This is a genomic window from Priestia sp. LL-8 (assembly GCF_036227845.1).
In the GTDB taxonomy this organism is placed as follows: domain Bacteria; phylum Bacillota; class Bacilli; order Bacillales; family Bacillaceae_H; genus Priestia; species Priestia zanthoxyli.
This window is the reverse complement of the sequence record NZ_JAZAQH010000001.1, coordinates 3066473-3178137: the sequence shown is the minus strand read 5'-3', so window position 1 is coordinate 3178137 and position 111665 is coordinate 3066473. Positions and strand designations below refer to the sequence as shown.

Annotated in this window: 135 protein-coding genes and 3 pseudogenes (2 of these 138 running past the window's edge); 80 read left to right on the top strand and 58 right to left on the bottom strand. The window is 38.8% G+C overall.

Translation table 11 applies throughout. The features are described from left to right. From U9R83_RS16290 to U9R83_RS16270, 5 genes are all read right to left on the bottom strand, one after another. A protein-coding gene (locus U9R83_RS16290) for a NucA/NucB deoxyribonuclease domain-containing protein (RefSeq protein WP_013057949.1) crosses the window boundary here: on the bottom strand, positions 1 to 401 show its 5' portion. It extends 22 nt beyond the left edge of the window; the window shows 401 of its 423 coding nt (coding positions 1-401); its start codon is at positions 399 to 401; the stop codon falls past the left edge of the window. A gap of 140 nt (positions 402 to 541) precedes the next feature. Then, on the bottom strand, positions 542 to 1006 hold the full coding sequence (locus tag U9R83_RS16285; protein WP_243549519.1) for a FixH family protein: 465 nt from the start codon (positions 1004 to 1006) through the stop codon (positions 542 to 544). Positions 1007 to 1035: 29 nt separating this feature from the next. Further along, positions 1036 to 2418, bottom strand: coding sequence for a PepSY-associated TM helix domain-containing protein (locus tag U9R83_RS16280; protein WP_243549518.1), 1383 nt, complete (start codon positions 2416 to 2418; stop codon positions 1036 to 1038). A 137-nt stretch (positions 2419 to 2555) separates the two neighbouring features. Continuing rightward, positions 2556 to 3197, bottom strand: a complete 642-nt coding sequence (locus U9R83_RS16275; protein WP_140451349.1) for a response regulator — start codon at positions 3195 to 3197, stop codon at positions 2556 to 2558. Next, positions 3198 to 4019, bottom strand: a complete 822-nt coding sequence (locus U9R83_RS16270; RefSeq protein ID WP_140451350.1) for a sensor histidine kinase — start codon at positions 4017 to 4019, stop codon at positions 3198 to 3200. Between the two features lie 220 nt (positions 4020 to 4239). Between U9R83_RS16270 and U9R83_RS16265 the strand changes: the two genes are divergently transcribed. After that, a complete protein-coding gene (locus U9R83_RS16265) occupies positions 4240 to 5073 on the top strand; it encodes an AraC family transcriptional regulator (protein ID WP_328575331.1) in 834 nt (277 codons plus the stop codon). A gap of 27 nt (positions 5074 to 5100) precedes the next feature. Continuing rightward, positions 5101 to 5730, top strand: coding sequence for a LysE family translocator (locus tag U9R83_RS16260; RefSeq protein WP_042992032.1), 630 nt, complete (start codon positions 5101 to 5103; stop codon positions 5728 to 5730). A gap of 177 nt (positions 5731 to 5907) precedes the next feature. Here the strand turns inward: U9R83_RS16260 and U9R83_RS16255 are convergent, their stop codons facing one another. Then, the gene (locus U9R83_RS16255) at positions 5908 to 6270 is read right to left on the bottom strand and encodes a hypothetical protein (RefSeq protein WP_014459249.1); all 363 of its coding nucleotides are present in this window, start codon (positions 6268 to 6270) and stop codon (positions 5908 to 5910) included. A 198-nt stretch (positions 6271 to 6468) separates the two neighbouring features. Between U9R83_RS16255 and U9R83_RS16250 the strand changes: the two genes are divergently transcribed. From U9R83_RS16250 to cotJC, 3 genes are read left to right on the top strand one after another with little or no spacing between them, the layout of a single operon-like run. Next, complete coding sequence (locus tag U9R83_RS16250; RefSeq protein WP_014459250.1) at positions 6469 to 6717, top strand: spore coat associated protein CotJA; 249 nt, start codon at positions 6469 to 6471, stop codon at positions 6715 to 6717. After that, positions 6714 to 6959, top strand: coding sequence for a spore coat protein CotJB (locus U9R83_RS16245; RefSeq protein ID WP_014459251.1), 246 nt, complete (start codon positions 6714 to 6716; stop codon positions 6957 to 6959). The genes U9R83_RS16250 and U9R83_RS16245 overlap by 4 nt, the downstream gene beginning before the upstream one ends. Positions 6960 to 6995: 36 nt before the next feature. Then, the gene (gene cotJC / locus U9R83_RS16240) at positions 6996 to 7565 is read left to right on the top strand and encodes a spore coat protein CotJC (protein ID WP_014459252.1); all 570 of its coding nucleotides are present in this window, start codon (positions 6996 to 6998) and stop codon (positions 7563 to 7565) included. 63 nt (positions 7566 to 7628) lie between these two features. On the opposite strand, the gene U9R83_RS16235 is transcribed toward cotJC, so the two are convergent. Next, positions 7629 to 7997, bottom strand: coding sequence for a nuclear transport factor 2 family protein (locus U9R83_RS16235; protein ID WP_014459253.1), 369 nt, complete (start codon positions 7995 to 7997; stop codon positions 7629 to 7631). A 302-nt stretch (positions 7998 to 8299) separates the two neighbouring features. Between U9R83_RS16235 and U9R83_RS16230 the strand changes: the two genes are divergently transcribed. Further along, entirely contained in the window at positions 8300 to 8878 is a 579-nt protein-coding gene (locus U9R83_RS16230; RefSeq protein WP_042992033.1) for a TetR/AcrR family transcriptional regulator, read from the top strand. 26 nt (positions 8879 to 8904) lie between these two features. After that, entirely contained in the window at positions 8905 to 12054 is a 3150-nt protein-coding gene (locus U9R83_RS16225) for a bifunctional cytochrome P450/NADPH--P450 reductase (RefSeq protein WP_279401012.1), read from the top strand. A 256-nt stretch (positions 12055 to 12310) separates the two neighbouring features. Here the strand turns inward: U9R83_RS16225 and U9R83_RS16220 are convergent, their stop codons facing one another. Beyond that, positions 12311 to 13246 (bottom strand): helix-turn-helix transcriptional regulator, encoded by a 936-nt coding sequence (locus U9R83_RS16220; RefSeq protein WP_243549517.1) that lies wholly within the window; start codon positions 13244 to 13246, stop codon positions 12311 to 12313. A gap of 90 nt (positions 13247 to 13336) precedes the next feature. Here U9R83_RS16220 and U9R83_RS16215 point away from each other — a divergent pair, with 90 nt between their 5' ends. Both U9R83_RS16215 and U9R83_RS16210 read left to right on the top strand, forming a co-directional pair. After that, positions 13337 to 13855 carry a dihydrofolate reductase family protein gene (locus U9R83_RS16215; RefSeq protein ID WP_099331138.1) on the top strand — a complete coding sequence of 173 codons (519 nt, stop codon included), beginning with the start codon at positions 13337 to 13339 and terminating at the stop codon, positions 13853 to 13855. A gap of 77 nt (positions 13856 to 13932) precedes the next feature. After that, positions 13933 to 14373, top strand: a complete 441-nt coding sequence (locus U9R83_RS16210; RefSeq protein WP_014459259.1) for a cell wall hydrolase — start codon at positions 13933 to 13935, stop codon at positions 14371 to 14373. A gap of 137 nt (positions 14374 to 14510) precedes the next feature. Here the strand turns inward: U9R83_RS16210 and U9R83_RS16205 are convergent, their stop codons facing one another. The 10 genes from U9R83_RS16205 to gvpJ form a co-directional block, all read right to left on the bottom strand. Then, positions 14511 to 15035: a hypothetical protein gene (locus U9R83_RS16205; protein WP_014459260.1), complete on the bottom strand. Its 525-nt coding sequence runs from the start codon at positions 15033 to 15035 to the stop codon at positions 14511 to 14513. 145 nt (positions 15036 to 15180) lie between these two features. Beyond that, complete coding sequence (locus U9R83_RS16200; protein WP_014459261.1) at positions 15181 to 15309, bottom strand: hypothetical protein; 129 nt, start codon at positions 15307 to 15309, stop codon at positions 15181 to 15183. 32 nt (positions 15310 to 15341) lie between these two features. Next, on the bottom strand, positions 15342 to 15659 hold the full coding sequence (locus U9R83_RS16195) for a gas vesicle protein (RefSeq protein WP_013057928.1): 318 nt from the start codon (positions 15657 to 15659) through the stop codon (positions 15342 to 15344). Between the two features lie 14 nt (positions 15660 to 15673). Next, positions 15674 to 15958 carry a gas vesicle protein K gene (locus tag U9R83_RS16190; RefSeq protein ID WP_013057927.1) on the bottom strand — a complete coding sequence of 95 codons (285 nt, stop codon included), beginning with the start codon at positions 15956 to 15958 and terminating at the stop codon, positions 15674 to 15676. Continuing rightward, complete coding sequence (locus U9R83_RS16185) at positions 15948 to 16199, bottom strand: gas vesicle protein (protein WP_116738816.1); 252 nt, start codon at positions 16197 to 16199, stop codon at positions 15948 to 15950. Before U9R83_RS16185 ends, U9R83_RS16190 begins: the two co-directional genes overlap by 11 nt. Beyond that, on the bottom strand, positions 16196 to 17020 hold the full coding sequence (locus U9R83_RS16180; RefSeq protein WP_014459263.1) for a GvpL/GvpF family gas vesicle protein: 825 nt from the start codon (positions 17018 to 17020) through the stop codon (positions 16196 to 16198). The genes U9R83_RS16185 and U9R83_RS16180 overlap by 4 nt, the downstream gene beginning before the upstream one ends. A gap of 11 nt (positions 17021 to 17031) precedes the next feature. After that, on the bottom strand, positions 17032 to 17289 hold the full coding sequence (locus U9R83_RS16175; RefSeq protein ID WP_328575330.1) for a gas vesicle protein GvpG: 258 nt from the start codon (positions 17287 to 17289) through the stop codon (positions 17032 to 17034). Continuing rightward, the gene (locus U9R83_RS16170; protein ID WP_014459265.1) at positions 17286 to 18056 is read right to left on the bottom strand and encodes a GvpL/GvpF family gas vesicle protein; all 771 of its coding nucleotides are present in this window, start codon (positions 18054 to 18056) and stop codon (positions 17286 to 17288) included. The genes U9R83_RS16175 and U9R83_RS16170 overlap by 4 nt, the downstream gene beginning before the upstream one ends. A gap of 23 nt (positions 18057 to 18079) precedes the next feature. Next, entirely contained in the window at positions 18080 to 18343 is a 264-nt protein-coding gene (locus U9R83_RS16165) for a gas vesicle protein GvpO (protein WP_013057922.1), read from the bottom strand. A 23-nt stretch (positions 18344 to 18366) separates the two neighbouring features. Further along, positions 18367 to 18645 carry a gas vesicle protein GvpJ gene (gene gvpJ, locus U9R83_RS16160; protein ID WP_014459267.1) on the bottom strand — a complete coding sequence of 93 codons (279 nt, stop codon included), beginning with the start codon at positions 18643 to 18645 and terminating at the stop codon, positions 18367 to 18369. Between the two features lie 428 nt (positions 18646 to 19073). On the opposite strand from gvpJ, the gene U9R83_RS16155 reads away from it, so the two are divergent. Next, the gene (locus U9R83_RS16155) at positions 19074 to 19898 is read left to right on the top strand and encodes an SPL family radical SAM protein (protein WP_243556510.1); all 825 of its coding nucleotides are present in this window, start codon (positions 19074 to 19076) and stop codon (positions 19896 to 19898) included. A 36-nt stretch (positions 19899 to 19934) separates the two neighbouring features. On the opposite strand, the gene U9R83_RS16150 is transcribed toward U9R83_RS16155, so the two are convergent. Then, positions 19935 to 20318 (bottom strand): nuclear transport factor 2 family protein, encoded by a 384-nt coding sequence (locus U9R83_RS16150; protein WP_014459270.1) that lies wholly within the window; start codon positions 20316 to 20318, stop codon positions 19935 to 19937. Positions 20319 to 20336: 18 nt separating this feature from the next. After that, entirely contained in the window at positions 20337 to 20816 is a 480-nt protein-coding gene (locus tag U9R83_RS16145) for an RrF2 family transcriptional regulator (RefSeq protein ID WP_013057917.1), read from the bottom strand. Positions 20817 to 20976: 160 nt separating this feature from the next. Between U9R83_RS16145 and U9R83_RS16140 the strand changes: the two genes are divergently transcribed. Next, positions 20977 to 21960, top strand: coding sequence for a LacI family DNA-binding transcriptional regulator (locus U9R83_RS16140; RefSeq protein WP_243556512.1), 984 nt, complete (start codon positions 20977 to 20979; stop codon positions 21958 to 21960). 272 nt (positions 21961 to 22232) lie between these two features. After that, on the top strand, positions 22233 to 22916 hold the full coding sequence (locus U9R83_RS16135) for a TerC family protein (protein WP_014459272.1): 684 nt from the start codon (positions 22233 to 22235) through the stop codon (positions 22914 to 22916). 35 nt (positions 22917 to 22951) lie between these two features. Here U9R83_RS16135 and U9R83_RS16130 read toward each other — a convergent pair whose 3' ends face one another. Continuing rightward, a complete protein-coding gene (locus tag U9R83_RS16130) occupies positions 22952 to 23503 on the bottom strand; it encodes a helix-turn-helix domain-containing protein (RefSeq protein ID WP_014459273.1) in 552 nt (183 codons plus the stop codon). A 95-nt stretch (positions 23504 to 23598) separates the two neighbouring features. Between U9R83_RS16130 and U9R83_RS16125 the strand changes: the two genes are divergently transcribed. The 3 genes from U9R83_RS16125 to U9R83_RS16115 all read left to right on the top strand — a co-directional run bounded on the left by U9R83_RS16125 (position 23599) and on the right by U9R83_RS16115 (position 27001). After that, a complete protein-coding gene (locus U9R83_RS16125; RefSeq protein ID WP_014459274.1) occupies positions 23599 to 24324 on the top strand; it encodes an AzlC family ABC transporter permease in 726 nt (241 codons plus the stop codon). Next, on the top strand, positions 24321 to 24650 hold the full coding sequence (locus U9R83_RS16120; protein ID WP_014459275.1) for an AzlD domain-containing protein: 330 nt from the start codon (positions 24321 to 24323) through the stop codon (positions 24648 to 24650). The genes U9R83_RS16125 and U9R83_RS16120 overlap by 4 nt, the downstream gene beginning before the upstream one ends. Before the next feature lie 452 nt (positions 24651 to 25102). Continuing rightward, complete coding sequence (locus U9R83_RS16115) at positions 25103 to 27001, top strand: endonuclease MutS2 (RefSeq protein ID WP_328575329.1); 1899 nt, start codon at positions 25103 to 25105, stop codon at positions 26999 to 27001. Between the two features lie 107 nt (positions 27002 to 27108). Here the strand turns inward: U9R83_RS16115 and U9R83_RS16110 are convergent, their stop codons facing one another. Beyond that, entirely contained in the window at positions 27109 to 27522 is a 414-nt protein-coding gene (locus U9R83_RS16110; RefSeq protein ID WP_014459277.1) for a DUF1259 domain-containing protein, read from the bottom strand. Between the two features lie 113 nt (positions 27523 to 27635). Next, a complete protein-coding gene (locus tag U9R83_RS16105; protein ID WP_014459278.1) occupies positions 27636 to 28292 on the bottom strand; it encodes a DUF975 family protein in 657 nt (218 codons plus the stop codon). A 265-nt stretch (positions 28293 to 28557) separates the two neighbouring features. Between U9R83_RS16105 and U9R83_RS16100 the strand changes: the two genes are divergently transcribed. The 6 genes from U9R83_RS16100 (at position 28558) to U9R83_RS16075 (ending at position 32418) form a co-directional block, all read left to right on the top strand. Next, complete coding sequence (locus U9R83_RS16100) at positions 28558 to 29103, top strand: CBO0543 family protein (protein WP_140451362.1); 546 nt, start codon at positions 28558 to 28560, stop codon at positions 29101 to 29103. Positions 29104 to 29204: 101 nt separating this feature from the next. After that, positions 29205 to 29570: a nuclear transport factor 2 family protein gene (locus U9R83_RS16095; protein ID WP_328575328.1), complete on the top strand. Its 366-nt coding sequence runs from the start codon at positions 29205 to 29207 to the stop codon at positions 29568 to 29570. A gap of 86 nt (positions 29571 to 29656) precedes the next feature. Beyond that, a complete protein-coding gene (gene lepB / locus U9R83_RS16090) occupies positions 29657 to 30217 on the top strand; it encodes a signal peptidase I (protein WP_060745332.1) in 561 nt (186 codons plus the stop codon). A 233-nt stretch (positions 30218 to 30450) separates the two neighbouring features. Then, positions 30451 to 31014 carry an NAD(P)H-dependent oxidoreductase gene (locus tag U9R83_RS16085; protein ID WP_115654347.1) on the top strand — a complete coding sequence of 188 codons (564 nt, stop codon included), beginning with the start codon at positions 30451 to 30453 and terminating at the stop codon, positions 31012 to 31014. A gap of 563 nt (positions 31015 to 31577) precedes the next feature. Then, positions 31578 to 31763, top strand: a complete 186-nt coding sequence (locus tag U9R83_RS16080; protein ID WP_014459286.1) for a hypothetical protein — start codon at positions 31578 to 31580, stop codon at positions 31761 to 31763. Between the two features lie 490 nt (positions 31764 to 32253). Next, on the top strand, positions 32254 to 32418 hold the full coding sequence (locus tag U9R83_RS16075) for a hypothetical protein (protein ID WP_181903737.1): 165 nt from the start codon (positions 32254 to 32256) through the stop codon (positions 32416 to 32418). Positions 32419 to 32499: 81 nt separating this feature from the next. On the opposite strand, the gene U9R83_RS16070 is transcribed toward U9R83_RS16075, so the two are convergent. Further along, positions 32500 to 32754, bottom strand: a complete 255-nt coding sequence (locus tag U9R83_RS16070) for a hypothetical protein (RefSeq protein ID WP_013057893.1) — start codon at positions 32752 to 32754, stop codon at positions 32500 to 32502. A gap of 362 nt (positions 32755 to 33116) precedes the next feature. Here U9R83_RS16070 and U9R83_RS16065 point away from each other — a divergent pair, with 362 nt between their 5' ends. From U9R83_RS16065 to U9R83_RS16035, 7 genes and pseudogenes are all read left to right on the top strand, one after another. Further along, complete coding sequence (locus U9R83_RS16065) at positions 33117 to 33923, top strand: cell wall hydrolase (protein ID WP_013057892.1); 807 nt, start codon at positions 33117 to 33119, stop codon at positions 33921 to 33923. A gap of 567 nt (positions 33924 to 34490) precedes the next feature. Further along, positions 34491 to 35441 carry an ABC transporter permease gene (locus U9R83_RS16060; RefSeq protein WP_209367012.1) on the top strand — a complete coding sequence of 317 codons (951 nt, stop codon included), beginning with the start codon at positions 34491 to 34493 and terminating at the stop codon, positions 35439 to 35441. Then, a complete protein-coding gene (locus tag U9R83_RS16055) occupies positions 35434 to 36381 on the top strand; it encodes an iron chelate uptake ABC transporter family permease subunit (protein WP_014459288.1) in 948 nt (315 codons plus the stop codon). The genes U9R83_RS16060 and U9R83_RS16055 overlap by 8 nt, the downstream gene beginning before the upstream one ends. Further along, a complete protein-coding gene (locus U9R83_RS16050) occupies positions 36375 to 37133 on the top strand; it encodes an iron ABC transporter ATP-binding protein (RefSeq protein ID WP_013057889.1) in 759 nt (252 codons plus the stop codon). The genes U9R83_RS16055 and U9R83_RS16050 overlap by 7 nt, the downstream gene beginning before the upstream one ends. Before the next feature lie 23 nt (positions 37134 to 37156). Then, positions 37157 to 38113: a siderophore ABC transporter substrate-binding protein gene (locus U9R83_RS16045; protein ID WP_042992040.1), complete on the top strand. Its 957-nt coding sequence runs from the start codon at positions 37157 to 37159 to the stop codon at positions 38111 to 38113. Between the two features lie 36 nt (positions 38114 to 38149). After that, positions 38150 to 38422, top strand: a pseudogene (locus tag U9R83_RS16040) (manganese catalase family protein); the annotation flags it as partial. A 255-nt stretch (positions 38423 to 38677) separates the two neighbouring features. Further along, a complete protein-coding gene (locus U9R83_RS16035; RefSeq protein WP_014459290.1) occupies positions 38678 to 38818 on the top strand; it encodes a hypothetical protein in 141 nt (46 codons plus the stop codon). Between the two features lie 468 nt (positions 38819 to 39286). On the opposite strand, the gene U9R83_RS16030 is transcribed toward U9R83_RS16035, so the two are convergent. The 3 genes from U9R83_RS16030 to U9R83_RS16020 form a co-directional block, all read right to left on the bottom strand. Continuing rightward, positions 39287 to 40366, bottom strand: coding sequence for a PrsW family intramembrane metalloprotease (locus tag U9R83_RS16030; RefSeq protein WP_243549514.1), 1080 nt, complete (start codon positions 40364 to 40366; stop codon positions 39287 to 39289). Positions 40367 to 40641: 275 nt separating this feature from the next. Then, a complete protein-coding gene (locus U9R83_RS16025; protein WP_243549513.1) occupies positions 40642 to 40890 on the bottom strand; it encodes a hypothetical protein in 249 nt (82 codons plus the stop codon). 22 nt (positions 40891 to 40912) lie between these two features. Beyond that, positions 40913 to 41527 (bottom strand): NAD(P)-dependent oxidoreductase, encoded by a 615-nt coding sequence (locus tag U9R83_RS16020; protein WP_028414459.1) that lies wholly within the window; start codon positions 41525 to 41527, stop codon positions 40913 to 40915. Positions 41528 to 42062: 535 nt separating this feature from the next. On the opposite strand from U9R83_RS16020, the gene U9R83_RS16015 reads away from it, so the two are divergent. After that, positions 42063 to 43550, top strand: a complete 1488-nt coding sequence (locus tag U9R83_RS16015) for a hypothetical protein (protein WP_115654338.1) — start codon at positions 42063 to 42065, stop codon at positions 43548 to 43550. A gap of 66 nt (positions 43551 to 43616) precedes the next feature. On the opposite strand, the gene U9R83_RS16010 is transcribed toward U9R83_RS16015, so the two are convergent. Beyond that, a complete protein-coding gene (locus U9R83_RS16010; RefSeq protein WP_226555259.1) occupies positions 43617 to 44339 on the bottom strand; it encodes a DUF421 domain-containing protein in 723 nt (240 codons plus the stop codon). 327 nt (positions 44340 to 44666) lie between these two features. On the opposite strand from U9R83_RS16010, the gene cspD reads away from it, so the two are divergent. Together cspD and U9R83_RS16000 are read left to right on the top strand one after the other, a co-directional pair. Continuing rightward, on the top strand, positions 44667 to 44864 hold the full coding sequence (cspD, locus tag U9R83_RS16005; RefSeq protein WP_013057877.1) for a cold-shock protein CspD: 198 nt from the start codon (positions 44667 to 44669) through the stop codon (positions 44862 to 44864). Between the two features lie 242 nt (positions 44865 to 45106). Further along, a complete protein-coding gene (locus U9R83_RS16000) occupies positions 45107 to 46684 on the top strand; it encodes a peptide chain release factor 3 (protein ID WP_014459298.1) in 1578 nt (525 codons plus the stop codon). Positions 46685 to 46781: 97 nt separating this feature from the next. Here U9R83_RS16000 and U9R83_RS15995 read toward each other — a convergent pair whose 3' ends face one another. Both U9R83_RS15995 and U9R83_RS15990 read right to left on the bottom strand, forming a co-directional pair. Further along, a complete protein-coding gene (locus U9R83_RS15995; RefSeq protein WP_013057875.1) occupies positions 46782 to 47108 on the bottom strand; it encodes a DMT family transporter in 327 nt (108 codons plus the stop codon). After that, a complete protein-coding gene (locus U9R83_RS15990; RefSeq protein ID WP_034328103.1) occupies positions 47105 to 47638 on the bottom strand; it encodes a TetR/AcrR family transcriptional regulator in 534 nt (177 codons plus the stop codon). Before U9R83_RS15990 ends, U9R83_RS15995 begins: the two co-directional genes overlap by 4 nt. A 237-nt stretch (positions 47639 to 47875) precedes the next feature. Between U9R83_RS15990 and U9R83_RS15985 the strand changes: the two genes are divergently transcribed. Beyond that, positions 47876 to 48451, top strand: a complete 576-nt coding sequence (locus U9R83_RS15985) for a poly-gamma-glutamate hydrolase family protein (protein ID WP_014459300.1) — start codon at positions 47876 to 47878, stop codon at positions 48449 to 48451. Here the strand turns inward: U9R83_RS15985 and U9R83_RS15980 are convergent. After that, positions 48402 to 48956 carry an HAD-IIIA family hydrolase gene (locus U9R83_RS15980; RefSeq protein WP_115654337.1) on the bottom strand — a complete coding sequence of 185 codons (555 nt, stop codon included), beginning with the start codon at positions 48954 to 48956 and terminating at the stop codon, positions 48402 to 48404. The two genes, U9R83_RS15985 and U9R83_RS15980, sit on opposite strands and share 50 nt — an antisense overlap. A 148-nt stretch (positions 48957 to 49104) precedes the next feature. On the opposite strand from U9R83_RS15980, the gene U9R83_RS15975 reads away from it, so the two are divergent. Next, the gene (locus tag U9R83_RS15975; RefSeq protein WP_116738869.1) at positions 49105 to 50427 is read left to right on the top strand and encodes an AlbA family DNA-binding domain-containing protein; all 1323 of its coding nucleotides are present in this window, start codon (positions 49105 to 49107) and stop codon (positions 50425 to 50427) included. A gap of 157 nt (positions 50428 to 50584) precedes the next feature. After that, complete coding sequence (locus U9R83_RS15970) at positions 50585 to 50731, top strand: hypothetical protein (RefSeq protein WP_165351766.1); 147 nt, start codon at positions 50585 to 50587, stop codon at positions 50729 to 50731. 37 nt (positions 50732 to 50768) lie between these two features. Here the strand turns inward: U9R83_RS15970 and U9R83_RS15965 are convergent, their stop codons facing one another. Next, positions 50769 to 51212 carry a hypothetical protein gene (locus tag U9R83_RS15965; RefSeq protein WP_014459304.1) on the bottom strand — a complete coding sequence of 148 codons (444 nt, stop codon included), beginning with the start codon at positions 51210 to 51212 and terminating at the stop codon, positions 50769 to 50771. Between the two features lie 118 nt (positions 51213 to 51330). Between U9R83_RS15965 and U9R83_RS15960 the strand changes: the two genes are divergently transcribed. From U9R83_RS15960 to U9R83_RS15920, 9 genes are all read left to right on the top strand, one after another. After that, positions 51331 to 51549 carry a DUF1659 domain-containing protein gene (locus U9R83_RS15960; RefSeq protein ID WP_013057868.1) on the top strand — a complete coding sequence of 73 codons (219 nt, stop codon included), beginning with the start codon at positions 51331 to 51333 and terminating at the stop codon, positions 51547 to 51549. Positions 51550 to 51564: 15 nt separating this feature from the next. Next, positions 51565 to 51777 carry a DUF2922 domain-containing protein gene (locus U9R83_RS15955; protein WP_328575327.1) on the top strand — a complete coding sequence of 71 codons (213 nt, stop codon included), beginning with the start codon at positions 51565 to 51567 and terminating at the stop codon, positions 51775 to 51777. A gap of 55 nt (positions 51778 to 51832) precedes the next feature. After that, on the top strand, positions 51833 to 51970 hold the full coding sequence (locus tag U9R83_RS15950; protein ID WP_013057866.1) for a YvrJ family protein: 138 nt from the start codon (positions 51833 to 51835) through the stop codon (positions 51968 to 51970). A gap of 84 nt (positions 51971 to 52054) precedes the next feature. Beyond that, complete coding sequence (locus U9R83_RS15945; protein ID WP_013057865.1) at positions 52055 to 52468, top strand: BlaI/MecI/CopY family transcriptional regulator; 414 nt, start codon at positions 52055 to 52057, stop codon at positions 52466 to 52468. A 3-nt stretch (positions 52469 to 52471) separates the two neighbouring features. After that, positions 52472 to 53323, top strand: coding sequence for a M56 family metallopeptidase (locus U9R83_RS15940; protein ID WP_209367000.1), 852 nt, complete (start codon positions 52472 to 52474; stop codon positions 53321 to 53323). Positions 53324 to 53361: 38 nt separating this feature from the next. Further along, entirely contained in the window at positions 53362 to 54069 is a 708-nt protein-coding gene (locus U9R83_RS15935; protein WP_014459307.1) for a DsbA family protein, read from the top strand. Further along, entirely contained in the window at positions 54069 to 54479 is a 411-nt protein-coding gene (locus U9R83_RS15930; RefSeq protein ID WP_014459308.1) for a disulfide oxidoreductase, read from the top strand. Before U9R83_RS15935 ends, U9R83_RS15930 begins: the two co-directional genes overlap by 1 nt. Positions 54480 to 55542: 1063 nt before the next feature. After that, a complete protein-coding gene (locus tag U9R83_RS15925; RefSeq protein ID WP_014459310.1) occupies positions 55543 to 56025 on the top strand; it encodes a DUF2243 domain-containing protein in 483 nt (160 codons plus the stop codon). Further along, a complete protein-coding gene (locus U9R83_RS15920; RefSeq protein ID WP_014459311.1) occupies positions 56018 to 56776 on the top strand; it encodes a cytochrome c oxidase assembly protein in 759 nt (252 codons plus the stop codon). The genes U9R83_RS15925 and U9R83_RS15920 overlap by 8 nt, the downstream gene beginning before the upstream one ends. Before the next feature lie 37 nt (positions 56777 to 56813). On the opposite strand, the gene U9R83_RS15915 is transcribed toward U9R83_RS15920, so the two are convergent. Continuing rightward, positions 56814 to 57698 carry a YitT family protein gene (locus U9R83_RS15915; RefSeq protein WP_042992045.1) on the bottom strand — a complete coding sequence of 295 codons (885 nt, stop codon included), beginning with the start codon at positions 57696 to 57698 and terminating at the stop codon, positions 56814 to 56816. Positions 57699 to 58000: 302 nt separating this feature from the next. Here U9R83_RS15915 and U9R83_RS15910 point away from each other — a divergent pair, with 302 nt between their 5' ends. Both U9R83_RS15910 and U9R83_RS15905 read left to right on the top strand, forming a co-directional pair. After that, positions 58001 to 58126: a hypothetical protein gene (locus U9R83_RS15910; protein ID WP_014459313.1), complete on the top strand. Its 126-nt coding sequence runs from the start codon at positions 58001 to 58003 to the stop codon at positions 58124 to 58126. A 98-nt stretch (positions 58127 to 58224) separates the two neighbouring features. Next, positions 58225 to 58698: a hypothetical protein gene (locus U9R83_RS15905; RefSeq protein WP_226701364.1), complete on the top strand. Its 474-nt coding sequence runs from the start codon at positions 58225 to 58227 to the stop codon at positions 58696 to 58698. A 28-nt stretch (positions 58699 to 58726) separates the two neighbouring features. Here the strand turns inward: U9R83_RS15905 and U9R83_RS15900 are convergent, their stop codons facing one another. Further along, positions 58727 to 59185: a GyrI-like domain-containing protein gene (locus tag U9R83_RS15900; protein WP_042992046.1), complete on the bottom strand. Its 459-nt coding sequence runs from the start codon at positions 59183 to 59185 to the stop codon at positions 58727 to 58729. Positions 59186 to 59436: 251 nt separating this feature from the next. Between U9R83_RS15900 and U9R83_RS15895 the strand changes: the two genes are divergently transcribed. Further along, positions 59437 to 59871 carry a hypothetical protein gene (locus U9R83_RS15895; RefSeq protein ID WP_028414441.1) on the top strand — a complete coding sequence of 145 codons (435 nt, stop codon included), beginning with the start codon at positions 59437 to 59439 and terminating at the stop codon, positions 59869 to 59871. Between the two features lie 88 nt (positions 59872 to 59959). Here the strand turns inward: U9R83_RS15895 and U9R83_RS15890 are convergent, their stop codons facing one another. Further along, positions 59960 to 60187 carry a hypothetical protein gene (locus tag U9R83_RS15890; protein WP_013057853.1) on the bottom strand — a complete coding sequence of 76 codons (228 nt, stop codon included), beginning with the start codon at positions 60185 to 60187 and terminating at the stop codon, positions 59960 to 59962. Positions 60188 to 60315: 128 nt separating this feature from the next. Between U9R83_RS15890 and U9R83_RS15885 the strand changes: the two genes are divergently transcribed. After that, positions 60316 to 61314: an NADP-dependent oxidoreductase gene (locus U9R83_RS15885; protein ID WP_209366996.1), complete on the top strand. Its 999-nt coding sequence runs from the start codon at positions 60316 to 60318 to the stop codon at positions 61312 to 61314. Positions 61315 to 61351: 37 nt separating this feature from the next. Here the strand turns inward: U9R83_RS15885 and U9R83_RS15880 are convergent, their stop codons facing one another. Next, complete coding sequence (locus tag U9R83_RS15880) at positions 61352 to 61984, bottom strand: YitT family protein (protein ID WP_014459318.1); 633 nt, start codon at positions 61982 to 61984, stop codon at positions 61352 to 61354. A 416-nt stretch (positions 61985 to 62400) separates the two neighbouring features. Between U9R83_RS15880 and U9R83_RS15875 the strand changes: the two genes are divergently transcribed. Both U9R83_RS15875 and U9R83_RS15870 read left to right on the top strand, forming a co-directional pair. After that, the gene (locus U9R83_RS15875; protein ID WP_226701363.1) at positions 62401 to 63225 is read left to right on the top strand and encodes a 5'-nucleotidase, lipoprotein e(P4) family; all 825 of its coding nucleotides are present in this window, start codon (positions 62401 to 62403) and stop codon (positions 63223 to 63225) included. Positions 63226 to 63349: 124 nt separating this feature from the next. After that, positions 63350 to 63487: a hypothetical protein gene (locus U9R83_RS15870; protein WP_014459320.1), complete on the top strand. Its 138-nt coding sequence runs from the start codon at positions 63350 to 63352 to the stop codon at positions 63485 to 63487. 127 nt (positions 63488 to 63614) lie between these two features. Here U9R83_RS15870 and U9R83_RS15865 read toward each other — a convergent pair whose 3' ends face one another. Continuing rightward, complete coding sequence (locus U9R83_RS15865; RefSeq protein WP_013083913.1) at positions 63615 to 64184, bottom strand: GNAT family N-acetyltransferase; 570 nt, start codon at positions 64182 to 64184, stop codon at positions 63615 to 63617. 311 nt (positions 64185 to 64495) lie between these two features. Here U9R83_RS15865 and U9R83_RS15860 point away from each other — a divergent pair, with 311 nt between their 5' ends. Then, a complete protein-coding gene (locus U9R83_RS15860) occupies positions 64496 to 65287 on the top strand; it encodes a sulfite exporter TauE/SafE family protein (RefSeq protein WP_115654328.1) in 792 nt (263 codons plus the stop codon). Positions 65288 to 65316: 29 nt separating this feature from the next. Here the strand turns inward: U9R83_RS15860 and U9R83_RS15855 are convergent, their stop codons facing one another. The 3 genes from U9R83_RS15855 to U9R83_RS15845 form a co-directional block, all read right to left on the bottom strand. Further along, positions 65317 to 66042, bottom strand: coding sequence for a class D sortase (locus U9R83_RS15855; RefSeq protein ID WP_014459322.1), 726 nt, complete (start codon positions 66040 to 66042; stop codon positions 65317 to 65319). Between the two features lies 1 nt (position 66043). Next, positions 66044 to 67177, bottom strand: a complete 1134-nt coding sequence (locus tag U9R83_RS15850) for a processed acidic surface protein (protein ID WP_115654327.1) — start codon at positions 67175 to 67177, stop codon at positions 66044 to 66046. 795 nt (positions 67178 to 67972) lie between these two features. After that, a complete protein-coding gene (locus U9R83_RS15845; protein WP_221781269.1) occupies positions 67973 to 68611 on the bottom strand; it encodes a hypothetical protein in 639 nt (212 codons plus the stop codon). Between the two features lie 218 nt (positions 68612 to 68829). On the opposite strand from U9R83_RS15845, the gene U9R83_RS15840 reads away from it, so the two are divergent. The 3 genes from U9R83_RS15840 (at position 68830) to U9R83_RS15830 (ending at position 72296) form a co-directional block, all read left to right on the top strand. Continuing rightward, positions 68830 to 69387 (top strand): thioredoxin family protein, encoded by a 558-nt coding sequence (locus U9R83_RS15840; RefSeq protein ID WP_226555269.1) that lies wholly within the window; start codon positions 68830 to 68832, stop codon positions 69385 to 69387. 382 nt (positions 69388 to 69769) lie between these two features. Continuing rightward, positions 69770 to 71413 (top strand): APC family permease, encoded by a 1644-nt coding sequence (locus tag U9R83_RS15835; RefSeq protein ID WP_221784216.1) that lies wholly within the window; start codon positions 69770 to 69772, stop codon positions 71411 to 71413. Between the two features lie 259 nt (positions 71414 to 71672). Continuing rightward, positions 71673 to 72296, top strand: a complete 624-nt coding sequence (locus U9R83_RS15830) for a LysE family translocator (RefSeq protein WP_013057840.1) — start codon at positions 71673 to 71675, stop codon at positions 72294 to 72296. Positions 72297 to 72619: 323 nt separating this feature from the next. Here the strand turns inward: U9R83_RS15830 and U9R83_RS15820 are convergent, their stop codons facing one another. From U9R83_RS15820 to U9R83_RS15795, 6 genes are all read right to left on the bottom strand, one after another. Beyond that, a complete protein-coding gene (locus U9R83_RS15820) occupies positions 72620 to 72937 on the bottom strand; it encodes a DUF3243 domain-containing protein (RefSeq protein ID WP_014459329.1) in 318 nt (105 codons plus the stop codon). Between the two features lie 216 nt (positions 72938 to 73153). Next, positions 73154 to 73660 (bottom strand): PCYCGC motif-containing (lipo)protein, encoded by a 507-nt coding sequence (locus tag U9R83_RS15815; protein ID WP_115654323.1) that lies wholly within the window; start codon positions 73658 to 73660, stop codon positions 73154 to 73156. An 84-nt stretch (positions 73661 to 73744) separates the two neighbouring features. Then, complete coding sequence (locus U9R83_RS15810) at positions 73745 to 74365, bottom strand: class I SAM-dependent methyltransferase (RefSeq protein ID WP_115654322.1); 621 nt, start codon at positions 74363 to 74365, stop codon at positions 73745 to 73747. Between the two features lie 58 nt (positions 74366 to 74423). Beyond that, a complete protein-coding gene (locus tag U9R83_RS15805) occupies positions 74424 to 76982 on the bottom strand; it encodes a heavy metal translocating P-type ATPase (protein ID WP_226555272.1) in 2559 nt (852 codons plus the stop codon). A gap of 31 nt (positions 76983 to 77013) precedes the next feature. Further along, entirely contained in the window at positions 77014 to 77373 is a 360-nt protein-coding gene (locus U9R83_RS15800) for an ArsR/SmtB family transcription factor (protein WP_013057833.1), read from the bottom strand. A 300-nt stretch (positions 77374 to 77673) separates the two neighbouring features. Further along, the gene (locus tag U9R83_RS15795) at positions 77674 to 78102 is read right to left on the bottom strand and encodes a PAS domain-containing protein (RefSeq protein WP_226555275.1); all 429 of its coding nucleotides are present in this window, start codon (positions 78100 to 78102) and stop codon (positions 77674 to 77676) included. Between the two features lie 175 nt (positions 78103 to 78277). Between U9R83_RS15795 and U9R83_RS15790 the strand changes: the two genes are divergently transcribed. The 8 genes from U9R83_RS15790 (at position 78278) to qoxD (ending at position 84893) form a co-directional block, all read left to right on the top strand. Next, positions 78278 to 78517 (top strand): hypothetical protein, encoded by a 240-nt coding sequence (locus U9R83_RS15790; RefSeq protein WP_226555280.1) that lies wholly within the window; start codon positions 78278 to 78280, stop codon positions 78515 to 78517. A gap of 80 nt (positions 78518 to 78597) precedes the next feature. Then, positions 78598 to 78750: a hypothetical protein gene (locus U9R83_RS15785; protein WP_181903736.1), complete on the top strand. Its 153-nt coding sequence runs from the start codon at positions 78598 to 78600 to the stop codon at positions 78748 to 78750. 479 nt (positions 78751 to 79229) lie between these two features. Continuing rightward, on the top strand, positions 79230 to 79577 hold the full coding sequence (locus U9R83_RS15780) for a Rhodanese sulfurtransferase (protein WP_014459337.1): 348 nt from the start codon (positions 79230 to 79232) through the stop codon (positions 79575 to 79577). A gap of 307 nt (positions 79578 to 79884) precedes the next feature. Further along, the gene (locus tag U9R83_RS15775) at positions 79885 to 80463 is read left to right on the top strand and encodes a hypothetical protein (protein WP_013057828.1); all 579 of its coding nucleotides are present in this window, start codon (positions 79885 to 79887) and stop codon (positions 80461 to 80463) included. Positions 80464 to 81029: 566 nt separating this feature from the next. Further along, the gene (gene qoxA, locus U9R83_RS15770) at positions 81030 to 81983 is read left to right on the top strand and encodes a cytochrome aa3 quinol oxidase subunit II (protein ID WP_014459338.1); all 954 of its coding nucleotides are present in this window, start codon (positions 81030 to 81032) and stop codon (positions 81981 to 81983) included. Positions 81984 to 82029: 46 nt separating this feature from the next. Continuing rightward, positions 82030 to 83973, top strand: coding sequence for a cytochrome aa3 quinol oxidase subunit I (gene qoxB / locus U9R83_RS15765; RefSeq protein ID WP_013057826.1), 1944 nt, complete (start codon positions 82030 to 82032; stop codon positions 83971 to 83973). Further along, positions 83973 to 84581 (top strand): cytochrome aa3 quinol oxidase subunit III, encoded by a 609-nt coding sequence (gene qoxC, locus U9R83_RS15760; RefSeq protein ID WP_013057825.1) that lies wholly within the window; start codon positions 83973 to 83975, stop codon positions 84579 to 84581. Before qoxB ends, qoxC begins: the two co-directional genes overlap by 1 nt. A gap of 3 nt (positions 84582 to 84584) precedes the next feature. Continuing rightward, on the top strand, positions 84585 to 84893 hold the full coding sequence (gene qoxD / locus U9R83_RS15755) for a cytochrome aa3 quinol oxidase subunit IV (RefSeq protein WP_013057824.1): 309 nt from the start codon (positions 84585 to 84587) through the stop codon (positions 84891 to 84893). Between the two features lie 29 nt (positions 84894 to 84922). Here qoxD and U9R83_RS15750 read toward each other — a convergent pair whose 3' ends face one another. Together U9R83_RS15750 and U9R83_RS15745 are read right to left on the bottom strand one after the other, a co-directional pair. Further along, the gene (locus U9R83_RS15750; protein WP_182421065.1) at positions 84923 to 85261 is read right to left on the bottom strand and encodes a hypothetical protein; all 339 of its coding nucleotides are present in this window, start codon (positions 85259 to 85261) and stop codon (positions 84923 to 84925) included. A gap of 1 nt (position 85262) precedes the next feature. After that, positions 85263 to 86042, bottom strand: a complete 780-nt coding sequence (locus U9R83_RS15745) for an undecaprenyl-diphosphate phosphatase (protein ID WP_182420949.1) — start codon at positions 86040 to 86042, stop codon at positions 85263 to 85265. 181 nt (positions 86043 to 86223) lie between these two features. On the opposite strand from U9R83_RS15745, the gene U9R83_RS15740 reads away from it, so the two are divergent. The 3 genes from U9R83_RS15740 (at position 86224) to U9R83_RS15730 (ending at position 88242) form a co-directional block, all read left to right on the top strand. Continuing rightward, positions 86224 to 86637, top strand: a complete 414-nt coding sequence (locus tag U9R83_RS15740) for a hypothetical protein (protein WP_182420948.1) — start codon at positions 86224 to 86226, stop codon at positions 86635 to 86637. A gap of 101 nt (positions 86638 to 86738) precedes the next feature. Beyond that, complete coding sequence (locus U9R83_RS15735; protein WP_029714405.1) at positions 86739 to 87281, top strand: GNAT family N-acetyltransferase; 543 nt, start codon at positions 86739 to 86741, stop codon at positions 87279 to 87281. A gap of 133 nt (positions 87282 to 87414) precedes the next feature. Further along, the gene (locus tag U9R83_RS15730) at positions 87415 to 88242 is read left to right on the top strand and encodes an LCP family protein (protein WP_182420947.1); all 828 of its coding nucleotides are present in this window, start codon (positions 87415 to 87417) and stop codon (positions 88240 to 88242) included. Positions 88243 to 88276: 34 nt separating this feature from the next. Here the strand turns inward: U9R83_RS15730 and U9R83_RS15725 are convergent, their stop codons facing one another. Continuing rightward, a complete protein-coding gene (locus U9R83_RS15725) occupies positions 88277 to 88540 on the bottom strand; it encodes a hypothetical protein (RefSeq protein ID WP_013057818.1) in 264 nt (87 codons plus the stop codon). A 413-nt stretch (positions 88541 to 88953) separates the two neighbouring features. On the opposite strand from U9R83_RS15725, the gene hutI reads away from it, so the two are divergent. Together hutI and U9R83_RS15715 are read left to right on the top strand one after the other, a co-directional pair. After that, positions 88954 to 90231 (top strand): imidazolonepropionase, encoded by a 1278-nt coding sequence (gene hutI, locus U9R83_RS15720; protein WP_182420946.1) that lies wholly within the window; start codon positions 88954 to 88956, stop codon positions 90229 to 90231. A gap of 75 nt (positions 90232 to 90306) precedes the next feature. Further along, complete coding sequence (locus tag U9R83_RS15715; protein WP_014459345.1) at positions 90307 to 90681, top strand: DUF7674 family protein; 375 nt, start codon at positions 90307 to 90309, stop codon at positions 90679 to 90681. A gap of 47 nt (positions 90682 to 90728) precedes the next feature. Here the strand turns inward: U9R83_RS15715 and U9R83_RS15710 are convergent, their stop codons facing one another. Continuing rightward, on the bottom strand, positions 90729 to 91022 hold the full coding sequence (locus U9R83_RS15710) for a DUF3817 domain-containing protein (protein WP_013083888.1): 294 nt from the start codon (positions 91020 to 91022) through the stop codon (positions 90729 to 90731). A 259-nt stretch (positions 91023 to 91281) separates the two neighbouring features. On the opposite strand from U9R83_RS15710, the gene U9R83_RS15705 reads away from it, so the two are divergent. The 4 genes from U9R83_RS15705 to U9R83_RS15690 all read left to right on the top strand — a co-directional run bounded on the left by U9R83_RS15705 (position 91282) and on the right by U9R83_RS15690 (position 96469). Further along, on the top strand, positions 91282 to 91857 hold the full coding sequence (locus U9R83_RS15705; RefSeq protein ID WP_014459346.1) for a TetR/AcrR family transcriptional regulator: 576 nt from the start codon (positions 91282 to 91284) through the stop codon (positions 91855 to 91857). A 33-nt stretch (positions 91858 to 91890) separates the two neighbouring features. Then, on the top strand, positions 91891 to 92340 hold the full coding sequence (locus U9R83_RS15700) for a DUF6188 family protein (protein ID WP_014459347.1): 450 nt from the start codon (positions 91891 to 91893) through the stop codon (positions 92338 to 92340). Positions 92341 to 92462: 122 nt separating this feature from the next. Continuing rightward, positions 92463 to 95501, top strand: coding sequence for an efflux RND transporter permease subunit (locus U9R83_RS15695; RefSeq protein WP_014459349.1), 3039 nt, complete (start codon positions 92463 to 92465; stop codon positions 95499 to 95501). A 245-nt stretch (positions 95502 to 95746) separates the two neighbouring features. After that, entirely contained in the window at positions 95747 to 96469 is a 723-nt protein-coding gene (locus U9R83_RS15690; RefSeq protein WP_042992476.1) for a GDSL-type esterase/lipase family protein, read from the top strand. 135 nt (positions 96470 to 96604) lie between these two features. Here the strand turns inward: U9R83_RS15690 and U9R83_RS15685 are convergent. Together U9R83_RS15685 and U9R83_RS15680 are read right to left on the bottom strand one after the other, a co-directional pair. After that, positions 96605 to 97645 (bottom strand): annotated as a pseudogene (locus tag U9R83_RS15685) (alkene reductase); the annotation flags it as partial. A gap of 173 nt (positions 97646 to 97818) precedes the next feature. Then, entirely contained in the window at positions 97819 to 97938 is a 120-nt protein-coding gene (locus tag U9R83_RS15680; RefSeq protein WP_014459352.1) for a DUF4023 domain-containing protein, read from the bottom strand. A gap of 206 nt (positions 97939 to 98144) precedes the next feature. Between U9R83_RS15680 and U9R83_RS15675 the strand changes: the two genes are divergently transcribed. Further along, positions 98145 to 98462, top strand: coding sequence for a hypothetical protein (locus U9R83_RS15675; protein WP_014459353.1), 318 nt, complete (start codon positions 98145 to 98147; stop codon positions 98460 to 98462). 295 nt (positions 98463 to 98757) lie between these two features. Here the strand turns inward: U9R83_RS15675 and U9R83_RS15670 are convergent, their stop codons facing one another. Continuing rightward, positions 98758 to 99945 carry a macrolide family glycosyltransferase gene (locus U9R83_RS15670; protein ID WP_115654311.1) on the bottom strand — a complete coding sequence of 396 codons (1188 nt, stop codon included), beginning with the start codon at positions 99943 to 99945 and terminating at the stop codon, positions 98758 to 98760. Between the two features lie 219 nt (positions 99946 to 100164). Between U9R83_RS15670 and U9R83_RS15665 the strand changes: the two genes are divergently transcribed. Next, positions 100165 to 100881, top strand: coding sequence for a CPBP family intramembrane glutamic endopeptidase (locus tag U9R83_RS15665; RefSeq protein WP_116738913.1), 717 nt, complete (start codon positions 100165 to 100167; stop codon positions 100879 to 100881). Between the two features lie 148 nt (positions 100882 to 101029). Here the strand turns inward: U9R83_RS15665 and U9R83_RS15660 are convergent, their stop codons facing one another. Beyond that, positions 101030 to 102139: a GerAB/ArcD/ProY family transporter gene (locus tag U9R83_RS15660; protein WP_115654309.1), complete on the bottom strand. Its 1110-nt coding sequence runs from the start codon at positions 102137 to 102139 to the stop codon at positions 101030 to 101032. 15 nt (positions 102140 to 102154) lie between these two features. Further along, positions 102155 to 102388, bottom strand: coding sequence for a hypothetical protein (locus U9R83_RS15655; RefSeq protein ID WP_014459357.1), 234 nt, complete (start codon positions 102386 to 102388; stop codon positions 102155 to 102157). 220 nt (positions 102389 to 102608) lie between these two features. Here U9R83_RS15655 and U9R83_RS15650 point away from each other — a divergent pair, with 220 nt between their 5' ends. The 4 genes from U9R83_RS15650 (at position 102609) to U9R83_RS15635 (ending at position 104149) form a co-directional block, all read left to right on the top strand. Next, a complete protein-coding gene (locus tag U9R83_RS15650) occupies positions 102609 to 102881 on the top strand; it encodes a hypothetical protein (RefSeq protein WP_243549507.1) in 273 nt (90 codons plus the stop codon). Positions 102882 to 102965: 84 nt separating this feature from the next. Next, entirely contained in the window at positions 102966 to 103157 is a 192-nt protein-coding gene (locus U9R83_RS15645) for a hypothetical protein (protein ID WP_014459359.1), read from the top strand. A gap of 42 nt (positions 103158 to 103199) precedes the next feature. Next, positions 103200 to 103571: a hypothetical protein gene (locus U9R83_RS15640; RefSeq protein WP_014459360.1), complete on the top strand. Its 372-nt coding sequence runs from the start codon at positions 103200 to 103202 to the stop codon at positions 103569 to 103571. 44 nt (positions 103572 to 103615) lie between these two features. Continuing rightward, the gene (locus U9R83_RS15635; RefSeq protein WP_014459361.1) at positions 103616 to 104149 is read left to right on the top strand and encodes a GNAT family N-acetyltransferase; all 534 of its coding nucleotides are present in this window, start codon (positions 103616 to 103618) and stop codon (positions 104147 to 104149) included. A 153-nt stretch (positions 104150 to 104302) separates the two neighbouring features. Here the strand turns inward: U9R83_RS15635 and U9R83_RS15630 are convergent. After that, a pseudogene (locus U9R83_RS15630) lies at positions 104303 to 105053 on the bottom strand (MerR family transcriptional regulator). 158 nt (positions 105054 to 105211) lie between these two features. Here U9R83_RS15630 and U9R83_RS15625 point away from each other — a divergent pair. Together U9R83_RS15625 and U9R83_RS15620 are read left to right on the top strand one after the other, a co-directional pair. Next, the gene (locus U9R83_RS15625; RefSeq protein WP_013057798.1) at positions 105212 to 105664 is read left to right on the top strand and encodes a MarR family winged helix-turn-helix transcriptional regulator; all 453 of its coding nucleotides are present in this window, start codon (positions 105212 to 105214) and stop codon (positions 105662 to 105664) included. 22 nt (positions 105665 to 105686) lie between these two features. Beyond that, positions 105687 to 107294, top strand: coding sequence for an MDR family MFS transporter (locus U9R83_RS15620; RefSeq protein WP_098113281.1), 1608 nt, complete (start codon positions 105687 to 105689; stop codon positions 107292 to 107294). Between the two features lie 34 nt (positions 107295 to 107328). On the opposite strand, the gene U9R83_RS15615 is transcribed toward U9R83_RS15620, so the two are convergent. Continuing rightward, entirely contained in the window at positions 107329 to 107481 is a 153-nt protein-coding gene (locus U9R83_RS15615) for a hypothetical protein (protein WP_013057796.1), read from the bottom strand. A gap of 25 nt (positions 107482 to 107506) precedes the next feature. Beyond that, positions 107507 to 107689, bottom strand: coding sequence for a YolD-like family protein (locus U9R83_RS15610; RefSeq protein ID WP_013083869.1), 183 nt, complete (start codon positions 107687 to 107689; stop codon positions 107507 to 107509). A gap of 617 nt (positions 107690 to 108306) precedes the next feature. Here U9R83_RS15610 and U9R83_RS15605 point away from each other — a divergent pair. Together U9R83_RS15605 and cysI are read left to right on the top strand one after the other, a co-directional pair. Then, positions 108307 to 110115, top strand: coding sequence for an assimilatory sulfite reductase (NADPH) flavoprotein subunit (locus tag U9R83_RS15605; protein WP_014459365.1), 1809 nt, complete (start codon positions 108307 to 108309; stop codon positions 110113 to 110115). A 22-nt stretch (positions 110116 to 110137) separates the two neighbouring features. Next, positions 110138 to 111665 carry the 5' portion of an assimilatory sulfite reductase (NADPH) hemoprotein subunit gene (gene cysI / locus U9R83_RS15600; RefSeq protein ID WP_014459366.1) on the top strand. 194 nt of this gene lie beyond the right edge of the window, so 1528 of the gene's 1722 nt are visible here — the first part of the coding sequence; the start codon lies at positions 110138 to 110140; its stop codon lies off the right edge, out of view.

The window sequence follows — 111665 nt, the reverse complement described above, 5'->3', positions numbered from 1 at the left end:
TTCGTACCGTCTGGAAACTCATCTACTTGATGTGAAATCCAAGAACCGGCGCCTCGGTTGTCTGAAGGCTTTACATATTCAATATCTGCACCGCTTCCGCCTTCTTCACAAAAGGCCATCGGAAACTCATCTCGGTCATAGCCGCTTTTAGTCGGAATGCCTTTTAAAGACTCACGGCGGTTTTCCTCAGCCCCGTCTCGGTCGATTGTACAAACAGCCGATTTTCCTTTATCGATTGCATGTTGAATGTGCGCTGCAGTTTCAGGGTAACGATCAGCAGGGAAGGTAATTACTTCATCGTAGGAGGTATTCGTTGAAGAGTTCTGCTCTAACGGATTTCCTTCAATCATAACAATAACGGCTAATACTAGAATTAAAATACCAGAAACAATTTTTTTCAATCTGTAAAACTCCTTTAATAAACATTTATCACTTTTATTTTAAAGTAATAAGAAAAAAATGTAAAAACATATAATGGAACTAGCTACAATTCATGAGAAAAACATAAGCTCACGTACAGCTGCTGAACGTGAGCTTATGTCTAATGATGAGAGTGATGATGGTGCGTTTCGTTTTCAGCTGGCTGCAGTGAACGTAACTCTTCTTTAGATAAATTGCCTACTGCGACTTGCTGAGTAGGAAGGATGTGCTCACCGCGCGCGTTAATATCCGTTTTAATATAGTAAATACCATCCTCTTTAAAAGTTACTTTTGCTTTATACATACTGCCGTCATAATGTGCCTTTGCTGTTTCGACTTTACCGGGAGCATCTTTTTTCCACACTTTAAACTGAACGATTTTGGCATCATCCACCGTTTTATTTTCTTGCATTACGTGCACTTCTAACACCTGTGTGCTCTGTGGCTCTATATTTTCAGGAAGCATCACATGCGCAGACAGAGGCTTTGGCTGCTTGTAGAGCTGATCTGCGTTACTGTCTACAGAGCACGCGGAAAGTACAATCGTACTGAGTATGACCAGTCCGGACATTTTCCATTTGTTCATTGTTACTGCACCTCACATAGTTTCATAAATCATGCGTTTAAAAACCGCTTCAATGCTGGAATTCGTTTGATGACAAAGAAATCTAAAAGCCACACGATAATCAACGACAGCCCGACCAAAGGAAAGACAAGACCAAATACCACGATTATACACGTCACGATTCGCATTGCATTTCCTTCAGGAACTTTTGGAGCCCCCATATTTTTAGCAGGTTTTCGTTTCCACCACAGTAAGGCTCCGCTGATCGTGATACCAGCAATTCCGATACAAACAATAAGGCCAATAAGCTGATTTATTAATCCAAACTGTGTGCCTTTATGAAGCGTAATACCAAGCGCAATCAATTTGCCCATAAATCCATAGTTGTCGTACCGATAATCGGCTAAAACGGCGCCGGTGTATTGATCAAGGTGAATCGTTGCTTCATCTTGTGCTCTTGGTGAAAAAACAGAGAGCGTATACACACCTTGAGGCTCTTGCGGAATGGAAACGGTGTAGCCATCGTGCATATGCTGTTCTTTTGCAATATCTACAATGTCATCAAGCGATACTTTTGTATATTGCTGAGCTGTGGAGTTTGGCACTTCTAACGTTTCAGCTCCCCAAGGCACGTCCGCTACATCTTTTGTTTGCACGGTTGAAGTAGGGGCACTGCCTACCCAAATAGACGGAGGGTACCCAACGCCTGCGTTTGTGGCGATTTGCTGAAAGGCATTGCCCCACAGTCCTGACCACGGAAGGCCCGTTAGTACGAGAAAAAGCATCCCGGCTGAAATCCAAAAGGCCGGTACCGCATGAAGATCACGTATCAGTGTGTTTTTACCTTTTGAAAAACGAGGAATCCACACGCCTTTTATTTTGTCTTTTTTGCGCGGCCACCATAAAAAAGCGCCGGTTACAATTAAGACAATTGCCCAGCAGGCCGCAAGTTCTACAATACGATCACCCGTGGTGCCTGCCATCAGCTCTCCGTGAAACTCTTCAATTTGATTCATTAAGCGACTTGAATCATCCAGTTTTCCTACAATGTGACCATTGTGAGGATTAACAAAAATCGTATATGTATCGTCTTTTAATGAAATTCCTACTTCTGAAGAACGAGTAGAGTGATCGCTTGGTTGATAAGTCAACACGGTAGCACCAGGATACTTTTCTTTTACAGCCTGTACTTGTGCTGAAGGAGATACGGACTGTGACTGAGCTTGTACATGATACAAGTCGTGATACAGTTTTTCTTCAATTTGAGGCTTGAATAAATACATCCCGCCAGTAACAGCTAATATAAGAAGAAACGGAGTAAACACTAAACCTGCATAAAAATGCCAGCGCCATATGGTTTTGTACAGGCCTTGAGAACGCCCCGTGCTTTGTTTAGTTGTACTCGCTGATTCTTCTCGCTTTTCCTGCATCATTTTTCTCTTTTCCTCCTTTTTACTAACTAACGTGCTTTTATTATAGAAGGAAAGGGAGAATTAGCCATCACTCCTTAGAGTGATTGTTGGGGCTTATGAGAGAAAGGTGCTAATAAAAAAACAGCTCGTGAAAGCTGTTAGTTCATTAAGCCATTTTGAAACGCATAGCTTGTCAGCTGCACGCGGTTTTCTAAATGAAGCTTGCTTAAAATATTTTTCAAATGACTTTTTACCGTGTGTTCAGAAATAAATAACTGCGCCGAGATGTCGCGGTTTGACAGTCCTTTAGCCACTAATTGAAGTACTTCAAGCTCCCGTGCAGAAAGGGGAGTGTCTGGCTTTGTAATCGATGTTTCCTGCGGAAACTCTTTTAAAATTTGAAACGCAATTTCTTTTGACATAGGAACTTCATCTAAAGCGAACGCACGCAAATAGTCGTACCACACTTCAGACCGCAGGTTTTTTAACAAATAGCCCTGGGCGCCTTTTTTCAGCGCATCAAACAAATCCGTAATATCGTCTGAAACCGTGATGACAACAATTTTAACATACGGAAACTGAAGCTTAATTTGTTTTGTCGCTTCTAGCCCGTCCATCACAGGCATTCCAATATCCATTAACACAATATCGGGCATTAATTTTTCGGTCAGTTCAATGGCTTCTTGACCGTTGGTTCCTTCGCCAACAATAATGAAATCTTCATATTCTTCTAAAATATCGCGAATGCCTTCTCTTGCGTGAGCGTGATCATCTACAATCAAAATACGAAACGGCTGCATTTACGTAACCTCCTTTTTAATACTAACAATGGTCTGGTTCTGTTTTCGCTGAATGGAAAAGTCCCAGTTCATATCTTTGGCACGGTCTTTCATAATTTGCAGGCCAAGACCGGCCTTGAGAGATTCAGAGGTGAAACCTATACCGAAATCTGTAATTTCGCAAATCCATCCGCCTGCCGTTTCACTGGCTGTAATCCAGATTTTATTTGTTTTTGCATGTTTAATGACGTTCATAGCAGCTTCTTTCACACAGGCAAACAGTTCATTTTTTTCTTTTCTCGACAGCGTTGTTTCTGACAGTCTCCAATCTAAATTTACATCCAGTAAATGAGTATGTGTTAAATCATCGACGTATTGATGAATGCTTTCAGTCCAGCTTTCTGAAGAGTCTGAAGGAGAGTGCTTTAAATTTGTAATCGCTTGGCGCGTATCGTCATGAACATGCTGCAGAGTTTGCTTCATTCGGATAAAATCAGGATCCTGCTCTAATTTATTTTTTCTTCCGAACTTGTTCATTTTAACAGATAGGAGAAACAGCGACTGTGCAATGCCGTCATGCAGTTCTCTCGCTAATTTTTCACGCTCAATAAGCGCAGCTTTCTTTTCTTTTTCTTGCCTTAGTTCTTCTTGTATTTTTTCTAAAATAGAAAATAAATAGCGGACAAAGACAAGCGTTACAAAAAACACAAGCAGCGGAGAAAGAACATTTCCCATGTCCATTGAGATATAAGGGAGCAAAAAGGCATGGCGAACATACTCCCAAAGCGCGATGGTCAGAGTTGGAAGAAGCAAAATCAGCCATTTAATTTGTCTATATTTCACGGTACCCCTTCTTTCGTCCATAAAATGTGTCTATATTTTATCATTTGAGCGGAAAATTACTAGAGGAAAGAAGAGAAACCACTCTTAAGGGTGATTGGATGTAACTCTCAATTGAATGAAATTAATGGGAAAAAGCTTTATTTGCAATATCATACAAGAAAAACCCTAAAGTAAATGGTATGGTTAAAATGCTTAGTATGTGACAAGGAGGGATTCATCGATGACAAAAGAAATTCGCACGGCGCACGTTGATGCCGATTTACATATTGAAGCTTACCGTTTTAAAGGAATTATGCAAAAGTTTCCTGCTCATTTTCACGAGTATTATGTGATTGGATTTATTGAAGAAGGCCAGCGCCATTTAATTTGCCAAGGCAAAGAATACATCATTAATCCAGGAGATTTGCTGCTGTTTAATCCGTATGATGTCCATAGCTGTGAACAAATAGATGGCAAAACACTTGATTATCGCTGTATTAATGTGACGCCAAACGCGATGAAAAAAGCTGTTTTTGACATTAACGGCAGTGAAAGTCTTCCGCGTTTTAACAGCAATGTGCTGCAAGGAAGTGACGCTGTATCTAGTTTAAAAGAGCTTCATTTACAGATTTTAAATGGTGAACGTGAGTTTAAGAAAGAGGAGTTATTTTTATATTTGCTAGAAGAGCTCATGCACGATCATTCAAACCTTTCCTTTTTTTCGTCAGCTGCTGACACGTCTGATGAAATCAAAACAATCTGCACCTATTTGGAAGACAACTATACAAACAAGATCACGCTGGATGAGTTAAGTCAGCTAATTGGATGGAGCAAATACCGGCTGCTGCGCTCTTTTACAAAGCAAAAAGGAATCTCTCCATACAGCTACTTAGAAACGATTCGAATCAATAAGGCTAAAAAGCTGCTAGAGCAGGGACAAAAGCCGATTGACGTATCTTTTTTAACTGGATTTAGTGATCAAAGTCATTTGACTAAATTTTTTAAAAGTCAGGTTGGGTTAACACCAAAACAATACATGAAAATCTTTGAAAGTGAAAAGAAAACAGAATGCTAGTAATAGCTTAAAAGGGAGAGAAATACTGTGGATCATTTAGCTGCTTACATGCTGATGGCACTGGTTATGTCGATGATACCTGGTGCTGATACAATTCTTATCATGAAAAATACGCTTCATCACGGAGCAAAAGCAGGACGTTTTACCATACTCGGCATGGCTACAGGCCTCACGTTTTGGACGTTAATTGCTGTGCTTGGCTTGTCTGTTGCTATTGCGCAGTCGGTGTATCTGTTTAACACGATTAAATACATAGGGGCAGCGTACTTATTTTATTTAGGCATCAGAATATTTCTGACAAAAAATACGCTCTCATTGGAGGCCGTTTCAGAAGAAACAAAAACTGTAAAGTCTTCATCTAATCGCTGCTATAAAGAATCATATATGCAAGGGGCTCTTAGTAATTTTCTTAATCCTAAAACAGTACTAGTTTATATTACGTTTATGCCTCAATTTATCAGCTTGGATGCTGACATTAATCAACAGCTGCTTATGCTTGGTTTTATTCTTACCCTCATAGCGGTAGGGTGGTTTTTAATCTTAGTGTATGTAGTAGATTACGTGAAAAAATGGCTTAAAAAACCGATGTTTCAAAAAGCTTTTCAGAGATGCAGCGGAGTGCTGCTGATCGGTTTTGGGATAAGAACAATAGTGTAATAGTGGTTAGTAGGCAAAAAAAGCTGGGATAAAAATATGTTAGTTAGAAGATCCGAATGAGTTTGATTCTTGATGGAGAATCAAACTCATTCGGATCTTTTTATTAGTATGGTAAACATAGCCTTCGTATATTTATCCATTTACTTTTAGCTATATCTCAATCTCTTTTCTTAACGTTTAAAAACACGTAAACGAAACAATTTGTCGTGTATCGACACCGAAAATGGTCCAAAAACGTCCGTTCCATCTAAATCCTGCAACCGATCGTGGTCCTACAAAAACAGGGAAATACCAGAAGCTAGAGCCGTCTCTAAGCCATATAAACGTATTGCGGAATAGACAAAAAGAAATGGCACCTGGGTCAACAGCAAATGGAGTTGCCGTTTGTTGAGCCGGAATAAATGCCGGCGGAGGGGAAGTTGGAGCTTGCTGCGGGCTAGGTGCAGGTAAACCGCCCGGTGGCCTAGGAGGGCCTGGAGGGAGTTGAGGACCAGGGAATCTTGCTGGGTAAGAATAAAAATCCATGTAATTAATGTTCATTTTTTAACACCTCTTCTTTTATCACTATTTTATAAGATATGAGAAAGCTGCCTAAAGGGATTGGGCAAATATAACGTTTTTATATAGGCCTTTTTGATGACGAAAAGGTTCGTTCCTAAGTCGGAAGTAAATTCCTTCATGAACTCGCTAAAAGCCGAATAGGACAAAGCAGAGTGTGTTTTTAGAGGAGGACTTTTCATGGATAACAATCTGAACAATACATTTACACCGGTTAAAACGTACCGGCCTTTCCATGGTATTTATGATCCTTGCCGACCGATAGGAGCGAAATATTATTCTACGCCGCCTCATTTATACATGGGATTTCAGCCGCCAAACCTGCAGCAGTTTTCATCTAAAGAAGCGCTAAAAAAAGGAACGCTGTGGCCGGCTTTTTGGGACTACTATGAAAATCCATACAAAGATAAGAAGAGGGATGAAGAATGAAAAAACTATCTCCAGAGTACTATCAGGATTTAGAAGAAATACAGGCCGTTGATTTTGCATTAGTAGAATTAACGCTGTATTTAGATACTCATCCAAATGACCAGCAGGCTATGCAACAGTTTAACGAATACGCGCAGCAGGCTATGCAGTTAAAAAGAACCTTTGAGACAAAGTACGGGCCGCTCCAGCAGTACGGAAACAGCTATACAGACGGAAAGTGGAGCTGGGGAACAAGTCCTTGACCATGGCAAATATAAGCAGATAAAGGCGGGAACTATATGTGGGTGTATGAAAAGAAATTGCAGTACCCAGTGAAAGTAAGCACGTGTAATCCAACGCTTGCCAAATATTTAATGGAACAATACGGGGGAGCGGACGGAGAGCTTGCAGCAGCGTTGCGTTATTTGAATCAGCGCTACACGATTCCCGATAAAGTTGTTGGATTGCTAAACGATATCGGGACAGAAGAGTTTGCTCATCTTGAAATGATTGCTACGATGATTTATAAACTAACAAAAGATGCAACGCCGGAGCAGCTAAAGGAAGCTGGATTAACAGAGCACTATGTAAACCACGATAGCGCGCTTTATTACAATAATGCCGCTGGCGTTCCATTTACAGCTACTTATATACAGGCAAAAGGAGATCCGATTGCCGATCTTTATGAAGACATAGCGGCAGAAGAAAAAGCAAGAGCTACATATCAATGGTTGATTGATATATCAGATGATCCTGATTTAAACGACAGCTTAAGATTTTTACGAGAAAGAGAGATTGTTCACTCACAGCGGTTCCGTGAGGCGGTTGAGATTTTAAAAGATGACAGAGACAGGAAGAAAATTTTTTAACAAGCAAAAGGAACCTCCCTCTTAGTAGTAAAAGAGGGAGGTTTTTTATTTTGGCAACGTTGATTATGCCCTAGAACTGCAGTGACAAGAAACTACCTTTAATTTCCCTTCAACATCTTTCCAAACTCGCGTATAGCTGTATTCGCCTCCAATCGATTCACCGGCTGCCAGAGACCCATTTAACGCTACTTTTGTAACGGTAACCGCAAGCTCTTGAAACAGTTTAATTTCTTGTTCCAACACTTCAATGCCTGCTATATCAAGACTTTTAGAACGATACGTATTTATATCTTCCTCTTTTGAAAGCCATTGCCCCAGATGATTTACAAAAATAAGCTCCTCTGAAAGTAACTCTTCTAACAGCTCTACGTTACTAGAAAGCATGGCTGAACGAAGCATTTCCTCGTATTCTATCACTCTTGCTTGATTCATCTTTTGTCCCCCTTTACGCCTTATGTAACACTTTTCTATTTCCACTTTACTTTTCTCTTAAACGTCTGTCTTTGAGATCAGTGTTAATTTATGTTAATAAAGGGTAAAAGTGGACTAATTTTCTGTAAGCATAAAATATTCTGAAAGACGTGTTTAATTACCTTTAAATGGTATAAATTTGGAGTGAAAGAACCTTTTCTTTCCACTTTCTTAGTTATCTTTTTACTATTAAGAGGCAGTTTTTTATACTTGTAATTGTAGCGGAATGAACGTTCATTCCGTTTTTGAAAAGAGGTGATAAAGTGGAAACTACTCCAACAAAACAAAAAGCGATTTTTTCTGCTTCACTTCTGCTGTTTGCAGAAAGAGGATTTGATGCAACAACGATGCCAATGATTGCGGAAAATGCCAAAGTAGGAGCAGGAACAATTTATCGCTACTTTAAAAATAAAGAAAGCCTTGTAAATGAACTGTTTCAGCAGCATGTAAACGAGTTTTTACAGTGCATTGAAAGCGGACTGGCTAACGAAAGAGAAGGATACCGAGATGGATTTCATCATATCTTTGAAGGTATGGTGACATTCACTAAAAATCATCCTCGTGCTCTTGGTTTTATTAAAACTCATAGCCAAGGAGCTTTTTTAACAGAAGAGAGCCGCTTAGCATATCAAAAGCTGGTGGAATTTGTTTGCACGTTCTTCAGAGAAGGACAAAAGCAAGGTGTGATTAGAAATCTTCCCGAAAATGCGCTAATTGCTATTTTATTTGGAAGCTTTATGGAAGTATATGAAATGATAGAAAATGACTATTTATCTTTGACTGATGAACTTCTCGCAGGTATAGAAGAAAGTCTGTGGGCAGCACTTAGCAGACAATCATGAAACTTAACAAGTGAAAGAGGGATAACATGACAATTAAAGAGATGCCTCAGCCAAAAACGTTTGGAGAGCTTAAAAATTTACCGTTATTAAACACCGATAAACCCATTCAAACGTTGATGAAAATTGCGGATGAATTAGGAGAAATCTTTAAATTTGAAGCACCTGGCCGCGTGACGCGCTACTTATCAAGTCAGCGTCTAATTAAAGAAGCATGCGATGAATCACGCTTTGATAAAAACTTAAGTCAAGCGCTTAAATTTGTACGTGATTTTGCAGGAGACGGTTTATTTACAAGTTGGACTCATGAGAAAAACTGGAAAAAAGCACACAACATCTTACTTCCAAGCTTTAGCCAGCAAGCGATGAAAGGCTATCACGCGATGATGGTCGATATCGCCGTGCAGCTTATTCAAAAGTGGGAGCGTCTAAATGCAGATGAGCATATTGAAGTACCGGAAGATATGACGCGCTTAACGCTTGATACAATCGGTCTTTGTGGATTTAACTACCGCTTTAACAGCTTTTACCGCGATCAGCCTCATCCATTTATTACAAGCATGGTACGTGCGCTAGATGAAGCGATGAACAAGCTGCAGCGAGCAAATCCTGATGACCCGGCTTATGATGAAAATAAGCGCCAGTTTCAAGAAGACATTAAGGTAATGAACGATCTAGTAGATAAAATTATTGCAGATCGCAAAGCAAGCGGTGAACAAAGCGATGATTTATTAACGCATATGCTAAACGGCAAAGATCCAGAAACAGGTGAACCGCTTGATGACGAAAATATTCGCTATCAAATTATTACGTTCTTAATTGCAGGACATGAAACAACAAGCGGTCTTTTATCATTTGCGCTGTATTTCTTAGTGAAAAATCCACACGTATTACAAAAAGCAGCAGAAGAAGCAGCACGAGTTCTCGTCGATCCTGTTCCAAGCTACAAACAAGTCAAGCAGCTTAAATATGTGGGCATGGTCTTAAACGAAGCGCTGCGCCTATGGCCAACGGCTCCTGCTTTTTCTCTATATGCTAAAGAAGATACGGTGCTTGGAGGAGAATATCCTTTAGAAAAAGGTGATGAACTGATGGTTCTGATTCCTCAGCTTCACCGTGATAAAACGATTTGGGGAGACGATGTAGAAGAGTTCCGCCCAGAGCGTTTTGAAAACCCAAGCGCAATTCCGCAGCATGCGTTTAAACCGTTTGGGAACGGTCAGCGTGCGTGTATCGGTCAGCAGTTCGCTCTTCATGAAGCAACGCTTGTACTTGGTATGATGCTAAAACATTTTGACTTTGAAGATCATACAAATTACGAGCTAGATATAAAAGAGACTTTAACGTTAAAACCTGAAGGCTTTGTGGTAAAAGCAAAATCGAAAAAAATTCCTCTTGGTGGTATTCCATCACCTAGCACTGAACAGTCTGCTAAAAAAGTGCGCAAAAAGGTAGAAAACGCTCATAATACGCCGCTTCTTGTGCTATACGGTTCAAATATGGGAACAGCCGAAGGAACGGCGCGTGATTTAGCGGATATTGCGATGAGCAAAGGATTCGCACCGCAGGTCGCAACGCTTGATTCCCACGCAGGAAACCTTCCGCGTGAAGGAGCTGTTTTAATTGTAACGGCTTCTTATAACGGTCATCCGCCTGATAACGCAAAGGAATTTGTTGACTGGTTAGACCAAGCGTCTGCTGATGAAGTAAAAGGCGTGCGCTACTCCGTATTTGGATGCGGCGATAAAAACTGGGCTACTACGTATCAAAAAGTGCCTGCTTTTATCGATGAAACGCTTGCCGCTAAAGGAGCAGAAAACATAGCTGAACGCGGTGAAGCAGATGCAAGCGACGACTTTGAAGGCACGTACGAAGAATGGCGTGAACATATGTGGAGTGACGTAGCAGCCTACTTTAACCTCGACATTGAAAACAGTGAAGATAATAAATCTACGCTTTCACTTCAATTTGTCGACAGCGCTGCGGACATGCCGCTTGCGAAAATGCACCGTGCGTTTTCAGCAAACGTCGTAGCAAGCAAAGAGCTTCAAAAGCCAGGCAGTGCACGAAGCACGCGTCATCTTGAAATTGAACTTCCAAAAGAAGCTTCTTATCAAGAAGGAGATCATTTAGGTGTTATTCCTCGCAACTATGAAGGAATAGTAAATCGTGTAGCAACAAGATTCGGTCTAGATGCATCACAGCAAATCCGTCTGGAAGCTGAAGAAGAAAAATTAGCGCATTTACCACTCGGTAAAACCCTATCAGTAGAAGAGCTTCTGCAATATGTAGAGCTTCAAGATCCTGTTACGCGCACGCAGCTTCGCGCAATGGCTGCTAAAACGGTCTGCCCGCCGCATAAAGTGGAGCTTGAGGCCTTGCTTGAAAAGCAAGCGTACAAAGAACAAGTTCTGGCAAAACGTTTAACGATGCTTGAACTGCTTGAAAAATATCCGGCGTGTGAAATGGAATTCAGCGAATTTATCGCCCTTCTTCCAAGCATGCGTCCGCGTTACTACTCAATTTCTTCATCACCTCGCGTCGATGAAAAACAAGCAAGCATCACGGTCAGCGTTGTCTCTGGAGAAGCGTGGAGCGGGTATGGAGAGTACAAAGGAATTGCGTCGAACTATCTTGCTGAGCTGCAAGAAGGAGATACAATTACGTGCTTTGTTTCCACACCGCAGTCAGGCTTTGCGCTGCCAAAAGACTCTGAAACACCGATTATCATGGTCGGACCGGGAACAGGCGTGGCGCCGTTTAGAGGCTTTGTGCAGGCTCGCAAGCAGTTAAAAGAACAAGGACAGTCGCTTGGAGAAGCGCATTTATACTTTGGCTGCCGTTCACCTCATGAAGACTATCTGTATCAAGAAGAGCTTGAAAATGCACAAAATGAAGGCATCATTACGCTTCACACTGCTTTTTCTCGCGTATCAAATCAGCCGAAAACATACGTTCAGCACGTGATGGAACAAGACGGCACGAAATTGATTGAACTTCTTGATCAAGGAGCGCACTTCTATATTTGCGGAGACGGAAGCCAAATGGCACCGGACGTTGAAGCAACGCTTATTAAAAGCTATGCTGACGTTCATGAAGTGAGTGAAGCAGACGCTCGCTTATGGCTGCAGCACCTAGAAGAAGAGGGCCGATACGCAAAAGACGTGTGGGCTGGGTAAATAAAAAATAACCTCCGCTATTTGGCGGAGGTTATTTTTTATAGCGAGGTGAAGACATAACTAAACCCACATATCATCTAAAGACGAACAAACTTGAGAAATGAACTCGTATGGATTGCTTGTGATACCGCTAGAAGTAGCCATATACATGAAACCTCCATTCAGCATACCAATGAAAAAACCCAAACGAATTTAATTCTCTATCAAGAGTCTCAATTCATCGTTTCTTCCTTCGAAAACTACTTTTGTCCCCACCTTATTTATACCGCCTTAGCGTTTCTTCTGCGTGACAGCAGATCTTTTGAATTAGCTCCTGAGGTTCTTCAATAAGGGCATGAGCACCTAGCGTATAGAAAAAAGAAGCCATGTAGCTTAATTCATTTCCGTCCGTTATCGTATCAATATAGCCAGTGCCATCACGCGTCACCTTCACATGATTTTCAAGCCACGGAACGCCTTTACACTGACGAACGCCTTCGTGCGTCAAGGTTACTTTTAACGAAATCGGCTGTGTGTTTTCAGGAGCTGTTTCAAGCCATTCCTTTAACGTAAGAGACTTCTTTTCGTCTTTTTCTAAAATCTTTAATGAGTGAATACGATCTGCTCGAAACAATAATACTTTTTGCTTATCGTAGGAATAAGCGGGGCAGTACCATAAACCGTTATGAGCATAAATGCCAAGAGGCTTGGCTTGTTTCCTTGTTTGACCCGTCCTTGAATCATAAAGAAATTCAATATATTTTCCTTCAAGGCTTGCTTCTAACAGCGCTTTCAAATAAGGAGTGTTTAGATTTCTTTTAGGATTCCAAAATGCAATATGAGCACTCATTTTATCTACTTTTTTCTTCGTTTCTTCAGACAAATATACATAAAATTTTTGAAGAGCTGCATGAATTTCTGCATCAAATGGAAGGTTATGATAATACTGCAGAGCTTGATAGGCAAAAAAGATCGAAATGGCTTCTTCTTCTGTAAACAAAATAGGAGGGAGAATACGGTTTTTTAACACTCTGTAACCACCGCTCCGTCCTTTTTCACTGTAAAGAGGCAGTCCTAATTCGCTTAAGTCCAGTAAATAGCGCTGAACGGTCCGCACGGAAAGCCCAAATTCCTCTGCTAGTTCTTTTGCCGTAAACGTTCTTTTTGTGTTAATAAACATGAGCATATCTACAAGTCGTCTAGATTTAGCCATTTATTTTCACCTTTTTCTTTTAATATGACAAAAAGTGTCGTATTAAGATGATATCATACAGAAACAGTAAAGTTGAAAGGAGAAAAGGGAATGAAGAAAAAAATTGTCGTATATATTGCTGCAAGCTTAGATGGGTATATCGCAAGAGAAAACGGAGAGATTGACTGGCTACAAAGCGTAGAAGGAGAGGGAGACAACGGGTACGAAGATTTTTATCAAACGTGTGATGCGGTCGTTATGGGAAAGGCTACGTACGACCACGTGCTGAAGCTCACACCTGAGTTCCCGTATCTCGATAAAAAGTGCTACGTGTTTAGCCGATCAGCTCAAGGAAAAGATCAGTACGTAGAGTTTGTAAACGAAAGCGTGGCGTCATTTCTCAACAACCTCGATCAAGACGCTAAAAAAATATGGCTAGTGGGAGGCGCTGAGATCCTTGCTGATTTCTTAAAAGCAGAGAGTGTAGATGAATTTATCATATCGGTCATTCCTGTTTTGCTTGGGGGTGGTATTCCGCTATTCAAACAAGGAATTCCAGAAATGGACTTGAAGCTTACCGATATGAAGCAGTACGGGCAAATCGCTCAGCTGTATTACAAAAGAGGATAAACATCCACCTTCTGTTATTTTAGGGACAGTGACATCAAGAGCGTCCTTTTTTCATAGTATATTTTTGGGGTGAAAAAATGCCAAGAGTAAGTTATCGAGATTCAGATGTTGCTTTAATGGCAAGGATGATGAGAGCAGAAGCTGAAGGCGAAGGAAAACAAGGCATGCTGTATGTTGGAAATGTCATTGTAAATCGCCTTAAAGCAAACTGTTTAGATTTCAAAGATTTAAGATCAGTTCCGCAAGTTATTTACCAGGTGCAAGGAGGCAACTATTCATTTGAAGCAGTTCAAAAAGGGAACGTATTTTATCAAAGAGCAAGAAGTGTTGAAAAAAGGTTAGCCAAAAAGAATTTGGATTATTGGAGAGAACACCCGGGGAAATATGCCTTGTGGTACTTTAATCCATCCGCTCCATGCCCTCCAACCTGGTACGGTCAGCCCGCTTCTGGTCAATACAAAAATCACTGTTACTATGAGCCAAAACCAGGAACGTGCGCTAGCGTTTATAACGGTTAGATAGCTTATGAGATATGCTGCATTCTAAAGGTTTGACCTTAAAAAACTTTAGCTGCAGGTGACAAGGTAGTCGTTCTTCATATAATGAAAGAAAGCCCTCTTTTCATAAAGGGGGCTTTTGCTAATTGCTGCGTTTCTCATTTTGCTTCAAATTTTATGTTTTTACCAGCAGCAAATTCGGATTGATCCTTCGCTTTTGTATCCTTTACCATCCAGGACGTCTTTACCTTAGCTGCTGCTAAAATTTCTTTCATTTGCTTATCGTTTAAGCCTTTCGTATAAAGGACAAATTCTCTTGTATAGATGTTTTTATTTTCTTGCTCTTCATCTGCACCGCTGCCAAACCAATATCTTGTTTGCTGATCGTCTTTCATGTTATTAAAAGCTTGTTTATAATTAGGCAGCTTAACTTGAATATTCGACAGGTAATCCGTACCGCGTAATGTAAGAACCACATGCACTTTGCGAAAATCTTGTTTAGAGGGGCTTGTTAATTCGGATATTTCAACTTCACTAAATTCTTTTTTCGTCAGCGGTTTAACTGTAGTAGAAACAGAAACTTGCGGCTCCGACTTGTTTGTCGCAACGTCTTCGGTACTGCAGGCACTTAAAATGATCACCGTTAAAAGAGCATAAACGAACCCCACTACTTTTTTATTCATGCACGTTCTCCTTTGTCATTAATAGATAATGGTACTCATTCGTCGTATTCATTGTATTTACCTCTATTTGTTCCAATGTCCTAATCAACGAAGAAAATCGTAAAAGTATAAAAAAAAGAAATGCCGAGGCATTTCTTTTTTCGTTCTATGAGTCTGGATTAAGCGAAGTATGCGTATACTCCGGCATACGCTCTTCTTTTTCCGTTAGCTGAGTATCGGGGCTTTGCTGCTCTTGTGAAACAGGAGACAGCGTAGATTTTTGTTCAGAATTCATGTTTGTTATTCCTCCTTATATAAAGTGAGCCGTTAATCAAGCGAAAGCAAATCATCTTGAATTCGCTGCGTTAAAGATGCCACTTGCTGCGTTAAACTATCATTTTCCGCCTGTAATTTTTGATAAGACTGGTTTGCTTTTGAACATAGGTAAGGGTCTGTTTCCCACCAGTCCATGCCAATTTCTCTTGCTTTATCAATAGAAGCGACAAGCAGCCGGATTTTTATTGTTAAGAGTTCAACATCAGCAATTTGCACTTTAATATCTCCAGCAATAACAAGACCTTTATCTAATACTTTTTCCAATACTTCTACAATAGTGCCCAGCTGCCCGTTATGTTCCGCCGCCATTTTTTCACTCCTTGTTATAACACTTTTCCTAGGGGACCTAGATCAATATTTAAATCTTCATTTGTAAAGTTAAACACTGATTTTAGCTCCTCCATTTTGTTCTCTAACTTCATCAACGCCACGCCCAGATCTTCGATTTGAGCGTCCGTCAGGTTTCCGCTGTCAACTCGGCGAATCGCATGTTTTTCGATGAGCTGCCGCAGTAATTCAATGACGGTTAAAACAAGCTGCGCTAGGCCTTGTTCAGCATTTTCTGCACTCAGCTCAATGCGACCATTTCGTTTGAGGTTATTTTCCATTTCTCAACGCCTCCGTTTCCTGTTCAAACTGCTGAGAAGAAATGACTTGACGATCAGGAGAGCCTATCAGCGTTTCTACAGAAGAAATCAATACCCGCAAATCAAGATAGACTAAATCAATTCCGGCAATTGAAATCAATACATCACCTTTAATGGCAATTCCTTTATCGAGGATCACATCTAATATATCAATGAGGGCGATGTCTTTTTGCTCGAGCGTTTGTTTTCGCAGCGATGTCATCCCGCATCTTTCTCCGAGCGCAGAGTGTCGATATGATAAGCAGGCCATGGTCCTGTTACTTCGATATTCAGTCCCATGTTTTTGTAAAACGTTTGCTTATCGCTGATGGCTTTTAAAAACGATTCCACATTGTTTTTTGAAAGAAGGTAGATGCTGTTCCAGCACATGCTGTAGCTCTCGCCGGTTATTTTTTGACTCCAGTTATTTTTGATTTTATGATAAGCGGCGTAAGGACTTATCTCACTGTGCAAGTGATCACAAAGCGAAAGCTGTTCTTTTTCTGTTTCTTCTTCAATCAGCCTTTCTATCTTTTTACGTTCGAAAAACTGCCTGCCCGGAGACAACGTAGTTATTTCTTCTTTTTTCTTTTGAATCGTTTCATTGTTCGTTAGCAAATACTTCTTTAAAGAATTCGTATGGGCATACACTTTTATATTCCATTCTTCAGATCTTTTTAAAAGCTGAAGAGAAGAGAGGGTTTTTTCTTTATTATTGACAATACTTTCTCGACAGCTTTCCTTGCTTTTGTAGACCGTACAAAATTTCATGGGAAGAAGCGTGTAGTGACTTTGTAAGAAAAGAAGCGTCTCATGGTGATGCATGGCTTTGTCCTGCAGCCATTTCGTATCGTGCTCGATCTTTTCTTTCAGTATTTCTTCCGAATACTCATCGCTTGGCAAGTCGCATACAAATGCGGTAATATCATCAAAGCAAAGAGCATAGATAGGGTTGTGCTGATCCATGCCTTCAAGTGAAGGAAAGGGCATTTCCTTAGCTTCTTCGGTTGGAACTAGACCATATAAATAAATGAGCTTTTCCATCTCTCTTAACCTCACTTTGGTTTCTTCGTCATTGATTCCCATCTTTTTAATTCATATTCTTTTGCTGCTTCATACCTCAGCAGCAGTTCTTTTTCTTTTTCCATATATGCATCTTCTGGTATTTCTCCAAGCTCATACATCATTTGAAGATGAACGATTTTTTGCTGAATAAAAGAGACATCGTAAAGTTCTTTATCCGCTTCTTCCTTGATTTTCTGTCCGACTTTTACAATGAGCGTGACAGGAGACAGCAGCAGTTTATGAATCATACATTCTCTTCTACTTTTAATTGAATATTGATAAAGTTATAAGCAGCCCACGGTCCGGAATATTTAAAATCGGCTTTGTGCTTCCATTTTTCATACAGATCATTTACACGTTCATCAAACGCTGCTTCTTTTTCTCGGTCAATTAAAAAAGAAGCGTTCAAAAGCATCGTTTCAACAATAGGAGCGTTAAGTTTAGACGCTTCAGCTATCGGTTCTAAATGTTGATACAGCTCTTTTTTACAGTCGTGCTGAAGCTTTAAAAAGAATTTCTGAGCTGTTTCTCCGTGCGCAATTTGTTTATAAAAATCAGCACTGGCAGAACGCGGGTTTCGTACTTGCTGCAAAGAAGAATCTTGATTCACTTTTTGTTTCAGCCAGTCCGGTTTCCCAATTACTTTTAGTCCGACTTCTATTTTTCCTTTTAACTGTGGGAAAAGGGAGGCGAACTGTGGATATAAGTTTTCTAACAGCATTTCAACATCTTGTTGACTATGAAACACGTTGCCAAAGCTGATGGGAATAACGGAATCATGCTCATTCATTACTTTGGAAATCACCTGCTGATGCGCTGTGACATTCTCTTTTGTAGGGTGATAAATTTTAAGAGGAAAGGCAGCGGCCACTATAGCTGCATCTCTGTAGTGAATGGTAAAAGTAGCTCTTTCTTGATGATCAATTGTGACGCTGCCAAATGTATGTGCCTCGGTGGCGGGAATGCTGCAAAAAATATAAATGCCCGTTTCTTCACTCATCGATTTTTGTTTCATTCCTTTCCATTAAAGTAATCAGCTTACTTCTCTGCTGGAGAGCTTCGATAGCGCAGGCTGGTGCGTGAAAAAGACGTGATGTTATGCTGCTTATTGACCAGCACTTCATAAATACCGAGCAGTTCATCTTTTGCATAGCGCCTCATATACTCCTGTTCTTCGAATGCTTCAAGTGTTATTTTCCATCCTCCATTTTGAATCGATTCATACGAAATAATTCGGTGAGGAGGAGCGACGTGTTCTTTAAAAAAATCAGTCACGGATTCCATGATTTCGGCTACTTTCACTTCTCTAATCCACCTTTATGAGTTTATAAATCTAAGTCTTGCAAAAGGTTCAGCTGCTCAAGTTTCTTTCCACTGTTATTCGAAGAAAGAAAATCTTCTCTTTCATTATGAAGCAGCCGAACTGCTTCGGCGTACCTCAGCCATGTGTCCACACTGGCAATCACGATTCTAGCTTCGATGGTAATTAATTCAATGCCAATAACGGAAATACGAGCGAATACGTCAATTACCACGCCCTTATCTAAGATGCGGTCAACTACTTCAGCTAGACTAGAACAATCGTTTGATTTGTTAATCGTCATGATGAAAATCCTCTCATATTGCATAGTGAAATATATACGTTTGCTAATCTTGCTATTAATGTGCGTGATATTGTAAAAAATATACAAATAAAACGTGCATAAATGTAAAAATAGTATAAAATACCATGATTATTTTTGTTTAGATACGGGTAGAGTTAAGTACATTACTTTTATCCATTGATGAATGAAAACACATACATAAAAAACAAAAGGAGTGGAGAAAGATGAGAAAAGAAGAGCAGCCGGTATTATCTGATTTTATTGAAAAGGACCAATTTGAGTTAAATTCATATTTAACTTCTTTATTTGAAACGACGAGTGAAAAGGAAGAAAATCAAAGTTGATGAGTTGAAAAACTACTTTCCACTGGGAAAGTAGTTTTTTCATTTGTGAGCTTGATATACTGATTGGAAAAAGAGGTGAGAAAGGTGAACGAAAAAGACGTCATTTCGAGAAGCATTTTAACAAAAGCAACCGGCTTTTTGGCTTCAGGTTATACTCACAGTTTAAATCCGTATGCCGGATGTGCATTTTCCTGCAAATTTTGCTACGTGCGAGAACTGCCAATTCAGCGTTTTAAAGAGATGGAGTGGGGGACATGGCTAGAGCTGAAAGTCAACGCAGCTGAAGTCTATCAAAAAGAAATACAAAAACTGCGAAAAAAAGAGCAGCCGGTGCGCATCTTTATGTCTTCAGCGACAGACCCATATCAGCCGGCTGAGCGTAAAGCAGGCATCACGCGCGCCCTTTTAGAAACGATGATCAATCATCCACCTGATTTCTTATTGATTCAAACAAGGTCGCCCCTTGTGACGAGAGATATTGATTTGCTTTTAGAGCTTCAAAAAGTGTGTGATCTTCGCGTATCGATGACTGTTGAAACGGACCGAGAAGATGTAAAACAAATTTTTTCTCCTTATGCTCCGGGGATGAAACTTCGTATGAATGCGTTGAAAGAAGTAAAAGAAAGCGGAATTTCAACGCAGGTAACGATTGCTCCAATGCTTCCTTTCACACCTGAATTTCCTAAAAGAATAGACGGAACGATGGACCGGATTTGCATTGATACGTTGTACTTGGGAGACGGTTCCTTAGGTAAAACGTCTAAAAGGCTAGGGATGCCGGAACTATTTGATCAGCACGGTTTCCTAGATTGGTATGACAAAGACATTCATATCAAAGCCATTCGTTATTTTGAAAAATTTTATCCGTCTTCGATGATTTATCTTTCTCAAGAGGGATTTGCCCCGTAAAAAAAGAAGAGCCAGTAAAGCTCTTCTTTTTTTATATTAATTTTTATACGTATCAAACATGTTTGTATCGTCTGGCACGTTTTCTAAATAGCTGATTTTCCCGCTGTCATCTAGTTTAGCAATATCTTTTCCCGTTTGAGTAAATACGCTACCAGATGCACGTTTTCCGCATACTGCCCAAGGCGTTTCAAACATGTCCGTACCTTCAACTGCTTTCCACCCTTCAAACATATGCTTAATATCAGCATTTTCTTTAAAAACCATTTTCACAAACAGCTTCCAGTTTTCAATGCCTTGCTTTTCGTGGCCATTTAAGACAAATACGATATCGTCTGAAAAAAGGCTCACCAATTCTTCAAATGCTTGTTCGCTTGTACGTGATTGATCGAATAAATCAAAATATCTATTTAAGTTTTCCATGATGATCTCCTTTGGGTGCTACAGCACCATTTTTTCTTCTACTGTTGCTTTTAGCATGTCCAGGTTTTCTTTTGGACATTTTTTGTGAATTTCATTTGTGAGCGTAGCAATGGTTTGCCGTTTTAAAATGGACTGCCATGAAGATTCAGCTTCTTCCATTAAATCGGATAACAAGCAAATATCTTTGTCTTTTAAATTAAGCATATCGTGAAAAATACCGCTTGATGAGTAAAGAGACTGCTTGCCTTCAATGGCTACGTATACGTCATAAATTCGGATTTCTTCCGGCGTTTTCTTTAAGCGAAATCCACCTTTGCTACCAGGAACTGAAGCAAGTAAATCAGCGCTAACCAGCTTACGAAGAAGCTTTTGAAAATACGTAGGCGAACCCCCAAGCTGAGTGCTGATGACATCTCCTGGAAGCACCGCTTTCTCAGGTAAAAACGTAAGGAGCAAAATGGCATACACCGATTGCTCAACGCCTGTTTTCATATGCAAAAACATCATCTCCCGCTATATGTGTACAACGTGGATAATTATTATCCACGTTGTACACATCATAACGCTTATGAATCAAAAAGTAAAGCAGTTACTTAATATGCACGTGATATTCGTGTATACTGTGAAAGAAACAGCAACAAAATACGGAGATGAGAGAATGACAACTATTGCAGATATCGCTCGGCTTGCAGGAGTAGCAAAAAGCACTGTATCCCGCTACCTTAACGGAGGGTCTGTGAGCGATGCAACGAAACGAAAAATTGAAGGAATTATTAAAGAAACAAACTATAGCCCAAATGCTTTTGCTCAAAGCTTAAAAGCGAAAAAAACAAATATCATCGGTGTCATTGTTCCGCGTATGGGTTCTTTTGCGACTTCCCGCACATTAGATGGTATTGATCAAGAACTTAGAGACCACCACTACCAAATGATTGTTTCCAATTCTAATCAAGATTTAGAAAGAGAAATTGAAAATATTTATACGCTGGCTAAACAGAAGGTAGCCGGTATTATTTTGCTTGCCGTTCAAATCACGAAAGCTCATTTGGAAGCGTTCCGTACGATTTCAATTCCTGTTTTGCTAATTGGACAGGAGCATAAAGAAGTCCACAGCTTAATTCACCAAGATTACGAGGCTGCATGCGACATTGGAAGGTACATAGGGGAAAAAGGGCATAAAAAAATTGCTTTTTTAGGCGTAACCGAAAAAGACATAGCTGTAGGTGTAAAGCGAAAAGAAGGCGTAAAGGACGGTCTTAAAGACAGCGATTGCGAAATCCGCTGTTATCAAACAAGCTTTAACATGAGCGATGCAATCGGAGCAGCTACGGCAGTGATGAAAGAATTTAACCCATCCGTGATTGTATGTGCGACTGATAACATTGCGCTTGGCACGTTAAAGGCCGCTTATTTAAACGGACTGCGCGTTCCTGAAGACGTATCGATTACCGGCTTTGGAGGCTATGAAATTACAGGTGTGATTCATCCGAGCTTAACAACCGTAAAATATTACTATAAAGAAGCGGGACAAATGGGGGCACAGCGAATTATTAAGCTAGTCAACGGAGAAGAAGTCGAAAAGCTTACACTTTCGAACTATGAATTGATTGAAAGAGAAAGCGTTGACAATCGTTTTACATAAAAAACGATTGACAGAATGTAGGAGATGCTATAGTATAAGTGGTGTAAATACAAACAAATAATTGAACGTATCTCCTAAAGGGGAGTAGCTTTAACAGCAAAGTCGTCATTACAGAGATTATCTCTCGGCTTTGTTGGCGACATTATGTTGCTAGCAAGACCTTTACCGCTTATTTGGTAAGGGTCTTTTTTGTATTCAATTATAAAAAGGGAGGAAAAGACTCGCACATTTGAAGGAGAAACGTTACATAAAAAGAGAAGGTGGAGGTAACTATGGAGGAACTAATTGGCGTATCAGTGCAGGGTTTGCTGCAAATTATTTTTCTTGATTTAATTTTAAGCGGGGATAACGCAATTGTTATTGCAATGGCGGCTCGTAACGTACCAAAAGATTTACAAAAAAGAGCGATTTTAATTGGAACAGGCGGCGCGATTGGTCTTCGATTATTATTTGCGGCTATTATTGTCCCTTTATTGAAAATTCCATTAATCGGAGCGGTCGGCGGTTTAATGCTAGTATGGATTGCATATAAATTATTAGCGGACAATCACGATCACGGCGACAATCCTCAAGGTGGAGCAACGGTATGGAGCGCGGTTAAAACGATCATTATCGCAGATGCGGTTATGTCATTAGATAACGTATTAGCTCTAGCTGGTGTAGCACACGAATTTGTGCCAATTATGATTGGTGTATTAATTTCAATTCCAATTATTATTTGGGGAAGCAGCTTTATTATGAAAGCAATGGAAAAATTTCCGATTATCATTTACGCTGGAGCAGCGATGCTTGCATGGTCTGCTGGAAAAATGATTGTTGAAGATAAAATTATCGGCGGATTTGTTCCAAGTACAGCTCTACATCTTGCTGTTCAAATCATCTTAACCGTTGCAGTTGTAGGCATTGGGTACATGAAAAACAAAAAAATGAAAAAAGAACAAGCCCACGCAGCATAAAAAAAGAGCGTACGGATCATCCGTACGCTCTTTTTTTATGATTCGGGGTAGTGCATAAGCAGAAAAAAGCTTGCTTCTTTTTCAGAAGAATTGATATAGCTGTGAGAGGTATTTCCTGAAAAGTGCAGAGCGTCTCCTGAGACTAATTCATGTTCTTCATTTTCAAAACGAACCGTTAATTTGCCTTCTTTAATAAGTAAGTATTCATCTCCTAAATGCGTTTTCGCTTCGTGCACACATCCAGGCTTTAATGTGACGATATAAATTTCAAACTTTTTTTCCGGATGATAAGGAAAAAAAGAATACACTAAGTAATCACCTTTGTTGTCCGTGATGGGGTCTAGCTGTTTTATGCTTACTTTCTGCACATCCGGGGCGTCTTCTTTCATAAATACAGAAAAAGAGACTTGAAGGCCGTTGGCGATTTTCCAAAGTGTGGTAACCGTAGGGCTGGATTTACCTTTTTCAATTTGTGCAAGCATTGCTTTACTAACACCCGTTAATTCGGAAACTTGATCAAGCGTCAAATTTCGATTTTTTCGTAATTTAACAAGATTTTTAGCAATAATATCTTGAATTGCGTCCATTGTTGTACTCCTTTAATTATTATAAAGATAGTATAACATACCGTTGTTTAATATAACGTATAGATGTATAATATAGCAGAAAAGGAGGGAGTACGGTGATTGCAGAAAAAGCTGTACAGCAAAGAGAAAAAGGGGAGTTAACGTTCAGACAAGGGGCTAAGGATTGTGTCCCCACGCTACTCGGCTACATAAGCATAGGGCTTGCAGCTGGAATTGTTGGAGTATCCTCGCATCTTTCCGTAATGGAAGTTACTTTATTATCAGCGCTCGTGTATGCGGGGGCTGCTCAGTTTATCATTTGTGCGCTGATGGTTGCCAACAGCTCGATTTCAGCTATTATTCTCACAACATTTATTGTAAACTTACGACACTTTCTTTTGAGCGCTACGGTAGCGCCTGAATTTACAAAATATTCGTTATTAAAAAATGTTGGAATTGGAGCGCTTCTGACAGATGAATCATTTGGGGTGTCTTCAAGTAAAATTGCAAAAGGTGAGCCAATTAATGACCGCTGGATGAACGGATTAAATATAACGGCTTACGTCAGCTGGATTATTGCCTGTACGGCAGGAGCTATTTTTGGTCATTTGCTATCAAATCCAGAAGCCTTTGGGTTTGATTTTGCCTTAACAGCTATGTTTTTAGCTCTTCTTGTTTTACAAATCGAAAGCGTGTTACCTTCAAAGCTTAATCATTACTTACGTTTGATTCTTTATATGGCGATTATTATGATTGTGCTGTCTTTTTTCGTACCTTCACATGTGGCTGTATTGATTTCAACGATTATTGTAGCGACAATTGGGGTGGTGACGGATAAATGAGTATCCACTACCCAACACTCATCATTATTTTAGGGTGTGCCCTTGTTACCGTAGTTCCTCGCATTGTTCCGTTTTTAGTTGTGCGTAACATCGCGCTGCCAGAACCCGTATTAAAATGGCTATCCTATATTCCTATTTGTATTTTAACCGCACTTGTTGTAGAAAACTTTATGATTCAAGCAAATGACAGCGTAAAGATTAACTGGCCCGTCATTATCGTAGTTATTCCAACCTTACTGATTGCCCTGAAAACAAAAAGCTTATCCATCACCGTTATTAGCGGAGTTGGAATGATGGCGCTGCTTCGTTTTTTTCTTTGGTCATGAAAGCTCAAGTTATGCTCTTGAGCTTTTTTACTGTCTCCTTTACGCACGCTTTTTCATATAGTATGATAAGAGTGTAAATTAGAAGCCAATGAAAACTAAAATATAGATGAGGTGCTTTTATGAGCGGAGTAGTATCTAAATAGGAAAAATTAAATGAAATAAATTGAATAAGTAAGATGGGTATTTTTTAAAAAAATAAGGTACCCTTTGTTTGCTTATGAATTTATTTCACTGCCTATGAAGATACCTACAATGCTTTATAAAGGGTTCGGCATTTGTCCCGAAAGAGGCGTCTGTTTTTACAGAGCTTTCTTTTGTGATATGTGTTTAGACACCTTATGAACGCAAAAAGCTGTGGGATCACCACAGCTTTTTTTATTTACCTTTTTCATTGCCTTCTAATAAATAGGTATCTTCATATGTGATGACAAATCATAGTGAGGAGAAAAACCATGAATACGATGACATTTGAAAAATTGCAGTATCAGGAATTAAAAGAAATCGTAAAATCTCACTGCGTAAGTGAGCTGGGAAAACAATTAATGGATAAACTTCAGCCGAGCACATCTCTTAAAACAGTAAAAAACCGACTTAAAGAAACAACGGAAGCACGAAGACTTCTAGATGCTGAGAAATCACTTCCGCTATCAGGTGTCTCAGGTATAGGAAGAGTCATCGAAAAGCTTGAAAAAGGCATGATTTTAGAGCCCGAAGAGCTAATGCGCGTATCCGATTTTTTAAAAGGCTGTAGAAAAGTAAAACAATATATGGTGGATAAAGAATTTTTTGCTTCGCTCTTAAGTTCCTATGCCCATTCGATGAAAGAACTGACAAGTATAGAAGAGGAAATTAATTTTGCGATCAAAGCCGGAAAAGTAGACGCTGCGGCAAGCAAAGAGCTTAAGCGTATCAGAAGACATATAGAAGGAACGGAAGCTAAAATTTCAGAACAGCTTGCGAAATTTTTACGAAACGGTAAAAACAAAGAGTATATTCAAGACTTCTTCATCAGTAAGAAAGGAGACCGCTATACGATTCCGATCAAGGCATCCTATAAAAATCATGTTGGAGGAACGATTGTTGAAACATCTTCTAAAGGGTCAACAGTGTTCATAGAGCCGGCGTCTATTACAAAGCTGAATGCGGAACTAGCGATTTTGAAAGCAGAAGAAGAGGTAGAAGAATATCAAATTTTAGCGTCTTTAACAGGTTTAGTGTTAGAGAAGCTAGCTGATATTCATATTAATTTAGAGCTAATTAGCCAATACGACATGGTGTTTGCCAAAGCAAAATACAGTAAACAGGTAGATGGAATTGAACCTAAAATTAATGATTATGGATATATTCATTTAAAAGGCGCATATCACCCGCTGTTAACTGGTAAAATTGTTCCGCTTCACTTCGAAATTGGCAAGAATTATCGAAGCTTAATTATTACGGGACCTAACGCAGGAGGAAAAACCGTTGTCTTAAAAACGATTGGGCTACTGACACTCGCTACAATGTTAGGGTTTCATATTACAGCTGATGAAGGAACAGAAATTGCATTGTTTGAGCATATTTTTGTCGATATCGGCGACAACCAAAGTATTGAAAATGCGCTGAGCACCTTTTCCTCACACATGAAAAATATATCGGCTATTTTGCAAAAAGCAACGAACAATACGCTGCTCCTATTCGATGAAATTGGCAGCGGCACCGAACCGAATGAAGGAGCTGCACTTGCGATTGCAATTTTAGAGAAGTTTTATCATATGGGCTGCATAACGGTCGCGACTACGCATTACGGAGAAATTAAGCGTTTCTCAGAAATTCATCCTGACTTTATGAATGCCGCAATGCAGTTCAACAGTAAAACATTAGAACCGCTGTATCAACTGTTAATTGGCACATCTGGTGAAAGCAATGCGCTTTGGATTTCAAAGAAAATGAAGGTAGAAGAAGAGATTTTACAAAAAGCAAAGTTCTATATGGAAAGCAAATCGTATGATACAGAAGTTGTCAGAGAAAATAAAATAAAAAAACCAACTATTTTGAAGGAAAAGAAAAAAGACCGTGTTGAATACCAAATGGGAGATCGAGTCAAGCTGTTAGATTATGAAAATCATGCGATTGTGTATAAGTCTAAAGACAACACAAACAATATAGTCGTACTCTATCAGAATGAGTTAATTGAAGTAAACGTTAAGCGAGTAGCTCTTGAAATCAAAGCTGCTGAATTATATCCCGAAGGCTATGACCTCGATTCATTATTTATTAGCTATAAAGATCGAAAAGAGCAGCATGATCTGCAGCGAGGATCAAAAAAAGCATTGCGGAAAATTGAAAAAGATATACGGAAAAATAGGTAAAACAAAAGCCCAACACTTGTAGGAAAGTGCTGGGCTTTTGTTTTTATGTAGCTTTTCAAAAAACATCTTTTACCGCCCTAGTGTATTTGAGAGATGCATTCAATAAATTATTCATTTGTGGGAACGGGAAGACTCTTGAGCATTGTAAAACAAAAAGCCATTTTTTTCGCAAAATGTAAAGGAGGCTCTACAGATTGAATATGAAGATACATAAGGACCGGTTCTGTAAAAAGCCAATGGTTATGCAAAGCGCTTACGATAAGACCTTGCCGCGCAGCAGCTTCTGTAAAAAGAGGGATTTCTTCTTGTAAAATAGCAATCTCAGCCAAGTTTAGCGCATTTCCCTGTGCGTCTATCGCCTCAAATGATACGCCAACAGGAACGACAGAGCTGCTTTTCCGACCTTGAACAGAAGCTTGAAAATTTCTTTTAAGCGATACGGAGCATCCGGTTGGACTAACTTTGCTTTTAGCGTTTAAAATCTGGCCAAACTGCTGACAAATCTCGCTTGTAGTATACATATAAGCTCCTGCCTTTCTTCAATACTCTTAGTAAGCTTTATGACATAAGAGCTTCACTTATGCAAACCGTGTTCTTATAAAAAAATCCCCTTCACGATGAAGAGGATTTTTTATTATTCACCATGCGATGAGCGTTCGTTTAACAAATTTTCATAAAAACGAGCAAGTGAAGCAGAAAGGTATGGAATAGACCATAAAAAGCCGATTCCTAGTGTAATAATACTTAATAAAAACCAGCCAAGAAAGCTTAGCAGCAGCAGGAAGTACTGTCCTTTGTAACCATTCATCAACCTGCGGCTTTCTGTAATCGCTTGATTCATCGAGTAAGTAGGATTGTCTTTACAAATATAGTACGTTTGTGAATATGCCAGTGCTTTGATAATTCCAGGAATCAGTAAAAGCAGTGACCACAGCATCACATAAAGAGTCATAAGTACATAAATTCCTAGTGATTTTACATAAAGACCGAAGTCTTGGAATGTTTTAAACAAGTGCCCCAATTGCACAGATTCACCTCGTGCTAAACCTAAAAATGCCCAGTAGTTCGCCATGAGAAGAGGTGAAAAGGCGATAGCAAATGCAGTTGAAATCCATGAGGCGGAATCAGATTCATCATTCATCCAATTGTCATAGCCGCCGCTTGCCATAATTTCAAATGGAATAGGTAGAAGCGTGTAGACTCCGTACGTCACTACCGTCAGTAGAATCGCCAGTCCCCAGCGGTTCTTTAAAGAAGCTTTAGCCTCTTTTTTAATTGTACTAATATTCATGTTGTTCCTCCTTCATTTTTGCTCGTATTAACATGTAAACCATGCACAATTGTTAATTTTGTATGAAATGAAAATAATAGTCAATAGGTTCTGAGATGAAAAGCAAAGCTCCTGTGAAAAATTTTTACTAGACAGATAGAAATCGCTAAATAGGTACAATCTGCTTTTGAAGAAGGAGGAGGTACAAAAGCACTGTGTGCGATGCTTTATTTTAGTATGAAGGAAAACGCTGATGGAAAGACTTTCTAAGATAGGAGGGATTTCTATGTTTGAAATGTTAAAAATGATGCAACAAGTCTTAAACGAAAAGGAATTTTCTTATTGGGTTCATCAAGATCTCTTTAGCTTTCAATGGTGGCTCATAGTGGTAATAAATGCTCTTTTCCTGCTGCTTTTTTACTTCTTCATTGATAGACAGCGTCTTTTTTTTATGCTGCTCGTCTTTTTTATCAGCTTTGACATAGTCGGTTTGGTAGATGAATTCGGCAAATTTTTTAATCTTTGGTGCTACCCTCACCAGATGCTTCCGTTTACAGATCGCTTCAATACGGTTGACTTTGCTATTATTCCGGTAAGTATCGCACTTGTCTATCAATTCTTTAGCAAATGGAAATTTTTCTTTATCGCACATATCATTACGTCTGCCGTTATTACTTTTATAGGCATTCCGATATTCAAAGCGCTGTATTTGTACCAATTGCTGAACTGGTCGATGTTTTATTCATTTCTTACAGTATTCGTCATGGGAATCGTCGTGAAAATGATTAGCGATTGGATTGCAGGTAAGAAGAGAGGCTATAGCGTTAGCTAAACAAATAATACTCCTGTCTATTTGAGATAGGAGTATTATTTGTTTAAGTGAAAACGGCAGTATTCCTTTATAATGAATGTAAGAAAGAATGAGAGGAGACTATGAAAGTGGAAAAAAAGAATATCACTCAAACATTTTATGATTTAGAATGCAGTCACTTAAAATCAGAAATACGCACCTCTGCTAAAGAGCTTTCAAACATTCTAGCAGATGATTACGTGGAGTTTGGCAGCTCGGGCACGGTATGGAAACGAAAAGACTACAATCACAATCATGCACTATCGCCAGATGTATTCGAAATCTCTCATTTTCATATAGACGTATTGTCTCCTGACTGCGTATTAACTACCTATCATCTTATGAACCATACGGCAGAAGAAAAGACGCTTCGCAGTTCTATTTGGCGAAAAAGAGAAGAAAAGTGGCGTTTGTTTTTCCATCAAGGCACAGTGACAAAAGGTGATTAATAAATAAGATTATTCGGTTATTATTATACTTTCCCTCTATTTGATGCTATGATGAAAGTATATTTTGACGTAAGGGATGTTTTGAGATGAGCAAAAATAACGTAAAAAAAGAAGTGTTTTCATGGATTAAGTCCATTGTTATTGCATTGGTTATAGTAGTGGGAGTCCGCCATTTTTTATTTGCGCCAACTACGGTTCACGGTGAATCGATGTATCCAACGTTTGAAGATTCAAACCGCGTTATTTTAAATAAAATCAGTGATGTCGATCGCTTTGATATGATTGTATTTCATGCACCGGATGCAGATGAAAACTATATTAAACGTGTAATTGGACTGCCAGGAGATACGGTAGAAATGAAAAACGACGTTCTCTATATTAACGGCAAAGCTTATAAAGAGCCGTATTTAAAAGAATCTAAAAAATCTCTTGCACCTAATGAAAAATTCACGGAAGATTTTACGCTTCAAACGCTGCCTGCAACTGATGGCAAAGTGAAGGTACCGAAAAATTCACTGTTTGTCATGGGGGACAACCGTCGTGTAAGCCATGATGGACGAGCATTTGGCTTCATTCCACAAAAATCAGTTATCGGAAAAGTGCAGTTTCGCTACTATCCTTTAAATGAAGTAGGCGAACCGAAATAAAAAAAGGGAAAAAGGCTGGCGAAATTTAATTCGCCAGTCTTTTTTATTGGGTTAAAAGAACTGATTTTAAAAAACGATTTGCTTTATGAGAGTTAAACATCTTCTAAAGAATTAGTAAATTAGACCTTATGTTACTTCAAAGTAAGAGTAGGTACTGATAGGTAAGTGATTTTTATGGGTATACAGATATATGAAGATAAAGAAGCAAGGATTTTGGAAAGGAGCAGGTCAACATGAAAAACGTATTAATCATTAATGGACACGAGTATTATAAAAAGTCAAAAGGAGAGTTAAATCAGACGATTTTTAACGAAATGCAGCATTTACTCACTGATCAATTTGACATTAAAACAACGGTGGTTGATAAAGGCTACGAAGCAGAAGAAGAAATTGAAAAGTGGCTATGGGCTGATGTTGTGATTATGCAGACGCCTATTTACTGGTTCAGCATTCCCGGAAAGTTTAAGCAATATATTGATCGCGTGTATATGGATAACATTTTTTTTAAAGGCTCAAATCAATACGGGCGAGGCGGCTTATTAACGGGGAAAAAATACATGTTTTCTCTCACGTGGAACGCGCCGGAAGCTATTTTTAACAATGACGAAGCTTTCTATGAAGGAAAAAGTTTGGACGAAGCCATTATGCATTTGCATAAAATGAATCAGTACGTCGGTATGAGTCCACTTCCAACTTACTCTATTCATGATGTAGTCAAACATCCAAACATTGATCACTACAAGCATAAATTAGAAAATCACGTAGCAGAAGTATTTGGAATAGGTGAGGGACATTAAAAATCAATCTCTACAAAAAAACCGACTAAACAGTCGGTTTTTTTTATTCATTATGATGCAAAAATCGTATCTCTTAATTATTGGAGCTGAGGATTCAAAGCCGATTTATATGGCAACGGTTGTAAAGAGGAACTTCCCTATATTAACGGCAAAATTGTGCGCGTAGAATGTCATGAATGCAATCGCACAATGGTATTTCAAGTTGATGTTTTGAAAGAGTTTTATAAAGAGGTTTATAAGCGTGTCTCTACGAAACCTAACCGAGTATCAAAAAAATATAAAAAAGATATAAATAAATTTTTAATTGGAGCTCCTATAAGGTTAGTGAGCAAGCCTTATCGTCTCATAAAAGATTTTAACGAATCCATGCATACTATTCACCGATACAAAAAATGAACTGCTGCTTTTAAAATTTTTATATATTATATAAACGATTTCCTTAAAAATCATGTTTTGGATGTTTAAGGAAAGGGTATAGTAAATAGTTCTCCGATATGAAATGAATTATGAAGCAGTACTTACACGTATCTTTACTTTAAAGTCTAAGAAGGTGAAGGTATGGGATGGATGAACGACTAGAAAATAAACGTTGGGTTGCCTATTGCCCTGTGACGGATCGGCTCGTAAATCTAGAACTTTCTTCTATTAAAAAAGAAGGAAAGAAAGACATCATCACCAGTTGTACAGGCATTGAAGATATTTGTCATACTTGCTTTATAACAAATACCGGGGATGTATCAAAAACATAGCGCGATGTTTGTAAAAGAGATGTGAGTTAGCGCTGCCTGTTATTATGACTCATGCACAAACACCTGTAGCATTTATCTTTTTTTAAATGCTACAGGTGTTTTTTGTTTAACTGGAATCTTTTGAAAATAAGCTTGCTGAGCACTTACAGGATCTGCACATCAAGCAGCAATTTTAATTGTGAGAATGCTTTTTTAGATGTTATATAAATTTTATCAGGTATGGAGCTAGGAAAAGTAAAAACATAAAAAAGCTGCTTTATATAAAGCAGCTTTCTTACGTGACAGTTTCAAACTTCAGGGTGTGAGGTGGGATAGTTTTTGTTTACCCCCCTATATGTAAATAAAACAATCTAAATGATAATGAAGTAGAAGTTATTTATTCCATTTGTTTATAAATTGTTTAAATCCAACATGAAGCAGTTTAGCGTTGGAAAATAAGGGAAAAAGCATACTAACTTGCCTGTGTATATTTAGAAAAGGAGGGATAAAGATGTCGTTAGCTCATTTTGATGATATTTCAGAAATTTGCTATGCATGTGAAAAACAGCCTCTTGGGAAAAGACAAAAACGCATTGGCATATGGACGGAAAAAGAAATGAGAAAGCCTGTTGAAGAGAGAGTAGAAAATCAGAAGGTGGTCGCACTTTCTCGTTAATGTAAAAAAGCCTTTAGCTCATCTAAAGGCTTTTTTACGTATTGGCGTTTGGACATGTGTGAAGGGTCATAGAAGCAATCGTTATAAATCTTCTAGTCTTTGAACTTTTTTGCCTTCTATTTTATGCTGTTCCATCGTTTCTTTTAACTCTTTGTTCGCCGTTGTCATCGTTGTTTCATTTGTTACGCCCATAAATGACCAGCCGTGAGATTCAAGCCAGTACTTGAATTCCCGCAAAAACTCTTCCTGCGTTCCTCCCGTATGATAAAAAGCTCCTTGAATTGTAATAGCCGGTTTTTCCGTGTTATACGTCACATACATTTTATTTGCACACATCCAAATAGACCTCCTTTATTAATAAACAAACGTAAATTGACAAAGAAGCGCTGAATCATTCCTCAATAGTTACACTATTTCTCTATTTGACTGCTGTTTTCCTTTTTATCTCTACGATTAATCATAATTAAATCAAGTTTTTTACAGAAAGAGGAATGTAAGTAAACAGATAAAAAGCTCGTTTCGCAATGAAATCGTCATATTTCTACATATTCTTTAAGGGTCATGTAAAAGTTGTAACATAATGAATGGCACTGTAAGAAACTTAATCCAATTAGAACAAATGTTACTGTTTTTTTTAATGAAAAGGCGAATCTATGTGCTAAGGTAATAACAGGTTCAAATTTTAGGAGGTAGTTTTTGTGAGTAAAAAACGTGTAAAAAAATGGGCAGTTGCTTCTGCAGCGTCTGTAGCATTTCTAGCAAGTCAAGGAACAGCATCAGCAGCAGCTTCGCACAAAGTCGTAAAAGGAGATACCTTGTGGGGGCTTGGCCAACAAAATGGGGTTACGGTAGATGAGCTGAAAGGTGCTAATAACCGCCAAAACGACATGATTTACGTTGGAGAAACATTAACGATTCCTGACCAGGGACAAGCACAACCTGCCGCTAGTCCGGCAACATCTGTACATACAGTAGCACAAGGCGAAACGTTATATCATATTGCAACACAAAACGGCATGACTGTGGATCAGTTAAAAGCTGTTAACGGTTTACAAAGTGATATCATTACCATCGGACAAACATTAAAACTTCAAGGAGAAGCACCGGCGCCGGCACAAACTGCTCCGTCTACATCAGTTTCTGCACAAGATCAAGATTTACTAGCTAGATTAGTAGAGGCAGAAGCAAAAGGTGAGCCGTACCAAGGAAAAGTAGCGGTAGCAATTGTGGTATTAAACCGTGTAGCTTCACCGGAATTCCCAAATAACATTCACGACGTTATTTATCAGCAGCTAGGAAACGGCGTCTATCAATTTTCACCAGTAGCAAACGGAGCAATTAATCAGCCTGCATCAGAAGAATCAAAACGAGCGGTAAGCGAAGCATTATCAAACCCGCATGAAAACGATGCGCTGTTTTTCTATAATCCGAAAATCGCTGAAAGTCAATGGGTTGCAACGCAGCAAGTAACGGCAGTTATCGGAAACCATGTATTTGCAAAATAAGTAGATTTCTTTCAAATATAAACATATATTTCATATATATGTAATTGCGATACAAAGAGGCTGCGACAAAAGTATTTTGCTTAAAGTTAAATCCGAACCATTAATAATTATTAATGGTTCGGATTTTTTGTTGTTATGGTGAACGTAGATTTCATGTATGTAGTTATTTCTAGCTGGTGGTTAGAGGGAAAAGCGAAGACTCCTGCGAAAAAAGCGTAAGGGATGAGACCTCACGGAGCGCGAAGCCTTGCACGGAAAGCAACAGCGGTGAAAAAAGCAGTCCAGATCATTTATTCCTATTATTCGTCCTTAAATGGGGGCGAGGTAGGTATGTTTCAATCTCTTATGTATGAAGAGAGCAATAGCTATTTTTAAGTCTAATTGAACCTTAAAATGCCTTAACAGATCCATCTGTTAAGGCATTTTTTTGCTTAAATTTTGAGAAAACCATTGATTATTTAGAGAATAGTGATATGATAAAGAAAGTCAATTGATAATGATAATCATTTACATATGATGAAGGAGGAGGTAACTAGACTTATAGAGGGAAGAAAGGAGTAAAGAAAGTTGAAGTTTTATCAGTTAATTCTTGTATTTGCTGTACTAGCGGTTTTGTCTCTTTTTGTAGGAGTACAAGATCTGTCAGCGATGGATCTGTTTCATTTAACAAAAGAAGAAAGCCAAACGCTGTTTTTTAGTCGTTTTCCTAGGCTTTTGAGCATTATTATGGCGGGAATGAGCCTTAGTATTTGCGGATTAATTATGCAGCAAATTACGCGAAATAAGTTTGTATCTCCAACAACGGCAGGAACAATGGACTGGGCAAGACTTGGTGTGTTGATTTCTCTACTAGTATTTGCTTCAGCAAGTCCTCTATTAAAAATGAGCATTGCGTTCATTTTCTCACTGGCGGGCAATCTATTGTTTATGAGAATACTAGACAGAATTAAATTTAACGATACGATTTATATTCCACTAGTCGGTTTAATGCTCGGCAGTATCGTAAGTTCCTTAGCTACCTTCATTGCCTACAAATACGATTTGATTCAAAACCTTTCTTCATGGCTGCAAGGCGATTTTTCGCTAGTAGTCAAAGGGAGATATGAACTTTTATACCTGAGTATACCGCTCTTAATAGTCGCTTATCTTTACGCAGATAAGTTCACGGTTGCTGGTATGGGAGAAAGCTTTTCAATCAATTTAGGCGTGAAATACAAACAAATCGTAAACATTGGATTAGTCATTGTTTCGCTTATTACGTCGATTACGATTTTGACCGTTGGCATGCTGCCTTTCTTAGGATTAATCATTCCAAATATCGTATCGATTTACCGTGGAGATCATTTGCGCAAAAGCCTGCCTCATACAGCGCTGCTTGGAGCTGTGTTCGTACTTGCGTGCGATCTTTTAGGCAGAGTTATTATTTTTCCTTATGAAATCTCTATTGGGTTAATGGTAGGTGTAATAGGAAGTGCGATCTTTCTTTTTATGCTGATAAGGAGAGGTCGTTATGCATAACAAACATAAAATCATCATTCTCGCCGCGCTGGCCGTTTTATCAGTGGCGCTGTTTATCAGCTACGATTTAGGCTACTGGCAGTACACGCTGCCGCGAAGAATTGAAAAAGTCGCTGCGATTGTTTTAACCGGAGGAGCCATTGCGTTTTCATCCGTTATCTTTCAAACGATTACCAATAACCGAATTCTAACTCCTAGTATTCTAGGACTGGATTCACTGTATTTATTTCTGCAAACGTTTATTGTGTACATCTTTGGCTCGACGAATATTGTCATCATGAACAAAAATCTTAACTTTCTTCTTTGCGTTTCTCTGATGATTATCTTTTCGGTCTTGCTTTACATACTGATGTTTAAAAAAGCCGGTAAGAATATTTTCTTTATTTTACTGGTTGGAATTGTGTTCGGCACGTTATTTAAAAGCATGTCTTCATTTATGGAAATGCTGATTGATCCGAATGAATTTCAAATTGTACAAGATAAATCATTTGCAAGCTTTAACAATGTCAATACTGATTTGCTATACATAGCAGCCGTCATATTTATCCTGCTTGGCATTTACGTGTGGCGCTTTACATCCATTTTTGATGTACTGTCGTTAGGAAGAGAACATGCGGTAAATTTAGGGATTGATTATGACGGGCTCGTCAAAAAAATGCTGATTGTGATTGCCATTTTTGTCTCAGTGGCTACAGCGTTAGTTGGACCGATCACCTTTCTTGGACTGCTTGTTGTGAACCTTGCGAGAGAGCTGTTCAAAACGTACAAGCACACCTATTTAATGATGGGATCACTGCTGCTTAGTGTTATAGCCCTCGTCGGAGGGGAGTTTATCGTTGAAAAAGTGTTCACCTTCAGCACCACGCTGAGCGTCATCATTGACTTTGCCGGCGGAATTTACTTTATTTATTTGCTGCTAAAGGAGAATAAATCATGGTAGAAGTAACAAATGTCAGTAAAACATACGGAGAAAAAACCGTTTTAGAAAAAACATCCGTCGTGATTCCAAAAGGGAAAATCACGTCATTTATCGGCCCAAACGGAGCGGGGAAAAGTACGCTGCTTTCAATTATGAGCCGTCTCATTAAAGCCGACTCAGGATCAATATCAATAGAAGGAAAAAATATAGAGAATATTGACAGCTCAGATTTAGCTAAAAAAATGAGTATTTTAAAACAGTCCAATCAGCTGAATATCAGGCTTAGCGTACGTGAACTCGTGAATTTTGGCCGGTTCCCTTATTCAAAAGGCCGGTTAACAAAAAGCGATGAACAAGCGGTTGATCAGGCGCTGAGTTATATGAAGCTTGAAAGTATTCAAGATAAATACTTGGATGAACTGAGCGGGGGACAGTGTCAGCGAGCTTTTATCGCTATGGTCATCGCACAGGACACGGAGTATATCTTCTTAGATGAACCGCTCAATAACTTAGATATGAAGCATTCTGTTGAAATTATGAAGCTGTTGAAACGTCTCGTAGAAGACTTAGGCAAAACCATTGTGATTGTCATTCACGATATTAATTTTGCGTCTGTCTATTCGGATTACATCGTGGCGCTTAAAAACGGTGAAGTGATCCGTGAAGGCCCAACAGAAACCATCATTCAAACGTCTGTATTAAAGGATATATACGATATGGATATTCCAATCGAAACGGTTGGCGGACAGCGTATTTGCGTGTATTTTTCATAAAATTTATTCATGAGGTGACGAAAGTGAAAAAAGTGTTAGTAATGTTTGTAGCAGTCTTAACTGCGATTGTTGTAGCTGCTTGCGGTAATCAAGGAGCAAAAGAAACAACAGGTGGAGAAAGTAAGCAAAAAGAGACGGTAACAGTAACCGATCAGTTCAATAAAGACGGAATTAAAATTGAGAAAAACCCTAAAAAAGTTGTAGTATTCAGCATGGGTGCACTTGATACGCTAGATAAACTAGGGGTTGAAGTAGCGGGCTTACCAAAACAAGCGATTCCTGAGTATTTATCAAAATATCAAGATGATAAGTACGCAAATGTAGGTGGATTAAAAGAACCTGATTTTGAAAAAATTGCAGAGCTAAATCCAGACTTAATTATTATTCAAGGCCGCCAAGCAGATTCATTTGATGAATTTTCAAAAATTGCGCCGACGATCTATATCGATACAGATAACCAGCATTATATGAAGTCATTTAAAGAAAACACAAAAGTACTAGGACAAATTTTTGATAAAGAAGATCAAGCGAAAAAAGAGCTAGCAGCGATCGATAAGCAAATTGCAGATTTGAAAAAACAAGCGGACAAACTAGATAAAAAAGCGCTTGTAATGATGGCAAATGATAGCAAAATGACAGCGTTTGGTCCGGGTTCTAAATACGGATTAATTCATGATGTCTTCGGTATTAAAGCTGCAGACGACAGCCTAGATCCATCGGCTAAGCACGGCCAAAGCATTTCATACGAATATTTAGTCAAACAAAATCCAGACTACTTATTCGTCGTTGACCGCGGCGCAGCGATTGGTGAAAAATCATCAGCCAAACAAATTGTTGAAAATGATTACGTAAAAGAAATCAGCGCCGTGAAAAACAATCACGTTGTGTATCTTGATCCAGGCCTTTGGTATTTATCTGGAGGAGGCCTTGAGTCAATGGCTGGCATGATTAAAGAAATCAAAGCAGGGATAGAGAAGTAATAGAGAAAAAGGAGCTGGTTATAATCAGCTCTTTTTTTGTGCATCGACTGGGGCAAACTATTCCCCGTACCAAATTATGATATTAACAAATACCCTGAATGCAGAAAGTTTGTCGAGATGGGCTATCACAACACGCAATTTGATTTTAGGTTAGATCCGCACCGAATGGGAGAAATATTCCAAGGACAGACGCCAAGCAGAAATGGCGGAGACTTGAGCGTAACGCCTCCACCGGAAGCTTTTCCCGTTCCTCACTTATCTGAAATGCCAAATGAGCACGCTCCAGGTTTAGGAGACATGAATGCATAAAAGTATGCCAATTAGCTTTAATGAATTAGAGCTAAAGTAAATAAAAAAACATTGACTGAGAGCTAGTAGTCAATGTTTTTTTATGTTTCTTCAACTGTCATTCCTCTAAAGGTAAGAACATCTCGTCGTTTGCATAAGCTCCGGATGAAATGTTTGTTCTACATCTATTTGTTAATTTAATTGTTTTTTACAAGAAGAAAAGGGAATACTTTCTTTAATCGCTTGTAATAGAAAGCTAATAAGGGGCATGCTGCTATGAGTAGTCAACAAGATGAATTTTTATTTAAAAGAGAGCTCTATCGCTTAGTGCAAGAATATAAACGTTGTAAAGTTGAAGAAATTAGACGGGCCATTCAAAAGGATATTCTGCTTTTGAAAAAGGTTATAAATAACTAAAATAGATAGACACAGACAAAAAAGCTCATGTCAGTTAATAAATGAACTTTTTTGTCTGTTTTAAACTTGCTCAAACGAATTAATATGTCTATTAATGGTCTTAGGAAGATTATGGATCATATTAAACAAAGCTAACGCAGCTGTTTCCAGTTCTTCATAACGATAAATAATATCGTTCTCAATGTCGCAGATTTGAAAACTGTTTAATTGTTCTGAATAACTCAGTGTAAACCTATTAGCAAGAGTATGAGTAATGTCACTATCTTTATAATTTACTAAATTTGTTATCATATGCTTAATTTCAGTAAGGTTCATTCACCAAGTCACCCTTTCATGTTATTGAGGTTATCATATCATGTACAGGTAATTTGAATGCTGTTTTTTACAATTTGTAACACCAATTTTCAAAATGAAACATAAAGGTAATAAAAAGTTAAAATGAGCAGCTTAACGCAAGCTGAACATCTCCTAAGAGGGTGTAGGATTTTCTTTAGAGTAGGTCAACTCCAACTTTTTATCCGCGATTTCTTTTAGACCAATACGGATCATACTGAATACTAAAATCCATAAGACAACCGTCAAAATCGTATGTCCTGCTGGGACAACACCTAGTATAGGTGAGTCCCAAAGAGCGTGCATAAAAACGACAAGCAAAAATACACCGAGAAATTTCGGTTTTATCAGCATGTTCCACTGAAATTTCTTATCTCCTTGTACGATGCATATGGCAGCTCCAGTCAAGGCAGCCCAAGCCACATGTCCTCCAGGAGCAAAAATACTGCGCCAGAGTATTGTGGAATAAAGCATGTGAAAGCTGCCGGAAAGAAGTGCCCGTAGAGCATAGCCAGCGGTTTCAAAAGCAGCAAAACCAGCTCCTATTGCAGCTCCTAAAAGAAGGCCGTTAAGGATATATCTATATTTAAGATTGCGCACAAAATAAATAACAGCGATAACTTTAGCCAGTTCCTCACATATTCCAATTACAATCACGTTTGTGTTATTTCCAAGAATATCGTAAAACACAAGTGCTAATAAAAGTGAAAGGATTCCGCCAATAAAAACGACATAAACAATTTTGTAAATAGCAATATTCTGGGGAGCGTTCATTTCCCAAAAGAAAATGAGAGTAGTAAATGGAACTGCAAAAGCACCGACTACAATAAGACCTGGTATAAAGTTGATGTTTTCGAACAAACTTACGCCTAGATATAGGCCTAAGTATGCGACAAGCGCAATAAGAAAGACCCTTGCAAAAAGCCAAGGTTTTGGCCATGTATTTACAACTTCTTTTATTTTAGGAGTCGTAAGCCCTGTCCCTACAATAAAAAGCCGTTCAGCTTCCATTTCACTGTGCTGTCGGAAGACTCGAGAAAATATATTTCGAAACTTAGGTTCAACGGAACGTTCATTTCTCGGAATTTTATCAACACGATGGGCAAACAAGTAGAATATGCTGTAGTTTTCGTTGTGGTCCACGATTTCATGGCCGCAATTTAAGCAGAATTTTACCCCTTTCGAATTAGAATAAGCACAATGGGGGCATTTCATTTATCTTCCTCCTTTTTCTAGATGTAAATCGTTTGACGCTTGTCTTCTGACATCTTCTACATATATTATGTGAGCTGATGAAAAAAGCATAAGAGGGTTTGGTAGGTAATTTGCTTAAATAATGGAATGGTATGTATATAAAAGAACAGAAGCTATTTTAAAAAGATACCTTATTAAAACTAAAAAAGGGCTGTGTCATAAGTCGAATATTCGACCTACAGCACAGCCCTTTATATGATTGAAAATGTGGATTTAAGTCCGTTTTCTTTACAGTACTACGCAATAAAAAAGCTTCCTGAAATAAAAACGATCACACTAATAATCATCATTAACGTTTCGCGGTCTTTTTTTCCTGTTTTTTTATTAGCAGGAAGCAGCGATTTTGCAAGAGGCTTGGCAAAAATAATGACAAGCATGCAAACAGCAGCAAAGATGCCAAGCGCCAGCTGAAAATTACCTTCAATAAAGACGCATGCCATTAAAAGTACAAGACTTATTTTTAGAAAAATTTTTGATAGGTTCACTATCAACACTCCTTTAGAACACTTAATACGAAAGACTTAGTGATTTTTTTATGTGCCTGTTGTTTTCTACGGCTTGAAGGAGAAAATGAGCGACGTCAGAACGGCTGATATTGCGTCCGTTTTCTGGTATGCTAGCTTCTCCTATACGATAATACGTGGTTAATGGACCGCTCGTTAAACCCATTGGCCGAGCAACGGTCCAGTCGAGTCCGCTTACCTTCAAGAGCTTCACGGCTTCGTGATGATCGCGAAGCACATTTTTTAAAATACGCTGAGCAAGCCAGCCCGTCATCCCAGGAATTTCTCCGTCGATTCCCGCTGAAGCCGTGTAGGCGATACGCTGAATTCCGTTTTCGTTCATACATTGAATCAGCAGATTTGTCGTTTCTACTAAAAGGGTAGAATGCCCTAGATTTTCGGTTCCAAGACAAGAAATTACTGCATCACACCCCCGCATGGCCTGACAAACTTCATAATAATCAAGCACGTCCCCTTGTATGATGTGTACGTTCGCATGCGTTATCTTAAGCTTAGATGGATTTCGCACAAATGCTTTTACATAATGTCCGTTTTTAATCGCTTGCTTTATTAATTCCTGTCCGGTCCTGCCACTTGCGCCAATCAAAAAAATATTCATACGATCAACCCTTTCGTTTCAATGTAGGTAGTAAAAACGAAATTTTCTTTTACCATAACACATTTTTCTCGATTTAGCTTGTCAAAACATAAAAGCTGCTTACGAGATTCATCAAAGTAAGAGGTATCCTCTGTTCTTTTTTAAAACTTATGTCATAGACTGTCTAGAAAACAAGGAAATGTACGAACGGTTTATAAAGGTGTTTAATGCTATAGAAGCGAAAGGGTATTATAGGAATAAGGGACGAACAGAAGGGGCGATGCACTATGAAAAAAACGGTAAGCCGAGCACGTGTTATCATAGTACTAATAGGTTTTCCGCTCATCTTTCTCATTATGGCGCTTGTGACGGGTGAGTGGCGATATATGACTTGGATGATCCCGCCTGCACTGATGTCATGTTGGACGGCACTCTTCGTATTAAGAAAGCAAGAAGAAAGATAACAGGAAATTTGAACTATTGCATCGAATTTATAGAAAAAGTATAAAATGATAGAAAGCTATAGTAAGAAAATTTAATGAAGGACGGTGTGAAGATGAACGGACAACAGTTATTGTATGGGTTGCTTACGTCTAAAGGCGATATCCTAAGAGCTGCTTATGTGTTATGTGACCACCGCATTTATACGGAAATGTCAGCACAGTATCAGCAAACGGAGCATACGGATTTTCAAGCATCATTGGTAGAAGAAATGAAATTGCTTGAAAAACAGCCTGAAGTAGACATGCATCTGCATATTTTGCTTGAAATGGCGAAGTTTTTTGAACTTCCTGTTTCTCATGCTACGACAAATGGCGAGCTGTACGAGTTAAGTGATAACATTGGAAATTTGCTTGTATCTAAATACAATGAGCTGTTTTCAATTGCACGCTGTCATACGCTAGAAGACGTAATGCGCCATCAAATCCGACTGTTCTTTCATCTAATTGATTCGCAGTACATGATTGCTACAAATCGTCAGCAAGTTGTGTTTCAGCAGCAGTTGATGAATTGGATTGAACAGCTAAACCCCATGTATCAAGAAAGAATGATTGATGCATTAGGAGACTATCAGCAGGAATCGCTTGTGAAACTGCTGCAAAAAAAAGGGACAATCGAGCTATACAAACAGCTTCCTCCGCACGCATACCCTGCTATTTCAGGCCTTATGGCAACCGTAATGAGTATTTTTATTCCCGTTAATTACCCGCCAGCACTGCTATTTAGTATGAATGCGCCGCTGTTTTTAATGGCGAGCTTTGAAAGTCATGAAATTATTGCAAAACGCAAAGAAGCTGGAACTTTTTTACCGCTGTTATTAGTAGTTGTTCAGCTGATGTGGACGTACAAGCTTGAGCATCAGGATGAGCTGTTGAATTATCAGTCTCTGCTGATTAAATGGTCATCTGTACACACAGCGTATCAAGATTATGTAAAAAAGAAAGAGCAGTCACTGTTTGACCGTGAACGGTTGGACAGCTTTATTTATAAAACAGAGCAGTATGTTAAGCAGCTCCGAGCTACGGAGAAAAAGACGGTGAAACAAATTGAAACCCTCAAAACAGCTATTCGCCATCAGCTTGATGAAATGGAGCTCACATCATTAAACGGAGGGCTTGTGCTTCAAAAAATGATTGAAGAGCATGAATCATTAAAACAAGATGTAGAAGAACTGCAGCGTAAGCTTTCGATTAAAGGTGACTTCTTCTCTAAAGTAAGGCTGACGTTCCGTTCTGCAGAACGAGCTGTCAAAAGCAAAGTGAAAGAAGTAGAGCGTAAAAAAGTGCTTATGCAAATGACGGACTTTATTTTAGCAAATCGTTTGCCCGTATGCGTGGATATTCAAAATGAAATTTATGATTATCAAGACGAGTTGACGACGACTATTTTTCAAATTGATCAGCAGGTCGAGCTGCTTGAAGAAACAAAACAAAGCCGCCAGCTAGCCGATGCAAAAGTACGCCGCTATGATCAAGAAATAAAGCGATTTGAACGGAACTACTACGGCTTAAAAGAAGGGACCGTTGAAGAGATGGCACAGTAAACGTATTTTATCCGAACGAGTTTGATTCTTGATGGAGAATTAAACTCGTTTAGTTATGTCTCAACCTTATTCTCTGTCTGTAGGAGCGGACAGCTGATCTTTATACACATCTACATAGAGCATGCCGTTTGTTGACACAACTGCATACAGCACTTGGTTCAACTGAAGCTGACGATTTGAAAGCTCAAGGTTGATCCATTGTTCGGTATATTGAGATGTTAAATTTTTATGAATAATTTCTCCATCCATGATGAGTTCTACCGGTAAATTCATTTCTTTAAACGGCTTAGACAAAACGTCCTGTTTGGCAATGTTTTGATAAGCTGCTTTTTTTAATACTGACAGTTTTCCGCTTACTTCTAAAACAGCAAATTCTACTTCAGCAATGTTGAACGTTCCTAGTTCTCGTAAATGCTGATTCAAGTCGTCAATAGAATATTTGACTTTTTTCATATTTGCTTCAAGAAGCTTTCCTTTTTCCATAATAACCGTCGGACGGCCTGTAATCCATTTTCGTAAGCGCCTGCTTTTTAGAGCTGTTGATGCTAAAAGAAAATGAATGGCCACAAGAAAAGCAAAAGAAGCGAACATCGGCAGAAATTTTAATTTTAAATCAAATCCCATATTTGCGATGAACGATCCAATAATGATGGACATTGCAAATGTAAAATGATTATTATGCGTGTTAATTTGTTTTCCAATCAGGAAAGTTGTAATGCTTAAGATAATAAAAGAAACAAAGGTTCTAAGAAGGGACAAAAGAATGTCTTCCATCGCTTGTGATGTCACCTGCTTTCTCATAAATAGAAAGAGTATCTATCTCTATAGCGTTATCCATTTAAAGGATCGTTATACAAGAAAAAACATCAAGAAGAAGTGCGGATAATGCGTTCACATTCGGCTGCTTAAAAAGGGGTAGAAAGGCTGTAGGTAAGGGATAGAAGCAAACAAAAAGAATGTGCAAATTCCTTTGAAATTTTTTGGAGGATTTGTTACAATAAAAGTGCTTATTTTTGTTCGGTAAGGATAGTTCGAAGTGTTCGTCTTGACTTATTGTAAGAGCAGGAATAGAGTAATACACAATGTGTGGATTGTCACACAAGGAGGAAAAGAGATATGTTACAAGGTAAAGTAAAATGGTTCAACGCTGAAAAAGGTTTCGGTTTCATCGAAGTAGAAGGACAAGACGATGTATTCGTACACTTCTCTGCTATCCAAGGCGAAGGTTTCAAAACTTTAGAAGAAGGTCAAGAAGTTACATTTGAAATCGTTGAAGGCAACCGTGGACCACAAGCTGCTAACGTTCAAAAGTAATTTTTTTTATAAAGTTTAAGCCGATCAGCAGAACGTTTCTCTGGTCGTTCGTTAAACTAAACTGGGAGAAGGCCCCTTTTATAAAAGGGGTCTTTTCTTGTTCGCTTTTTACACCTTGTTGACGATTTCTTTGATTTTGTAGAAGTATTCAAATATGAAAAAAACTAGTCACGCAGTATAAAAAAAGCGTATAATGAAATGATGAAAATAGGAATTGTAGAGCAGAAAGGATTTTAAAACGTATGAGCAACCAACTTCAAGAAACAATGGTCGATTCGCGTCGTACATTCGCCATTATTTCTCACCCGGATGCCGGGAAAACAACGTTAACAGAAAAAATGCTGTTACTGGGTGGAATGATTCGTTCAGCCGGAACGGTTAAAGGAAAAAAATCAGGCAAGTTTGCTACATCTGACTGGATGGAAATCGAAAAACAACGTGGAATTTCGGTTACATCAAGTGTTATGCAGTTTGAGTATAAAGATCACTTTATTAACATCTTGGATACACCAGGACACGAAGACTTCAGTGAGGATACGTATCGTACCTTAACGGCTGTAGACAGTGCGGTCATGGTTATTGACGGAACAAAAGGGATTGAAGCACAAACGCTTAAACTTTTTAAAGTTTGTCGTATGCGCGGTATTCCCATCCTAACATTTATCAATAAATTAGACCGTGAAGGAAAAGAGCCGCTTGAGCTGCTTGAAGAAATTGAAGATGTACTCGGTATTGAATCATACCCTGTAACGTGGCCAATTGGCATGGGGAAACGATTCCAAGGAACGTATGACCGTTTTTCAAAACAAATTGAAGTATACCAAGGAAACAAAGAGTCATATTTTGCAGACTTTGACGGTGAAAATATCGACGATGAAATTAAAAAGCACGTCGATGAAATGTATTTACCAGGCTTAGTGGATGATTTATCTCTATTAGACGAAGCAGGTAATGATTTTTCAATTGAAAAAGTAAAGCAAGGTCTATTAACACCTGTTTTCTTCGGAAGTGCGATTGCAAACTTTGGTGTACAGTCTTTCTTTAATTCATTTTTACAATTAACATCACCGCCGCAGCCTCGTGAATCAACGAATGGCACCGTTCAGCCTACGGATGAAAACTTCTCAGGTTTCATCTTTAAAATTCAAGCGAACATGAACCCAGCTCACCGCGACCGCATTGCATTCGTACGCGTATGTTCAGGGAAATTCGAGCGTGGAATGAACGTGACGTTAGCAAGAACAAACCGTAAAATGAAGCTAGCGCAGTCTCATCAGTTCCTGGCGTCAAGCCGTGAAACAGTAGACACAGCGTATCCTGGAGATATCATTGGTTTATATGATTCAGGCACGTATCAAATCGGGGACACAATTGTAGGAGAAGGAAAAGTATTCGAATTTGATGCTCTTCCAAAGTTCCCGCCTGAACTGTTTGTAAAAGTTCGTGCGAAAAACGCAATGAAATCCAAGCACTTTGAAAAAGGGATTAATCAGCTTGTACAAGAAGGAGCCGTACAGCTCTATCGTACGCCGTTCTTTGGAGATTATATTTTAGGAGCAGTTGGTGAACTTCAGTTCCAAGTGTTTGAACACCGCATGAAAGGTGAATACAATGTCGATCTTGAATTCACACGCATGTCTCACAACATTGCAAAATGGGTAGACAAAGCAACAATCGAAGATCGCATGCTAGATTCTCGCGTGATGCTAGTAGAAGACCGTGATAAGCATTCCGTTCTTATGTTTGAAAACGACTTTGTATGGCGTTTGTTCCAGGACAAATACCCATCTGTTAAATTCCTAGATCCGTTTAATCTATAAAAGAGTATAAAAAAAGGAAAACGATACATACTACTTTCATAAGTAGACAGTCGATTTTCCTCCTTTGCTTAAGAGTCAGTATTTACTGGCTCTTTTTTTAATGAGCCACTGATTTTAAATTTAAAAGAATGACTCCTGCAATGATTAATACGATGCCAAATACCATCGTAAGACTGCCGCTTTCTTTCCAAATGACTACGCCAATTACAGCTGTCACAGCAGTTCCTACACCAGACCAAATGGCGTATGCAACGCTGAGTGGAATGTGCTGAAGTGATGTGGAAAGCGCATAGAAAGCAAGACCAAATCCTAATAAAACACCAAGACTAGGCCAAAATTTTGTAAATCCGTTTGATGCTTTTAACATAGATGTACCAAATAATTCTGAACTAATTGCAATTGCTAAAAATAAATAGGCTTTCATCGAAAACCCTCCTCTGTTAATTTCCGAAGTTGTTGTTGAATCTGTTTTTGCATGTCTGGATCCACGGGTGCGAGCCCAAACATTTGGCTGAACCATAATCCATCGGCTGCTAAGCGCACGATGGTAGCAAGGACAGGGTCAATGCCGTCTTGTTCAATATGCTGCTGCCACTTTTCATAGTGTGTTTGAAGGTGCTGCAGAAGTTCAGGATTCGTTGCAATACCTGCAAGTAACCCTGCGCTCATCGCTTGTTCACGCTGAAGGTCATGAAGCGTCTCAGCGAGATAAGCCCGACTCCATTTGCCAGGAGCATCATCATGTTCAATTTGCACGTGTAGCCCGTCATCATATTGCTTTGTGACTGAATAGAGCATTTGCTGAATCAATTCATCTTTTGATGAGAAGTGGTACAACAAGCCGCCTTTACTAACACCGGCTTCTTTTGCTACTTTTTCGAGCGTTAAATTTCCAACGCCGTCACGCTGCACAACCTGCGTGGCTGCAAGCAATATATCATCATATGTAGACACATGAATTTCCTCCTTTTTGATTTTCCCTAGAATACTTTACCGTCTGGACGGTTTGTTTGGCAATACTTTTATTTCGAATTTCAAAAAAAATTTTTGTGCACACTAAAATATAAAGTATAAAAACAAAAATGAACGCGTAAACAAAGGGTTAATCCCTTTACTACTTTTACTATATGAAGAAAAAGGAAAAATAAAGCCTGGGTATATGAAAGATAAAAGAAAGGTGTGAAGAAACAGATGAGGGATGTGTATCAAAGTTTTCAAGAACTATCACAGTGTGAACGAGCGGGAATTGATTACGAAATAGAATGTGTCATTCGCCGGAGAGAAATTGTTGTGCTTGCGATTCACGGAGGAACGATGGAAATTGGGACAGAAGAAGTAGCAGAAAAAATAGCAGAAAAGCTGAACGCAACGGTGTACGTATTTAAAACGCTGAAAACAGAAAATCCGTTTGAATTGCATGTTACGTCTGCAAACTACGATGAAGAAATGGCGCGTCACCTTGTTAAAAAATCAGCGGTCACGATTTCTCTTCACGGTGCCTACAGCGACGTCTGCACCACTTATATCGGCGGAAGAGACGAAGAGTTAGAAAAAGCGGTGCGTCATGCACTCTCAGGTTTTCCGATCAGTGAAACGCCCGTGCATTTAAAAGGCGTTTCACCTCGAAATATCGCAAACGACAATCAGCGGCATAAGGGACTGCAGCTTGAAATCACAACGCCGCAATACGAACAATTATTACAGAATAATGAGCTATTTAACGAGTATGTGAATGCGGTAGTATCGGCTGTGAACTCAGTGATGTAAAGATAAATTCAACAGCTTCCTGTATATTGGCTGCAATAAAGGCTGGTTGTACGTCAGCCCACTTTCCCCGTGCATGTAACGTGTCGTGCCCAGCCCCTGTTAACACTAAAATACATTGTGCTCCTGCTGCATGGGCCGCTACGAGGTCTTTCCACCGGTCGCCAATCACGATGCAGTTAGCCAAATTTAAGCTGTGCTCCTCGGCTGCTTGTAACAGCATGCCCGGCCTTGGCTTGCGGCACGAACAATTGTCCGAATCTTCATGAGGACAAAGGTAAACAGCATCAAACCCAAACGCTAAAAGCTCAGAGATAAAGTCTGATTTCTTTACCTTTTCTTTTGCAACATCGGGCTGATTGGTAAAGGAAAACAGCGGAATGTTTTGTTTCTTTATGTCTATAATCGCTTGCTTTGCTTGGGGAAACAGCTGAAAATTACCTGGATATTGTATTTCATTACTGCCGCCAATTGTTCCATCTCGATCTAAAAATATCGCTTCAATCATATTATTCACCTCGTTTTCTATCATAATATAAAGCAGGATGAATTTGGAAAAAAGTTGTTTTTCCGAAAAAAATAAAAGAAGTATGACTGTCTTTTTACTTCTCATCATATGGATAAGTTAAATAGAAGTGGTGAGGAGGGGAAGACAAGTGAACGAAGAATCGTTTTATTCACCATTTATAAGCGAAGACGGAAAGAAAAAAACAATTGGAGAAATTGAGTTTTCAGATGTGCAGCGCATGATGGAAAAACATTTAGAAGAAGGCTATCAGCTGGAGTTCAAGCGCGAAGTAAGCTCAACGGTCAAACGGAAAATTCCAAATATCATCGCTTCGTTTGCCAATGAAAAAGGAGGGTGGCTTATTTTTGGCGTAGATGAAGACGACCATTCCATTAACCTGCTTGAGCGAAAAGAATATGAGCTGTTTATTAATAATATGCTGAAAGATGTCACCAATCCCATTCCTCGTATCGTTACGCGTTTTTTATCACCTGAAGATCACACCGGGCAAGGTGTTTTTGTTATTTGGATTCCCGAAGGTCCGAACCCTCCGTACATGTCTTACGGGAAAATTTACAGAAGAATTGGAAGCGGCACATCTCCCGTTACGGAAATCGATGATCGCTATCATTTAGATCGACTCTACCAAAAATCCGAGGATCAAACGCAGCGAATAGAGGAATTTTGTACAAAAGAACTGTCGATCTATAACAGAAAATGGCCGATGCACGGGAAAAGCTATATTCATTACGGGATGTGTAACATGTACGTGCTGCCACTATATGATTTGCATTTAGTTGAACAAATGGAAGAAGAACGGTTAAAGCAATATATTTTAAGCAAGTCTAGCGAACCCAAACACTATCGTTTGGATGAGGAAAGTACGGTGATGCTGCATACACCGTTTGTTAAAGCTTCTTATTCAGCGGAATCCATCATTTTTCGAAGCACAGATGTGATTGATGCGTACGATAAAACAATTGCGTGGGAGCAGTTTTATAACGGATCAGCTAAGTTTCATATTCCTATCCCGTATATGGAAGAATCAAAACAAATTCATGACGTTTTAAAGTCAAGTATTTCAAGCTACATCGATGAGACGATCTTTGAGCAGTTTCAATATATAAACGGACCTTTTTTTCTCGCATCTTTAATCAGCTGCATCGGCGGATACATCGATTGTATGATGGAATTAAAAGCAGAGCTGGAAGATATGATTATTGTGATTGACTTAGAGAACGTTCGAAACGATGTGCTTTACTTTCCACATGAGCAATTTCAAACATTTCTAGAGAAAGAAGGGCTCGTCTTTTCAGATAAAAAGCAATATCGATTTAATCGGTCATTTAAAACGACAAAATTAGGAGGGAATCTGGAGCTTCTTGCCTACGTTGATTATATCGTGACAGCGTTTGGCCTTTCAAAAAACCAGTCCATTGACTTTCTTAAACACTCATTAAATCAAGGATAAAATATACAATTTTTTGACAATAGCTAAAAAAATGACAAAAGTGAAAAAAAGTATGATAATATCTTTCGTAAGTAATGAGCAAGTAAAGAAGAGAAAGGGGACTCTTTTTTACGGATGCCGTTGCTAGGTAGGGTTAAACATAAGGGGAGAAAAGGCAATGAAAAAAGCGACATCCATACTTCTAATTGTCCTAGCACTGGCTGGGTTAGGAGGAGTATGCGCTGCTTATTACCATCTGGAGCAGCAAAAGCAAACGGAAGAAATGACGTATGAACAGAACTACATAACTGTAAGAAATGCATGAAAAAACCAGCCAATCGGCTGGTTTTTTTGGTTTCAAGTCATAGTAAGTAAAATAAAGATTTTGCTTGTTCAGTTTTTTTAAATAATTCCAATGATGTATAGACGCAAAATAGAAAGCCAACGCTTGAAAAAACAAAAAATAAGCGGAGAAAAGGGCGCTTTTTTTGAATGCGAAAGTACGTAAAAACAACGAGTGAACATACAAGCAGTACGCTCATAGCAGCAAATCGAATCGCGAGGTCTGCTAAATCATCAACCGTACGCTGAAACAATCTTAGCGTTTCATCGTTCAAATCAGTTTCAGGAATGTTCGTTTTGTCTTGTTGATTTAACACCCCTACATCCCATTTTTCTCGACTATAATCATGAGAAACCGTGTAGTAAAACGGACCAAGCTTTTTTTCATCTGCACCGTCGTCAGCAAGTGCTGAAACTGGATGCATGAATGCTAGAACAAAAAATAAAAAGCTCCACTTTCTCATTACCAAAGCCTCTTTCTAACTCAGACTATCTCCCATTATAAACCAAAAATTTTTATGTTTCCATCATCCCTCTTTCCTATTTCCATTTCTATATATAAAGTGAAAGGGGGAATAAAAGATGGCAGAAAAAATTCAGCATTCAAGCCAGCTTCGCTTAGTATTAGAACAAGGAATAAAAGAGGATGGAAAACCTGATTTGAAGACAAAGTCTTATATGAACATTCAGCCTGGAAGTTCTGCAGATGCGCTCATCACAGCAAGTGAAACCATTGCCAGCCTGCAGTCGCTTCCGCTTGTTGAAATCAACGAAGTTGTCACGTTTTCACTTTTAAAATAAGAAAAGAGGTAGAGTATGAAAACTTTAACGATGCAGTTTTTGAATGAGTCACAAAAAGCGGTAAGCCTATCGATTGAATCACCAAAAGATACGTTAGACGCGGCAACCATTACAGCAGCAATGAACGCGCTGATCGCAAGCGATGTTTTTACTTCAAGCGGCGGAGCGCTCGTTGCTAAAAAAGGCGCTCAAATCGTCGAGCGAAATGTAACGGAATTTACGATTTAAAAATGAAAGTCCTTCCACTTCGGTGCGAAGGGCTTTTTTAAAAGGAGAGAGGAAGATGACAGAATGGTTTACGCTTGTCTCAGACGTTGGTTTTCCAGTGGTGGTGACGCTTTATTTACTTCACCGAATCGAAGCCAAGCTCGATACAGTTGTGCTGTCCATTCAGCATTTAACCGATGAAGTAAAAAAGTGATTATGACAATTGTAAGGCAGTTGTCATGGAAAAGTTGACGGATTTGACACCTCACACTACAATTGGTAGTGTGAGGTGTCAAATATGAAAATTGAAAAATTCAAATTTAATGAAACCGGCCTTAATCGCTTTTTTGGCCCGCTTGAAGCGAAAATTATGACGGCTTTATGGAACGGAAGTGAAATGTCCATTAAAGACGTGCAGCACGTGCTTGAGAAAGAAAAAGCAGTTAACTTCAACACCGTTATGACCGTTATGAATCGATTGGTGGAAAAAGGCGTGTTGCAAAAGCGTCTAAAAGGACGTACATCAATGTATCAGCCAATTCTTTCTAAAGAGGAATTTATCGATGCTCAGTCGAAAGAGTTAACGCACGAATTAATCGATGAATTTGGCTCGCTTGCTGTTACTCATATGCTTGATGCGCTAGAAGAAGTGGATGATTCACTGCTAAGCATGCTCGAATCAAAAGTCAAACAGTTAAAAAAGGATGAATAATCAATGAATCAAGGAATACTAAAGCGTTCTAAGCTTATTTTTAACCTGTGCTTTTTTATTGCCGTGACGTTGCTTATGCAAATGGGCATGTATGTGCTGCATTTGCTGTTTGGATGGAATTTATCGTTCAACTTAATTTTACTTTGTAATAAAGTAGCCCACTTTTTCGGCTTGTTTTTTATTGAATACATGCTGAATGCGGTTGTTTTTCATACGATGTTCGTGCTGTTCATTAAAGCTGTAAAGCAAGTGATTCAAATGCGGAAAGTCCGTAAAATGATTACGAAGCTGCGAGATGAAACAACAACGACTAACCTGCAAAAAGCGTACGGAAAGAATTTAACAGTTTTAACAACAGATCAGCCCATTGCATTAACAATGGGGTTGTTTACACCGCATATCGTCCTGTCTACAGGATTGCTGTCTGTGCTTGATGAAAATGAACTAGAAGCTGTTATTTACCATGAGCAGTCGCACGTTGCAAACAAAGATCCGCTCAAAACATTTTTACTAAGCACGCTTGCTTCTGCACTATGGTATATTCCGTTTATTAAATGGAGCCATAAACGCTTCAAGGTCATGCGTGAAGTGCTGGCTGATCAAGATGCCATTGTGAAAAATGGCACGCCTGCTCACATCGGCAGCGCGCTTTTAAAAATGGTAAAAACGGGACAGGGTAGTCTTTCGTGTGCGCACGTATCATTTGCTGATACGTCGGTTAATTATCGCATTCAATATATTTTAAATCCGGAAACCAAAATGCCGATGCAGCCTCCTGTTGTTTTAACGCTGACGTCGCTATACGTGTTTTTTATTTTGTGTGCGCTAATTTTTACAGCTCTAACAGCTTTGTAAGTTTTTAAGAGAGAGAAAGAAAAGAAGGAGATGAGATTGTGTCAAAAGCAAAGAAAAAGAAAAAAGTAACGCCCAATCAGCAAACGTCCTCGAGCAAGTGGATTTTTTGGGTGATTGGAATTATTGCGGTCTGTATTTTAGGGTTAATCGTCCTTTCTAATATGTCAAAGGGCGGAGGAGATGAAAAGGCCGCTCTTACATATGATAATCAGCCGTATCTTGGAAAAGAGTCAGCTCCGGTAGAAGTGGTAGAGTTTGGAGACTACAAATGCCCGGCTTGTAAAAACTTCACGGAATCCTTTTTCCCGCTGATTCAAAAAGATTATGTAGATACAGGTAAAGTCAAATTCTACTTTATGAACTATGCGTTTATCAACAACGACTCTTCTCGTGCAGCAGAGTTTGCCGAGACGGTATACAAAGAGCTTGGAAACGATACATTTTGGAAATTCCATGAACTTCTTTATAAAAAGCAAAACGCAGCGGACGAAAAGAAAGATGTCTTAACGGAATCCTACTTAGAAGATACGCTGAAAGAAGTATCTAGCGATGCCGATGCAAAAAAAGTAGCGAGTGCATTTAAAGATGGAAAAGGAAAAGATGCGTTTGATCAAGATATGAAGACAGCCAATGACTTAGGCATTACAGGTACACCAACCATTTATGTAGGCGGCAAAAAATTCGAAGGAAAAACAATCGATGACTTTGATCAAATGGTCAAAGATGCGGCTAAGGAGAACAAATAATGAACAAGTCTTTAGTTTTCGGGTGGATTACAGCGCTTATCGCGATGCTTGGAAGCTTAACGTTTAGTGAAGTTCTTCACTTTATCCCGTGTGAACTTTGCTGGTATCAGCGAATTTTAATGTATCCGCTCGCGATTGTGCTAGGTGTAGCCGTGTATCGGAATGATACGTTCATCTACAAATACGTCCTGCCGTTTTCGGTGATTGGTATGGCGCTTTCAGGCTATCATTATTGCCTGCAGAAGATACCGGCTCTTAAAGCATTTGAAACGTGTACAAGCGGTGTTCCTTGCTCAGGTCAATATATTAACTGGCTTGGGTTTATCACCATTCCTTTTTTAGCGTTTATTGCGTTTACCATTATTACGATTATGATGCTTGTTCTTCGCAAGCAGAAGAAAAAAGCTTAACCTCGGGGTTAAGCTTTTTTGTATGGAAAAAAAAGTCCCGCTTACAAGAAGCGGGTGCAAATAGGGTACATCTATGAAAAATGATGAAATTGTTTTGACAAGAATAGTATATAAAAGAAAAGTGAAAAAACGGTGAAAAGAGGAAAGCTTTTTTAAAAAATATTCTTTTCTTATAAAAAAAGCCCCGCTCACAAAAAGCGGGGAATAAATAGGGGTCATTTATGAAAAATGATGAAATTGCTTTGACAAACTTAGTATACAAAAGAAAAGTGAAAAAACGGTGAAAAGATGGAAGCTTTTAGAAAAAATAAAAAAAGACCTGTTTTGGGGAAACAGGTCTTTAGAAAGGGAGTAAAACTATGAAAAAATATGCTAATTGGCTTTACACATACTATCTTACCGCCCAATAGTGAAAAAACAGTGAAAAGAAACATCAAACAAAAAAGGACCTGCTCTGGGGAAGCAGGTCTTCACAAAGGAGTAAAACTATGAAAAAAATATGCTAATTGGCTTCGCAAGTACTATCCTATACCTTTATGGTGAAAAAATGATGAAAAGAGAAGCGGGATATAAAAAAAGACCTGCTTTGGGGAAACAGGTCATTAGAAAGGGAGTAAAACTATGAAAAAATATGCTAATTGGCTTCGCAAATACTATCCTATACCTTTATGGTGAAAAAATGATGAAAAGAGAAGCGGGATATAAAAAAAGACCTGCTCTGGGGAAGCAGATCTTCAAAAGGAGTAAAACTATGAAAAAATATGCTAATTGGCTTCGCAAGTACTATCCTATACCTTTATGGTGAAAAAATGGTGAAAAGAGAAGCGGGATATAAAAACGACCTGCTTTGGGGAAACAGGTCGTTAGAAAGGGAGTAAAACTATGAAAAAATATGTTAATTGGCTTCGCAAATACTATCATATATCTTTATAGTGAAAAGATAGTGAAAAGAACATTAGGATATAACTCCTGTTTTTCCATATTATAGATTTATCTCTCTTCAATAGGGTATACGTTCATTAGAATCGATATAAACTTGAAGAGTTGACAGGGAGGTAAAGATATGGAAAAGAAAAGCGAAGCAACTATGAACCAGCGCGTAATTCACCGCAGTCGAAATAGCTGGTCAGGCTTTTTGTTTGGGATAGGGTTAGTTGCTTTTATTGATGAAGCAGTGTTTCATCAGCTGCTTCATTGGCATCACTTTTACGATAAATCCACAACGGCCGCTGGTTTAGTGTCAGACGGCTTGTTTCACGCCTTCAGCTGGTTTGCTACAATCGCATCACTTTTTATGGTGGCAGATCTCAGGCGCCGGCACGGCTGGTGGATGAAAAGGTGGATAGGAGGAGTATTGCTTGGAGCCGGGGCGTTTCAGCTTTATGACGGGACCGTGCAGCATAAGCTTATGGGACTTCATCAAATCCGGTACGGAGTGAAGATTGCACCTTATGATATTACGTGGAATGTACTTGCATGTTTGATGCTGCTTATTGGGATCATTTTAACATGGTTTACACGTAACCAAGGTGCACATCATGATTAAATATGGAGTACTATCTCAGCTTTTATTAGCTCTGCCTTTTGTCGCTGCCTTTTTTTTATACATGTGGGCTGTATCGACTTCAAATGCAGCATATAGAAGATGGTCATTATATAGGAGGTGTAGCTGGACACTTGGTATTTTATGCGCCATATCTTCTGTAGCAGGACCGCTCGCAGCTCGTGCTCATATGGACTTTACCGCGCATATGACGGGGCACTTGCTTTTAGGTATGCTAGCTCCGCTTTTAATGGCGTTAGGAGCACCTCTTACGCTGCTGCTTCGCACGCTTCCGGTTCATGCAGCCAGAAAAGTGTCAAAACTTTTAAAAGGACGGTTTGTTCGGTTCATCAGCAGTCCGGTGACAGCTTCTGTTCTTAACGTAGGAGGACTTTGGATTCTTTATACAACAAGTCTGTATGGAATGATGCATCATTCTTTTTTCGTGCATGTCGCTGTACATATTCACGTATTTTTAGCCGGCTATTTATTCACCGTGTCAATGATTTCAATTGATCCTTCGCCGCATCAAAAAACTTTTATGCACCGAGCATCCGTATTGGTTCTTGCTCTTGCCGCTCACGGTATTTTATCAAAATATGTGTACGCTCACCCGCCTATGCACGTCTCGGCGGAAGGAGCGCAGCAAGGGGCTATGCTGATGTATTACGGAGGCGATTTAATCGACTTATGTTTAATTGTGCTTCTTTGTTATGAGTGGTTTAAGCGGGTTCAAAAAGTCTCTTTTACATAAAAAACGCGCAGAAAGCATGGTGCTTTCTACGCGTTTTTTAGTGAATGTTTCGTTTTTTAAAGCGTCCGCCGCGGACTTCGGTAATATCTGCAACGGCTAAAAAGGCAGTAGGGTCAAAATCTTCAACAATGGTTTTTAGCTTTGATTCTTCCAGACGCGTAATGATGCAGAAAATTACTTTTTTATCATCACCCGTATAAGCACCTTCACCGTGCAAATAGGTAACGCCTCGACCTAGACGCGCATTAATCGCATCGCCAATGTCATCGGAATGCTCACTGATAATCCAGGCTGATTTTGATTCTTCCAATCCTTCTACAACTGTATCAATGGCTTTGGCTGCAATGATGTAAGCAAGGATAGAATACATGGCGCGGTCCCACGTGAACACAAATCCTGCTGCTCCTAAAATGAAGAAGTTGAAAAACATCACAATTTCCCCTACGGAAAACGGAATTTTTTTACTAATTAAAATGGCAAGTATCTCCGTACCGTCAAGCGCTCCGCCGTAGCGAATAACGAGTCCAATTCCAATTCCGAGAATAATTCCTCCAAAAACGGTAGCAAGGAGAACGTCTGCGGTAAACGCGGGGACTTCATGGAACGCAGAAGTTAAGATGGATACAACCAGTATGCCAAAAATAGTGGAAAGGGCAAATGTTTTCCCCATTTGCTTGTACCCAATAAATACAAACGGAAGATTTAGTACAAAAAGAAAGATTCCTAGATTTACGCCGGTAATATGCGAAAGCATGATGGAAATACCGGTAATTCCTCCGTCGACAACGTGGTTTGGAACAAGGAAAATTTCAAGTCCTGTGGCCATGAGCAGGGCACCGATGGCGATGGCGATGGCCCTTCCAAATACCTGTCCCTTGGACAGCTTTCGGTGCTGAATTTTCGCTTTTTCGAGTTCTGTCATTTGCATGTCTCCTTTGATGTCTCCTATGTATTTCTCACTTTAGAAAAGTGAAACTATCTTTAATTATACCTTACTATGCACAATTAGTGGGGATAGACGGCTTAATTACTTGTTTCACTCTATAAAAAAAGCCTGCTTTAGAGTCATAAGCAGGCTTTTTAAGGAGTAAAACGATGAAAAAAGATCGTTGGCTTCACGGCTTTTACTATATAGAAACTTAATGAAAAAACAGTGAAAACGCCGGCATGTGCGGTAAGAAAATCGGGGATACTAGTTAAAAAAGGCCAAAAGGAGATGACGAAATGAGCGTGTGGATGATGTATAATCACTTGATGCATTCGCAAATCTTTTTAAGCAGCGTATTAATTGGCGGTATTCTTCTTGTTAGCGGAGGCTTTGTGTACGGGAGAATAATGAGCAAAAAGTGAACCTAATATTGCCACGGATAGGTTGTTAATGGAAGGTGCTCAATAGCTGCTTGGTTAATGTTATACTTGCTCCATAAGCTTAGCGTGGAGGTGTCAGCATGAGCAAGCATCATGATCTAACAGCATCATACGGAGAATCGTTAGTCACGTGTGAACATCAGTTTGAAGCTAGTTATTACTATCATCAAGTGCGCGAACAGTGCATGAATCACATTCATGAAATAAGCAAAGCGGTAGATGAATTTGTTGTTGATTTTACAGACGAAAGTTTAAAAATCTTAGAGCTGCTTTACTATGATTTAGAAGACGGCAATTGTTTTGACTATTTTTCGATGACAAAAGAAGAATTCGAAGAGTGCATGGGCGTATACTTTGGTGAAGTGGTTACGTCTACTATTGATGAAGCGCGCTGGGTTGTAAAAGAATATCCGCTTATGGAAAACAAGTATGTGACCGGAATTGAAAAAGGGAATCTTTCACTCATGTTTCCCCATGGCTTTTTTAACCATAAAGAGCGTCATCCAGAATGCGTTTTTACTCTTTATCATTTATATAAACAGCTGCAAAAATAGGAAAAAGGTGAACGTAAGTTCACCTTTTTTATTGTCCCAGCTTTATGGGAATATAAATATCCATTTCATATGTATCACTATATAAATTGCTGTGTATAGCTGTATTTACAATTTCAAGAGCAGGACCTTCAATCATGCTGTAAGGAGAATTCGGCAGCCATTTGTTCCAGATGCTGTTGTACGTCGACCCGAGCGATGTAATGGGACCTCTGTGTTTAAACTGCAGGTATGTAAACGAAGGAAACGTATGAACGCTCATACCGTTTGGAATACAAGCCGTATCAGTCACTTCTGTCCCTGCAATATAAAAATAATTTTCTTTTTTCGGAGCCATGCAAATGCCTGTAACCATATGAGGTTCTTTTGAAGAGGTAACCATTTCTTTTTCTTTAAATATTTGTTTCAAAAGATTCTCTTTTTGATACTCTCCGTTTTTTGCTATGCCTATCACTGAAAATCCTTCTTTATATACAACTTTACCTTGCATAATCCACCTCGAATTTTTCAAGCTCTAGCTTTTATTCTATCAATCATAAATTACTTTACCGTGATTGTAACATAATCTTAAGTAGATATCGATGCAGAAAATGGAACATTACAGTAGCCAGCTTTTGTGAATTAAGAAATAGTTTTAGCAAGCTGGTTGACGGAGGTCTTTGAACTCTTAGTCATGCAAAACAAAAGGTAAGTATATACTTTATTACCGTATATTTCATATAACTAAGAGGAGGGAAAGTAATGGGAGACGTAATTCAAAGCCAGCTGAATATATTTTCATCGCAATCTCAAAGCGTGCAGTCGTTGACTTACGGTTCTGAAACGAGCATTTTAACAGTAAATGCTGAGACGAAAAAAAACAATCAGAAGATGAAAATAGATGGGTTTGCTACAATTGAAGCAAACATTCCTCTTGGATTAACTAGCTATCAATACGGGGTAACACTTAGAGTATATAGAAATTCTCAGCTTTTGTTTTCACAGAATTTACAGCAAGGAGCTGCAGCCGTTCTAACACTATCATTTACTCAGCAAAATGCTCTTTCTTTTACATGGGTAGATACAGTAGCATCAATTGGTACATACACGTACTCAGTCAGAATGGAATTTTTTGTCCGGTCTTCAACTGGGGTGACCGTTCAAACGACTACCCGTGCAATTGCGATTACTACATAAAAACAGCGCCAGAATTCTGGCGCTGTTTTTTTACTGATGCAACACTTTATTTATATAACGTTTACGAAGAGTAAATCCGGGAAACTCCTTAATATAAGTCAAAATGGTAGCTAAACCAGTAGTCGTCTTGCACATTCTTTGTGTTTGAAGCGACAATATGCTCATGACCTTGTTCGTCCGTGGCAATCCAATTGTAGTTGATATCCATTTTAATCGGATACATATTGCCTTTTTTAAACAAAATAACGGGGGGAGTTACTTCAACAAACTCGTTTAGTTTTTTAACAACGTTTTCTTTACAGCGAATTAGCTCCATGTCTTTTTCTCCTTCGGTGTTATTGCACAATCATATTTTTTGCGTTGTGCACAATATATAATTTAAAATAACAAAAGTAAGTTTAGCACATTTTACAAAAAACAGAGAAATAAAAAGGAGCGATATCGATGAATGAACAAATTTTATTAGCAGAACGTCCAAAGGGAATGCCAACAAAAGATACGTTTAAATACGAAAAAATTGAAATGCCTACACCGAAAGAGGGCGAGGTACTTGTTCAAACACTGTACCTTTCTGTTGATCCGTATATGAGAGGACGCATGAACGATACAAAATCATATGTTCCTCCATTTGAGCTAAACGCACCGCTTGCAGGCGGCATTGTAGCACGCGTAACGGAATCAAAATCAGATCGCTTTAAAGAAGGCGATATCGTGACAGGTATGCTTCCTTGGAAACGCTATTCAGCGGCAGAAGCAAAAAACTTACAGAAAGTTGATCCAGAGCTAGCGCCAATTACAACGGCTATCGGCGTTCTTGGTATGCCTGGTCTTACAGCTTACTTTGGACTGCTTGAAATCGGTCAGCCAAAAGAAGGCGAAACAGTAGTCGTTTCCGGTGCAGCAGGTGCTGTTGGATCTGTTGTTGGTCAAATTGCTAAAATTAAAGGCGCACGTGTCGTCGGCATCGCAGGTTCTGAAGATAAAATTGCTTATTTAAAAGATGAGCTAGGATTTGATGAAGTGATTAATTATAAAAAAGGAAATGTGAAAGAAGCGTTAGAAGAAGCGTGTCCTAATGGCGTTGACGTTTACTTTGAAAACGTCGGCGGAGAGATTTCAGATGCAGTTGTTAGCTTATTAAATAAATTTGCGCGCATTCCACTTTGCGGCCAAATTTCACTGTATAACTTAGAAAAACAAGACGTTGGGCCACGTGTTCAAACACCTTTATTAATTAACAGTGCGTTAATGAAGGGCTTTATCGTAGCCGACTATGCAGACAAATTCCCTGAAGGCATTAAGCAGTTAGGCGAATGGGTGCAGCAAGGAAAAATCAAGTACAGCGAAAACGTTGTAGAAGGTTTTGAAAATGTACCTGAAGCGTTCCTTGGTTTATTTGAAGGAGCAAACTTAGGAAAACAGCTTGTAAAAGTAGCAGAATAAGCAAAAAACCTTGCGGGATCATTCCCGCAAGGTTTTTTTACATGGTTGAAGCCGTTTGTTGTTTCGCTTCTTCTTCAATATGTTCACCAGTGCGTTCGATTGGCGAGCGTTTATGATAGCGGCCAAGAAGTCCTGTCATGATGAAGATCCCAATTAACGAATAAAGCACTTGCACCACGCCAAATACCACCGTTGCAGAGCCGACAATCAGTACATCTGTTAAAAGCATTGTTTTACCTGGATTAATGCCAAATCGTTTATCAAGAAACACGCATAGCATGTTGATTCCGCCAAGAGAAGAGCCGTGGCGAAACAAAAAAATCAGTCCAATGCCGACGATAACGCCGCCCACAACCGCGGCTACAAGCGGATGCGGAAGTGCAAACGAAAAGTTGGCAGCTAATAAATCGGACATCACTGACATCAGGCTAACGCTGATGAAGCTTTTTATTGTAAACTGCAGTCCAATTTGCGTAAGAGCCATAAAATAAAACGGTAGATTGATGATAAAGAACAATACCCCAAATGAAATACCTGTTAAATGCTGCAGGACGATTCCAAGTCCTGCTGTTCCGCCAATAACGAGGTTAGAAGCGGTTAAAAATTGAATTCCGATGGCAACGCACAAACAGCCAAAGGTAATCCATCCCCATTGTTTTACGTGATTCATATCTCCATCCCCTTTTGTATATTTATACAATACTTTCGATAGAAAACACCGTCTTTTAATTCACAAAATCTATTTTACTATATATCTTTTTAAAAAAAAGCACTTTTGTGAGAGAATCTAACACAAGATAAAAAGTTAGATAATTCAGATTTATCAACTTCTTTCAAAGCAAATAAGTGATAAACCAATATGCTTCTAAAAAAAGATCAAAAAGAAAGAATGAGAAAACAAGATTTTGGAAAATGTATAAACAAATATTTGGATAATGGTTAAAAAAAGGGAGAAAAAATTAGTTAAAACGAACGATTGCAATAAAAAATAAAATATAATTCGTCTTTGTATTGATTTTTTGTTTAATTGAGGTAATATATAACATTATTGATGTGAAAATATGTAGAGATGGAAGTGGATGCAAAATGAATAAGAAATTATCAACGTTGACAGGGGTGGCTGTACTTGCTTTTTCACTAACAGCATGTGCCCCTCAGCAGGAAAAAGAAGTGTCTGCTGAGAAAAAAGAACCCGCTCAAAACCTAGCCGATCAGCAAATCATGGCGGACGCTTGGTACCAAACATCCGGCGAAATGAAAGCTTTGTATTACCAAGGCTATAATACAGGAAAGCTTCGTTTAGATGAGGCGCTTGCAAAAAGTACCGATAAAAAGCCTGCCATTATTTTAGATTTAGATGAGACCGTGCTTGATAATAGCCCATTTCAAGCTTCAGCCATCAAAACCGGCAAAGGATTCCCTTATAAGTGGGATGAGTGGGTGCAAGCAGCAAAAGCGAAAGCAGTACCAGGTGCTGCTGATTTCTTAACGTATGCGGATCAAAAAGGCGTAGATATTTACTATATTTCGGGCCGTACAACTTCTCAGCTTGAGGCAACAATTAAAAACCTAAAGAATTTACATATTCCTCAAGCAACCAAAGACCATGTGCTATTAACGGGTCCAAAAGATGAAGGAAAAGAAACGCGCCGTCAAAAAGTAGCGACGAATCATAATGTAGTCCTGCTGTTTGGTGATAACTTATCTGATTTTAGCGGCTTTGATAAAAAGTCCATTACTGATCGAAATAAGCTTGTAGAAGAGCAAAAAGAAGCGTTTGGCCAAAAGCTAATCGTGTTTCCAAATCCAATGTATGGAGATTGGGAAGGAGCTATTTATAACTACGACTACTCGATTTCAGACAAACAAAAAGATAAACTTCGCCGCGAACAGCTTCAGTATTTTAATTAAAAAAAGAGGCTGGGAAAAAGGGATTTTAACCTAAGTAAAAAACGAACCATTGATCAATATGTGATCAGGGGTTCGTTTTTTGTTATGGTGAATATAGTTTTATCTGTTTCGTTTCTTCCAGCAGTTGATTGAAGGGCAAGGCGAAGACTCCTGCGGGAAAAGCGGAACAGGTGAGACCCCGCAGAAGCGCAAGCGACGAGGAGGCTCAGCGGCCGCCCGCGGAAAGCGAAGTCTTGCACGGAAATCAACTGCGGTGTCATAAGCGGTTCAGTTCATGTATCTCAATTGTTCGTCTTTAGGCTGGATTCATTTCGTTATGTGTTCAACCTCTTTTTAATTTTTCCAATATAGTCAGTTCAAACGATAGCTTGTACAAATGATTCTACTTTTTAAGAAAGAAGCCAAGGAGCATAAGGAGCTTGCTTCCACTCGTGTTTTAACATGCCGTAAATCACAAGGTCGTGGTAGTGATCATATAGGTATTCACCTTCTCTGCAAATGCCTTCTTCTGTAAAACCTAGACGCGTAGGGATGGCTTTACTTTTTTCGTTATTAACGCCGCAGCGTATTTCGACTCGATGAAGGTTTAACGTATTAAATGCATAGTTCAGGCATCCGTGTACGGCTCTTGTCATAATACCTTTTCCTTGAAAATCATGTCCAATCCAATAGCCCAGACTTGTACTTTTGTTTCCCCAATTAATTCCGTGAAAACCAATCATCCCGGCGATTTCTCCGTAGTACCGAATGATGGCCTGGAACCCTTGGTTATTATAGTATTGAGCTCTCCATTCAGGGATGAGTTCATCATAGTCAGCAATACTTTGCATGCTATCTACCCATGGGAGCCATTCTTTTAGGTAAGGTCTTGACTCGTTAATAAGAGAAAGCAAGGGGAAAGCGTCAGTTGATTCAATCAAATGCAAACTAACTTCGTCATCAATTTTGTATTCAAACATACGAAAGCCTCCTGTGATGATGGGCCTGCTGAGATAAGCGTAGCGTGTAGGCAGTTCTAACATCTAGTTTTTCTTTATTCTACCACAAGTAATAGAAGGGAGAACGAGGAAGTTTAGGCTAAAAGTAAATAACGCATAAAGTCGATAGGATTTTAATGATTAAAAAAATTAATAATTGAAAGCACTTTTATCAATATTTTTACAGAAAAGAACCATATACAGTGATACAATGGAAGAAGAGATAAGGCGTTGTAATTTATACATACTTTATAACAAACATGATATTGGATTGATAAGCAGGTGGTAAAAACATGGATGTACAACTATTAATAACGGTATTTGCACTCGGGTTTTTCGGGTCATTTTTAGCAGGTATGCTTGGAATTGGAGGGTCAGTTGTTTTGTACCCGCTGTTGCTATTTGTTCCGCCTCTTGTAGGAGTGGGAATGTTCAGCGCGCACGAAGTAGCTGGTATAGGAGCCGTACAGTCGCTGTTTGCGTCTGTTTCAGGAGCTCTTGCTTACAAAAAGGGCGGCTATTTGAATAAACCGTTAATTTTATATATGGGTATCAGCGTCTTAGTTGGCAGTCTCATTGGTTCGACGCTATCAAACTCGTTTTCAGAAGGAATGATTAATTTCATTTACGGCGTGATGGCAACAATTGCTGCAGGATTAATGTTTATGCCCAAAAAAAATAATCCAGCGGCTGATTCATTCGAAGTGACGTTTTCAAAACCATTGGCAGCAGCTCTGGCGTTTTTAGTTGGAATTTGCGGGGGGATTGTCGGAGCAGGAGGCGCATTTTTACTCGTGCCTATTATGATTACTGTGTTAAAAATTCCCGTGCGCGTAACGATTGCAAGCTCATTAGCCGTAACGTTTATTTCGTCTATGGGAACAACATTCGGTAAAGTGATGACGCATCAAGTTCTTTTGCTTCCGGCGCTTATGATTATTGGAGCAAGCCTACTAGCAGCTCCAATCGGCGCTTTTGTTGGGCAAAAGACGAAGGTAGCGTCGCTGCAAATTATCTTAGCGGTCGTTATTACGGCGACTTCGTTGAAAATATGGTTTGATTTACTAATGAAATCTATTCACTAAAAAAAGCTGCCTTTTTAAGGACAGCTTTTTTATTTTGGTGTTGATGACACAAGGTGAGCGACTAAAATATAACGTTCAGGTGCTGAACCAACGTAGTTAAATGGATAACAGGTGCTGACGGTTAAAGTGGCTCTAGGCTTCGGCACAATAACGGTCCGGTCATCCGCATCAACGATTCGTACTTTGTTCACTTTATACGTGAAGGTGCCTGCTGCTGTGTTCACCACAAGCGAATCGCCTTCACCCACGTCGCCAAGCTTACGAAAAACCGTATCACGATGTCCAGATAGGACAGAATTATCGTTTTGACCAGGCAGTACGCTTCCTGCAAAATGACCGACGCCTTTTTCTAATTCATCTTCGTTCGTGCCGTGATAAATTGGCAGCTTAGCGTTTAATTTAGGAATATATAGTTCTCCCATTAAATCACCGATTTTTGGCTGTTTCGGATAAGACACATTTGACACTTTCGGCTTTTTTTCTGAGCTAGCAGTGCGAGAGTGTACCGCTTTTTTGGGTTCAACAGAAGAAGCTTCAGCAGAAGAGTCTGCTGTTGATGAGTCCTTGCTTTTAGAAACTGAAGCTGAGGCTGGTTCTTCTGTATCCATTGTTTTAAATGCCAAATAGCCTCTTGCAAATTTATAGGCGTTTGTGGTCGTAAACCAAAGACCAAAGCAAATGACGGCGGCTAAAAGGGAAAGAACAATCAACCGCTTTTTACGATTGATTGTTCTTCTTGTTTTTCTTGGTTCCATTTTATGCGCGTCTCACTTTACGGAAAAGAACAAAGCCAGCTGCTACAAGCACTAATCCAATTAATGTATTGGTTACATAATTAGAAGCCGTTTCCGGAAGTTTTGCACCTTTGACCGTTTTTTGTACAGCGCCATTCGTTTGTTTCTTCACAGGTTCTTGTTTCTTTTCTACTGCTGGTTTTTGCGCTTGAGCTGGTTTTGATACAGCTTCAGCAGATTTTTCTACTTCTTTTCCTGTGTCTGTGATGATATCAGAATTGAACATATCGCCTGTGATCACCATGTCTGCTAAAAATTTACCGTCTGTCGTATACAGAGAAATTTTTAGACTTGCATTTTTTAATTCTTCTAAGTTGATTAAATCAGTAAGAGATAGCGGTTTTTCATTTCCACCTTGTACAAGTGAAAATTTAGCGTCCAAATGGAAGATTGATAGCATTTCTTTATAAATAGACATTAATTCAGCGATTTGATCAGCAGATAATTCTGTTGCTGTATCAAAATCTTCGAATGCCGCTAAGCGCTCGCCTAATTGATCTAAGCGGTTAAGCGTTGCTTCATTTGAAAGCTCATCTTCTAACGATGTAAAATGTGCTTCGATTCGGTTTAACTCTTCTGAAGTTAAGCCTAATTCAGACTGCATAAATGATAGTAAGCCGCTTAAATCTTCTTCGCTTAATTCATCATCGTAAGAAGTGTCTTCTTCGTCATATGACTCATCATCTTCATACCAGTCATCACCTTCTAGATAAAAACCGACGTCATCGTATAAATCATCTAGGTACACATAGTCGTCTAAGCTTTGACCGTTCTCTTTTAATAACGCATTTAAGCTTGTTTTGTCTAAGTCAAAATCTGCATACACATCTTGCAGGTTATGTAAGTCAGCTGCAATCGGTTCACCTAAAAAATCTTCTAAATCTGCGATTGTATCGTAGTTTTCAAGACTATCGTCATACAGTGAAAGTGAATATTCAACGTCGTCTTTGGTTACTTCAAAACCTCGCGTTTGGCTTACCGATTTTAAATATTTGTTGAAGTCTGCGTCAAATGTTGACGCGGCTGCGAATGAAGACGTTGGAAATACGCCAACAAACAGCAGAAATGATAATAGTATTGCCCCCAGTTTTTTCATCAATTTTCTCCTTTTTTCTCCTTTTTTTTACGTTTTCTACAAGATTATATAGTAAGAGTTATAAATTTACAATATATACTTATATTATATATACCTTGAATATAGTGGTAATTTAAGGTATTTATAGAACTATATATTTTGAGAATACCACATGAAAGGGAGCGGAAAGCCCTAGGTAGAAAAAAGGGGAAAATAAAGAAAAAGGTTTATATTTTTTTTGACAGAGCAGAAATATAAAGAAACATCAAAAAAGAACAGCACTTAGAAGCTGTTCTTTTTGAAATGATATGTAAGCCTTAGCATAGATAGTTGAAATTCGATACCGTTCCGCTTTAGAAAAAGGTGGTTACGAGTTATGATTTTAGTAAGGATAGTGAAGAAAAGTGAGAGCGCGGTTTTGTCAGCTCTATTTTGATTCCTTTTAGCCTTAAACGTTCTACAAACTGTTTGCGTTTTTTTCGCTTTTCATGCGGGGATTGATTCATATTTGCCTCATCCTCCATATTTAGTCAAGTAGCTAACATATCATTATCATAATCAAAAGATGACGGTTACACAATAAACATTCTCAAATATTCACAAAGATTTAAAATTTGTTACATTGATAGTGTACTTGTACCCGATTCTCCGTTTTTATAACATCTCAATGTGCTGGTTTTAAATTCAGGGTTTGTGGCCCCTGTCATATATCAAATTGTAATTAAAGCGAAGTGGTTACATAAAAAAGAAACCCTTATTCATTAAGAGTTTCCGCAGCTTTTACTTATTAGCATCAAGGCCAGTTTTTATTTTGTTTTATTGATCTTCTGGATCTACCTCAAGGCTTTCAACTTCGTTACTCTTTTTTACTTCTAATCGTACGACTTTATTTTTATTATCTCCAGACATATTATCATTATCTAGCTCAAAGTCTTTCGCTTTTTTATAGGTCTTTTCTCCGCTAGATACTTTTATGGTGAGGTTATTATCTGTTTCATTCGTTAATTGTCCAATAACGCTGTAATCTCCGTCAGATTCTTTTTCATAGATACCGTTTGAATCAGCTTTTGCTAGAGCCGTTAGTTCTAAGCTTTCAGCATTTTGATCTTTAGCATTAATTTCTACTTTCACCTGTTTTCCATCGATGTTTTTAGGTGTATCTTTTTCTTTCTTAAACGAATTCCTCTTAAGTATCTTCACTTTTTTATCATCAATGACAAGCGTTAACTCATCGTTGGTTTCTTTGTCTAAAGTTCCTACTAAATCAAAGTCTTCATCTTGCTTACTGTCAGGATCTTTAGAATACTGCTGTAAATTTGATTTGTTTTCAGAGGAGGTGCTTTCATTTTGAGATGTATTTTGAGATGAATTATCTTGATTAGAGCAACCTGTCAAAGATCCTGCGGCTAAAGCTCCAGCTAATGAGAGGGATAGTGTTAACATTTTTTTGTTCATATGGTTTATTCCTCCTTTTTTACTTATAGTTAATATTACCTTTCTACTACAGAAGTAAACAGGCATAATTTTGACGTAATGTCTCAACAAATGAACACGCAGACTTTTATATTTTGATTCCTTTTGTTTAAAAGCTATACTGGTAATGCGTGTAGAAAAGAGAAAAACGAGATTGTATATCTCATCTATTCGTATACAAAAAAGAAAGAGGGATTTTGATGAAAACAGAACAGCAGTATTTTGAAGAAGGAAAATCAATTCAAACATATATGAACGACATGAGTACATTAAAAGAGGAAAGTTTAGCTGTTTATGAACAATTTCAGCTTCCTAAAGATGGACTGGCTGACACCCTAAAGGCTCATCAGCTTCACTTTTTAGCGATTACGGAAGATTGGTGCGGAGATGCGATGATGATTAACCCAATCATTCGTAAAGTAGCTGAAGCTGCTGGTATCGATGTGCGCGTTGCACTGAGAGATGCGGACACCGAATTAATTGACCGTCACTTAACAAACGGCGGCCGTGCTATTCCGATTATTTTAATTTTCAACAATGAAGGAGATTTACTGGGAAAATGGGGTCCTCGTGCTCCTGAAGTTCAGCAAATCGTGGATGAGCTTCGCGCCGAGCTTCCTTCAAAAGAAGATCCTTCGTTTGAAGAAAAGCAAAAAGAAGTCTTTTCTGCGTTACGAACAAGATATAAAGAAGAACCGGCTCTTTGGTCGTATGTTTATAACAGCTTTAAAGAAACAGTGTTAGCTGTTGTAAAATAATTTAAAAAAGCAGGGTAAAATGAGCGCTTCATTTTACCCTGCTTTTTTTTCTAGTTATTGCAACAAGATCGTTTGTAGATCACTTTAATGGAAAGGCTGCTTTTATGAATATTAGTGTTCAAAACGCGCACTTTTAATTGGTAAAACGCACAAAATTCTAAAAATAAAAATATTTTTTATTCAAAACGCGTACTTTTTTAACTTGATGATGATATAATAGCAAATAATAAATGAAGAAGGGGGACGCATGAATGAATGTAAAAGCTTCTGGTCATTATTTTTAAACAGGATTTTTAGAGTTCGCAATGAATTTTATTTTTTATTCAATGAAAGCGCTTAATAACTCACTTCTCAGAATATATAGAAGAAAGGTGTTAGATACATGAATAACTTACATAGAAAAATGGGAACGTTTTCTCTCATGATGGTCGGCCTTGGATCTATTATTGGATCAGGATGGCTGTTTGGGGCATGGAGAGCTGCTCAAATTGCAGGTCCCGCAGCAATTGCTTCTTGGATTATTGGAATGGTTGTTATTTTATTTATAGCTCTTTCTTACAGTGAACTAGGATCGATGTTTCCAGAAGCAGGAGGTATGGTTAAGTATACGCAATACTCACACGGCTCATTTCTTGGCTTTATTGCGGCTTGGGCAAACTGGATTGCCATCGTATCAGTTATTCCTGTTGAAGCGGTTGCCTCTGTTCAGTATATGAGTTCATGGCCGTGGGAGTGGGCGAAATGGACAGGCAGTTTAGTAGAAAACGGGATTCTTACTGGAAAAGGCTTGGCTATTGCTACAGGACTATTAATTATTTATTTTCTTTTAAATTATTGGACCGTAGGCTTATTTTCGAAAGCTAATTCACTTATTACCGTTTTTAAAATTGTGATTCCAGGGCTTACAATTGGTGCTCTTCTATTCGCAGGATTTCACGGCGGAAACTTTTCCTCTGCAGGAGGCGTTGCTCCAAATGGATGGGCAAGCGTTTTGACAGCAGTTGCTACGTCTGGGATTGTGTTTGCTTTTAACGGTTTTCAAAGCCCTATTAACATGGCCGGAGAAGCGAAAAATCCGGGTCGCTCTATTCCGATTGCAGTAGTAGGCTCTATTTTAATTGCGACCGTAATCTATGTATTGCTTCAAATTGCGTTTATTGGAGCGGTAAATCCTTCAGAAATCGTAAAAGGATGGAGTCATCTTAACTTTAATTCGCCGTTTGCCGATCTAGCGATTGCGTTAAATATTAACTGGCTTGTTATTGTTTTATATGCCGATGCTTTTGTATCGCCATCAGGAACAGGTATTACGTATACAGCTACCACGTCACGCATGATCTATGGTATGGAAAAAAATAAATACTTGCCGAATATACTAGGACGAGTTCATCCGCTTTACGGCGTTCCTCGTCAAGCCATGTTTTTTAATCTATTTGTCTCATTCATCTTTTTATTTTTATTTAGAGGCTGGGGAATCTTAGCCGAAATTATTTCTGTAGCTACGTTAATTTCATATCTTACCGGTCCCATCACGGCTATGACGTTAAGAAAAACGGGGACCGAGCTTTATAGACCTTTACGTATAAAAGGGCTAAACGTAATAGCGCCTCTTGGCTTCATCTTTGCTTCACTTACTCTTTACTGGGCAAGATGGCCGTTAACTGGACAGGTATTATTTATTATTTTAATTGGTTTGCCCATTTATTTTTATTACCAAGCAAAATCAAAATGGAAAGGCTTTGGTCAAAACTTCCGAGCTGGCGTTTGGATGATTGTCTACTTATTATGTATGATGACAATCTCCTGGATAGGAAGTGAAAAGTTCGGGGGACTCAATATTATTAAATACGGCTGGGATATGGGTCTTATTGCAATTGTTGCACTTTTCTTTTATGCTTGGGCACTTAAAAGCGGGTACAAAACAGAGTATTTAAAAGAAGCAATCGATGTTAATAATGAAATGAAAGCAGCGGAAGCACAGACTGCCTCTGCTAAAGAACAAATCATAGAAAAACAAATTAAATAAGTAGTAAAAATGAGGCTGGGACAAAAGTATTTCAGTTGAAGTCAAATGCGAACTATTAATTATTTTTTGATTGGTAGTTCGTGTTTTTTTGTTGTTATGCTGAATATAGATTTCATGTATCCAATTTGTTTATCTTTAGATTAGATTGATTTAGTTATGTCCCAACCTCTTCTTTTGTGGATAAATTTTATTTTTTTGAATACTAGATAGTAAAAAATGCTATAATGGTGGGCAAAATCATGCAGGGGGAGAACGACTTATGGATATCGTATCAATCACTTCTTTTTTAGGCGTAGCCGCGTTGCTTACGGTTATGCCTGGTCCTGATAACTTATTTGTTTTAGCACAAAGCATATCAAATGGTAGATATGCAGGAATCTCCACTTCATTAGGGCTTTGTACGGGCTTGCTTGGTCATATAGCTGCAGCAACATTAGGTCTATCGGCTGTTATCTATCAATCGGCTTTAGCGTTTGCTATTGTAAAATACGCTGGAGCAGCTTATTTATTATATCTGGCTTATAAGACGTTTACAGCCAAAGATTCGGCTCTCGCTGTTGAAAACAAAGAAGCGGTTGAGTACAAGGTGCTATATAAAAAAGGAGTGATTATGAATCTGCTGAATCCAAAAGTTTCGCTTTTTTTTCTTGCTCTTTTACCTCAGTTTGTTAATCATTCAACCGGACACGCAACACAGCAAATGCTTGTTTATGGAGCTGTATTTTTAGTTCAAGCGCTGATTATTTTTACGTTAATTAGTCTATTTGCAGGAAAAGTAGGGGAGTTTTTGCGAAAATCTCCGGCGCTGTCTAAGCGGCTTAATCTCGTGCAAGGCTCTATCTTTACGCTTATTGGCTTAAAAATTGCTTTTAGTGAGAAATAGCAAAAGATAAGATGGCGAACCTGCTTTTTATCTCTATTAAAAGGCGTGGACGTAGGTTAGTTAAAAGGAGATCCGAACGATAAATCCAATTCGTTCGGATTTTTTATGTTTATGGTAAAAGTAAGTTTCATGTATGTAGTTGCTTCTAGCTGGAGATACGTTTTATAGCATCGCGAAAAAATACAGCATGACCGTTCAGCAGCTGTAGGATGCAAACCCCAGTGTAGATCCTACAAAACTGCAAATTGGGCAGCAAATTATCATTCCCGCTGTTTAATATCAATAAATAAAAAAGATGACACGGCAGCGTGTCATCTTTTTTATTATTGAACTAATCTTACAAGCATATGGGCAAGGTGATGCTGTTGCTCTTCGTTTCCAACCTTCCACAGTTCGTGAAGCAGGTTTTCCTCTCGGTTGCGCGGCTCTTCATGCTTAGCGAGATAATCAGCTACTTTCTGAGCTGTTTTAGCCAGCTGTTCCTCATTCATCCCTAACTTTTCACCTTTTGAGACCTTGTCCCCTAGATAACTTTTAAATCCTTCGAAGCTAGAGAGAATATCCTCTTTTTTCTCCTCGCTCATAGAATTAATGGCTCCTTCAACTTTTGCTGAATGATTTGTTTCTACAGAATTACTCATAGTTTTTTTCTCCTCTCATGGTTATATTTGGGTGTTAGAAAGCATATTCCCCGAGCATTCAGTAAATAAACGTCCAAATGTGTTATTTTTACATTATGGCGTTTTACAAGGACTTAAAAGGGGAGGTCAAACGAGATTTTACCAACAAATAATAAAATGACAAAAAGACTTTGGATGAAGAGACCAAAGTCTTTTACTAATTTTTATGCTGAAGCATCATACCTCGGGCGTAGGAGTAGGCTTGGCATAGCCTTCCTTATATTTATGATCAATTTCTTGACGAATGTCTTCGATGCTTTTGCCTTTGCTGTAGTCTACTACAGCTTGAGCCGCTATTTCTAAGCAGACACCGCATTTTGTTCCGTGATCATCCCACGTCACTGCGCCGTTTTCTTTGTTTTCAAAGATAAAACAGTCGTAGTTGTTTTGATGATTAGCTTCTTCTCCACATCCGCAGTAGCAAGGAATGTTTTCTAGTAAGGTTTGATGCTTAGCAGCGGCTGCATAAATAAGCTGCATATCTTCGGGCTTGTCACTCAGAAAGGAAGGGAGAGTTTCACTATTTTTTGTTTCTTCTCGTTTATCCCCTAATGTGTGCGCCTGATGTTCTTCATGCTGTGTTGTTTCTGTATGTTTGCTAGCTGAACTTTCTTTACTTTCGTTTCCGCAGCCGGACACCATGCCTGCTGCAAGGACAACTGTTATGACCTTTGATTTCATCATCAAAATGTTCATCCTTTCTTCAATTAAAGCTAGACAATGATATGTACATCCATCATGTTAAAGTGACATAACTAGTCTTTGAAGTCATTCATCAACTTTTTGCAAAATAATTTTCCGATACATACCTTTCAACATCACGCTTGAATTTTCCTTCAAGATAAGCTGATCTCGGCTTGCTTCAAGCATATGTTCAAAAGAGAGGCCAATATCTGTTCCTAGTAATTGTACGAAGAGGCGGAATATTTTTTTAGGAAAAGCCGCGGATTTCTTTTTGGTTTCGAATTTATCAAAAATCAGGATTGTTCCCTTAGGCTTTACTACTCTTGTCATTTCTTTTAAAGCTTGCTCAGCATCAGGTACTACGCTAAGAATCAAGCTTGCTACAACAACATCAAACGAAAAAGAGTCGAATGTTAGCTGCTGAGCGTCCATTTGGTGGAAAGTTATAGACGGGTTTTTGTATTTATCTTTTGCTTTTTGAAGCATTTCACTGGAATAGTCAATGGCTGTTACATTTACTTCATGAGGAATAAAAGCTAAATCGGCACCCGTTCCAACACCTACAAATAAAATGCGCTGCTCAGACGAAAAGGGGACATCTTGAAAGACTTTTTTTCTAGCTCGATAAAACATCCCGTTATTAAAAAAAACATCATAAAAAGGGGCCCAGCACTTATAAATAAATTGGTTCCAGCGGTTATTCACGTAAACCCTCCTAGAAAATAAGCTTTCCAACGCATGCTGGAAAGCTTATGGATTCCATTTATTTTTTCATTTTGAGTAAGCGAAGGCTGTTTAAAATAACAAGTAGCGCTGCTCCTGTATCGCTTAAGACGGCAATCCACAGAGTAAGCCACCCTGGGAAGATAAAGGCTAAGGCAATGACTTTAACAATAATAGAAAACCAAATGTTTTGTTTGATAACAGCTAACGCTTTGCGACTTAGCTTCATTGTATGAGGAAGCTTTTCTAAATTGTCTGCCATCAAGACAATATCAGCTGTTTCCATGGCTGTATCAGTACCAGCACCGCCCATTGCAATGCCAAGATCAGCAGTAGCAAGGGCAGGGGCGTCATTAATTCCATCTCCAACCATAGCCGTTTGATACCCTTCATGTTGAAGCTGCTGTATGGCCTTTACTTTGTCTTCAGGCAGCAAATCAGCGAAATAACGGTCTACCCGAGACTGAGAAGCAATCATTTTAGCTGTTCCTTCGTTATCACCGGTTAACATCACAATTTGCTGCATTCCGTTTTGTTTGAGGCTTTCTAAAGCAGATACGGTTGTATGTCTGATAGTATCAGCTACGCTAATGATGCCTAGAACACTTTTAGCTGTTCCGACAATAATAATCGTTTTACCTTCGTTTTGAAGCTTTTCAATATGAGACCAGCAGTGGGATAGAGGTGTTTCTAAATCTGAGAATAATTTTGCATTACCTGCGTAATAAACCGTTTCTTGAATTGTTGCTTGCACGCCTTTTCCTGTAAGGATTTTAAAATTTGATCCTTGTAAAGAACCCACTTTCTTCTCCGCTGCATAATCCACGATAGCGCGAGCAATAGGGTGATTCGAATAATCTTCAAGCGTTTTGGTTATCGCTAAAAGCTGGCTTTCTTCAGCAGCAAGGGAAACAACTTCTGAAACGGCTGGTTTGCCTTCTGTCAGCGTTCCTGTTTTATCAAAAGCAATCGCATTGATTGCACCAGCTTTTTCTAAAAACGTTCCGCCTTTGATGAGCACGCCATTTTTCGCCGCATTTCCAATCGCAGATACAATGGCGACGGGAGTAGAAATGACTAGCGCGCATGGACAAGCCACAACTAATAATTCAAGCCCCTTGTAAAACCACTCGCTCCATGCACCATCAAACAGGGGAGGGATGATCATAATGAATAAAGCTAAAATAAAGACAATAGGTGTGTAAATGGTTGCAAACTTATCAACAAATGCCTGAGTAGGCGCTTTTTTCTCCTGTGCTTCTTCCACTAAATGAATAATTTTAGAAATCGTCGTATCTTCGACTAGCTTTGTTACTTTAATTTCTAAAGATCCGTTTTCGTTAATGGTGCCTGCATAAACAGCATCACCGATTGCTTTATCAACTGGAATAGATTCACCTGTAATAGGAGCTTGGTTGATACTGGATTCGCCGTTTATAATTTCACCATCTAGCGGAATTCGGTCTCCTGGCTTTACGACAATCGTAGTGCCGATTGAAATATTTTCCGCTGCTTTTTTAATCATCTGGCCGTTTTCTTTTACCCATGCTTCAGAAGGAGCTAAATCCATCAAACCTCGTATCGAGTTTCTTGTTTGTTCAATCGACCTTGTTTGCAGAGCTACACCTAAAGCAAATAGCCAAACGACGGTAGCACCTTCAAGCCATTCACCAATAACAGCTGCCCCAAGTGCCGCAACGGTCATTAAAACATTCATGTCTAAAGAACGGCTTTTGATTCCGTAATAAGCACTTTTAGCCGGCTTATACCCGCTAACAATCATGGCAATGGCGTACAGTACAGTTGTCATATAAGAAGCAATTCCTGTATGAGAACCGATAAAACCTAATGCGATGAGAATACCCGAAAAAACAATCGGTCCATTTTGGCCTTTATGGTGCCGCGACTCAGCAGACTGCCTGCTGCTGGTTACTAGAGTAGCGGTATACCCAGCTTTAGATACTTCTTTAATAATGTCATCCGCTTCGTTATCGTGCTCAATTTGTGCTTTTCCCGTTGAAAAGTTAACGTGTACATCTTTGACAGCAGGAATTGTTTTTAAATGATTCACAATCGTGTTCGCACAAGCCGCACAGTCCATTCCTTCAATCAGATACGTTTTCATTTTCTTATTTGATTGGATAGGCTCAATGTTAAACCCTAGTTTTTCTACTGAGGTTGGAATGAGTGACAGAGCTGACTCACTTGCCGCCGCTACCTGGAGCTTCCCTGTATTATAGTTGAGGGTTACGTGTTGAATATCGTTTAATGTTTTTAAACTTTTTTCAATCGTCGCGGCGCAGGAAGGGCAATCCATTCCATATACGCGGTATTCAGCTGTTTCTTCTATGTCACTGCCTGTTGCTATATCGTGATCACTGCAGCAAGAATGCTGGCCTTTGTCGGTCGTTAACGCAATTGTATCTGAACAGCAGCTGTGACTGTGTTCATGACTCTTTGTGCCGCAGGAAGAAGGCTCTTCAGCAGATGCGGCTTCTGAAGAAGAGGAGCAGCAGGCCTTGCTTTCAATTTCTGGTGAAGAAGATCCGCTGCAGCAGCTTCCGGTATGGTGATGATGTTTTTTATCTTCGTGTTTCATTGTGTCCCACTCCCTATACGGTAAGAAAAACTTAAATGGTTACGTCTTCTTTTTTAGCAAACATGATATCAATTACTTGTTTAATATGTGCATCCCTTAAAGAATAAAAAGCTAACTTTCCTTCTTTGCGATAATTGGCAATTCCTATATTTCGGAGCAGCCTTAAGTGATGAGAAGCAGTCGCAACTGTAGAGCCTACAATATTGGCTACGTCACATACACATAATTCCTCGCCTTTATACAGAGCCAAGACGATTTTAAGCCTCGTTTCATCTCCTAACGCTTTGAACAGGGCAGAAACACCTTGAACAGCTTCGGCATCGATAGCAGGCTTAATACGATTCACTTTTTCTTCATTAAAACAATAAATATCACAGCGGTCTTTTGGCATGATTTCCTCCTTCATTCAAACATTCAAATGATTGTTTGTTTATAATATATGTCAATTTTAAAAAATGTTCAAACATTTATTGATTATTCGGAATTTTTTTCTAAGCAAAACATAAATATAGTACGAATAAATATGGAAAGTATGCCTATTAGTGTATGTACGCTGGACTAAATGGTGCGGGCGAAAAGAGAATGAGTTTACGTGCAGACCAAAAATAAAAAGCCACCCTTGTAGGTAGCCTTTTAATGACTTTAAAAATGATAGAAATAAAGGAATATAGCTTAGACTTTGTTCACTTAATTAGCGTTTTAATCGATTAAATAATAAATCTGCTGCATTATTTAACACCTTGTCCGATTCTTTTAATCGTTTGTCTGAGTTTTCTAAATAGGATTGAGCAGATAATACAACATCTAACGGATCCTTGACATTCTTCTTTTCGGTACATACTAAATGCCCTACACCATTTTTCCAATGAATCGTGCATTTAAAATTTACAAATGTATCATCGCTCGTTCTCAAACGCAAATGCCTGATGATGGGGTTAGATGAGGAGTGCTGTGACAGCATCCACATTGCCTGTTTCCGGTCGTCTTTATGAATAATGCTCCACAGACTGGAGACTGAAGAAAAATAAGAATGTGCTTGACTAGAAAAATGAAGGATTTCACCTTCTTGATTTAATTGAAAGTAAGGAACGGGGATCCATTTAAGTATGTTACTTTCCATCATGCACCTCTCCCAACTTAAGTAATCTCTTTTACCATATCACAATTACCTAATATTTGTATGATTTTTATTATTTTCCCCGTTTTAAACTGTAAAAGCTAGAGAATTATTCAGTTTAAAACAGTTGAAAAAAGAACATACGTTCGATAAACTAAAAATTAAAGGAGCGAATTCTATGCAACAGCTACTTCAAGAAAGCTACTCTTCAAAACGACCTGTTGAAATTATTTATATGGACGATAAAGGATATTTGACACAGCGATTTATTATTGTGTATAAAATTTATCCTCAGAGCGTAAAAGCTTGGTGCTTACTAAGGAACGAAAAACGAACGTTTAAAATAGAGAATATCCTTTCATGCGGATTCAGCAATAAAAGGAAAAGCAGTTTTAGGCAGAAAGCTCACTCAATTTAAGAGTGGCTTTTTCATATCATTTCCTCTTATGGCGTGTGAGTTATTTTCATACACTATATCCACCAGAAAGGGGAATGAACATGACATTAAACCAAGGAAATAAAACTAAACACATCGCTAAAGGGAGAACGGAAAAAGATGATATGACAATGCAGGGTGAGAAAAAACGGCATGAAGCACAAAGTACCTCTTTGTCTCATAATAATTGTCGGGCAAACCTTGATGGAGATTAATCTAAAAAAGGAAAGCTTTCGTTTCCGAAGCTTTCCTTTTTTGTGTATATCACATTTTTAAGTTAACCCGTATTTTTCTGAGCCAATCACAATATAGTCTCTTGCTTCACGTGTTCATACTATTCTATCTCCCATCCTTCATTTTTAGGATCATTTTTCTAACGTTTGTGCAACATTGGTTCTACTATATTATTCATAAGCGAACCTCAGTTTTAACGGGAAAGAAAAGGGGAAATGAAAATAAAAATTCTGCGTTTCTTCATTATAATAAGAAAAAACGATCTGTTTACTAGTATTTAAATCTTTCGAAAAGTCAAAATAAATAATGATTGATTTCGTCACTTTATTGTGGTTTCATAATAAAGTGTAAAAAGACCATTTTTCTTTTAGAGAGAAATGAGATAGAGTACTTCTGTGTTGATTCTTTCTTTTGAATATAGTATACATACAGGGGTATAGAAATTAATTGGGAGGAAAACATGGCGATATTATATATGAGCATAGGTATTTTACTTTTATTAATTTGTTACAGTTTTTATAAACGCTATGTGCCGGTGCAAGGGATAAAGAAAGTGACAACCGTGGACTGTGCTTCTACAACGGTTTCGTATGTAGATGTTCGTCATTTTCATGAAATGAAGCAAAACCCCTGTCAAAAAGCAATTCATATTCCGCTTCCTTATTTAAAAAGACAACATGAAGAAATTCCATATAAAGAAGTGGTGGTAATTGTTCCTGACAGCATTTCCCGAAATTTAAGCATTCGGCAGCTCAAAAAACATGGGTATCAGGTCAAAGGATACATGTGTGCGGAACGTTGTGTATAATAAAAAGAATGGCAAATAATCCTTAAATAGCCTTCATTTAGAAAGCTGTAATATATAAGCTAAAAGATACCTGTGTTAAAACGGGTATCTTTTTTTGTTATGAAGATAAGAAGGGAAGCAGGGATCGGTTTCTTTTGGTTCAACAGCTACTGAGTCTTTTAGCGTATTTTTATGACAAAAGGTTTGAAAAATCCCTTTTGTGGTAAAAAAAAACGTAGTTCTCCTAGTGCATAGACAGCGGTTTAATAGGAAGTTATAATTTAGGCAATTACATAAAAGGGGAGTAAGCTAAGGAAGGTGAATAGATGTGCGAAAGATAAAGCGGTTGCTATTTCTGTTCATTTGCATAGCGGTTGTAATTGTTGCGTATGAGATGATTCGATATCCGATTGAAAACAATGCTGCAAGCGTGCAGCAGCATTTGCGAAATTGGGAGCATAAAGAAAGTATTGATGGCTCTGCAAGGATTACACTGCAAGATTTTAAAAGGGTTGATCACTCTAATACATACATAGCCTTATTCTCCATACCTGGTGATAAAGAAGGAATGGCCGTATTGAAGCAAGGATGGAACAAACGCCTGCGTATTGAAGTCAGTACTAAAATGAGCAATTTAGTGGATTATGATGATATCCATACAAATAAAGGAACATACGCGCTGTTTACAGGAACCAATCGAAGTAAGCAAATTGAGCGAGTAAAGGCGGCTTTAGTGCACGATACGTATACAATTGATGCTGCGGTCCCAAAAAGTGATTATTTTGTGCTGTATGAAAAAATACCGAGTCATATTAAACACCCGTTTCCAGCAACGACTACGCTGTTAGATAAAGCGGGAGATGACATTACAGTTAAAGAATTTATGGATCAAGAGCTGCGTGAGTAACACGCAGCTCTTTTCTATTGTAAAACGCTTTCTTAAAAAATTCACGTTTTGTTCATATTTTTGAAAGAAAGAATTTTAAGCAAAAAAATCAAATATTTGCTACAAAGTAAAGGGAAATTAACGGGCAAAATAAGCTTCATACAGGACGTCACATTTTCTTTGAAAATTTGTCACAAAATATTCAATTATGTCGATGTGTATTGATATATCAATGTTGAAGCAAACATGCAAAGCTGATTTTGCAGTTATTCCTAGAGAAATAGTTAAGAAATGGGAGCTGAATCCTTTTATTTACATTTATTCATGCCAAATTATGTGATAGAATATCGCAAGGTTGAAGCACTCTAACCCCATTGGTACAGTCACTATATTAGAATATTTTTAATATAAAAAAATAAAGCAAAAGGGACGAAAAAAATGTCATTTTGTATTACAATAGTAGTGGCCTACAAATAAGGGGGAAGAGAGTCTGTATAAAAATGTCGTTATCTAGCGAAAGATAGCGCATTTTGAATGTTCATCAATATAGGCTTCGCATCATGTGTTGTTAGAAAGGAGAGTTTTAAGTGAAACCAAAAAAAGGATTTTGGAAGCTAGTAGGTTTACTATCTGCGCTTTCACTAGTATTTTTGAGCGGTTGTTCAAAGCTTGCTGTATTGAACCCGCAAGGTCCTGTTGCAAAAACGCAATCTGATTTAATCATTTGGTCTATGTGGATGATGTTGATCGTGGTTGTTGTCGTATTTGCTATTTTTATATTTGTTCTTGTCAAATATCGTGAAAAACCTGAAAACATGGACTATGAGCCACCTGAGCAAGAAGGTAACTTAAAGATGGAGGTTATTTGGACAGCGTTCCCAATCATCATCTTAATTCTATTAGCAGTGCCAACTGTTAAAGCGATCTATTCTGCAGAAGAAGTACCGGCAGAATCAAAGGATAAAGATCCAATCGTGATTCACGTTACATCTGCAAACTGGAAATGGATTTTCAGTTATCCGGAACAAAATATTGAGACGGTTAACTACGTAAACATTCCAGCAGATACGCCAGTGAAATTTGAGTTAACAGCTCAAGGACCTATGAACTCATTCTGGGTACCAGAACTTGGCGGACAAAAATATTCGATGAACAACATGTCAATGCCGTTATACTTAGAAGCTGATAAGCCTGGTTCTTATATGGGACGTAGTGCTAACTTCTCTGGTGAACATTTCACTCAAATGCAGTTCGAAGTTCAAGCTCAAACAGACAAAGACTTCAAAGAGTGGGTTAGTGATGTAAAAGGCACAGCTGGTAAATTGACTGAAAAGAAATATGATCAAATCCTAAGCCCAGGCGTTGTTGGTCGTCAAACTTACAACGGTACACATTTAAAATGGGTTGACCATGCAAAAGATGTATACATTCCTGGTAAAGAGCTAGAACGTGGTACTGGACATGATCACAGCAAGATGAAAGAAGACGAAAAAATGAGTAATGAAGAAATGGAAAACATGGATCACTCAAATCATGAATAACATTCATTTATTACACTAAATAACGTAATGATTGGGGGAAGACATAATGAAGCTAGATGAATTTTTCGTCACTGGCGAACCTATGATTTACGCTGCTGATGCAGCAATCGCTATGACGGTCATCGGTATCGTTTTTGTCTTAACATATTTCAAGAAATGGAAATGGTTATGGACAGAATGGTTAACAACAGTTGACCATAAAAGACTCGGTGTCATGTACATCCTTTCAGCTGTATTAATGCTTTTCCGCGGCGGAATCGATGGAATCATGATGCGTATGCAGCTTGCATTCCCGGGTATGAACATTTTAGATGAACATCACTACAACGGAGTCTTCACGGCTCACGGTGTTATCATGATCTTATTCATGGCAATGCCATTTATTATCGGACTAATGAACGTAATCGTTCCATTACAAATTGGTGCGCGTGACGTAGCATATCCGTTCTTAAACGCAATTAGTTTCTGGACATTCTTTATGGGAGCAATGCTATTTAACCTTTCTTTCGTAATTGGAGGAGCTCCTGATGCAGGTTGGACAAGTTACTTCCCGCTTGCAGGTAAAGAATTCAGTGAAGGTATCGGAAATAACTTCTATGCCGTTTCACTACAGATTGCTGGTGCTGGTACATTAATGACTGGTATCAACTTCTTTGTAACAATCTTAAAAATGCGTGCCCCTGGCATGACAATGATGAAAATGCCAATGTTTACTTGGTCAATCTTCATCACATCAATTATTATCATTTTCGCGTTCCCTGTATTAACAGTAGCGCTTGCACTTATGACACTTGACCGTGTATTCGGAACAGCCTTCTTTACAATGGCTAACGGCGGTCTTCCAATGATGTGGGCTAACTTATTCTGGATTTGGGGTCACCCTGAAGTATATATCGTTATTTTACCGGTATTCGGTGTCTTCTCAGAAGTTATCAGTACACATTCTCGTAAGAACTTATTCGGTTATAAAGCAATGGTAGTATCAATGGTCGGTATCGCGTTCTTAAGTTACCTTGTATGGGTGCATCACTTCTTTACAATGGGTAACTCACCGTCAGTTAACTCGTTCTTCTCAATCACAACGATGTTAATCGCCGTACCAACCGGAGTTAAAATCTTTAACTGGCTCTTTACAATGTACAAAGGCCGTATCAAATTTACGACTGCGATGCTTTGGTCATTAGCATTTATTCCAAACTTCGTAATCGGTGGGGTAACAGGGGTTATGCTTGCGATGGCATCAGCCGATTATCAATATCATAACAGTTACTTCCTAATCGCTCACTTCCACTATGTATTAATCTCTGGTACAGTGTTTGGCTGTTTCGCAGGTTTATACTTCTGGTATCCGAAAATTTTCGGTCACACGCTGAACGAAAAATTAGGAAAAATTTCATTCTGGATTTTTGTTGTTGGATTTAACGTATGTTTCTTCCCACAATTCTTCCTAGGTTTAGACGGTATGACTCGTCGTATGCAAACTTATGCAGACAACCTTGGCTGGAATGGACTAAACTTAGTTTCAACAATCGGTGCATTCTTAATGGGTCTTGGTTTCTTTGTATTAGTAATCAACTTATTATACAGTGCATGGAAAAACAAACGCGACACTGCAAACGATCCTTGGGATGGTCGTACACTTGAGTGGTGGACTAAATCACCAGTTCAAGCTTACAACTTTGCAGTAATTCCTCATGTGAAAGAAATGGATGCATTCTGGCACATGAAAAAACGTAATGAAACAGAAATTAAAGCAGAAGACTTAAAACCAATTCACTTACCAAGCAACTCTGGTGTACCGTTTATCTCAGGTATTTTCTGGTTCATCGGTGGATTTGGCTTAGTATTTGAGTGGATGCCAATGGCAATCTTCGGCTTAGCAGGTATTTTTGCTTGTATGCTTGCTCGTTCATTTGATTATGATCCGGGCTTCTATGTAAAAGTAGATGAAATTAAGAAGGTTGAAGGAATTACAGGGGGTGACAAATAATGGCAGGGCATTTAGATAAATCATTGCCGTTAGAATACCAAGAAGAACAAAGTCGCCTGAATATCCTTGGATTCTGGATTTTCTTAGGTGCCGAGATCGCGTTGTTCTCTACGCTGTTCGTAACGTACTTAACGTACCATACGCGTACAGCGGGTGGCCCTACTGCAGAAGAACTGTTCGTTGTTAAAGATTTTATGATCGAAACGCTGTTACTACTATTCAGTAGTTTCACGATGGGAATTGCCATCTTTAAAATGCGTAATAATGATTTAAAAGGACTTTTAGTTTGGTTTGTTATTACACTTGTTCTTGGTGGAGGATTCCTTTTCTACGAAATTCGTGAGTTTTACATGTACGCAGTTCACGAAGGTGCAACAATGCAAACAAGTGCCTTCTTATCAGGGTTCTTTACACTACTTGGAACGCACGGTCTTCACGTAACAGTCGGTGTATTCTGGGCAATCAGTATTATTATTCAATTAGTAAGACGAGGATTAACACCAGTTACTGCTCGTAAAGTATTTATTATCGGTTTATACTGGCATTTCCTTGATGTTGTATGGATCTTCATCTTCACGCTTGTATACTTGAACGGATTGGTGGGATAAGACATGGAAAATAAACAAGGCCAAAAAGCAGGTTTTCCGCTTAGTCATGTATTTGGGCTTATCCTTTCACTAGCCTTAACATTCGCAGCGCTTGGTTTAGTAGTGCTAGCTGATCTATCAAGAAGCATTACGATGACTCTTATCATGATCCTAGCGTTATTACAAGCAGCAATGCAGCTAGTAATGTTCATGCACATGACTGAAAGTGAAAATGGTAAAGTACAGGTTGCAAATATTCTTTACAGTTTCTTTATTGCACTTTGTATCGTGGTTGGTACACTGTGGATTCTTGCAGCTCACTTTAACCATTAAAAATAAAACCACTTACTTCGGTAAGTGGTTTATTTTTTTTCATTCAGCTTATATTTCAACGTTTGATATTCTCCCGTGGGAACTTTTTTTACTACTTTTCCTTTATCATCTCTATAAACATTCACTTGTTCGTACACTTCAATTCGGTATCCGCCTCTTTTTTCTGTTTTAACATGAACTTCTTTGACCGACATATTTAATTGTTCCGCCTCGTCTTCATCAGCAGAGGTTTCAACAGCGCCTCCATCAAGGGAAAGGTGAGCTAAGCTGTCAAACGACTGCTGGGAATTGTTATCAACATAGCTGGTTACGACTAAAATACCAGCAAAAAACAATACTAAAAAAAGCGTCCGGACTTTCATCTTCATCTTAAAACACCCCCGTAAACTGACAAACCAGCACGACTGTACCTAATACCCAAACGTAAATCGCAAACGTTTTTAATGAATGATGTTTTAAATAATTGATCATCCATTTTACTGCTACATAACCAAATAAAGCAGATGAAAGGGTGGCGACGAATAAAAAGAAAACGGAAAGCTGCTCGACTTCACCTGTGACTACATCTTTTAACTGAAGTAACACCGCTCCGCAAATGGCGGGAGTCGACAATAAAAATGAAAAATAAGCGGCTGTTTCACGATCTAATTTTCGCATTAGCGCAGCTACCATCGTTAAGCCTGACCTGGATACAGCAGGGAATATCGCAGCTGCTTGAAACGAGCCGATAAAAAAGGCATCTCCATATGAAATATGATCCATTTTTTTATAGCCATTTTTTACGGAATCACCAAACCATAACAGCAGTCCCGTCGCAAGAAATTCCCAGCCAATCGTTAAGCCAGATTTAGAAATGCTGTCAAAATAGTCTTTGAACAAAAGACCAATTGCAACTGCAGGGATCGTTCCTATCACTAAAAGCCCTGTAAGCTTGCTAAACGGATGACGAATAATATGCCATAGCTCACGCTTATAAAAGACAAACACAGCAAGCAGAGTGCCTATATGCAGCATCGTATCTAAATACAATCCTGCATCGTCTAAGCCAAATAAGTGACGCCCTAAATACAAATGCCCCGTGCTGCTTATCGGTAAAAACTCTGTAAGCCCTTGAATGATTCCCAAAATAAATGCTTCAAACCACGACATCTTATCACCTCATACAGCGTGTCCTTATTAGTAGTGTATAGAGGAAGTTCTGAGAACATGACAAAAACATGGCAGTGCAGGCAGTCATTTGATGAAATAAATATACATAAATAGGTCATAGTATAAGAAGAGACGACCATTCTTATCTCCATCTCATCCACAATGGAAAGAGGTGCTGAAAATGATACGAAAATGGGTTGCTGTATGCGTTTTATTTGCTGCTTTTATTTTTCCGCAGGCAATAAGCGCCGAACAGCCAAAAGTAGAGGTATTTCAAATTGAAACGGGCAAAGTCGTTCGTTCAACGCTCAAACCTCCAAATGTTCAAAAAGAAGCTGAAAAAAGTATTGAGTCCATTACTGGTTTATATAAAAAGGCAAGTCCGCTTCCTAAAAAAGGCTATCTTGTTAAAGTACCTCTTGATCCAGCCGTAAAAATTGAAAATAGTGCGGTCAACACGCTGGCAAGTGAAGTTATTTTTGTTCTTGAGCCGAATCAAAAGCCAATCATGATGGTATTTGACAATGAAAATAGAACCTACTTTTTTGAATTTACTCATGATTTAACTCTTTTTAGAAAAGCATTACAGCTATAAGTCATCGAAATGATGGCTTTTTTTTACATAGTCAGTTGACAGTTTATTATGATAAATGTAATATATTTAGAAAAGTCAGAAATAATAAGGGGGAGAATTATGTGATAGCTCTACGACCGTTCTCCAAAAAAGACTTTAAACAGCTAATGGATTGGATTCCCTCCGAGTCATTTATGGTGCAATGGAGCGGCTCTAGCTTTTCTTTTCCGCTTACTCCTAGACAGTTAAAACACTACATTCGATATGCAAATGAGGATGGTGCTTCTACCTATGCTTTTTCTGTCATAGATGAAAATGAACAGCTTATTGGGCATATTTCTCTGGCTCATATTGATTATTATCATAAAACAGGAAGAATTGGCCGAGTGCTGCTTGGTGAAAAGTATAGAGGAAAAGGGCTTTGCTCGCACATGTTTGAAAAAGTGTTAGCTTTCGGTTTTGAAGAACTGGGTCTTCACCGAATTTCGCTCGGCGTCTTTGATTTTAACGAGCGGGCGATTCAGTCTTATGAACGAATTGGCTTTACGCGCGAAGGCCTTCTTCGCGATGTCCGGCTTGTAGATGGACAGTACTGGAGCTTAATTGAAATGAGTATGTTAGAAAGTGAATGGGTACAGCGTGATGTGCATCAAAAATCAAGCTAACATCTACTAGTGAAAAGCCAGCTTCCCAACAAGCGGGCTTTTTTGACGTGTGCGTAAATTTCCTCAAGAAGGTATAAATTTTCATTCATTAAGGCATATAGAGAGTAAGTGATGTGTAAAGGAGGCCGTATGAATGAAAAAATACAAAGTAGGCATCTTAGCGGCATGTATTTTGCTTTTAGGAACCGCTGGATTTGGAATTGTCTATCAGCATCAAACATCTGCTAAAGAGCAGCCTCATTCGTTTAATGTACTCGTTATGGGCGTAGATGAAAGGCCAGGCGATACGGGTCGCTCAGACGTATTAATGGTGGTCAATTTAGATAAAAGCCATAATAAAGCAAAGGTTATGCCAATCCCTAGAGATACGCGCGTACGCATTGATGGAAAAGGGACCGATGAGAAAATTAACCATGCTTACCGATACGGAGGCATTCCTTTAACCGTACGCACGGTTGAGAACTTCTTAAATATCGATGTCGATTATTATGTGAAAGTAAATATGGAAGGCTTTAAAGATGTAGTAGATGAACTTGGCGGCGTGAACGTTAAGAACCCGTTTCCTTTTGTATTTGATTCATTTATCTTTCCTGAAGGAGAAAATGCGTTGAACGGGGAAAAAGCTCTTGCCTATGTACGGATGAGACATGAAGACCCAAAAGGTGATTTAGGAAGAAACAATCGCCAGCGTCAAGTGGTGGAAGCTCTATTAGATAAAGGAATGAACATGTCAACAGTGAAAAATATTCCAAGCCTTCTCACGCTCGCAAAAAAGCATATCCAAACGAATATTGATGTCAGCGATGCATTTACGATGTATAACGTCATTAAGAATGGACGGCCTGATTTCGAAACAGTAACGGTAAAAGGAGAAGGACAAATAGTAGATGGTACATGGTATTATGTTGTTAAACCATCTGAAAAAAAGCAGCTGAGCGCTATGTTTCAACAAACCCGTTAATAAAAAAGAGGGCTGAAGAAATTCAGCCCTCTTTTTATTCACCAATTTCTTCTTGACGCTGCAAGCAGGAAATTTGTTTTTTCTCTGGATGGACACCAAATGTATAGCCCCATGTTTGCAATTTATCTAGAATGATTTCGTCTTTTTTAAAGCCAAAGATCATCACTACATCTTGGTTTTCATCTAAAAGCAAATACTTTTCGTCTTTGCGCCACATCGTTAAGTTTGACGCATAGAAAAGATTCCAGCCGTTATTCATGCGATGGCCGGTTGCTTGGTTTTTATAGTTGACAATCATATTTCTTCCTCCATTAGTGAATCTTTCTAAAAGTAAAACTTCAAAGAATATTATAAACGTTCTCTTCCTAGAAATCTATTATTTATCCTGTTGAGGGGAACTCGCTGTAATGTTTATAAAATACATGTGATAAAAGATTTAGTATATAAGGATATATCTGTATAAAACAAGAGTCAATAAGTAAGAAAACGGAGAAAAGAAGGGTCTAAAAGCGTATATAATTGAAAAAAATATAAGTTATCTAGCTTTAAAGACTTAAAAACACGCTTTTCAGACCATGGACATGCTTTTTCAAATTTCTACCTACAAGAAAGAAGGCAGAGATGCGAAATGTGTAGGTGAATCTAAATGAGTTTACGGTAAATATGAGGCCCCAAAACGTTGTACACGCTAGAAAAGGGGGAAATTCAACGATGTCAAAAAAAGCGCTATGGATTAAAAATGCTTCGCAAGTTGTAACGGCCAAAGAAAGTAAAGGTCCTTTAGCTGGAAAAGAAATGAGAAACTTGACGGTGATTGAAAATGGCTCAGTCTGGATAGAAGGAGATCAAATTGTGACCGTAGGTACAACAAAAGAGCTAGAACAAAAATATGAAAGGGAAAGAAATGATGCAATGATTATCGATGCTTCTCATAAAATTGTGACTCCGGGTCTGATTGATCCCCATACACACGCTGTGTACGCTGGCTCGCGTGAAGAAGAATTTTATAGGCGGTTTGAAAGGCCAACTTCTTACTTGGATTTATTAGAAGAAGGTGGAGGTATTCACTCCACTGTCGTTCAAACACAGGAAGAGTATGCATACCGGATTTATCAGCAGAGCTATGAGCGTCTTACATCTTTTCTAGCTCATGGAGTCACAACTATAGAAGTGAAAAGCGGGTATGGCTTAGAACTAGAAACAGAACTAAAGCAGCTGCAAATCGCTAAAATGCTGAATGATACGCACGCAGTTGATGTAGTAAGTACCTTTTTAGGAGCACACGTCGTACCTCTTATATATAAAAAAGATACGCAGAAATACGTCAATTTACTTATTCACGAAATGATTCCTCAAATTTCTTCTTATAAGCTTGCAGCATTTAATGATGCTGTATGTCTTCCAAATGCTTTTTCATTCAAACAATGTCAAGAAATACTCGAAGCCGGGAAAAGCCATGGCATGCTTCCTAAAATACATGCCGACCCCTTTGAATACTGCAGAGGAGCGGAGCTCGCAGCAGAGGTAGGAGCGATATCAGCCGATTATCTTTTGTATGCTTCTGATGAAGGATTAAAGAAACTGGCTGAAAAACGGATCGTAGCCACACTTTTACCGGGGAATTCCTTATTTGTTGGAATGAAATGGCCAGATGCTAGAAAAATGATCGATTTAGGCGTTCCGGTTACTCTTTCTACAGACTGCAATCCAGGTTCATCTCCAACGACTTCACAGCAGTTTGTGATGAACCTGGCATGTATGAATATGAACATGAGTCCTGAAGAAGTGCTTGTAGCCACAACTATTAACGCAGCTCATGCTATTAATCAAGGAGATAAGATTGGGAGTATTGAAGCCGGAAAACAAGCTGACTTAGCGATTTTTAATGTCTCTAGTTATCGTACCCTTCAGTATCAGTATGGCTTAAATCATATTAATAGCGTAGTGAAAAAAGGAGAAGTAGTTGTAGAAAACGGTAAAGTTTTGTAAAACCAGTTTATAGAAAAAGAGAAAAGGGTAAAGAATAGAGAATTTGTCACATATGCAAAGGCAGGGAATTTAGACATGATTACAAAACAAAATGTTATTCCATTACTAAAAGAAGCTTGCCCATCTTTTGAGCCAAGCGAAGAAGTGGACCTCAACGATAAAGACGAGCTGCAGCATGAATTAAGCCGAGTAGCGGGTCATTTGATCTCTCTTGAATATAACGGCCAGCTCGAACGTGAACCGGACGTGTTTGAAGCGATTGAACAGCTGTATATAGAAGGTGAAGCTGATGTGAAAGAAGCTGTTACAACGGGACTCTTTCAAGCAATGCATGAAATGATTGTAGATCAGCAAATTAGTCCAGAAGAAATTGGAATGTTATTAAAACCTCACTCACTGAAGTGGTGGAAAACGATTGACCATTTTAGCGAAAACAGTGGTGAACAGTAAGGAAAAAGAACGTCATGGAAACATGATGTCCGTGACGTTCTTTTCTTTTACTGTTCTTTTTTCAGCTGGCGCTCTAAAATAAAAGGACCAAACGGAATAACCGACATAAGAAATGCAAATAAAGAGCGGCCGATTGACCATTTATGCGCGAATTTTACATGAACGACTGCAAGAGCATACAGCACAAAAAGTGCACCATGTGCTGCGCCTACAACTGATACAGCTTCGGGTATGCCTGCTGCATATTTTAGCGGCATAGCAATGCCAAGCAGCAGTAAAAATGAAATTCCTTCTAAAATTCCTACTAAACGCAGGCGACCAATTGGTGATGTAAGAACCATGTTTTCTCCTCCCGTAACGACGGAATAAATTTCTGTATCGATGACAAAAATGTACCATAGCGAGCTCTTCATATACAAGCATCATTTGTATCTGTCACAAAAAAGTCGAAAACGCTTTAATTTGCTTTATAGAAGTATTTTGTTTGAAAAACTGACACACTCTTATGATGCAATGGATAAAAGAGCACACTACGTGTTGACAAGTTATTTTAATTATTTTATATGTATAGTATCGAAAACGTATGAGAGGATTTTTATCATGACAAACCGAAAACAGCAGCGAGAGAAAATTTTAGATGCTGCTTTTGAAGTATTCGGATCCAAAGGTTATTATGAAGCAAAAATGATTGATATTGCCAAGCTAGCTGGCGTATCTAAAGGAACGCTTTACTTGTACTTTTCGTCCAAAGAGTCGCTTTATATCGCTGTGAATAATCGTTCGTTTGATGAGTTTTTGTATCATGCAAAGCGAAGAACGGATGAGTGCCAAACGTTTCATGAAAAGCTGTATTCAGTTGCGAAGCATCACCTGCTCTTTTTTTACGAAACTAAAAAATATCCGGACTCTTTTTGGCAAGCCCCGCACCAAATGCCAGAAATGATGGATCGTCTTCATCAATTTTTTGAGGATTATCACGGGCTTGTTGCGAAATTGATTGAAGAGGAAAAAATAAAAGATGCTTTTTTACATTCAAAAGCGTTTTGCAGCATGTTAAATGGGTATAGGATGGATATCGTTTCCGATGATGATATAACAGAGGAAGATATCATGAACTATGCGGAGTTCATTGTGAAGTTATACATTGAAGGCTGCTATTTTGAAACCCAAAAATGACTCGTCGGTACTGCTTGATAATGGAGGGATTTGATGAACAACAGCAGCACAGTAATTAATTTTTCATATTTTCAAGAGCAAACCGTTACCAAAGTGAACACAGATAATACCCTGCCGTTTTCGCTTGTATTTAGTAAAGGTGGTCTCGTTGCAGAATGTCCATGGAGACTAAAAAACAAACGCAGCATCTTGCTTGGTCAAGCGGACTGGAAGTCAGCACATTCTGCCGAGCAGCGTCAGCAAGTCGAAGCGCTGCTGCTTGGCCAGCACATTATCTCTATACAGTGGTATGAAGATATCGGTATACTTCGAATTACATTTTCTAATGGGTATGCGCTAGATATGTTTCACGACAGCTCTTTTTTTGAAGGTTGGGATTTATATGGTCAAGACGGCTTTTCCTTTATCTCGCTGCCAGGGGGAGCGTGCGACCATCAAATTTCAATTTGTATAGACAGTTCATCAGCATATGAAAGGAGGTGAGTTTTTTTTACGAAAAACTGACCCATGGGTACTCTAAAATTGTTTTAAAAAATAAAACGGGTCTGCAGCTATTAAAGGATGAAGGCTTCTCAAATAACTTAGTTACGTAACGGAGGAAAAAGATGAATTTTTTGACGAGATTTAGTTTAAAAAATGCGGTAGCTGTGTTTATCGTTTCATTTTTACTTATTTTAGCGGGGCTATATTCATTTTCAAAACTAAAAATTGATTTACTGCCGAATATTGAATTTCCGCAGCTGTCCATTGAAGCAACATATCCTGGGGCTTCCCCTGATGATGTAAATGAAAGCGTCACGTCGAAAATCGAAGACCAAGTGAAAGGAATTGAAGGCGTTAAAAGCGTACAAAGCGTATCGTATGAAAACGTCGGCATCATTAATTTAGAATTCCCGTTCAATACGGATTTAGATAAAGTTGAACAGCAAATTAACTCGTCGATAAAAGAGTTAGATTTACCAGAATCATCAAATGTAGACGTAAACCGTTTTTCGTTTGGTTCCTTCCCGATTTTCAACATTTCACTGTTTGCCAAAGATGATGCAAATCTTGAAAAAGTATTAAACGATGAAGTGATTCCTGAATTAAATAAAATTCAAGGTATTAACTCCGTCTCAGTTGGCGGCGTGAAAGAGGACCTTTTACAAATTACGGTCGATAAAGAAAAAGCAGCTCAAGCAGGCTTAACGCTTGATGAGATGAAAAAACAAATTAATCAAAAAGCTGTTTCGTTCCCAGCAGGAACATTAAACGGCAAAGAGCTTCAAATTCCAGTGCGAGTAGAAGAAAAAGTCGCGACAATCGATGCATTAAAAAAAATCCAGCTGAAATCTACGATGAACCCTGAAGCAAAGCCTGTTAAGCTTGGCGATATTGCCAAAGTCGAAGCCGTAACAGAACAAGGCGAATATACGCGCTATGACGGCAAAGATGCACTGTCGATGGCCATCACGAAAAAGCAAGATGCTAACACGGTTGAAGTGGCCAATGAAACGATGAAAATCTTGAAGAAATATGATGACCAGTTAGACTATGCAATCGGCTTTGACTCAGCTGACGGCATTGAAAAATCTGTTGAGACATTGGTACGCGAAGGACTGCTTGGAGCATTATTTGCATCGCTCGCTGTGCTGATTTTCTTACGTAACTTCCGTGCAACGATCATTGCGATTATATCGATTCCATTATCGCTGTTAGTATCAGCTATTTTCTTAAATCAGCTTGATATTTCGCTTAACATTATGACACTAGGCGGAATGGCCGTAGCCGTTGGGCGCGTAGTGGATGACAGTATTGTTGTGATTGAAAACATTTTTAGACGCGTTCGCCGTTCAGAAGAAGGCATGAGCAATGAGCTTGTCGAGTCGTCAACAAAAGAGATTTTAAAAGCGATTACCTCGTCTACGATCACAACGGTTGTTGTATTCTTGCCAATCGGCTTTGTAGGAGGAATTACAGGAGAGTTCTTCTTGCCGTTTGCTTTAACAGTTGTTTTTTCACTGTTAGCATCTCTTCTTGTAGCGATTACAATCGTGCCGATTCTAGCGAAATTTGCATTTAAAAAAGTACCGCCTGAAGAAAAAGAAGGAAAGCTGCAGCGCGGGTATGCAAAAGCGATTGCATGGTCGCTTAATCATAAAATCAAAATTTTAATTTTATCCTTTATTTTACTGTTTGGGTCATTTGCGCTTGTTCCTTCACTTGGCTTTACGTTTATTCCAAATGAAGAACAAAAAATGCTTCAAGCCAACGTTCAATTACCGGCATCTACGTCCCTTGAAAAAACAAACGATGTATCCTTAAAAATTGAAAAGATGTTTGCGGACCAAAACGAAATTTCAGACGTGACAACGGAAGTTGGATCACGTGACTTTTCAACAGGTGTAAAACGTCCGAACCAAGTTGGCTATTTCTTGAATGTAAAAGAAGGCGTCAATGTTGATACGTTTATTGATAAAGTTCAAAAGAAAATGGAAAGCATCACGAAAGAAGAATCACCGAAAGCAACGGTTAATGTGCAAGAAGCATCAACAGGAGGGCCGCCTACAAATAATAACGTGACGGTTGATTTATATTCTTCTAATTTAGATGACTTGCAAAAAGCAGCTAAGCAAGTGGAAAACCACTTAAACAAAGACAAACGTCTTAAATATGTAACAAATAACTTCTCAGATAAGCAAAAGCAGCTTGTAGTAGAAGTAGATCCTGATAAAGCCGCAGAGTATGGAGTATCTGGATTTCAGCTGCTTGGTACAATCTCTGATCAAACCAAACCGGTATCCGTTGGAGATTTAAAATTAGATAATACAAAACGAGCGGTTCAGCTTTCGTACGATAAAGACCTTGCCTCAGTAAAAGAAATTAAAGATCTTCAAGTATTTACAGAGCGAGGACCTGTGTTAGTAAAAGATATCGCTGACGTTCGTACAATTGATACGTTCACTTCTATTCAAAAGCTTGACGGCAAAGTATTTGCGCGAGTAGAAGCAGACATCAAAGGCGATGATGTTCAAGCTGTGACCAAAGATGTTGTAGATGGAGTGAAAAAGTTAGACTTGCCCAAAGATGTGAGCTTGGACGGAGGAGGCGGAAGCGACGAGACAGTAGAAGTCTTCCAATCTCTAGGTCTAGCCATTTTAACAGCAATCGGCCTTGTGTATTTAACAATGCTCGTTACGTTTGGAAAAGCGCGTATTCCATTTATCATTTTATCGTCACTCATTTTTGTGCCAATCGGTTCGTTAGTTGGTCTAGTACTTGCAAAAGAACCGCTGTCTGTCAGCGTCATGATTGGATTCTTAATGCTGATTGGAATTGTTACAACAAACGCGATTGTGCTTGTAGATCGAATTACCCAAAATCGTGAACAAAAAGGCATGACGATCCGTGAAGCCCTTATTGAAGCTGGGAAAACGCGATTGCGTCCAATTTTAATGACGGCGTTTGCTACCATTGCTGCATTGATCCCGCTGGCGCTTACTACATCAAGCGGAACGCTGATTTCAAAAGGCTTAGCAATCACGGTAATTGGCGGACTTACGTCATCTACTCTTCTTACTTTAATTATTATTCCAGTTGTATACGAACTCTTCTTCGCAAGACAAGTAAAAAGAGAAAAACAGCTGGAAAAAGAAACGACATAAGAACTATTTTCTAATAGAGGAAAATATGACCATGTACTATATGTTATAATAAAAGTACGTTTTAACCCCTTATATTATAGAAAAAGAAGCGGCGCTTTCGAGCGCCGCTTCTTTTTTATGTAAAATCATTATTTACAAAAAATGATTAAATGTCTTGTATGGAGGGAAAGAGTGTTAACAGGAAGCTTTACTGTATGCTCGTAAAGTTATCTAAAAAACATACAAAGTACAGGAGTGTCATTGTCGTGAGTTCAGTAAAGAAAGTTGTTTTTATCAGTTCCATTATTTTAAATGTCCTTTTCATAGGTGTTTTTGCTTTTTATGCGACAAGCAGCAGCGCGATGAAAAATCCGCTGTCTTCTAAACATTCGTCTAAGCAAAGCTACAGTGATAACCCTTATTACATTGAACGAACAACTTTGTTCAAGCAATTAAGTATTCCTAAAGAGTCCATCGTATTTCTCGGTGATAGCATTACCCAGCGCTCTGAATGGAGCGAACTTTTTCATAATAAGCAGATTGTCAATCGAGGCGTAGCCGATGACACAACAGAAGGGGTATTGCATCGACTAAAAAGTATTACCGATGCTAAGCCAAAAAAGATTTTCTTAATGATTGGCATTAACGATTTAAATGAGAAAAAATCTGTAAGGCAAACCAAAGCAAATTATGCTGAAATTCTTGAGCGTATTCATAAAGAATCACCGGATACGAAGGTCTATATTCAAAGCGTATTGCCGGTGAACAATAAAAAATGCGGCGACGCGGTGGACAATAAAGATGTGATAGCGTTAAATAACTATTTAGAGCGTCTCGCTAAGAAACATAATGATTCTTACATTGACCTGTATTCGAAAGTATCCAAAAACAATCAGTTAAAAAGTAATTTCACGGTGGATGGTCTTCATTTAAAAGGCCAAGGCTATGCTATTTGGAAACAAGAAGTTCAGTCATACGTTAATGAATAAAAAAGAGGTTGAGACGTAGCGTAACGAAACAGATGAAACTACATTCACCATAACAAAAAAACGAACCACTGATTAAACATGCTGATCAGTGGTTCGTTTTTCATTTGAGCTAAAATATTTTTGTTTCAGCTTTTTTTAGATAAGCTCTGGTAAATGTTTTTTAGCATCGTATTCGACAAGAGCATCATCGTTTTTAATACGCTGTAAATAATCAGGATTTGAAATAAGCGGGCGGCCAATAGCAGCTACGTCAATCCAGCCGGCTTGCAGCGCTTTTTCAGCTGATTCAGGCGTTAAATCACCCACTCCGATAATCGGTCCGTCCCAGTACTTACGCGTAATTTCATAAAGGTTTTGGCCGTTTTGGACATCTTCGTAAAAATCAAGCATAGACGGGTGAATAATCTCAATTCCTGTTTCTTTAAATGCTTCTGTATACGTTTGAATGGCTTTTTCAGTATCATCCCAGCGATAGTCTGGTTTATCAAGCTTATGAGGAGAGAAGCGAATCACAGCGCGCTCTTTTCCAATGGCGTCAATAACAGCAGAAATCACTTCTTTCATAAACGTTAATCGCTGTGCAAGGTCGCCTCCGTATTCATCCGTGCGTTTGTTAGACCAGTCTGAATTAAACTGATCGATTAAATATCCGTGAGCACCGTGAATTTCAACGCCGTCAAAGCCTGCTTCAATGGCATTTTTAGCTGCTTGAGCGTACTGTCCTACAACTTCTTTAATATCTTCTTTTGACATTTCTTCAGGCTCTTCGTAGGGCTTGCGGAAACGAGGCACTTGACCTTGTGCTGCAATAGCAGAAGGTGCCTGAGGTTTATGTCCATTGATTAACTCAGGATGACTCAAGCGGCCAACGTGCCAAATTTGAGCAATAATCGTGCCGCCTTCTTCATGAACAGCTTCCGTTACAGGCTTCCATGAATCAATTTGTTCCTGTGTATAGATACCCGGAACGCCAGGATTTCCTTTTGCGCGTTCGCTGATAACAATTCCTTCACTAATAATTAAGCCAATACCATCCTTTGCGCGGCGGCGGTAGTAGTCTACAACGTCCTGACCGACTACGCCTGTCTCTGGATCAGCAAAGCATCTTGTCATCGGTGCCATTGCTGTACGAGTTTGTAAATCAAATGCTTCAATGTTTGTTGGTTCGAATAATTTTTCAAATTTACTCATTTTATATTCAGCTCCTTAAGAGGAAAGTGTAGCTGCGAACGTTTTTGCAGCGGGTTCAGTTTATTGTAACAGGGGATTTGTTTTATCTTCAAACATTTCGACTTCCGAAAAATGTCCACAAAAAAAGCCGGCTGTCTTTACAGCCAACTTTTACAACATTAATGCTGTTTGTTAGGAAGTTTTTTCTCAGGGTGGCCAGTAGCTTGACCCTGCTTATTTTTAAGCTGCTTTTCTTGATTATCGTTCAGCTTTTGAACAAATTCATTTGTTTTTTCCATTATTCAAACCTCCTTTATGAGCTTTCCCTGTTACTATAACCCATTGCACTCAAAAACATGACCCCAATCCGCTAAAAGCCACTCCGTATATGCATCCGTATATAGAAATTAATAGGAAAATCGTGTATACTGTTGTAAAAATAACGTTAATGTTTCGTGAGTTTATAACTTCTTATTCATTCATGAACAAGAAAAGGTGTTACGCAATGAGTGATTTTTTTAGCGGGAAAGAAATGTCGTTTATTTTAATTTTGACATTCAGCGTGTACATATTTGTGTGGAATGTTCCCCTTCAGGCAACAAATGCCATGATGATTTACTTTATCCTGCTGTTTTTGTATACAGTCAGTAAGCTGCTTTTTTCTCCTCAGTTCCGACAATTTCCGCTTGTTAAAGTGCTATTGGCCATTTTATTCGTTCTTATGCTGGCTGAAATAATCGTTGCTTATAGCACTCATAGCATAAAGATTACAGATTTACGTCATATTTTTGATTATTTCAGTCATATGGATTTGTATTCATAATTTTTTTGAATAGCTTTGTTAACATGCTTTCGCAAACTATAGGTCTCTTACTTTTGAACATACAAGAAGATGAAAAAGCAGGGTATATTGTATATAAAGCTTAAGAAACGCCTCTATTCTTCAGCTTTTTCTCTTTTAAAGGAGTAGGAGGTCTTTGTTCATGACCATGCTCTTTCAAAAATTAACTATCGTTCATTGTACGCTTAGTAAAATGAGTATACTAATCATTGGCGTATATACCGTTTGTACATGGGTTTTTTTATGAGAAAAAGGTGCACATCAGTGCACCTTTTCTTTATGAATGCTGCTTCACTACGTGATTGATAATTTGCTCGGCTGCTGCAGCCGGGCCAGATGCCTCTTGGAAACTTGCGTTAATTTCTTTAATTCCTTTTTTATAGGAATCTTCACTGACAACTTCGTCAACGGCATTTCTTAAAAGAGAAGCATTTACCGTTTCTTTTGCTAAGCGATATCCGGCGTTTAGTTCCACGAGCCTTTGAGCAACGAGAGGCTGGTCTTTGCCATGAGGTAAAACGACCAGCGGTACGTTAAAATGAATAGCTTCATTTACGCTGTTCATGCCTCCGTGCGTGACAAAAACATCAGCTTCTTTTAACACGTCAAGCTGGGGAACATAAGACGAAATAATAAAATGCTCCGGGGCTTTTTTAATTTTTTTAAAATCAGCTCGATCGCCCGCGGCAATCACAACTTTTCCATCAAAGTCGCTAAATGCGTCGATGCACAGGTTGAAAAAGCCTTCTACATCATGAAGTACCGTTCCCATTGAAATATAAAGAACTTTTTCGTCTTTTAGTTTTTCTAACGGAAAATCATGAGAGCTGTGACGCTTTGGAAAGCTTGGCCCAATAAATAAACATGAGTCATCAAAATGTTCATGAAGAGGCTGGAAAAAGCGGCTTGTGTACACGACCGTTAATTCGCCTTCATTGTTCATAAATTGAAGCAGATTTTTAGGTTCTACGCCAAACTGATTTTTAAGCAAGCTGAGCCCGTACTGAGCTTGTTCATCCGGCTTAAATGGAACGCCTGAATCAGGATGAAGAGGCATCATTGCTAAGCGTTCTTTTGGCATTAAAAAAGAAGCAGATGAGACAATGCCGGGAATCCGCAAATAATCACGCACTAATTCGCCTGCTCCAAACTTGTCGTAGAACACAAAATCAAATTCAATTTTTTTTGATAATGTATGAACAAGCTTCAGCGTATCTAAAGAAGTTTGGATGTGGATGTTTAGAAAAGCGTTGATTCCTTGAGGAGTTTCAGGCTTGATGGATACACCGCTTAATAAGTCTGGGTGAATGTGTACGATAGCCCCGGCGTTTTCAAGGCGCTCTTTAAATCGCTCGGCCGTAATGTAATGAACGGTATCACCTCGGTCTGAAAAAGCTTTTACCATTCCAAGTGTTGGGTTTACGTGACCTTCAGCGGGAAAGTTGATCATTAAAATGTTTGCCATTTTTTCACTTCACTTTCGGTAAGATTTCTTCAAGCGTAATCAAATATAAGGAAGTTGACAACTAATTTGGTTAGCGCATTTATTTTTTGAAGCCCTACCTTTGTGTATAAAATGTGAAAAAATATAACTTTTTTCCTAAAAAATAACATAATTAAACTGAGTTTATGATAGAATTTTGAGAGCACTAGAGAGAAAGAATCATTTTTGGAGGTTGCTATTTTGAGTACGTTATCAACAAATTCAGAACCAGTTTTAAAGCCTAAAAAGAAAAAAGAGTTTACTTACTTCACATTGCTTCTATTTATCGTGTTGGGCTTTGGACTGCAAATCATAGCCGGAATTGGAGTAGCTATTTACGATGAAGTTACGGGTTCGAATATGACAGGGATTTTATTAGAAGGACCCTATGCTCTGCTCGTAGACGCAGCGTTTTTTCTAGGAGTTGCGGTGCTTTATAGACCTGTGCGCAGATTTTTAAAGCCTATGTGGAACTTCTCAGTATTAAAAGAAAGAAAAACGTATGTATATATTGTGGCAGGCTTTTTAATTGTAGCCGCGGTGCAGTACGTGATGCTTTCATTTTTAAACGTAGAAAGCGCAGATCAGCAGCAAAAAGATTTAAATCAAGGCAGTTTTAATGAAACGCTGCTTTCAAGCTGGATATTTTTTATAAGTGTAGCAGTTATCACGCCTATTAAAGAAGAACTGCTTTATAGAGGTGTTTTATGTGGTTTCTTAACCAAACGCCACCACGTGCTTGTGGGCATTTTCGTTTCCGCTCTTGTATTCGGTCTTTTACATATTGGCTTTCCGATTACAGCTACCGTCATGGGACTTGTCTTTGCCATTATTTATTATCGAACAAAATCTATTTTCCCATCTATGATCCTGCATATGCTGTGGAATGGATTAGTGAGTATAACCGTGTTCTTTTAAAAGAGGCTGAAACAAAGTAGTTTCGTTGAGGGAAGATCCGAACGATGAATCGTTCGGATTTTTTTATTGATAGGATGTACCTAAGTTTCGTGTATGTAGCTTTTTCTAGCTGTTGATAGGATGGATTTTGTTATGTCTCAATTTCTTTTTATTTCGATAAAGACGCCGAATGCTTTACGCGGATTTTCCCGACTATTAATAATCCAAGAGGGTAAAATAGTCCAAATAACAGACTGTACGGAATCCACGTATCTCTGTCCCACGTTTGTTCATAGGGAATGCTTGGATACACGATAAGTGAAAATGTAACGGCAATAATGCCTAGTGGAAGAGTTAAAATTCGGTAGTTTTTTAATTCAAGAATTTGAGCGAGTCCGGAAACGGTCGCATAATAGTAGAGAGACGTTTTGAAATAAAGAGATAAAAACCACATAATGGCCATGATTACTTCAATGTTTTTTAGAAAATCCGCAACTTCGATCCGCCTTGCAAGCTCATAGCTTGGATATAAAGCGATACGTGTATACGTATTTCCAAGTACAAGAATGCCAAGTAATAAAATAATAATCATAATGCCTCCGCCGATTAAGCTTCCTGTAAAAAAAGCGCGGTTTCGCTGATCAGGTTCCGCTACGTGAGCAGGGAAAACGGTTAGCAATACAATAAAGGTGAGAGAAGTAATACTTGTAAAGACCAGAATAGATCTGATAATAGGCTTAACGCCCACCTCTAACAAAGGCTGCAAATTCTCATAATGAATTTGAGGGAAGATCGAAAAAACTAAGATTAAAAACGGAATAACAAACCAAGGAAAGAGAATTTCAGCACAGCGGGCAATCGTTTCAATGCCAAGCCGAACACCGACAATCACAATTCCCATAAACAAAATATGAACAGCAAGCATAGGCGTTTGAATAATAATTCGAGTTGTTAGAAATGAGCCCACGTAAAACAAAACTTGACTGCAAAAAAGAAGAGTAGAAGCGACAAATAAAAGAGAGACAAACTTTCCTAGCCACTTGCCTAAAATGGCTTCGTTTAGTTCTATAAGAGTTTTATTCGGATAAAGGCTAGAGAGTTTGATATACATCCATACAAGTAAAACGCCTACAACTACGCCTAAAATAGCTGGAATCCATGCCTCTTGTTTAGAATCAGCCGTTAAGCTTCCAGGCACGACTAAAATAGTGTCGCCTAAGCTATAAAAAATAACGAGTATTCGAAACTGTGCTGCGGATAATTTCATCTGACTATGCACGTTGTTCACTTCCTTTTACTTCAGCAGACTGAACAAAAAATCACTAAAAGGTTTTAATAAAAAAGCAATGCCGTCTCCGGGGTTGGGGATCTCCACACCGCCGTATTTTAAACTAACAATCAAAATACTTACTGTGAACAAACTCCAAAAAATTCGCTTTTCTTTTTTATTGTTCACTTTTTTTAAATAAGGTATTTCTACTAAACAAACAGATGCACAAAGTAAAAAAATCCCTAAAAATATAAGCATGTATCAACCTCAATTAGTAACCCTTCAAAAATAATGAAGGGATGTTAAAGACGTTTGTGTTTCAAAGATAGTATGAACCAAAAAGGCTTCATTTATGAAAAGTGAGACTAAAGGCAGGGCAAAACCGTGTTATAATGACCAAGTTGAGCGTTATAATAGAAAAAACAGCATGATTACAAACAAGTAGATACATAACAAGGTAAGGATGGGAGAGATATATATGGCAGATGAGCTCAAAAAAATGCTAGATGATAAAGAAAAGGTGCAGCTTATTATCGCCGCTGTTGTCATGCTCGGAGGCCTGGTCGTTTTGTTAAAAAGCGTCGCAACGGGTCAGACCATGGGCCAAAAATGGCTAGAAAGTAAAGGGAATGTAGACACAGATCTGTATCTTGAAACGGTAAAGAGCTACATACACCTGTATCAAATTGTGGGCGGCGTTATGTTTGGAGGAGGCCTTCTCACGTTACTTCGTGCTAAGCTAAAGAAATAAAGCTGCAGCAAAATAAAAGATCATAGTCCAAAAGAAGTGTCATATCTTTTTAATAACTTAAAAAATAGTGAAAAGGAGTTATGTATGAATAATGAAGAAAATACACCGGCTTATCATCTGTTTATGATGATAGGAGCGCTTGCTATGCTGATTTTTGGTGTTGTCGGTTTCTTTATTCAGTATCCTGCTACGTTAAGTTTTGTGATGTGTATTGGCGGAAGTATTATATTTTTGCTGCATTTATTTGAATATATGAAACCTAAAAATGAACTATAGCATCTTCAAACGAGGAAATCTAGAAGCAAAGGAAGATGAGAAATGCGGAAACACCGTACGTATGAAACGCTAGTTGATCTTTATCAAAAAAGCGCCAAACTTCATTATGAAATCGATTATCGAAATAAAAAGTCTGTAAAAAAAGGCAATCGAGCTGCAGAAGATATGAAAAAAATTGCGCAGCTCATTCATTTATATTATCCAGGCATGCTATTTGAATTTTCAACACTGCTGACAAATCCTACTTATCGAATCGACCTATGGGCTGCACATCATATTTTAGAAATTATGAGCTATTCACCAATGCTTGAGGACAACGCGCTTTCCGTCATCGAACGCTACGCCGACGAAAATGATTTTACGGCTTTAGGAAATCGCATGTGGTTAGATCAGTGGAGAGAAAAACAGCGCTAGAATTAAGCTAGGCAAACCAGATTAACTAAAAGGAAGATAGATATATGAGTTTACGTATATTAAAGAACGGAATAGGCGTCACTATTCGAGGAGCAGAGCCAAAAGACGCAAAGAAAATGATTGCTTTTTACAACCGGGTAGGCGGAGAAAGTGATTTTCTTTCATTTGGAGAAGGGGAGTTTCTTAGACCTGTTTCAGAGTATGAAGTATTTTTAGCTTCTGTAAAACGAGAGCACAATTCTCTTATAGTTGTGGCTGAAAAAGAAGAGGAAATCATTAGTATTGCATCCATCACCTCGTCTCAAAACCCGCGTAATAAGCATGTGGGCACCCTTGGTATCGTGGTAGAGAACGCTTATAGCGGGCTAGGATTAGGCAGACAGCTCATGATTGAGCTGATTGAATGGGCACGTACGAATAAACAAACAAAAAAAATTGAACTGGTGACGCGGGAAGATAATCAAAGAGCTGTTGCTTTATACAAGCAGCTAGGTTTTCAAACAGAAGGGTTAAAAGAAAAAGACACCTATATAAATGGCGTGTACTATAATACAATGCTTATGGGGCTTCATTTATGAAAAGAGGCTGGAACAAAAGTAGTTTCGTTAAAGGAAGGTCCGAACGATGAATCGTTCGGATCTTTTTATTGGTATGGTGAATAGGGGCTTAATCTATTTAATTCCTTCTAGAAGTTGATTGGAATGGTTTAGCTATGCCTAAATCTTTTTTGCTTATTGTTTTTTAGCATCAGCAAATACACTCATCGCCTCGTTCATAAATTTCGCTAATCCTTTTCCATAGCGGTCAATGTTGGTTGTAAATCGCTCATCTTGCACATACATTTCTCCAAGACCTTTAAAAGCCTCTAACGAATACGTTCCAAAGTTCTCATTTAAAAATTGATACCATGTCGCAATAGCTTTTTGAGCTTCTGTAGATGATGGTGACAGATCACGAAGGGAAGCTAAGTGAGTGTAGATACTTTCCCATTCGTTTGACATGTGCTGCTGCTCTTCTTGTGAAAACCTTTGTACTTTTTCATTCGCTTCATCTACCCGCTGGTTTCCCCAGCGCTTCCGTGCTTCTTCTTCGTACGGGTTATGCGAAAAATCCAGTCCGTTAAACCGCTCTTTTTCGTTCATTTCAATCGCTCCTTTTTCATATTGAATCGTTTTATTAATGGTTACAATCATTTGATCGAGCCGACTGCGTTTTTCAATCAACATGTTTTTTTTGCAGTATCAATGCTTCTGTGCGATTAAACGTCGGGTCTGTTATAATCTCGTGAATTTGTTTTAAAGGGAAGCCAAGTTCTTTAAAAAATAATATTTGCTGAAGCATATCGAGATTAGCCGGTGAATAAAGCCGGTAGCCGGATTCGCTAACGGCATCAGGTTTTAATAGCCCGATTTCATCATAGTGATGCAGCGTGCGGACGCTGATTCCTACTAAGTCAGCCACTTCTTTTACTTTTCTGTTCATTCTTTCATCTCCCTTCTGAAATCTACTATAAAATATAACGCAGCGTAAGGGTCAATACTAAAAAAGAAATAATTGACTTTTAGTTTATATGTATTTATATTTAATTAGCATTAACTATTTATAACGTGAAATAAATAAGCAAGCCTGGAGGAATAGATGTGACAAAAAGCAATCAGTATCTTGGAGAGATTCGTTCATCGCTTCAAGTGCTATTTGAAAAAATGCAGCCCGAAATGATGGAGAGCCTAAATGAGCATGAGATGACTCCTACGCAACTATTTGTTCTTTCTTATTTAAAGAAAGTAGGGAGCAGTAAGGTTTCTCAAATTGCAGAGCTAATGGATGTAAAACCGAGCGCCGTTACTCTTTTAGTGGATCGTCTTGAACAGCACAATTTTGTTGTAAGAGAACATAATAAAGAGGACAGACGAGTCGTTGATATTACCTTAACAGAATTTGGGCATCGCAAGCTTGAAGATGTGCTGAATGGTCGAAAAGCCATTATGGACCGCTACCTTTTGCATTTAACAGAAGAAGAGCTTTCCATGATGGCTTCTATTACGAAAAAGCTTGCAACATCAGCTGCTTCTTATAAAGATAAGCAGCAGTAACAAAAAAGAGGAGAGACACACGATGGAAAATCAAAAAAATTCAAAGCGCACGCTTTTATTAATTGGCTTAATTATTGCGATGTTCTTTTCTGCACTTGATGGAACCATTGTCGGAACGGCTATGCCAAGAATCGTAGGAGACCTTGGCGGGTTAAGCATGATGACATGGCTGACAACAGCCTATTTATTAACGTCCACAACGGTTGTTCCGATTGCAGGGAAGCTCGCTGATTTAGTAGGACGCAGAGTAATTTATGTGACAGGACTTATTATTTTTATGGTTGCTTCTGCTTTATGTGGAATGGCAAATAACATGACAGAGCTTATTTTATTCCGTGCATTACAAGGAATTGGCGGCGGCGTTATGATGCCAATGGCAATGATTGTAATTGGTGATTTATTTACCGGAAAAGCACGAGCAAAGTTTCAAGGAGTATTTGGAGGAATTTATGGTCTTGCTTCTGTCATCGGTCCACAAATTGGCGGATGGATTGTTGATTCACTGAACTGGAAATGGGTATTTTACATCAACTTGCCGGTAGGGATACTCGCTACCGTTTTTATTGCACTGGGACTTCAAGGAAAGAAACATACGGGACCTGTAAAATTCGATGTAGCCGGTATGTTCACAATGGTTATCGGAGTAGTGAGCTTGCTTCTGGCCCTGAGCTTTGGAGGGAAAGACTACGACTGGAACTCTTGGCAAATTGTTAGTCTATTTACACTTGCTGTTGTTGGGATCATCAGCTTTATTATTGTGGAAACGAAAGCGAAAGAGCCGATTCTTCCGATGTATTTATTTAAGAACCGAACGTTTACGCTTTTAAATATCATTGGCTTTTTTATGAGCATTGGCATGTTCGGAGCCATTACGTTTGTTCCGTTCTTTATGCAAGGAATCGTTGGAGTCAGCGCCTCGGAATCAGGTACGATTATGACACCGATGATGATTTCAATGATTGTAACAAGTATTATTGGAGGACAGCTCGTCTATAAAGTCGGAATTAAGCCTCAAATTGTAACGGGTATGCTCATTATGGCAGGAGGGTTCTTCTTGTTAACAACATTAGACCTTCATACTAGCAAGCTTGTTGCCACTTCTTATATGGCCATAATCGGCTTAGGAATGGGTCTTGTGATGCCAATTTTAACACTTGCTCTTCAAGAAAGCTTTTCAAAAGAAGAGCTCGGTGTGGTTACATCATCAAGTCAATTTTTCCGTTCAATTGGAGGAACGTTCGGTATTACGATTTTAGGAGCAGTAATGAATGCAAAATCAGGTACGCTTCTTACTGACAAACTCGTTCCATATTTAAACACATTGCCTGCTCAAGCAAGTGCTTTTGCGGACGGGTTTAAAAAAGCGATTGATACGAATCCTGAAAGTGTGCTGCAGATGCTGTTTAGCCCTGAGGCGCTAAAGAGTATTCCAGCTGCGCTTTCAGACAGCATTGTGCCAATTTTGAAGACCTCGCTAATGAGCGCATTGCACAGCGTCTTTTTCATGGGCTTAGCTTTTATTATTTTAGGAGCGGTATGTACATTGTTCTTAAGGCAGATCAAGCTTTCAAATAAAAAAGCCGAAGAAAAACCAGAAGAAGGCATTGTTGAAGTAGAGCCATCACATTAAAAAAAGCGCACAAATTTGTGCGCTTTTTTCTATATCAACTAGTTGTTTCATTAGGCTTACGAAGAAAAGGGGATTGTTTAGACGTGTCATACGAAATTTGATCAAGCAAATACGTTAAATATAAGTTCAGTTCAAACCTATCTTCCGACACAAAATCTGTAAGCGCTTGCTTATTATCTTTCCACATAGTAATTCCTCCTTAATTTTACATACTAATGAATAGATTTAATATCAGAAAGCAAAAGGGAAACAACGGCTTCATTTTCGTCTTTTACGGATAGAATTTGCTGATGGAGATTTAAGTTGTGCACGCGGCCTTTGCACGTTTGCAACGTTCCATCTTTATAGTAAGAAACAGTTATCGTCCCACTTTTCGTTAATTCTCGTAAAAACATTCAAGAAGCCTCCTTAAAAAGATTACCTGATTTAAAAGCCAGTCCTTTCATTTGAGATGAGCAAAAGGGAATTGTATGTACTGCAAGCTTCCCTTTATATTCTTCAATGTGTATGAATCAATCGAATAAAAGGTTGCTAGCTCACCTATAAACTGTCCTAAATTTCAGAATATACTGTCTTTTACATATAGTGTTTTTTAAAAGGATTAATGTTACATTTATTATGTAACATTCTGATGAGAAAGAAAACCGTTTCTACAAAACTTCTCTAAAAATTACAAAATATTCATATTCGTGTGAAGGATGTAGAATGAACAAATATGGAAGGAACTTCGTTTATAAAAAACGTAAATACAGATTCAATTATTAATTATCTTAATACTAGTTATCAATTATATGTATTTTACTAATTTATTCTTCTTCGATAAAATGCAGGTAGACGAATTTGATAAGAATTTTCTAATGATTTATATAATTAAATTTGATATAATCTATAGGAATAATAATGTATGAAGGGAAACATCATTGATTAATTAGACACAGGTATTAAATGTTGTTGAAGATGATTCGTAAAAGCATACATATTTAAATTATATATTTTGGTGAGGTGGACAGTGTTGCAACTTAAGGTAGTAAACAGCCCTTTTAATCAAGAACAAGCAGATTTGCTTAATCGCCTTCTGCCGACATTAACAGAAGCACAAAAAATGTGGTTGAGCGGTTATTTAACAGCAGCTCAATCTACGTCTGCCGAAGGAACGCCAGACGTTTCTACAGCAGCGCCTGCTCAAGCGGAGCAGACGATTTCAAAAGACGTAACGATTCTTTACGGATCACAAACAGGAAATGCTCAAGGACTTGCTGAAAATACAGGCAAAACGCTTGAAGCAAAAGGTTTTAATGTAACTGTATCTTCTATGAATGATTTCAAACCAAATAATTTGAAGAAACTTGAAAATTTATTGATTGTCGTAAGTACACATGGAGAAGGAGAGCCGCCTGATAATGCGCTATCTTTCCATGAATTTCTTCACGGCCGTCGAGCGCCAAAGCTTGAGAATTTCCGTTTTTCTGTCTTGTCGCTTGGAGACAGCTCATACGAATTTTTCTGTCAAACAGGAAAAGAATTTGATGTGCGCTTAGCAGAACTTGGCGGTGAAAGACTGTATCCGCGCGTTGACTGTGATTTAGATTTTGAAGAGCCCGCAAATAAATGGCTTAAAGGTGTTATTGACGGATTGAGCGAAGCGAAAGGACACAGCGCTTCAGCAGCTGTTCCAGCGGAAGCTCCTGCAGGAACTTCACCATATTCAAGAACAAATCCTTTTAAAGCAGAAGTGCTTGAGAACTTAAACTTAAATGGCCGCGGATCAAATAAAGAAACGCGACACTTAGAACTATCTTTAGAAGGTTCAGGTTTGACATTTGAACCAGGAGACAGTTTAGGTATTTATCCTGAAAATGACCCGGAGCTTGTTGATCTTCTTCTTAACGAATTCAAGTGGGATGCAAGTGAAAGTGTAACGGTTAATAAAGAAGGAGAAACGCGTCCTCTTAGAGAAGCGCTAATCTCTAATTTTGAAATTACCGTGTTAACAAAACCGCTTTTAAAGCAAGCAGCTGAGCTCACTGGAAACGATAAGTTAAAAGCGCTTGTAGAAAATCGCGAGGAATTAAAAGCATACACACAAGGCCGTGATGTGATTGACTTAGTTCGTGACTTCGGCCCATGGAACGTATCGGCACAAGAGTTTGTAGCCATTTTACGTAAAATGCCAGCGCGCCTTTACTCGATTGCAAGCAGCTTATCAGCAAACCCTGATGAAGTTCATCTAACAATCGGAGCGGTACGCTACGAAGCGCATGGACGCGAGCGTAAAGGTGTTTGTTCAGTCCTATGTTCAGAACGCTTGCAGCCAGGCGATACGATTCCTGTATACCTTCAAAGCAATAAAAACTTTAAGCTTCCTCAAGATCAAGAAACTCCTATTATTATGGTAGGACCTGGTACAGGTGTGGCTCCGTTCCGCTCATTTATGCAAGAGCGTGAAGAAACAGGAGCAAAAGGCAAGTCATGGATGTTCTTTGGTGATCAGCACTTCGTAACAGACTTCCTTTACCAAACAGAATGGCAAAAGTGGTTAAAAGATGGCGTACTGACAAAAATGGACGTGGCGTTTTCACGCGATACTGAAGAAAAAGTATACGTACAAAACCGTATGCTCGAACATAGTAAAGAGTTATTCCAATGGTTAGAAGAAGGCGCATCTTTTTATGTGTGCGGAGATAAGACAAATATGGCACGCGACGTGCACAACACGCTAGTTGAAATTGTTGAAACAGAAGGCAAGATGAGCCGTGAACAAGCGGAAGGTTACCTTGCGGAAATGAAGAAACAAAAACGTTATCAGCGTGATGTATACTGAGGATTGAAAGGAGATTTTCAACATGGTAAACAAAACTTTAAAAGCGCCCGAAGGTCCTCCAAGTGACGTTGAGCGCATAAAAGAAGAAAGTAATTATTTACGCGGTACATTAGGAGAAACAATGCTAGACCGCATCAGCTCAGGTATTTCCGAAGACGATAATCGTTTGATGAAGTTCCACGGAAGCTACTTACAAGATGATCGAGATCTTCGTAATGAACGTCAAAAACAAAAGCTAGAGCCAGCTTACCAATTCATGCTTCGCGTTCGTACGCCAGGCGGTGTTTCCACACCAGAACAGTGGCTAGTGATGGATGATTTAGCGCAAAAATACGGAAATGGAACGCTAAAGCTGACAACTCGTCAGGCATTCCAAATGCACGGGATTTTAAAGTGGAACATGAAGAAAACGATTCAAGAAATTCATGCATCTTTATTGGACACAATTGCAGCTTGCGGAGATGTAAACCGTAACGTAATGTGCAATCCGAATCCATATCAGTCAGAAGTACACGCTGAAGTATTCGAATGGTCAAAAAAATTAAGTGATTACTTATTGCCTCGTACAAGAGCGTACCACGAACTATGGCTAGATGAAGAGAAAGTGATCAGCACACCGGAAGTGGAAGAAGAAGTGGAACCAATGTATGGTCCGCTCTATTTGCCAAGAAAGTTCAAAATTGGCGTAGCTGTTCCACCGTCTAACGATATTGACGTGTATTCACAAGACCTTGGCTTCATTGCCATTTTAGAAGACGAGAAACTTGTTGGATTTAACGTAGCAATCGGCGGCGGTATGGGTATGACGCACGGAGATAAAGCAACGTACCCTCAGCTTGCAAAAGTGATTGGGTTCTGTAGACCTGATCAAATTCTAGAAGTAGCGGAAAAAGTCATTACGATTCAACGTGATTACGGAAACCGCTCTGTGCGTAAAAACGCGCGTTTTAAATACACGGTTGATCGTCTTGGGTTAGAAACGGTAAAAGAAGAGCTTGCAAACCGTCTGGGCTGGAGCTTAGACGAAGCAAAATCTTATCACTTTGATCATAACGGAGACCGCTACGGCTGGGAAAAAGGTGTAAAAGGAAAATGGCACTTTACTCTTTTTGTTCAAGGTGGACGTATTGCTGACTTTGAAGACTATAAGCTTATGACGGGTCTTCGTGAAATTGCAAAAGTTCATAGCGGTGATTTCCGCTTAACGGCCAATCAAAATTTAATTATCGCGAACGTATCAACTCAAAAGAAAAAGCAAATTAGTGACTTGATTGAACAATACGGATTAACTGACGGCAAGCATTATTCGGCTCTTCGCCGCAGCTCATTAGCTTGCGTATCGCTTCCAACTTGCGGGCTTGCGATGGCAGAAGCTGAGCGTTACCTTCCAGTTCTTCTTGAGAAAATTGAAGCAATTGTAGATGAAAACGGTCTTCGTGATAAAGAAATCACGATTCGTATGACGGGCTGTCCTAACGGCTGTGCACGTCCTGCTTTAGGTGAAATTGCTTTTATTGGTAAAGCACCGGGCAAATACAATATGTATCTTG

Coding starts and splice junctions, on each gene's coding strand:
- U9R83_RS16285 (WP_243549519.1), bottom strand. CDS start 1,006: ATGAACAAATGGAAAATGTCCGGACTGGTCATACTCAGTACGATTGTA.
- U9R83_RS16280 (WP_243549518.1), bottom strand. CDS start 2,418: ATGATGCAGGAAAAGCGAGAAGAATCAGCGAGTACAACTAAACAAAGC.
- U9R83_RS16275 (WP_140451349.1), bottom strand. CDS start 3,197: ATGCAGCCGTTTCGTATTTTGATTGTAGATGATCACGCTCACGCAAGA.
- U9R83_RS16265 (WP_328575331.1), top strand. CDS start 4,240: ATGACAAAAGAAATTCGCACGGCGCACGTTGATGCCGATTTACATATT.
- U9R83_RS16255 (WP_014459249.1), bottom strand. CDS start 6,270: ATGAACATTAATTACATGGATTTTTATTCTTACCCAGCAAGATTCCCT.
- U9R83_RS16250 (WP_014459250.1), top strand. CDS start 6,469: ATGGATAACAATCTGAACAATACATTTACACCGGTTAAAACGTACCGG.
- U9R83_RS16245 (WP_014459251.1), top strand. CDS start 6,714: ATGAAAAAACTATCTCCAGAGTACTATCAGGATTTAGAAGAAATACAG.
- cotJC (WP_014459252.1), top strand. CDS start 6,996: ATGTGGGTGTATGAAAAGAAATTGCAGTACCCAGTGAAAGTAAGCACG.
- U9R83_RS16235 (WP_014459253.1), bottom strand. CDS start 7,997: ATGAATCAAGCAAGAGTGATAGAATACGAGGAAATGCTTCGTTCAGCC.
- U9R83_RS16225 (WP_279401012.1), top strand. CDS start 8,905: ATGACAATTAAAGAGATGCCTCAGCCAAAAACGTTTGGAGAGCTTAAA.
- U9R83_RS16220 (WP_243549517.1), bottom strand. CDS start 13,246: ATGGCTAAATCTAGACGACTTGTAGATATGCTCATGTTTATTAACACA.
- U9R83_RS16215 (WP_099331138.1), top strand. CDS start 13,337: ATGAAGAAAAAAATTGTCGTATATATTGCTGCAAGCTTAGATGGGTAT.
- U9R83_RS16210 (WP_014459259.1), top strand. CDS start 13,933: ATGCCAAGAGTAAGTTATCGAGATTCAGATGTTGCTTTAATGGCAAGG.
- U9R83_RS16205 (WP_014459260.1), bottom strand. CDS start 15,035: ATGAATAAAAAAGTAGTGGGGTTCGTTTATGCTCTTTTAACGGTGATC.
- U9R83_RS16200 (WP_014459261.1), bottom strand. CDS start 15,309: ATGAATTCTGAACAAAAATCTACGCTGTCTCCTGTTTCACAAGAGCAG.
- U9R83_RS16195 (WP_013057928.1), bottom strand. CDS start 15,659: ATGGCGGCGGAACATAACGGGCAGCTGGGCACTATTGTAGAAGTATTG.
- U9R83_RS16190 (WP_013057927.1), bottom strand. CDS start 15,958: ATGGAAAATAACCTCAAACGAAATGGTCGCATTGAGCTGAGTGCAGAA.
- U9R83_RS16185 (WP_116738816.1), bottom strand. CDS start 16,199: ATGACATCGCTGCGAAAACAAACGCTCGAGCAAAAAGACATCGCCCTC.
- U9R83_RS16180 (WP_014459263.1), bottom strand. CDS start 17,020: ATGGAAAAGCTCATTTATTTATATGGTCTAGTTCCAACCGAAGAAGCT.
- U9R83_RS16175 (WP_328575330.1), bottom strand. CDS start 17,289: ATGATTCATAAACTGCTGCTGTCTCCTGTCACGCTCATTGTAAAAGTC.
- U9R83_RS16170 (WP_014459265.1), bottom strand. CDS start 18,056: ATGAAACAAAAATCGATGAGTGAAGAAACGGGCATTTATATTTTTTGC.
- gvpJ (WP_014459267.1), bottom strand. CDS start 18,645: ATGACGATTAACAAATCAAACGATTGTTCTAGTCTAGCTGAAGTAGTT.
- U9R83_RS16150 (WP_014459270.1), bottom strand. CDS start 20,318: ATGGAAAACTTAAATAGATATTTTGATTTATTCGATCAATCACGTACA.
- U9R83_RS16140 (WP_243556512.1), top strand. CDS start 20,977: ATGACAACTATTGCAGATATCGCTCGGCTTGCAGGAGTAGCAAAAAGC.
- U9R83_RS16135 (WP_014459272.1), top strand. CDS start 22,233: ATGGAGGAACTAATTGGCGTATCAGTGCAGGGTTTGCTGCAAATTATT.
- U9R83_RS16130 (WP_014459273.1), bottom strand. CDS start 23,503: ATGGACGCAATTCAAGATATTATTGCTAAAAATCTTGTTAAATTACGA.
- U9R83_RS16120 (WP_014459275.1), top strand. CDS start 24,321: ATGAGTATCCACTACCCAACACTCATCATTATTTTAGGGTGTGCCCTT.
- U9R83_RS16115 (WP_328575329.1), top strand. CDS start 25,103: ATGAATACGATGACATTTGAAAAATTGCAGTATCAGGAATTAAAAGAA.
- U9R83_RS16110 (WP_014459277.1), bottom strand. CDS start 27,522: ATGTATACTACAAGCGAGATTTGTCAGCAGTTTGGCCAGATTTTAAAC.
- U9R83_RS16105 (WP_014459278.1), bottom strand. CDS start 28,292: ATGAATATTAGTACAATTAAAAAAGAGGCTAAAGCTTCTTTAAAGAAC.
- U9R83_RS16100 (WP_140451362.1), top strand. CDS start 28,558: ATGTTTGAAATGTTAAAAATGATGCAACAAGTCTTAAACGAAAAGGAA.
- U9R83_RS16095 (WP_328575328.1), top strand. CDS start 29,205: ATGAAAGTGGAAAAAAAGAATATCACTCAAACATTTTATGATTTAGAA.
- lepB (WP_060745332.1), top strand. CDS start 29,657: ATGAGCAAAAATAACGTAAAAAAAGAAGTGTTTTCATGGATTAAGTCC.
- U9R83_RS16085 (WP_115654347.1), top strand. CDS start 30,451: ATGAAAAACGTATTAATCATTAATGGACACGAGTATTATAAAAAGTCA.
- U9R83_RS16080 (WP_014459286.1), top strand. CDS start 31,578: ATGGATGAACGACTAGAAAATAAACGTTGGGTTGCCTATTGCCCTGTG.
- U9R83_RS16075 (WP_181903737.1), top strand. CDS start 32,254: ATGTCGTTAGCTCATTTTGATGATATTTCAGAAATTTGCTATGCATGT.
- U9R83_RS16070 (WP_013057893.1), bottom strand. CDS start 32,754: ATGTGTGCAAATAAAATGTATGTGACGTATAACACGGAAAAACCGGCT.
- U9R83_RS16055 (WP_014459288.1), top strand. CDS start 35,434: ATGCATAACAAACATAAAATCATCATTCTCGCCGCGCTGGCCGTTTTA.
- U9R83_RS16050 (WP_013057889.1), top strand. CDS start 36,375: ATGGTAGAAGTAACAAATGTCAGTAAAACATACGGAGAAAAAACCGTT.
- U9R83_RS16035 (WP_014459290.1), top strand. CDS start 38,678: ATGAGTAGTCAACAAGATGAATTTTTATTTAAAAGAGAGCTCTATCGC.
- U9R83_RS16030 (WP_243549514.1), bottom strand. CDS start 40,366: ATGAAATGCCCCCATTGTGCTTATTCTAATTCGAAAGGGGTAAAATTC.
- U9R83_RS16020 (WP_028414459.1), bottom strand. CDS start 41,527: ATGAATATTTTTTTGATTGGCGCAAGTGGCAGGACCGGACAGGAATTA.
- U9R83_RS16015 (WP_115654338.1), top strand. CDS start 42,063: ATGAACGGACAACAGTTATTGTATGGGTTGCTTACGTCTAAAGGCGAT.
- cspD (WP_013057877.1), top strand. CDS start 44,667: ATGTTACAAGGTAAAGTAAAATGGTTCAACGCTGAAAAAGGTTTCGGT.
- U9R83_RS16000 (WP_014459298.1), top strand. CDS start 45,107: ATGAGCAACCAACTTCAAGAAACAATGGTCGATTCGCGTCGTACATTC.
- U9R83_RS15995 (WP_013057875.1), bottom strand. CDS start 47,108: ATGAAAGCCTATTTATTTTTAGCAATTGCAATTAGTTCAGAATTATTT.
- U9R83_RS15985 (WP_014459300.1), top strand. CDS start 47,876: ATGAGGGATGTGTATCAAAGTTTTCAAGAACTATCACAGTGTGAACGA.
- U9R83_RS15980 (WP_115654337.1), bottom strand. CDS start 48,956: ATGATTGAAGCGATATTTTTAGATCGAGATGGAACAATTGGCGGCAGT.
- U9R83_RS15970 (WP_165351766.1), top strand. CDS start 50,585: ATGAAAAAAGCGACATCCATACTTCTAATTGTCCTAGCACTGGCTGGG.
- U9R83_RS15965 (WP_014459304.1), bottom strand. CDS start 51,212: ATGAGAAAGTGGAGCTTTTTATTTTTTGTTCTAGCATTCATGCATCCA.
- U9R83_RS15960 (WP_013057868.1), top strand. CDS start 51,331: ATGGCAGAAAAAATTCAGCATTCAAGCCAGCTTCGCTTAGTATTAGAA.
- U9R83_RS15955 (WP_328575327.1), top strand. CDS start 51,565: ATGAAAACTTTAACGATGCAGTTTTTGAATGAGTCACAAAAAGCGGTA.
- U9R83_RS15950 (WP_013057866.1), top strand. CDS start 51,833: ATGACAGAATGGTTTACGCTTGTCTCAGACGTTGGTTTTCCAGTGGTG.
- U9R83_RS15945 (WP_013057865.1), top strand. CDS start 52,055: ATGAAAATTGAAAAATTCAAATTTAATGAAACCGGCCTTAATCGCTTT.
- U9R83_RS15940 (WP_209367000.1), top strand. CDS start 52,472: ATGAATCAAGGAATACTAAAGCGTTCTAAGCTTATTTTTAACCTGTGC.
- U9R83_RS15930 (WP_014459308.1), top strand. CDS start 54,069: ATGAACAAGTCTTTAGTTTTCGGGTGGATTACAGCGCTTATCGCGATG.
- U9R83_RS15925 (WP_014459310.1), top strand. CDS start 55,543: ATGGAAAAGAAAAGCGAAGCAACTATGAACCAGCGCGTAATTCACCGC.
- U9R83_RS15920 (WP_014459311.1), top strand. CDS start 56,018: ATGATTAAATATGGAGTACTATCTCAGCTTTTATTAGCTCTGCCTTTT.
- U9R83_RS15915 (WP_042992045.1), bottom strand. CDS start 57,698: ATGACAGAACTCGAAAAAGCGAAAATTCAGCACCGAAAGCTGTCCAAG.
- U9R83_RS15910 (WP_014459313.1), top strand. CDS start 58,001: ATGAGCGTGTGGATGATGTATAATCACTTGATGCATTCGCAAATCTTT.
- U9R83_RS15905 (WP_226701364.1), top strand. CDS start 58,225: ATGAGCAAGCATCATGATCTAACAGCATCATACGGAGAATCGTTAGTC.
- U9R83_RS15900 (WP_042992046.1), bottom strand. CDS start 59,185: ATGCAAGGTAAAGTTGTATATAAAGAAGGATTTTCAGTGATAGGCATA.
- U9R83_RS15895 (WP_028414441.1), top strand. CDS start 59,437: ATGGGAGACGTAATTCAAAGCCAGCTGAATATATTTTCATCGCAATCT.
- U9R83_RS15890 (WP_013057853.1), bottom strand. CDS start 60,187: ATGGAGCTAATTCGCTGTAAAGAAAACGTTGTTAAAAAACTAAACGAG.
- U9R83_RS15885 (WP_209366996.1), top strand. CDS start 60,316: ATGAATGAACAAATTTTATTAGCAGAACGTCCAAAGGGAATGCCAACA.
- U9R83_RS15880 (WP_014459318.1), bottom strand. CDS start 61,984: ATGAATCACGTAAAACAATGGGGATGGATTACCTTTGGCTGTTTGTGC.
- U9R83_RS15875 (WP_226701363.1), top strand. CDS start 62,401: ATGAATAAGAAATTATCAACGTTGACAGGGGTGGCTGTACTTGCTTTT.
- U9R83_RS15865 (WP_013083913.1), bottom strand. CDS start 64,184: ATGTTTGAATACAAAATTGATGACGAAGTTAGTTTGCATTTGATTGAA.
- U9R83_RS15860 (WP_115654328.1), top strand. CDS start 64,496: ATGGATGTACAACTATTAATAACGGTATTTGCACTCGGGTTTTTCGGG.
- U9R83_RS15855 (WP_014459322.1), bottom strand. CDS start 66,042: ATGGAACCAAGAAAAACAAGAAGAACAATCAATCGTAAAAAGCGGTTG.
- U9R83_RS15850 (WP_115654327.1), bottom strand. CDS start 67,177: ATGAAAAAACTGGGGGCAATACTATTATCATTTCTGCTGTTTGTTGGC.
- U9R83_RS15845 (WP_221781269.1), bottom strand. CDS start 68,611: ATGAACAAAAAAATGTTAACACTATCCCTCTCATTAGCTGGAGCTTTA.
- U9R83_RS15840 (WP_226555269.1), top strand. CDS start 68,830: ATGAAAACAGAACAGCAGTATTTTGAAGAAGGAAAATCAATTCAAACA.
- U9R83_RS15835 (WP_221784216.1), top strand. CDS start 69,770: ATGAATAACTTACATAGAAAAATGGGAACGTTTTCTCTCATGATGGTC.
- U9R83_RS15830 (WP_013057840.1), top strand. CDS start 71,673: ATGGATATCGTATCAATCACTTCTTTTTTAGGCGTAGCCGCGTTGCTT.
- U9R83_RS15820 (WP_014459329.1), bottom strand. CDS start 72,937: ATGAGTAATTCTGTAGAAACAAATCATTCAGCAAAAGTTGAAGGAGCC.
- U9R83_RS15815 (WP_115654323.1), bottom strand. CDS start 73,660: ATGATGAAATCAAAGGTCATAACAGTTGTCCTTGCAGCAGGCATGGTG.
- U9R83_RS15805 (WP_226555272.1), bottom strand. CDS start 76,982: ATGAAACACGAAGATAAAAAACATCATCACCATACCGGAAGCTGCTGC.
- U9R83_RS15800 (WP_013057833.1), bottom strand. CDS start 77,373: ATGCCAAAAGACCGCTGTGATATTTATTGTTTTAATGAAGAAAAAGTG.
- U9R83_RS15795 (WP_226555275.1), bottom strand. CDS start 78,102: ATGGAAAGTAACATACTTAAATGGATCCCCGTTCCTTACTTTCAATTA.
- U9R83_RS15790 (WP_226555280.1), top strand. CDS start 78,278: ATGCAACAGCTACTTCAAGAAAGCTACTCTTCAAAACGACCTGTTGAA.
- U9R83_RS15785 (WP_181903736.1), top strand. CDS start 78,598: ATGACATTAAACCAAGGAAATAAAACTAAACACATCGCTAAAGGGAGA.
- U9R83_RS15780 (WP_014459337.1), top strand. CDS start 79,230: ATGGCGATATTATATATGAGCATAGGTATTTTACTTTTATTAATTTGT.
- qoxB (WP_013057826.1), top strand. CDS start 82,030: ATGAAGCTAGATGAATTTTTCGTCACTGGCGAACCTATGATTTACGCT.
- qoxC (WP_013057825.1), top strand. CDS start 83,973: ATGGCAGGGCATTTAGATAAATCATTGCCGTTAGAATACCAAGAAGAA.
- qoxD (WP_013057824.1), top strand. CDS start 84,585: ATGGAAAATAAACAAGGCCAAAAAGCAGGTTTTCCGCTTAGTCATGTA.
- U9R83_RS15750 (WP_182421065.1), bottom strand. CDS start 85,261: ATGAAGATGAAAGTCCGGACGCTTTTTTTAGTATTGTTTTTTGCTGGT.
- U9R83_RS15745 (WP_182420949.1), bottom strand. CDS start 86,042: ATGTCGTGGTTTGAAGCATTTATTTTGGGAATCATTCAAGGGCTTACA.
- U9R83_RS15740 (WP_182420948.1), top strand. CDS start 86,224: ATGATACGAAAATGGGTTGCTGTATGCGTTTTATTTGCTGCTTTTATT.
- U9R83_RS15730 (WP_182420947.1), top strand. CDS start 87,415: ATGAAAAAATACAAAGTAGGCATCTTAGCGGCATGTATTTTGCTTTTA.
- U9R83_RS15725 (WP_013057818.1), bottom strand. CDS start 88,540: ATGATTGTCAACTATAAAAACCAAGCAACCGGCCATCGCATGAATAAC.
- hutI (WP_182420946.1), top strand. CDS start 88,954: ATGTCAAAAAAAGCGCTATGGATTAAAAATGCTTCGCAAGTTGTAACG.
- U9R83_RS15715 (WP_014459345.1), top strand. CDS start 90,307: ATGATTACAAAACAAAATGTTATTCCATTACTAAAAGAAGCTTGCCCA.
- U9R83_RS15710 (WP_013083888.1), bottom strand. CDS start 91,022: ATGGTTCTTACATCACCAATTGGTCGCCTGCGTTTAGTAGGAATTTTA.
- U9R83_RS15705 (WP_014459346.1), top strand. CDS start 91,282: ATGACAAACCGAAAACAGCAGCGAGAGAAAATTTTAGATGCTGCTTTT.
- U9R83_RS15700 (WP_014459347.1), top strand. CDS start 91,891: ATGAACAACAGCAGCACAGTAATTAATTTTTCATATTTTCAAGAGCAA.
- U9R83_RS15695 (WP_014459349.1), top strand. CDS start 92,463: ATGAATTTTTTGACGAGATTTAGTTTAAAAAATGCGGTAGCTGTGTTT.
- U9R83_RS15680 (WP_014459352.1), bottom strand. CDS start 97,938: ATGGAAAAAACAAATGAATTTGTTCAAAAGCTGAACGATAATCAAGAA.
- U9R83_RS15675 (WP_014459353.1), top strand. CDS start 98,145: ATGAGTGATTTTTTTAGCGGGAAAGAAATGTCGTTTATTTTAATTTTG.
- U9R83_RS15670 (WP_115654311.1), bottom strand. CDS start 99,945: ATGGCAAACATTTTAATGATCAACTTTCCCGCTGAAGGTCACGTAAAC.
- U9R83_RS15655 (WP_014459357.1), bottom strand. CDS start 102,388: ATGCTTATATTTTTAGGGATTTTTTTACTTTGTGCATCTGTTTGTTTA.
- U9R83_RS15650 (WP_243549507.1), top strand. CDS start 102,609: ATGGCAGATGAGCTCAAAAAAATGCTAGATGATAAAGAAAAGGTGCAG.
- U9R83_RS15645 (WP_014459359.1), top strand. CDS start 102,966: ATGAATAATGAAGAAAATACACCGGCTTATCATCTGTTTATGATGATA.
- U9R83_RS15640 (WP_014459360.1), top strand. CDS start 103,200: ATGCGGAAACACCGTACGTATGAAACGCTAGTTGATCTTTATCAAAAA.
- U9R83_RS15635 (WP_014459361.1), top strand. CDS start 103,616: ATGAGTTTACGTATATTAAAGAACGGAATAGGCGTCACTATTCGAGGA.
- U9R83_RS15620 (WP_098113281.1), top strand. CDS start 105,687: ATGGAAAATCAAAAAAATTCAAAGCGCACGCTTTTATTAATTGGCTTA.
- U9R83_RS15615 (WP_013057796.1), bottom strand. CDS start 107,481: ATGTGGAAAGATAATAAGCAAGCGCTTACAGATTTTGTGTCGGAAGAT.
- U9R83_RS15610 (WP_013083869.1), bottom strand. CDS start 107,689: ATGTTTTTACGAGAATTAACGAAAAGTGGGACGATAACTGTTTCTTAC.